This window comes from Frankia sp. AvcI1 (assembly GCF_001420875.1).
Lineage (GTDB): Bacteria > Actinomycetota > Actinomycetes > Frankiales > Frankiaceae > Frankia > Frankia alni.
Genome location: NZ_LJFZ01000004.1, coordinates 230,687 through 336,062 on the forward strand (window position 1 = coordinate 230,687; position 105,376 = coordinate 336,062).

Consider the following 105,376-nt stretch of genomic DNA (forward strand, 5'->3'; position numbering starts at 1 on the left):
TGTGGGTCAGCCTCGGCTGCTCCCAGCTCGCGCGCAGCACGTCCACCGTCTCGTCGAACGCGGCGAGCCGGCCGTCGAAGTCGACGCCGAGCGCGCCGAACTCCGAGCGCAGGTAGCCCGCGCCGAGGGTCAGCGTCAGGCGCCCGGCGGACAGCGCGTCGAGCGTCGCCACCTGGTGGGCGGTCAGCAGCGGGCTGCGGTAGGGCGCCACCAGCGCCCAGGTGAACAGGCGGATGCGGCTGGTCACCGCCGCGCAGAAGGCCAGCGACACCAGCGGGTCGGCGCTGCCCTCCCCGCCGGAGTCGACCCAGCGCGCCGACGGCGCGGGATGGTCGCTGAACCCCAGCGCGGCGAAACCCGACTCCTCCGCGGCCCGCGCGAAGCCGGTCACCGCGTCCGGGGTGAGGATCCGCGGCGACCAGGCAGGATCGGCCACGGCATGCTGGACGGCGAATCTCATCGGTTCTCCACACTCCGCGTCTCGGCACTCAAGGTCTCGGCCGGGCCAACCCAGGGATCGGGCAGGGGCAGCAGAGGGAGGGGCAACGCCGGCAGACCGTCGATGCTCGTGCCGTTGTACTCCTTGCGTTCGCAGTAGGCGGCGAACTCCTCGTCGGTCCGCCGGTCGAAGTACTCCCGGTGCAGGCTTCGTTCCTCCCGGTACTCCAGGAACGGCACGGCGTAGCCGCAGNTGTCGCTGATCCGCTCGGCCGTCACGACGATGATCGACCGCAGCCCGCTGGGGTCGGCCGCCCGCGGGTCGAACCGGGCGAGCAGCGCGGCGAAGCGCGGGTCGTCACGGAACACCGNCTCGCCGCGCCCGTGCACCCGCACGATGGTCGGGGGTCCGCTGAACGCGCACCACATCAGCGTGATCCGGCCGTTCTCGCGCAGGTGCGCGAGGGTCTCCGCGTGGCTGCCGCCGAAGTCCAGGTAGGCCAGGGTCCGATCGTCGAGGATGGTGAGCGTCCCGGCGCGGCCCTTGGGGGAGAGGTTGACGCTGCCCTGCGCGGACAGGGGCGCCGTCGCGACGAAGAAGACGACCTGTTCCTCGATGAAGCCGCGCAGCCGGCCGTCGAGGCGCTCGTAGGTCTTGCCCATGGATAGGCAGTATCGGCCGCGTACCCGCCCGGCGCCCGCGCTTTCCCCGTCCGTCCCGGGCCGGTGCACCGTCCCGGCTGGGCGGCAGGCGGTCAGCGGCGTGGGCGGGGCCGGCCGTCGGGGCCGGCGCTGAGCTCGTCGTCGCCGAACTCGCAGACGTCGGCGGCGGCCAACGCGTCGACGTAGTAGTGCGGGAAATGGTCGCTGATCGTGTACGGGAACAGCCGACCCAGCGGCCGGACCTGGCCGAGCGGGAACGCGGCCAGCGCCCCGGCGAACCCGAGCGCGCTGAGCATCTGGCCCGCCGGGCGGCCGGTGGTGTCGGTCCACCTGCCGCCGCCGTAGCGCCATTCCCGGCCGATGTGCCGGTAGCGGCCGACGGTGGCCGGCGGCAGGTGGGGGACCGGATCCTGGCGGTAGACGAAGCGGGCGATCGGCGCCGGGTCGACCACTGCCGCGTACGCGGCCGCGGTCCCGTCGCCGCCGATCATCGGCTGGCCGAAGGTGTAGACGGCACGCAACGCCCGGCGCAGCTCCGCGTACACCGGATCGGTCATGATCCGCAGCCCGAGGATGACGGCCATGGCCCCGCCGAGGCTGTGCCCGGTCAGGTACAGCGCCGGCGGCCGCGCCGACGCCCCCCGCCGTCTCCCGGCGCCGCCGACGCGGGTCGTGCCGCCGGCGCCGGCGCGGGGACTGGCGGCGACCTCGCCGTCGGTGTCGTAGATCGACCGGCCGGCCATCGCCCGCCGCAGGGTGCGCAACACCTCGAACGCGGTGGCGCGCACGTTGCGGTGGAACCCGGCGTGCAGGTCGTCGACGGCCGTGCCCGCCAGCCGGACGCGGGTGCGCTCGCGGGAGTGGACGTCCAGGTCGGTGCCCCAGTTGAGGAGGTCCGACGGTTCGGTGCCGCGGTAGGCGACGATGACGACCCGGGTGTCGGCGCTCTGCACGACGAACGCCGTCGAGCGGATCAGCATCGCGTCGACCTGCTCGGTGATGATCCGGCACCGGCAGCCGGGCAGGCCCAGCCGGGTCATGGCCGCCGAGACCGCGTTGATTCCCCGCGGCAGGTCCGGGTCGAGCAGCGTGGAGGCGGTCTCGGCGTAGGCGTAGCCGGCGCAGGCCGCGAGGACATGGCTGGTCGGGTCGTCCGGATGCAGGTGGGACTCGTCGAGGGCGGCGAGGTGGTCAACCAGGTCGCGGTAGACCGGGAAGTGGGCGTCCAGCGGCGGCCGGTAGGCGCGCAGGTCGTCGAGGTCGAGGACCTGCGCGTTGCTCACCTGCACCGCGGCCTCCCCACGGTCGGTCGCGCCCGGCGACGCCCGGCCCGGATCGGCGGCCGGCCTGGCTCGCGACGTTGAAACGGATCGACGTCGAACGGATCGACGTCGAACGGATCGACATGTGCTGATCGACGATGCGCTGATCGACGTTGGTACGGATCGAGCGGGTACAGAGCGATGCCGGAGAGTAGCTCACCGTGCCCGTCGTCGTCCCGGTCCGCGGCCCGCCGCGCCGGTGGCCGGTGGCCGTAGGGTGGCGGGGGTGGGCCGCTCCGCGCAGGAACCGCAGCGTCGGACGTTGCTCGTGCGCCGGGCGGAGCTGACCGCGCTGACCGCGCAGACCGCGCTGAGCGGGGCGTTGCCGCCCGCGCGGGTCGCGGACGTGCGGATTCTCGGCGCACGGATCGCCGAGGTCAGCGCCGAGCCGTTGCGCCCCCGGGCGGGGGAGCACGTGCTCGACGCCGCCGGTGGCGCGCTGCTGCCGGGCCTGCACGACCATCATGTGCACCTGCTGTCGCTGGCGGCGTCGGCGTCGTCGGTGCGGGCGGGGCCGCCCGAGGTCGTCGACGCCGCCGGGCTGCGTGCGGCGCTGCGCGCGGCGCCGGGCACCGGTCCGCAGCGGTGGGTACGGGCGGTCGGCTACCACCCGTCGGTGGCCGGCGACCTCGACCGGCACCTCCTCGACGCGCTGCTGCCCGACCGGCCGGTGCGGGTGCAGCACCGCGGCGGGGCCCTGTGGGTGTTCAACTCGCCGGCGCTGCGCCTGGCCGGCATCGACGGTGCCGATCTGCCGGGCGTCGAACGGGACGCCTCCGGGGCGCCCACCGGGCGGCTGTGGCGGATGGACGGCTGGCTGCGCCGCCACGCCGCCGCGCTGCCCCCGGTGGCCGTGGACCTCGCCGCCGTGGGCCGCGCCGCCGTCGCCGCGGGGATCACCGGGTTCACCGACGCGACCCCCGGCCGCACCCCCGAGCACCACCGGACGCTCGCCGCGGCCNCCGCGACCGGCGAGCTGCCGCAGCGGCTGACCCTCATGCGCCCCGAACCGCAGCCCACCGTCATGCGCCCCGAACCGCAGCCCACCGTCGCTGCGGACGCCCCGGCCGAAGGCGGCCGTGTCGTCGGCGGGCCGGTGAAGGTGATCCTCGACGACGACACGCTGCCCGATCTCGACACCCTCGCCGCCCGGTTCGCCGCCGCGCACCGTGCCGGCCACCCGGTGGCCGTGCACTGCGTGACCCGGGTCCAGACGGTGCTCNCCCTCGCCGCGCTCGACCTCGCCGGCCCGCGCCGCGGCGACCGCCTCGAACACGGCGCCGTCCTGCCCGGCGAGCTGTACGGGCAGGTGCGCCGCGCCGGGCTCGTCGTGGTCACCCAGCCCAACTTCGTCGCCGAGCGGGGCGACCGTTACCTCGTCGACGTCACCGACGAGGATCCGGCGTCGCTGTACCCGGCCGCCTCCCTCGTGCGCGCCGGCATCGGCCTCGCCGCCGGTACCGACGCCCCGTTCGGTCATCCCGACCCGTGGCGGGCCGTCGCCGCCGCGATGACCCGGCGCACCGCCGCCGGGATCGTCCTGGGCGCCGACGAACGCCTCGACGCCCCCGCGGCCCTGGCGCTGTTCCTCGGCGACCCCGCGGACCCGTCCCGCCCGCGCCGGGTGCGCCCCGGTGCGCGCGCCGATCTCTGCCTGCTGCGCCGGCCCCTGCGCGCGGCCCTGCGTGACCCGTCCGCCGGCCAGGTCCGTCTGACGATCATCGACGGCGTCCCGGTGCACGACGCGGGCTAGGACCGCCGGGCGCAGGTCAGACGGGATGAGTCCGCCGCTGGGAGCCTGCCGATGAGAGATTGCTTGCACCGCGGCCCCGTCGACGCCGCGGATGTGCACAGTGGCGAGATGGACCCCAGACGCGATCCCGAGCGGCTCAGCCTCGCCAGCTACCCNCTCAGTCACCCCGTCCAGGCGCGGTTCAGTGACCTCGACGGCAACGGTCACCTGAACAACGTCGCGCTGGCCTCCTTCTACGAGGACGCCCGCATCACGCTCGACTGGCGGATCTTCACCGGCGGCAGGCCGGTGCCGTTCGACAACTTCACCTTCGTCGTCGCCAACATCTCCATCCACTACCTGGCCGAGGCGCGCTATCCCGCGACGTACGTCGTCGGCTGCGGGGTCGGCCGGATCGGCACGACGTCGTTCGTGCACAGCGCCGGCCTGTTCCGCGACGGCGTCTGCCTCGGCCTGTGCGACAGCATCCTGGTCCACCTCGTCGAGGGCCGCCCGACGGTCATCCCGCCCGACCGTCGCGCGCAGATGGAGGCGCTGGCCTTCCCGGTACGCGCGGGGGCTGACGCGCCGGCCGAGGCCGAGGCCGGGATCGAGGCCGCCGCGGGCACCGCGGTCGACGCCGGAGCCGTCGGGATCCCGGATCAGCCGGCGCAGGCCGGTTCCGGCCTGGTCGGCTCCGAGCCCGACCGTCGCTAGGGTGCGCAACCACTTCTGATCCGTGCGCGGTTCCGCGGAACCACGCCGCGCCGCCGGACGCGACCCCGACCCCCCTCTGACGACCGAACCGTCATGCCGACGTCAAGATAATCAACGGTGTTGACGGTGCGGGGCGCCAAGATGATCATCCAGATCGGGGTCCGTCATCGGCCGCCAGACGGGCGGACGGCGCTCAGCCGTGCGAGCCGGGAGTGAGCGGCCAGCCGGGCAGGTTGCGCACGACCATCCAGACCAGCGCCGCGCCGCCGAGCCCGTAGGCCAGCGGCGCGGGCAGGGGGGCGTACCGGTCGTCGCGCACCGCCCGGGCCTGGCGAGCCAGCAGGCCGGCGAGCAGCGGGGCGCAGGCCAGCACGAACACGTTGTCGTGGCCGGCCGCCGCCCACCGTCCATGCAGCACGTCGTAGGTGGCGCGCAGGGTTCCGCAGGCCGGGCAGTCCAGGCCCGTCGCACGGTGGATGGGGCAGCCGGGCATCACCGTCGACGGGTCGTGCGGATCATGGCCTGCCAGGTACGTCAGGCCGGCCACGGCCGCCGCGACGACCCCCCAGACCGCGGCGCGGCGCCGGCCCGGCCCGGTTGCCGCCGGCGGCGACTCGGGTCGGGCCTCGGCGTCGGCGGGGTCCGTGGCCGGAGGCGGCTCAGTCACGCAACGGCCGGCCGTGTCGGTCGCGGACGTTGCCCGTCAGCATCATCACGCCGTCGATCAACGCCCAGACGCCCAGCCCGCCGCAGGTGAACAGCTGCGCCAGCGCGATGCCGGTGTTGCCGAGGTACCAGCGGCCGGCACCGACGCCGCCGAGCAGGATCTGCAGCAGCCCGGCGGTGAGTTTCTGCTTGTCCGAGTAGGCCTCCCCGGTCAGCGGATGCCGGCCGAAGGGGGCGGACGGGTCGTAGGGCGCCGCGCCGCCGTACCCGGGGGGCGGTCCGTAGCCGGGGGGCGGACCGTAGCCCATCTGCCCGGGATAACCGGGCTGGCCCGGCTGTCCCTGGTAACCGGGCTGTCCCTCGTAGCCGGGCTGTCCCTGGTAACCGGNAGGCCCCTGATAGCCGGGCTGGTTCTGGTAGCCGGGCTGTCCCTCGTAGCCGGGCTGCCCCTGGTAGCCGGGAGGCGGGCTCGGATAGCCGTCCTGGCCCGGGTAGCCGTCCTGGCTCGGGTAGCCCTGCTGATGCGGATAGCCCTGCNGGTAGCCGGGTGGCGGCTGCTCGGGGTATCCGGGCTGGCCCTGGGCGGCGGGCTTCTGGTCGGGGTGCTCAGGCTGCCCCTGGTAGCCGTGCGGCTGGTCCTGCGGTTGCCATGGCGAGGTCATCGGTGCTCCCAGGGTGTGCGGGTCCGGCTCTCCGGCCGGGCGCCGCGCCCGGCCCGTCCGAGGCGGGCCGCGGACCTGGTCGGCGGCTCGCCCGCAGGCGCGCCGGCGCGGTGATTGCGGCGATGCTACCGAGGTCGCCCCGGCGCGTGACCACCGTTTGCCCCCCGTCCGCTGTCCGGTGCACGACCTGCGACTGTCGGGGGCGTGACCTGCGGCCCGCCGTCGGTCGCCGGGCTGGTTGCCCGCGCGCGGCGCTCGGCAGGGATGCCCGCCCGGTCGAGATGGTCTGTGGGTCCTTCGTGGTCTCCAGATGGCCCGTCCGTGGTGGAACCGTCGGGTTGTCCTGTCGCCGGCGATGNGTCCCCGCTGGGTCACCGTCGGTTTTCGTGGTACTGCTTCGATCGGCTGACCTGCGGTTCTCTTTGTCGTTCAGAGGTCAACCCCGTCGACTCGTGACCTGTTTGTCGTCCCGTTTCGGATTTCCGGGAGCGGCTGACCTGCGCGGCCCTGGTCGGACGGGCCAACAATCTACGATCCCGGGGACAAGCGGCTCGGTTTCCGTTACACGATCCCCGGTTGTCTTCTACAGTTCAGCGCGGGTTCTCAAAGCCGTCGGCGTCGCTGGCGCGGCCCGGCGACGCAGGCGTGCCCCGCCGGCCCGCGCAACCGACCGGCGGGGGCTCGGACCGGAAGGCTGAGGTGGCTGGCGATGCGACACGAGCACGGCGACGACGGCGCCGGCGGGCGAGCCGGCGGGCGAGCCGGCGCCGAGTTCGACCTGGCGGCGATGGAGATTCTGGAGCCGCTGGCCGAGAAGTACGGCCTTTTCCTCGCCAAACGGACCTGTTGGCACGTACAGTTCCGGGGCGGCCGACGAATGTTCGACGTCGCCTGCGATCCGTGGACGTCCTGGGCGCTCGGCGCCAGGATCGGGATGTGGTCGGCCGATTCCCCGCCGGCAGTCCACGGCCTGCTGGCACCCCGNCCACGCGCGCTCAGCGTCCAGGACATTCTGCACGCGGTTCACGGAATGCGGGAGAATACCTGGCCGTGGATCGCGGCGACCCCGGCCGAGCTGCGCACGATCCTGCTGACCCTCGCCGGACTCGTCGACCGGTACTGCGGGGAGCTGTTAGTCGACGACGACGCCTTCGCCCGGGCCGAGGCCGCGGTCGACCGGGCGAGCNCCGAGCNGGTGGCGTTCCTGCGCCAGTTCGAGGACCGCTGAGGGTCGCCCCGCCTGCCGGCCGAGGGGCCCCCAGACTCGGCCGGTGTGGCCGGGCGTGCAGGGCACGGCCCTGATCCGGGACGGATGTCCACCGAGGGTGGTCCGAACGTCCCCCGGGTAGGCAACCTCTGGCGGTCGTGAGATCGCCTACGGACGGCGAGCATGACGAAGGAGAACCATCGAACGCCTGTGTTCGACTGTTCGACGGTGGAACGGGGCGTCGACCGTCAGGATCGTGAGACTTTCACGCAACTCCGGGAGAGGCCATGACCGTCCAGTATGTGCGGGATGCCCTGCCCGGCGCAGGGGCCGGNGACAGTCGCGACGCCGCCAGCCCGTCGCCGACCGGCACGTCGTCGGCCGGTAGCTCACCGCCCGGCAGCTCGCCGCCGGGCGCCTCCTCGGCCGACACCTCCCCAGCCGGTATCTCCTCAGCCGGTATCGCGTCAGCCGGCATCGCCGCGCCGGGCGCCTCCCCGGCCGGCGCCCCATCGGCCGCGACCAGGCCGGGCGACACCAGGCCGGGCGGCGAGACGGCGCCGACCTGGCCGGGGCCCTCCGCCGGCGCGTCCGTGCCCCCCCGACTACCGGCCCCGTCACTGGCCGAACTCGCCGCCACCGAGACCCGCGAGACGCACAGCGCCGTGCTGTATCTGACCGCCGACCGGGTCTACAAGCGCAAGAAGCCCGTCAACCTGGGATTCCTCGACTTCANCGACCGGCGGACCCGGGAGGCGGTGTGCCTGGCGGAGGTGGCGCTCAACCGCCGCCTCGCCCCCGACGTCTACCTCGGCGTCGCCGACCTGCGCGACGACTCCGGCGAGGTGATCGACCATCTCGTCGTCATGCGGCGGATGCCGACCAGCCGTCGGCTGTCGACCCTGGTGCGCCGCGGCCACCTGCTCGGCCCGGCGCTGCGTTCGGTCGCCCGGGCGCTGGCGGTGTTCCACCAGCGGTGCGAGACGTCCCCGCTGATCGCCACCGCGGGGGAACAGGCCACCCTGGAGGACCTGTGGCGTGAGGGGATGGCTGGCATCGCCGCCTACCGCGGCACCCAGCTCGACGCCGCGGTCGTCGACGACATCGGCCGCCTGGCGCTGCGCTACCTCGCCGGCCGCGCCGAGCTGCTCGCCGAACGCACCCGGGCCGGCTGGATCCGCGACGGCCACGGCGATCTGCTCGCCGACGACATCTTCTGCCTCGACGACGGCCCCCGCATCCTCGACTGCATCGAGTTCGACCCGCGGCTGCGCTTCGGCGACGTCCTCGGCGACGTCGCCTTCCTCGCCATGGACCTGGAGCGGCTCGGCGCCCCCGAGGAGGCCGCCGAGTTCCTGGAGGCCTACCGCGAGTTCAGCGGCGAGGTGCATCCCCGGTCCCTGCAGCACTTCTACGTGGCCTACCGGGCGTTCGTGCGGGCGAAGGTGGCCTGCATCCGCGGCGGCCAGGGGGATCCCGACGCCGCGGAGAACGCCCGCCGGCTGCTCGCCGTCGCCCACCGCCACCTGCGGGCCGGGCGCGTCCGCCTGGTCGTCGTCGGCGGGCTGCCCGGCACCGGCAAGACGACACTGGCCAGTCGGCTGGCCGAGGTCGGCGACGGCTGGGTGCTGCTGCGCTCGGACATCATCCGCCAGGAGCTCGTGGGCGAGCCGCCCGCCGAAGCCCCGCACCAGCAGCCCGCCGCCGACACGGCGCCGCCGGCCGCCGACGCCGATGCCGGGGGGTTCGACGCCCAGTTCGGCGTCGGCCGCTACGCCCCGGAGATCACCGACGCGACCTACGCCGAGATGCTGCGCCGGGCCCGCGCGGCGCTGTGCCGGGGGGAGAGCGTGGTCCTCGACGCCTCCTGGTCGAGCGCGCGCCACCGCGACGCCGCCGCGGCGGTCGCCGCCGACGTCTGCGCGGACCTGGTGGAGCTGCACTGCGTGACCGCGCCCGAGGTCGCCGCGGCCCGCATCGCCCGGCGCATGGCCGCCGGCCCCGACCCGTCCGAGGCCACGGTGGCCATCCACCGGGCGATGGCCGCGCGCGCCGACCCGTGGCCGCGCGCCGCGGTGATCCGCACCGCCGTCACCGTCGCCGAGGCGTTGCAGGCCGTCCAGAGCCACCTCGACTGACCGGCCGCCCCGCACGGCACGGCGCCCCGCACGGCACGGCCCCCCGCACGGCACGGCCCCCTGCCCGGCAGACCCCCTGCGCGGCCCGTGGGCGCGACGACCAGCGACCGACGACCAGCAACCGACGCGCCGCGGCGCGTGGGTCGTCGTCGACGTGGGGGATGGGGCCGGAGTGGGGCCGTGGGGCGCGCTGGCCGGGACTGGGCCGCGCGGGGAGTGGGCCGCACCGGCCTGGGCCACCCGGCCCGGTAGCGCCCGGCCCGGCGTCGGGCCGGGCGCTACTTGTCGATGCGGGTCGCGTAGACGGCGGCCTGGGTGCGGCTGGACAGCTCCAGCTTCTCCAGGATCGCCGAGACGTAGTTCTTGACCGTCTTCTCCGACAGGTGGATCCGCCCGGCGATCTGACGGTTGGTCAGACCCTCGGCGATGAGCACGAGGATCTGGCGCTCCCGCTCGCCCAGCGCCGCGAGCTTGCGGTCCTCCGCCGGGCCCTCCCGCAGCCGGGTCAGCACCCGCTGGGTGACCGCCGGGTCGAGCAGGGAGNGGCCGGCGGCGATCGTGCGGATCGCGCCGACCAGATCCGTGCCCTTGATCTGCTTGAGCAGATAGCCGGCGGCGCCGGCCATGATCGCCGCGAACAGCGCGTCGTCGTCGTCGTAGGAGGTGAGGATCAGACAACCGATCTCGGGATGCGCCGAGCGCAGGTCACGGCAGACGTCGATGCCGTTGCCGTCCTCCAGTCGCGCGTCGAGCACCGCCACGTTCGGTCTGGTGGCGGGGATCCGGCGCAGCGCCTCGGCCGCGGTGGACGCCTCGCCGACGACGTCGACGTCACCGGTCTCCGAGAGCATCTCCCGAATTCCCCGGCGGACGATCTCGTGGTCATCCAGGAGGAAGACCCGTACGGTACTCACACGGTGACGATACCGCCCAGGTTGCGCACCCCGGCCCGGATCGCGGGGTGACTCCGGTCGAAAGGGGCCCGACGGTGTGCCCGCCGCCGCCGCGTCAGAGCCGGTCGACGGCGGTCACCCGCACCATCGCCACCCCGGCCTCGTCGGAGGCGGCGAGGTCGATCTCCGCGCTGATGCCCCAGTCGTGATCCCCGGCCGGATCGTCGAAGATCTGCCGCGCCGTCCACATCCCGGGCCGCTCGTCGAGCAGCAGCAGCCCCGGCCCGCGCGCGTCCGGGCCGGTGCCGATCTCGTCGTGCTCGGCGTAGTAGCCGGCCAGCGCCTGCTCCCAACCCGCCGCGTCGAACACCGGACCGTCCCCCCCGGCCGATCCCACCCCCAGACCGACGCCGGCCCCCAGGCCGACGCCGGCTCCCAGACCGACGCCGGCCCCCGGGCCGTCGAGCTCGCCGAGCAGGTCGTAGCGGCGCAGCGCGGCCAGCTCCACCCGGCGGAACAACGCGTTGCGGACCAGCACCCGAAACGCCCGGACATTGCCCGTCACCGCCGGCGGCCGTTCGTCGACCGCCCCCAGGCCCGCCCCGGCGGCCGCGTCGGGATCGGGATTGCTCAGCCGCTCCCACTCGTCGAGCAGGCTCGAGTCGGTCTGGCGCACCAGCTCCCCGAGCCACTCGGTGAGGTCGACGATCTCGTCCGTGCGCGCGTCCTCCGGCACCGTCTGGCGCAACGCCTTGTAGGCGTCGGCGAAGTAGCGCAGCAACAGCCCCTCGGAGCGGGCCAACCCGTAGAACGCCACGTACTCGGCGAACGTCATCGCCCGCTCGAACAGCTCCCGGGCCACCGACTTCGGCGCCAGCTCGTAGTCGTCGACCCACGGATGACCCCGCCGGTACGTCGCGAACGCCGCGCCGAGCAGCTCACCGAGCGGCTGCGGGTAGGTCACCTCCTCCAGCAGCTCCATCCGCCGGTCGTACTCGATGCCCTCGGCCTTCATCGCCGCCACCGCCTCGCCGCGCGCCTTGCTCAGCTGCGCGTGCAGCACCTGGCGGGGGTTGTCCAACGTCGCCTCCAGCACCGACAGCACGTCGAGGGCGTACGTCGGCGACGCCGGGTCGAGCAGTTCCAACGCGGCCAGCGCGAACGGCGACAGCGGCTGGTTGAGCGCGAAGTCGAGCTGCAGATCCCCGGTCACCCGCACGGTGCGGCCCAGCTCGTCGGGGGAGTCCAGCCTCTCCACCACGCCGGCGGCCAGCAGCGCCCGGTAGATCGCGATCGCCCGGTGGATCAGCCGGCGCTGCGTCGCGGAGTCCGAATGGTTGTCGGTGAGCAGGTGACGCATCGACGCGAACGCGTCCCCGGGCCGGTTGACGACGTTGAGCAGCATCGCGTGTGTCACCGTGAACTGCGACGTCAACGGTTCCGGCTCGGCGGCGACGAGGCGCTCGAACGTCGGCTCCCCGTAGCCGACGGTGCCCTCCGGCGGCTTCTTGCGCACCACCTTGCGCCGCTTCTTCGGATCGTCGCCGGCCTTCGCCAACGCCCGNATGTTCTCCACCACATGATCCGGGGCCTGCACGACGACGTTGCCCACCGAGTCGTAGCCGGCCCGCCCCGCCCGCCCGGCGATCTGGTGGAACTCCCGNGCCGAGAGCAGCCGCACCCGCGTCCCGTCGTACTTCGACAGCGATGTGAACACCACCGTGCGGATCGGAACGTTGATCCCCACCCCGAGCGTGTCCGTCCCGCAGATCNCCTTGAGCAGCCCCNCCTGCGCGAGCTGCTCGACGAGACGGCGGTACTTCGGCAGCATCCCCGCGTGGTGCACCCCGATGCCGTGTCGCACCAGCCGGGACAGCACCTTGCCGAACCCCGCGGCGAACCGGAACCTTCCGATCATCGCCGCGATCTGCTCCTTCTCCGCCCGCGACGACACGTTCACGCTCATCAGCGCCTGCGCCCNCTCCAACGCCTGCGCCTGGGTGAAGTGCACGACGTACACCGGAGCCTGATGGGTCTCCAGCAGCTCCCCGATCGTCTCGTGCAGCGGCGTCGTGACGAACCGGTAGAACAGCGGCACCGGCCGCTGCGCCGAGCGGACCACCGCCGTGGGCCGCCCGGTGCGCCGCGTCAGGTCCGCCTCGAACATCGACACGTCGCCGAGCGTCGCCGACATCAGCACGAACTGGGTGCGCGGCAGCTCCAGCAGCGGCACCTGCCACGCCCACCCCCGCTCCGGATCGGCGTAGTAGTGGAACTCGTCCATGACGACCTGACCGACGTCGGCGTCCACCCCGTCGCGCAGCGCGATGTTCGCCAGCACCTCCGCCGTGCAGCAGACGATCGGCGCCGTGTCGTTGACGGAGGCGTCACCGGTCATCATCCCGACGTTCGCCGCCCCGAACATCGCGCACAGCGCGAAGAACTTCTCCGACACCAGCGCCTTGATCGGCGCGGTGTAGAACGTGCGGCGCCCCGCGNCCAGCGCCGCGAAGTGCGCCCCGGCCGCCACCAGACTCTTCCCCGACCCCGTCGGCGTCGCCAGGATGACGTTCGACCCCGAAACGATCTCGATGAGCGCCTCGGACTGGGCGGGATAGAGCTCCAGGCCCTGCTCGGCGACCCAGGCGGTGAAGGCGTCGTAGAGGGTGTCCGGGTCCGGCTCGCCGGGTACATCGACGGCGGCGCCGGCGACCGGAGGTGAGGACGCGGGAAGGTGGTCGGTGAGTGTCATGGTCCCCCGATCGTGCCTGACGCGCGCCGCCGCCGACCGGCGGGCACGCCCCCGTCTACTGTTGAGGCGGACCCGAACCGGCTTTCCGGTGGCCAGCACCCGTGACCCGGCTCGGAGAACCGACGAGGGTTGCCGGGTATCCGACGACCCTCGTGAGAGGAAATATGTGTCCTCCGAATCGATCGAATCGACAATCCAGCGTGTCGACGCGGGCCCGCCCGCCCGCCCCGACATCGCCCCCGGCCTGAAGACCCCCCTCGAGCAGATCCTGCTCCTGCTGTTCCTCGTCGTCCCGCTGCTCGCCGTCGCCCTGGCGGTGCCCGTGGCCTGGGGACACGGACTGGGCTGGCACGACGTCGTCATCGCCGCGGTGATGTACCTGGTCTCCGGCTTCGGGATCACCGTGGGCTACCACCGCCTGTTCACCCACGGCTCGTTCAAGGCCAGCCGGCCGCTGCGCATCGGCCTCGCCCTGGCCGGCAGCCTCGCCGTCGAGATGAGCGTCACCGACTGGGTNGCCGCCCACCGCCGCCACCACAAGTACTCCGACTCCGCCGCCGATCCCCATTCACCGTGGCGTTTCGGCCGCAGCGCCGTCGGTGTGACCAGGGGCTTNCTGCACGCCCATGTCGGCTGGCTGTTCAACCGCCACCGCACCTGCCCGAAACGCTTCTGCCCCGATCTGCTCGCCGACCGCGACGTCGCCGCCGTCGCGACCGCGTTCCCCTGGTGCGTCGCCGCCTCGGTCCTGATCCCGCCGATCGCCGGCGGACTGTGGAGCATGTCGTGNGAGGGCGCGCTCACCGCCCTGTTCTGGGGCTCCCTGGTACGCATCGCCCTGCTTCACCACGTCACGTTCTCGATCAACTCGATCTGCCACCTCATCGGCGAACGGCCCTTCACCGCCCGCGACCAGTCGCGCAACGTCTGGTGGCTGGCCGTGCCGTCGCTGGGGGAGTCCTGGCACAACCTGCACCACGCCGACCCCACCAGCGCCCGCCACGGCGTCCTGCCCGGTCAGCTCGACCCGAGCGCTGCGCTCATCCGCTGGTTCGAACGCCTGGGCTGGGCCCACGACGTGCGCTGGCCGACCGCCGAACGTATCGCCGCCCGCCAGGCCCGCCCCGCCGAGCCTGCTCGCCCGGCCGAGCCTGCTCGCTGACGCGGGCGACCGTCAGCCGGCCATCCGAACCTCGCCGCCGGGGGGCCCGGCCGATCCGCCTGGATCACCGTGCCCGCCGGCCCTCTCCCGGGAGCGGTACAGGACGCGGCCCGGCGGCTGCTCGCCCGCGACCAGCCAGTAGCCCCGGTCCTGGCGCAGACCGACCCGTTGCGGGGGCTGGCAGACCCCGTTGACCCGGTGGGCGTCGAAACCGGTCGTGGCCCCCGCGAACGTGGCATGACAGGTCGGGCAGTGCGCCGCGGTCAGCGCCGTCCACCGAGCGTCGCACCCACCGCAGTCGAGCAGGATGGGACGTTCGTACTCGTTGTCCCGCCCCGCCATGAATCCACCCTTCCCCCGTGGTACGCCCATCCCTCGTCGACGGGGATTCTTACCGCTCCACGTTTCCAACGGGGGCATTTCCGCTTTCCCGGCCACCATGCCGGTCCATCTGACCACGGCACCGCCCGCACCGCCCGCACCGCCCGCACCGGCCGCACCGGCCAGGCTCGCCCGCCCGGCAGCGCGGGGCTGCCCGCCAGCCCTCGGCACCGGCCGGCGCGAACTGTCGGACCCGGCGGTCAGAATCGAACGATGACGCCGGCCAGCCCGCCGCACGCGGCCGCGGGACCGCTCGCGGGCCTGTGGTCGGGGGAGTTCGTCCCGCGCCAGCCCCTGGCGCTCGTGGTCCTTCCGACGGTGGGATTCGCGCTGGCCCACCAGCCGCCCGCCGGCCACGGCGGGGATCCACCCGGCGGCACGGATCTGCCTGCACCCGTCACCGTGGTGGTGTCCGCGCCCGAGTCGGCAGAGGCCGCCGGCCTGCTCGCCGAGATCGAGCGCCGCCGCGCCCCGCGCTGGGTGTGGTGGTCGGCGTCGGCGGTGGCGCCGCTGGCCACCCAGGTGCGCCTCGCCGCCTGCTGGGACCTCGCCGCCGTCCACCGGCTGCTGCACGGTGGGCGCCGTGACGACCCGCCCGCCGTGTGGGCCGCCGTCGCCGGCCTGCCGGCACCCCCGCAGGCCCNACCCCCCGGCCCCACCACCAGGGTCGCGCCGGGCCAGCTCGGCCTGTGGGAGGGCACCGGCGAGGACCCCCCCACCCGCCGCGGCCCCGACCCCACCGGCCCCGAGGAGATCAGCGCCGGCCCCGCGGGAGTCGGCATCGGTGGGGGAGAGGATGGTCCACTGGCGGGGGACGGCCAGCTCGACGCGGGCTGGCTGCGCCGCGCCGCCGGGCCGGCCGAGGCGCTGCGCCGCGCCGCCGCCCTCGCCGCGCTCGCGCTGCAGGCCCAGCACCGTCAGCTGGCGGCGCTGGGCGACCTGGCCGACCGACGCGCCCGTCCCGGCCGGATCAGCCTCGCCGTGCTGACCGCCCGCGCCGAGTCCGCCGCGGAGCTGCTCGCCCGCGAACTCGAACGCGACGGCCTGCCCGTCGACCGCGCCACCGCCGAGACGCTGCTCGCCGACCTCGTCGGCCCGCCGCCGCGCACCGACGCCGACGAACTCGCCGCCCGCCGCCGCCGCGACGCCCCCGTCCTCGCCCACCTGCGCGGACCCGTCGACCTGCGCAATCCCGCCGCCGTGCGGGCCGCGCTGCGCACGGTCGGCGTGGACGTCCCCGACACCCGCTCGGGCCGCCTCGAACCGCTGCGCGACGCCCACCCCGCCGTCGCCGCGCTACTGGCCTGGCGGCGCACCGAGCGGATCGCCACGACCTACGGCCACCGCTGGCTCGACACCCACGTCGGCCCGGACGGCCGGCTGCGCGGCGCCTGGCACGGCAGCGACGGCGCCGCCGGGCGGATGACCGCCCAGGCCGGCCTGCACAACCTGCCCGCCGACCTGCGCTGCGCCGTCGTCGCCGAACCGGGCCGGGTGTTCGTCCGCGCCGACCTCGGCCAGATCGAACCCCGGGTGCTCGCCGTCGTCTCCGCCGACCCCGCCCTCGCCGCGGCCACCCAGGCCGACGACATGTACGCCCCCGTCGCCGCGCAGCTCGGCCGCGACCGGGCGCACGCCAAGGTCGCCATGCTCGCCGCCATGTACGGCCAGACCACCGGCGCGGCCGGGGAAGCCCTGCGCCGGATGCGCCGGGCCTACCCGACCGCGCTGGCCTATCTCGACGCCGCCGACGCCGCCGGCCGCTCCGGCCGTGACCTGCGCACCTACGGCGGCCGGCTCGTCCGCCTCGCCCCCGCGGCAGGCCCACCCGACCGCGCGGCAGGCCCACCCCGGGGCCTGACCGATCCCGCGCCACCCGACGAGGCCTCCCCGGCCGTCGGCTGGGTCACCGAGCAGGCCCGCGGCCGCTTCGCCCGCAACGCCGTCATCCAGGGCCCCGCCGCCGAACTGTTCAAGGCCTGGGCGGTGACCGTCCGCGCCGAACTGCCCGCCCTCGGCGGCGAGATCGTGCTGTGCCTGCACGACGAACTGCTCCTGCACGTCCCCGCCGCGCACGCCGAGGCCGCCGCCGACCTGCTGCGAACCGCCCTCGCCGCCACGGCCGCCTACTGGGCGACCGCCAGCGGGGTCCGGTTCGTCGCCGAGGTGTCCATCCTGCAACGCTGGTCTGACGCCGCCCACTGAGCTGCCCACCGAGCCTGCCCACCGACCACCGCGGAAAGGTCACACCCCGACCTGGCCCGGGATCTCGCTTCGTCGCAGCAGTGATGGAAATCGACCGGCCCGGCTGCGCGCCCTGTGCCATAACCATCTTCTGTGACAGCGCCGAACCCCCGGGACAGCGTCGAGACCGTCTTCGACCGGCGCGCCGCGACATACAGCAACCACACCTGGCACGTCCGCTACGCCGAGCGGCTCGTCGCGCTCGCCGCCCCCATGGCCGGCATGCGCATCCTGGATGCCGCGACCGGTACCGGGCTCGCCGCGATCGCCGCCGCCCGCGCCACGGGGCCGACCGGACACGTGGTGGGCGTCGACGTCTCCGCGGGCATGCTCACCCGAGCGCGGCAGGCTGTCGACGCGGCGGGACTCCTGACCATCGAGCTGGTCAGGGCGGACGCCACCACTCTGCCCCAGTTCGCAGACGGCTCGTTCGACCTGGTCCTCTGCTCCGCCGGTCTGCTCTACCTGCCGGTCCAGGCGGCGCTGAGGGAATGGCGCCGGCTGCTGAGACCAGGTGGGCAGATCGGCTTCTCGACGATGGCGGCGGGCTTCCCGGTCGCGGCCAGGCTCTTTCGCAACCATGCCCGCCGCCACGGCCTGGCCCTCACCGACCCGGCCAGCGCGCTGGGAACGCAGGCGCGATGCCGTCAGGCGCTGCGGGACGCCGGGTTCACCTCGGCGAAGCAGGTGGGGGAGACCATCCGCTTTTCCTCCCGTGATCTGGAGCACGCCTGGGAGGCCCACACCCGCGGACCGCACCACGACGCGATCGCCACCCTCAGCGCGGAACAGGCGGAAACGTTCCGGCGCGACTACACCGACGCCCTGGCCGATCGGCTCCGCACCGACGCGGACCGCCTCCTCACCGCAGAGGTGATCTACGCCTTCGGGGAGCGGTGAGCNCCCCGCAGGAAGCGCGTCGACCCCACAGCATCCGAGCCGATCCCATCAAGATAATCAACGTCGTTGACGTGATTCCACCGTCAAGATCATTCTCCATCAACCTGACAGGAACGCACCCGAGGGTGGGNGATTCTCGTCGCGGCACCCGGCACCTGGCTTCATCGCAGGGCGGCTGCCCATAGGTCGGCTCGGGCGTCCAGGTAGTCGGCGCTGGCAAGCCAGTAGGGGCCGTCCTCGGTCCAGATCCTGGCCCATGGTTGGAGCTGCCGTCGGGCGCCGTCGCGCAGCAGGTCGTACATCGCCCGGGCGCGCCGGCCCAGCATGCTCGCCAACGCCGGCCGGGCCGCCTCCTCCAGGCCGTAGCCGTCGACGAAGGCACGCAGCCGTACAGCCGATTCCGCCTGCGGTCGATCGGCGCGCAGGCCGGCCATGGCCTGGGCAGCGTAGGCGAGATCCCACAACCTGGAACTGGGCGCGGCCCCGTCCCAGTCGATCAGCGTCCAGCCCCGGGCGGACCTGACGAGATTCCACGGCNCGACGTCGTTGTGGCAGACGACGTCCTCCGAGTCTGGCGGGATGATCCTGTTCCACACCGCCCCGNCCGGCGGCACGAAGCCGGCGAGAGCCCGGTGCAGGTCCGCCAGCATCCGTCCGATCGAGACCAGTTCCACAGCCGACTACGTGCCGGCTGCGGCCCCGACCTCTCCGGGGATGTACTCCACCACCTGACGTCCCTGCCCATCTCGCNCCAGNGGGCGCGGGGCACCGGCGAATCCCACCGCGTGCAGATACTCCAGCAGCGCATCCACCGCGTCCGTCCACGGNCCGACCGGGCGGCGCACGGTCCCACCCACCCGCACCACGCCGATCGTGACATTCCCCGGCAACGGCTCCTCTTCGCTACCCACCCCAGGATCCTCGCGTACACGAGACGGCGGGAGGTGAAAACGAGTCGNTGGCTCGAGCCCGACACNTTCCGACCGATTGCCCTTCATCAAGATAATCAACGATGTTGACGATGCCGGACGATCAAGATCAAAAACACAACATCCACACGCACCTGAGGCGCGGGGGAGCGATCGCATGATCAACATGTGAGTGCTCGACTGCGGCCGCCCTAAGTTGATCAAAATGGATCATGGATCTCGGATGTGGGAAAACTGGCCGGCTGTGCGGGCCGGCGTAGTTCCGGGGCCCNGTGAAGATCCCGTTGCCGAGGCCGTCTGTCGTCCCGGACTCGAAGCGATGCGATCGAGGGGGAGGTCGGCTCGGCTCTACTTGACATAATGTGCATTATCGGCGTGGTTGGTGGGGTAATGGTTGGTGGGGTTTTTGGCTGCTGGGAGGTCNCTTCCCTGGCTTGTCGGTTTTGCCGGGTCGGCAAGGTTTGTTGGGGTGNCCGGGGGTGGTGGGTGAGGGTGTGCGGGTTGGTGTGTCTCGTTCGGCCGGTTCGCTGTGAAGGGTGGTCGTGATGGTGGAGGCGGGGTTCGGTGCGTCGGGTGGGAGGTCGGCGGCGGAGTTCTGGGATGCGCGGTACGCCGGTGCGCCGCAGATCTGGAGTGGTGAGCCGAATGTGGCGTTGGTGCGGGTGGCGGGTGGGTTGACGCCGGGGCGTGCGTTGGATCTTGGCTGTGGTGAGGGTGGGGATGCGGTGTGGCTGGCGCGGCGTGGGTGGCGGGTGACGGGGGTGGATGTGTCGGCGGTGGCGTTGGGCCGGGCGGCGGCGTCGGCGGCTGCGGCCGGGGTGGACGGGCGGGTGGTGTGGCGGCGGATGGATCTGGGGGTGGTGTTTCCGGTGGGGGTGTTCGAGCTTGTGTCGGCGCAGTTTCTGCATTCGGAGGTGGAGTTGCCGCGGGTGGAGATTCTGCGGGCGGCGGCGGGTGCGGTGGTGGTGGGTGGGATGCTGCTGGTGGCTGGGCATGCGGCGGGCCCTGCGGGTCATGGTGATCATGCGGGTTGTGGTGATTCGGGGCTGGTGTTGCCGTCGGCGGGTGAGGTGCTGGCGTCGTTGGCGTTGGCGGTGGGNGGGNGGGAGGTGGTGGCGTGTGAGGAGTTCGAGCGGTCGGCGCGCTGGCCGGACGGGTCGGTGGGGGTGCGGCGGGACAGTGTGCTCGCGGTGCGCCGGCGGGGGGCTGGCATGGCGGTCGTCTGACTCCCCCGCCGTCTGACTCTCCCGGCGTGGTCTGGGTGGGCACGTGCTCGGCGGCGGTGCGATGGGGACAGGGCGCCGCGGCGGTGCTGGTGGGGTGGTGTCAGGGGTGGGGCCTGTCCCCCGTGGTGCGGTGGGGCGGGTCGGGGGGNGGGCCGGCGAGGGGCTGGTGGGTGGCGTCGCCGGTGCAGCCGGCTTCCCAGGGCAGCCTGCCGGTGGGGTCACTCCAGATGATCTGGAGGGCGGCGACGGGTGGGCCGTCGGGGTGCTGGTAGAGGGCGTTGGCGTGGAGGAGCAGCTCGTCACTGGCGGCGGCGTCGAGGGTGAGCAGGTGGTGGCGTCTGGGGGGTGCGAGGTCGTCGAGGGTGGTGTCGGCTGGCGGGGGGTCGCCGGCGCGGATGCGGGTGGCGAGCTGGTTGAGCAGGGCGGCTGCGTCGTGCGGGTGCAGGCCGGCGATGAGCAGTTCGGGGTGGTGCAGCGCGGTGAGGCCGATGGTGTAGGCGTGGTCGGGTTCGCCGGTGTCGGGTTCGGCGAGGACGGCCTGGACGGCCCAGCCGTGGCGGTGGATGGTGTCGCGGATCCAGGCGGTGTGCCGCCGGTGCCCGTCGAACTGTAGTTCGGTTTCCATGGTGTGCCTCCCCCGGGGTCGGTGGTGGGATGGGGGTGAGGGTAGGCGGGGGCACCGACAGTTTTTCGGGGGTGTGGGTCGTCCCGGTGAGGCTGTAGCCGGGTGGGTGGTTGCGGGGCGCGCGGGCGCTGGCCCGGTTTCCGGTGGGGTCGGGTGGGCCGGGGTGGTGGTTCGTCGATGCGATGCTGGTCGGGTTGGANGTGGAGCTGGCGGGTTCGGGCGCTGGTGCGGTTGCTGGAGATGACTCGGTGGTGAGGTGGTCGCCGAGGGGGTGGGGACGGCGCAGCGGGTGCGCTACCTGGCGGCGGCCGGGGTGCGGTTGGTGCAGGGTTTCTGTCTGGCCGAGCCGGGACCGTCGCCGTTGCCGGCGGTGTGTCTGCGGGGTTGGCGCGGCGCTGAGGGTCGGTGGGTGGGCCGGCCGGTGCGTTGGGGGCACCGGCGGCGACCCGGTCCACGGGGTGGGTCAGTGTGGGTCGAGGTCGAGGGCGAGGCTGTTCATGCAGTAGCGCTGGCCGGTGGGGCCGGGGCCGTCGTCGAAGACGTGGCCGAGGTGTCCCCCGCAGCGGGCGCAGCGGACCTCGGTGCGGACCATGCCGTGGGAGCGGTCTTCGACGAGTTCGACGGCGTCGGCGACGGCGGGTTCGGTGAAGCTGGGCCAGCCGGAGCCGGAGTCGTACTTGGTGTCGGAGGTGAACAGTGCCGCGCCGCAGCCGCCGCAGCGGTAGGTGCCGGTTTCCTTGCTGTAGGTGTAGGCGCCGGTGAAGGGGGGTTCGGTGGCGGCCTGGCGCAGGATGGCGTAGCGCTGGGGGGAGAGTTCGGCGCGCCACTGCTCGTCGGTCTTGACGGTGTCGGCGGGGTTGGGGCCGGTGGGGGTGGTGCCGGTGGCGTGGTCGCTGGTGGTCATGGCGTCACGGGGTCCTCTCTGGGGTGGTTCGGCCGGTGGGCTGGTGCGGCGGGCTGGGCTGGTGGGGNGGGTCACTCCCCTGGTCCGGTGCGGGTCAGGGGGGCCGCGGCGACGACCCCGCCGAGGGCTGCGGTGGCCATGATCGTGCCGATGGCGGGTGGCAGGTGGCCGCGGGCGGTGGAGGTCGCGAAGACGGAAACGTCGGCGGCGTCGGCGATCATTCCGGCCCACAGCCAGGTGGTGGTGTCGCGGCCGGTGGTCATCGCGGCGAGCAGGCCGGCGCCGAGGGCGAGATCGCGGATGCCGGCGAGGCGGGCGACCCAGGCCAGGCGGGTGGCGGTGAGTCGGTCGACGCCGGTGATGCGCAGGGTGTCCACGGCGCGGGTGAGCACGAGGGCGCCGACGGTGGCGCGGGTGATGCCGAGGGTGGCGGTGTGCAGGGTGCGGATGGGGCGGGTGGGGCGTTTCGCTGTGGGGNGGGGNCGCTGCGCGTTCATGATTGTGTTACGGGTCCTTCCTCGGCGGGAACGTCTCGGCTGGCCAGAACGTTGTCGAGGGGTAGTTGCACACGTCTCGACGCTCGGAGGAGTTATATGGGCGAGCGCATCCTGCGGGGAAGCCGTCTCGGTGCAGTGTCCTACGAGACTGACCGCAGCACCGAGCTTGCCCCACGGCAGTCGGNGTCCTACGACTGCCCCAACGGCCACCAGTTCACCATGCCTTTCGCGGCTGAGGCGGAGGTGCCGTCGGTGTGGGAGTGCAAGGTCTGCGGTGGGGCGTCGGTGATCGTCGATGGTGAGCGGCCTGAGNCGAAGAAGTCGAAGCCGCCGCGTACGCACTGGGACATGTTGATGGAGNGCCGGACCACCGATGATCTGGAGGAGGTTCTGGCGGAGCGGTTGGCGGTGNTGCGCGGGACCGGTGAGGGTCGGCGTACCGCGTAGCGGGGCTGTTTGGCGGCGGTTGCGGGGTCGGGCACGGGATGTACGTGCCCGACCCTTTGGCATGCCTGAGGTGATGGTTCGGGGGTGATGTGGTGGTTGCGGTGGGTGAGGGGTGAGGGTGTGGGTGGTGGTCAGGCGCCGCGGCTGGTGGTGACGTTGTCGGGGTGGCCGGCGGGGACGTCGGGGTCGGTGGTGGGTTGGCGCGGGGTGGGGTTGGCCGCGAGGTGGGGGGTGCGGGGGGTTGGTCGGCGCCGCCGGGTGGTGGCGGCCCACCAGGCGACGCGCCAGAAGGCTTCGGCGACGATGGCGTTGCTCATCTTGGAGGTGCCGCGTTCGCGTTCGACGAAGGTGATGGGGACTTCGGTGACGCGGTAGCCGGCGCGCCAGGCCTGCCAGGCGAGGTCGACCTGGAAGCAGTAGCCCTGGGAGGAGACGCCGGTCAGGTCGCGGTCGCGTAGGACGTCGGCGCGGTAGGCGCGGTAGCCGGCGGTGGCGTCGCGCAGCGGCATGCCGAGGGCGGCGCGGACGTAGATGTTTCCGCCGCGGGAGAGCAGCAGGCGGGTGCGGGGCCAGTTGCGGACCTCTCCCCCGGGTACCCAGCGGGAGCCGATGACGAGGTCGGCGTGGGCGAGGGCGGCGAGCAGGCGGGGNAGCTGTTCGGGTTGGTGGGAGCCGTCGGCGTCCATTTCGACGATGACGTCGTAGCCGTGGTCGAGGGCCCAGGTGAAGCCGGCGATGTAGGCGGTGCCGAGGCCGGCTTTGCCGTCGCGGTGCAGGACGTGGATGTGGTCGTCGTTGTCGGCGAGTTCGTCGGCGATCTTCCCGGTGCCGTCGGGGCTGGCGTCGTCGATGACGAGCAGGTCGACCGTCGGGTTCGCCGCGCGCAGGCGGCGGGCGGTGTCCGGGAGGTTGTCCCGCTCGTTGTAGGTGGGGACGCAGACGACAACGCGGTGGAGATCCACGCGGTTCCTTTCCTGATCGGGGGCCATATCCGTCAGGCCGGCCCGGCGGGCGTCACCGTGGGTGTCGTCTCGTGGGGTCGTGGTGCCTGCGGGGTGGTGCCGGTGTGGTCCGGGTCGCCGGTGGGGCGGGTTCGGCGGCGGATCACTCCCGCCATCATGGCGCCCAGGCCGAGGGTGAGCAGCACCGCCTCGGGGAGGATTCCGGCACGGTCGGCGAGGGTTCGGCTGGTGCGTCGGGGCAGGGCTGCGGTGAGGATGCCGGGTTCGTAGAGGCCGGTCTTGGCCAGCAGGGTGCCGTCGGGGGCGATGAGGGCGCTTTCGCCGCTGGTGGAGACCTGGACGGTGGCGCGGCCGTGTTCGACGGCGCGCAGCCGGGACATGGCGAGTTGCTGCTGGCTTTCGCCCTTGCGGCCGAAGGAGGCGTTGTTGGTCTGGATGACGAGGATCTGTGCGCCGTGGTCGACGGTGTCGCGGACGAGGTCGTCGTAGGCGACTTCGAAGCAGATGACGTCGCCGATGGTGGTGCCGGCGACGTGCAGGGCGCCTGGGTTGTGGCCGGCGAGGAAGTCGCTGGGCATGTCGTCGGCGAAGCGGCCGATGAGGCGGGTGAGCAGGGCGCGGCCGGGGNGGNATTCGGCGAAGGGCACGGGGTGTTGCTTGACGTACATCTGGCCGGTGAAGCCGTCGGCGGTCCAGATCATGCCGGCGTTGCGGACGTGGCCGGCGCCGGGGCCGTCGAGGACGGCGCCGACGAGCAGGGGGGCGCGGGCGGTGCGGGCGGCGCCGCGCAGGGCGGCGGCGACGGTGGGGTCGCGCTGGGGGTCGAGGTCGGAGGAGTTCTCGGGCCACAGGACGAGGTCGGGGGCGGGGCGGCGGCCGGCGGCGACGTCGGCGGCGAGTTGGCGGGTGCCGGCGACGTGGTTGGCGGTGACCTGGAAGGCGCGGCCGAGGGCGTGGATGCCGCCGTCGGCGGGGACGTTGCCCTGGATGGCGGCGATGGTGAGGGTGCCGTGTTCGGCGGTTGTGGGCAGGGGGACGAGCAGGCCGGCGAGGGTGAGGGCGGTGGCGCCGAGCAGGGGTGGGGCGAGGCGTCGTGGTGCGCTGCGCCGGCGGGTGGTGGTGCGGGNGAGGGTGTGGGCGTGCAGGCAGGCGAGGGCGAGTAGGGCGCCGGTGGTGGCGACGACGGCGGTGAGCAGGGGTGCGCCGCCGAGGGCGGCGAGTCCGGTCAGCGGGCTGGCGGACTGGGTGAAGGCGAGCCGGCCCCAGGGGAAGCCGCCGAAGGGGGCGCGTCCGCGCAGGGCCTCCTGGGCGACCCAGACGGCGCCGGTCCACAGCCAGGGTGCGGGCAGGCGCCAGGCGAGGGTGGTGGCGGGGGCGACGAGGGCGAGGATGGCGGCTTCGGCGACGGCGAGGGCGATCCAGGCGTCGGCGCCGACGAAGGAGACGAAGCGCAGCAGTGGCAGGCAGAACGCGAGGCCGAACAGCAGGCCCAGGGCGTAGGAGGCGCGTAGGCGGCGGCCGCGGACGGTGAGGGTGAGCACGGTGACGGCGACCGGTGCCAGGGGCCAGGCGCCGACCGGTGGGGTGGCGAGGTAGAGCAGGGCGCCGCCGAGCAGGGCGGCCAGGGCCGGTGGGGTGCGTCGGCGCAGGGTGGCGCGCCGGCGGGTGCGGCGGGCGGCCCGGTCCCCCGTGGCCCGGTCCTGCGCGGGCTGCTCTCCCCCGGGCTGGCCGGGTTCGGTGGAGGTTGCGGCGGGTGCGAGGGGTGGGGGGTCGCTCCCCCGTGGCGGCTCGACGCCGGTGCGGGGTTGGGCGGGGACGGTGGCGGGCGGCGTCGGCGTGGCGGCGGTGTCGCCGGCCGCCTGGGCCGTGGGGCTGGGGGTGGCCGGCGTGGGGGTCACCCGACCAGTTTCTGTCACGCGGGCCGCGCTGACCACGCCGCCCCTGACCCGAAGGGGGCGCGACGTGTGGTGACGATGTGGCCTCGCGGTGCGGTGGGGGTGCGCCGGTGGGCCGCTGCGGGGCGGGCGGCGGTGGTTCACCCCTCGACGATATCGAACATGTGTGCGACTATGGGGATGGTTTCGCGGTGGGTCAGCGCGGGGCGTCGTGCAGGATGCGNCCGCGCAGCACGGTGCGCCGGCAGTGGGGGGTGGGGCCGGTGAGGTCGGGCAGGCCGGCGACGGCACCGCGGGGGTCGGTGGACCAGGCGGCGATGCGGGTGTCGGGGGCCTGGACGACGAGGTCGCCGTGGTGGTCCCAGACGGCGTAGGTGGCGGGGTGGCGGGGGGCGAGGATGCCGTGGCCGTCGGCGTCGGCGCGGGCGGCGCGCCAGCCGCCGCGGCTGGCGGCGGTGAAGGCGGCGCGGGCGGAGATGCGGGCGGTGGGGGTGTGGTGGTGTGCGGCGGCGCGGATGGCGCCCCAGGGGTCCAGGGGGGTGACGGGGGCGTCGGAGGAGAAGGCCAGGGTGATGCCGGCGCGGGTCATGGCGGCGTAGGGGTTCATGGTGGCGGCGCGGGTGGGGCCGAGGCGGGTGGCGTACATGCCGTGCTCGCCGCCCCAGCGGGCGTCGAAGGCGGGTTGGGCGCTGACGATGAGGCCGAGGGCGGCCAGGCGTGGGAGGTGGTCGGTGGTGGTCATCTCGGCGTGTTCGAGGCGGTGGCGGGCGGCGGCGAGGCGGGCGAGGCCGATCTTGGCGGCGGCGGCTTCGAGGCCGGTGAGCACGGTGGTGATGGCGGCGTCGCCGATGGCGTGGAAACCGGTCTGCAGGCCGACGTCGGTGGCGTCGCAGACGGCGTCGCGGATGGCGTCGGCGTCGAGGTGCAGGGTGCCGTGGGTGTGGGGGTGGTCGGCGTAGGGGGTGTGCAGGGCGGCGGTGTGGGAGCCCAGGGATCCGTCGACGAAGGCGTCGCCGCCCCAGGCGGCGCCGAGTTCGACGGCGGTGGGCAGGTCGCCGGCCCAGTAGCCGACGATGTCGGGTCCGGTGACGGTGCGGGCGTGGGCGAGCAGGCCGGCGAGGTCGTCGGCGGAGGAGACGTCGGGTCCGGCCATCTCGTGCAGGGCGGCGATGCCGAGGGCGGCGGCGTGGGTGCGGGTGGTCTGCCAGGCGTGGCGGCGTTGGCTGGGGGTCAGGGTGGTGTCGGCGGTGCGGCGGGCGGCGTGGTGGGCGGGGCCGGTGACGAGGCCGTCGGGGTGCCAGCCGGGGTGGGTGGCGGCGTCGGCGGCGGCGGCCAGGGCGGTGGAGATCACGGCGGTGTGTCCGTCGACGCGGGCGAGGTAGACGGTGGCGCCGCCGGTGGCGCGGTCGAGTTCGCCGGCGGTGGGGGGTGTGGGGTCGGCCCAGGTGGTCTCGTCCCAGCCGGTGCCGAAGACGGTGGTGTGCCGGTGGTGGCGGGCGTGGGCGGCCAGGGCGTCGAGGGCGGCGGTGCGGGTGGGGGTGGCGGTGAGGTCGAGGCCGGTCAGGGCGAGGCCGGTGGCGGTGGTGTGGATGTGGGCGTCGACGAAGGCGGGGGTGATCAGTGCGCCGTGCAGGTCGATGACGGTGTCGGCGTCGAGGGTGGCGGCGGTGTCGTCGGAGCCGATCCAGGCGATGGTGGCGTGGTCGGTGAGCATGGCGGTGGCGGTGGGGCTGGTGGGGGTGTGGATGTGGCCGCCCCGGTAGAGCACGGTGCGGCGGGGGGTGTGGGGGCCGGTCACGCTGGTGAGTCTGCCCGGTGGTCGGGTCGGCTGGTCGCCGGGGCGGTGTGGGGGTGGTCGGCTGTGGGGTGGGCGGTCGGGGGCGTGTCGGGGTGGCGGGGTGTGAGAGGTGGGACGCGGTGGGTGTGTTCGGTTTTCTTGGTGGCCGGGTTGGTGCGTATTGCTGTCATAGGGGTTTTACGGTGCGTGAGATGGGGCACGGCAGCTGCGCCGTGGGTGGTCGGGTGTGGCGGGATGAGTAGTGGTCGCCTCGTCGCGGGGCGGGGTGTGGACTTCCGCATGTTCGCCAGAAGGCCGGAAGGGAGGTCGGGCCGGTGCCGAGGGTCGCGAGCCGGGGTGGGTGTCGGGCGGTGCGACGCTGCGTGGTGCGGGGCCGGGTCGGNCTGGTGGTGGCGGTGTGTGCGGTGGTGGCGTTGGTGGGGTGTGGGGCGTCGGGNTCGGCGCGGGGGCCGGTGACGGTGCGCTGGTATGTGTACAACGAGTCGTCGGGGTCGTTCGCGAAGGCGGCGGCGGACTGTTCGGCCGGGTCGCGCGGCGCCTACCGGGTCGCGATCAGTGTGTTGCCCAACGATGCCGACGGGCAGCGGGAGCAGCTGGTGCGCCGGCTGGCGGCGCAGGACTCCTCGATGGATGTTCTGGCGTTGGACGTGACGTGGACGGCGGAGTTCGCCGAGGCGGGGTGGATCGTGCCGTTCGACGCGGCGTCGGCGCGGGCGATCACGGCGGGGACGCTGCCGGTGGCGGTGCGCACGGGCAGCTGGCGGGGGCGGTTGTATGCGGCGCCGTTGAACACCAATGCGCAGTTGTTGTGGTATCGCAAGGATCTGGTGGCGCGGCCGCCGGCGACGTGGGCGCAGATGCTGGCGCAGGCGAAGGCGTTGGCGGCGGCGGGAAAGCCGCATCTGGTGGAGGTGCAGGGCGCCCAGTATGAGGGGTACACGGTGTTGTTCAACTCGCTGGTGGCCTCGGCGGGTGGGTCGGTTCTGTCGGCGGACGGGACGCGGGNGGCGTTGGGTGAGCCGGCGCGGCGTGCGGTGGAGGCGATTGCGGCGTTGGCGCATTCGGGGGCGGCGGATCCGTCGTGGTCGAACCAGCGGGAGGACGATAACCGGTTGGCGTTCGAGACGGGGTCGGCGGCGTTCCAGTTGAACTATCCGTTCGTCTATCCGTCGGCGCGGGCGAACGCGCCGGATCTGGTGGGTCGGATCGGGTGGGCGCAGTGGCCGAGTCTGGTGGCCGGTCAGCCGTCGCACACGACGGTGGGGGGTTACAACCTGGCGGTGTCGTCGTACAGCCGGCATCCGGGTCAGGCGCGGGCGGCGATCGGGTGCCTGCGGGGTCGGGCGAACCAGATCCGTACGGCGGTCGACGGGGGGTTGGCGCCGACGTTGGAGGCGTTGTATTCGGATCGGGCGTTCGTCGAGGGGGGGTATCCCTTCGCGGCGGCGATCTACGCGGCGTTGCGCAACGCCAGTGTGCGGCCGCAGACGCCGGCGTATCAGAGCGTGTCGTTGCAGATCGCCGACCGGTTGNCCCCGCCGCGTTCGGTGTCGGTGTCGGNGCTGGGCGGGTTGCGGGGGGCGATCGAGGATGNGTTGGAGTCGAAGGGGTTGGTGCCGTGATGGCCGGTCGGGTGGGGCTCACGGCGCAGCAGCGGGCGCAGCGGCGGCTGGGGTGGCTGCTGTGTGCGCCTGCGGTGGTGGTGATCGTGGCGGTGGCGGGCTATCCGATCGGCTATGCGGTCTATCTGTCGTTGCGGCGCTATGACCTGCGTTTCCCGGCGCAGTCGTCGTTCGTGGGGCTGGGGAACTACGCCACGGTGCTGGGGTCGTCGCTGTGGTGGAAGGCGCTGGCGGTCACGGTGGTGATCACGGTGGTGTCGGTGGCGGTCGAGTTCGTNCTGGGGATGGCGTTGGCGTTGGTGATGCATCGGGCGGTGGTGGGTCGGGGGTTGGTGCGTACGGTGATCCTGATTCCGTACGGGATCGTGACGGTGGTCGCGNCGTTCGGCTGGCAGTACGCCTGGACGCCGGGGACGGGGTATCTGTCGGGGTTGTTCGGGGATGCGGCGCCGTTGACGTCGCAGACGTGGGGCATCGCGGTGATCATCGTTGCGGAGGTGTGGAAGACGACGCCGTTCATGGCGTTGTTGCTGCTGGCGGGGTTGGCGTTGGTGCCCGAGGAGTTGCTGCGGGCGGCGCGGGTGGACGGGGCGGGGCCGTGGGCGCGGTTCGTCCGGGTGATGGTGCCGTTGATGAAGCCGGCGATTCTGGTGGCGTTGCTGTTCCGGGTTCTGGACGCCTTCCGGATCTTCGACAACATCTACGTGCTGACGGGCGGGTCGTATGACACCCGGTCGGTGTCGATTCTCGGGTACGACAACCTGTTCACGGCGCTGAATCTGGGGGTCGGGTCGTCGTTGAGCGTGCTGATCTTTCTGGTGGTGGCGCTGGTGGCGTTCGTGTTCGTGAAGGGGTTCGGGACCGCCGCGCCCGGCGGGGAGCAGGAGGCGGGCCGGTGACGACCGTGGCGGGTGACGGGGCCGGCGCAGCGGGCGGGATGGCGTCCGAGGGGGCGGCCGGTGTGCGGGGGCGTTTCGGTGTGCGGGGGCGTCGGGGTGGTCGGGGGCGTGGCGGTGGTGGGCGGCGGGGGTCGGTGGTGTCGGGGTGGGTGGCGGTGAACACGGTGATCGTGGTGGTGTCGCTGGTGCCCTTGGCGTGGCTGGTGTCGTTGTCGTTCAAGACGCCGGCGTCGGTCGGGGACGGGCGTTTCGTGCCGCGGCACTGGACGTGGGAGAACTACCGGGAGATTTTTGACGCGTCGCTGTTCACCCGGGCGTTGGTGAACTCGGTGGGGATCGCGTTGATCTCGACGGTGCTGGCGGTGGNGGTGGGGGCGATGGCGGCCTATGCGGTGGCGCGGCTGGTGTTTCCGGGGCGGCGGCTGCTGGTGGGCCTGGCGTTGCTGATCGCGATGTTTCCGCAGATCTCGCTGGTCAGTCCGCTGTTCAACCTGTGGCGTCAGATCGGCATCTTCGATACGTGGATCGGGTTGATCGTGCCGTATCTGACGTTTTCGCTGCCGCTGGCGATCTACACGTTGTCGGCGTTCTTCCGGGAGATTCCGCGGGATCTGGAGCGGGCGGCGGCGGTGGACGGGGCGTCTCCGTGGCAGGCGTTCACGCGGGTGATCGTGCCGCTGGCGGCGCCGGGGCTGGTGACGACGGCGATTCTGGTGTTCATCTTCTGTTGGAACGACTTCCTGTTCGCGATCTCGTTGACGTCGACGGAGTCGTCGCGGACGGTGCCGGCGGCGATCGCGTTCTTCACCGGGGCGTCGCAGTTCACCCAGCCGATCGGGTCGATCGCGGCGGCGGCGGTGGTGATCACGATTCCGATCATCGTGTTCGTGCTGGTGTTCCAGCGTCGGATCNTCGCCGGGCTGACGTCCGGTGCGGTGAAGGGATAGGCGGGCGGTCATGGCGGAGGTCGAGCTGGCGCATGTGAGCAAGTGGTTCGCCGACGGGCAGGTGGCGGTCGACGATGTGAGTCTGCGGGTCGCCGACGGGGAGTTGCTGATCCTGGTGGGGCCGTCGGGGTGCGGGAAGTCGACGACGCTGAACATGATCGCCGGGTTGGAGGACATCAGCGACGGGGAGCTGCGGATCGGGGGTCGGGTCGTCAACGGGCTGGGGCCGGCCGAGCGGGATGTCGCGATGGTGTTCCAGAGTTACGCGCTGTATCCGCATATGACGGTGCGGCGTAACATCGGGTTTCCGTTGTCGTTGGCGAAGGTGCCGCGGGCGCGGATCGAGCAGCGGGTCCGCGAGGTGGCGGAGCTGCTGGATCTGACGCCGTGGTTGGACCGTAAGCCGGGGATGCTGTCGGGGGGTCAGCGTCAGCGGGTGGCGATGGGGCGGGCGATCGTGCGGTCGCCGGCGGTGTTCCTGATGGACGAGCCGTTGTCGAACCTGGATGCGACGCTGCGGGTGGCGACGCGGACGCAGGTGGCGCGGCTGCAGCGGNGGCTGGGTACGACGATGGTGTACGTCACGCATGATCAGGTCGAGGCGATGACGCTCGGGGATCGGGTGGCGGTGCTGCGGGCGGGGCGGGTGCAGCAGGTCGCGGCGCCGGTGGAGCTCTACGAGCGGCCGGTGAACCTGTTCGTGGCCGGGTTCATCGGTTCCCCGGCGATGAACTTCCTGCCGGCGTCGGTGGAGGGCGATGTGCTGCGCTCGCCGTTGGGCGCGGTGGCGCTGGACGATCGGCTGCGTCGGGCGTTGTCCGCCGGTGCGGCGCGGCCGGCGGCGGTGGATGTGGGTGGGGAGGGTGCGGTGGGGTCGGCGCCGCCGGCCGCGGGGGCGGGGGGTGCGTCGCTGGTGCTCGGGATCCGTCCGGAGCATTTCGAGGACGTCGCGGTCGTCGGGGCCGATCGGCCCGGCGGTCGGGTGAGCGTGGTCGCGGAGGNGGTGGAGTCGGTCGGGTCGGACAAGTACGTCTACGCTGCGCTGCCTGTGGGGTCGGGGCAGGCCGCCGGTCTCGCCCGGGTGCTACGCGAGGCCGGCGCCGCCCTTGTGCCCGGCGTCGGGGAGCAGGTCGTGGCGCGCCTGGCGGCGGCGAGCACGGCGGTGCGCGGGGCGCAGGTCGAGCTGTGGTTCGACCCGGGGCGGCTGCACCTGTTCGATGNGGCCACCGGCGTCGCGCTCACCGGCCATTCCGGCTGACCGGCGTCCCCGACCTGAGGTCCTGCTTGTCCGGAGGGCTTCGTGCCCGATTCATCCCTCTGGATAGGCGGGGGGCGCTGGGGCGGCATCGTGGGGCGCGGCGTTACAGGGCGGGGGGGCGGCCCTCGTAGGGGGNGGAGAGCACGACCATGGTGCGGGTGGACACGTTGGCCGCGGCGCGGATGCGCTGGAGCAGGACCTCCAGGTCGCCGGGGCTGGCGACGCGCACCTTGAGCAGGTAGCTTTCCTCCCCGGCGACGCTGTGACAGGCCTCGATCTCGACGATGTGGGCGAGCCGGTCGGCGGCGTCGTCGGGTTGGCTCGGGTCGATCGGGGTGATCGAGACGAAGGCGGTCAGGGGCAGACCCACCTGGGAGGGGTCGACCAGCGCCGTGTAGGACGTGATCACTCCACGTTGTTCCAGGCGTCGTACGCGCTGATGGACGGCGGAGACCGACAGGCCGGTGGCCCGGCCGAGGTCGGTGAAGCTCATGCGCCCATCTCGGCACAGCATCTGCACGATTCGACGGTCGAGATCTTCCAGCACGATCCGGAGCGTACGCAGGTCGGCGCGGGGCGAGGGAGCTGTTTCTGGTCCGTTGCCTGGTCCCGGTGGGACAGCCGGTACGGTCGGGATCAGGTGTGGGTGGGGCGCGGTGGCGCGGCGCTGCCGTCGTGATGGTGGTGATACGGCCGTCGGGCGGCGTGGGGCGGCGCGGACGGTGGGGGGCTGGACGGTAGGGGGTCGGTGATGGCGGGAGGCCCGGCGGTGGATCCGGTGGCGACCGGCGCGGCGCGTGCGCCGGGCGGCGGGNTGCTGCTTGCCGACGCCCCGTCGTTGTACTTCCGGGCGTTCTACGGGGTGCCGCGGTCGGTGCGGGCGCCGGACGGGACGCCGGTCAACGCGGTGCGGGGTCTGCTCGACGTGCTGGCCCGTCAGATCGTCGAGGTTCGCCCGCGGGGGCTGGTGGCCTGCTTCGACGCCGACTGGCGTCCGGCGTTCCGGGTGGCGCTGCTGGCGTCGTACAAAGCGCACCGGGTGGCTGTGCCCGCCGGGCGGGCCGGCGTCTCGGCGCCTGGTGGCGCCGTGGTCGGGGACGCGGCGGCGGGCCGGGTGGGGGCGGGCGGAGACGGTGCGGCGGGCGGGGAGGTCGAGGAGGTCGCCGACGAGCTGACCGTCCAGCTTCCGATCATCGATGCGGTGCTGGACGCGTTCGGGATCGCGCGGGCGGCCGCGGCGGGTTTCGAGGCCGACGATGTCATCGCCACCCTCGCGACCCGCCACGGCGGCGGCGCTCGGGGCGGTGGGGTGGACATCCTCACCGGGGACCGGGATCTGTTCCAGCTCGTCGACGACGCCGCCGGGGTGCGGGTGCGGTACGCGGTGGAGAAGTTCGCCGTGGTCGACGAGGCGTCGGTGCGCGCCCGCTACGACATCCCGGGGCGGGCCTACGCCGATTTCGCGGTGCTGCGCGGCGATCCCAGCGACGGGCTGCCCGGCGTCGCCGGGATCGGCGCGAAGACCGCGGCGGCGCTGTTGAACCGGTTCGGGTCGCTGGCGGCGATCCTCGCCGCGCTCGACACGCCACCGCCGGCGGCCGCTCCCCCGACTCCCCCGGCTTCGACTCCCCCGGCTTCGGTTGCTTCTGCTGCGGTGGCGCCGGGTGGGCGGGGTGGCGGGCAGGTGCAGGGGGTGCCGGTGGCGGCGCGGCGGCGGCTGCTGGCCGCCCGTGACTATCTCGACGCCGCGGTCGGGGTGGTCGCGGTGGTGCGTGACTGCGACGTCGGCGACGTCGACGGGCGGCTGCCGGTCAGCCCGGCCGATCCGCAGGCGGTGCTGGCGCTGAGCGAACGGTGGGGGCTGGCGGGGCCGTGCACGCGGCTGGTGTCCGCCCTGGGCGCGGTCGCCGCCGGCTGAGCGGACGCCCACCCGCTGAGCGGGCGCCCACCCGCTGAGCGGGCGCCCACCCGCTGAGCGGGCGCCCACCCGNTGAGCGGGCGCCCACCCGTTGAGCGGGCGCCCACCCGTTGAGCGGGCGGTCACCCGCCGCGCCGGGGCGGGGCGTCGGCCCCTGTCTCGGGTCCCCGGGCCGCGGCGGGTCGTCTTCTCTGCTGCGGGTCGGCTGCCCCCGTTCGGGGGGTCCACGGGGGTACCCCCACCGTGGGGTGGCCCGGTGGTGGCCCCGCGCTGGGGAAGCAGACGGGTGGGGTGGTTGTCCACTCGGCTGGCCGGATCGTGGGGCTGCCCGTCACCGCGCAGAGGTGCGGACGGTAGGTTTCCCTGCGTACCGCGGCCTGGGNACGCACCCGTGATGAGCAGGTTGGCGCCGCGGGGGCGAGGCNTCGCCTAGGGTTGCCCACCGGATGTGCACCCGCCCATCCGGACTTACGGCGGGTGCGGGTACCCGGATGAGGGTGTCGGCGGTGACGGCAGCGGAGGTCAGGGTGGGGCTGCGCGAGCGGCTCGCGGGTAGGCGGGTGTTCGTGACCGGGGTGACCGGGTTCATGGGCGAGGCGCTGCTGGAACGGTTGCTGTCGGACTTCCCCGACACCTCGGTGGTGGCGCTGGTGCGGCCGCGGGGCAGTCACACGGGGGTGGCGCGGCTGGCGCGGATGACGCGCAAGCCGGCGTTTCGCCAGCTGCGTGAGCGGCTCGGGGCGGCGGGGCTCGCCGAGCTGGTGGCGCGCCGCGTCGAGGTCGTCGAGGGTGACCTGTCGCGGCTGCCGGCGTTGCCCGGCGACATCGACGTCGTCATCCACTGTGCCGGGGAGGTGTCGTTCGACCCGCCGATCGACGACGGGTTCCGGATCAACGTCGGCGGGCTGCAGGAGCTGCTGCGGGCGTTGGCCGCGGCGGGGGCGCGTCCGCATCTGGTGCACGTGTCGACGGCGTATGTGGCGGGGTTGCGTTCGGGGCACATCGCCGAGGGTCCGCTGGTCCATGACGTGGACTGGCGGGTGGAGCAGGATTCGGCGTCGCGGGTGCGTCAGCAGACCGAGGACGCCTCGCGCTCGCCGGAGAACTCGGCGCGTTTTCGCACGCAGGCGCAGCGGCGCTTCGCCGCGGCCGGGGCGCAGACGGTGTCGGCGGAGGCGGAGAAGCTGCGCCGGGCGTGGGTGGCGCGCCGGCTGGTCGAGGCCGGTGGGCAGCGGGCGCAGGTGCTGGGCTGGACCGATGCGTACACGTTCACCAAGGCGTTGGGGGAACGGTTCCTGGAGGAGCATCACGGCGCGTTGCCGTTGACGATCCTGCGGCCCTCGATCATCGAAAGTGCGTTGGCGCGGCCGTTCCCCGGGTGGATCGAGGGGTTCAAGATGGCCGAGCCGCTGATCCTGGCCTACGGCCGCGGGGAGCTGCCGGACTTCCCCGCCTCCCCGGACGCGGTCGTCGACATCATCCCGGTGGACCTGGTCGTCAACGCGACGCTGGCCGCGGCGGCCACGGTGCCGCCGGTGGAGCGGCCGGCCTACTACACGGTGTGTTCGGGGTTTCGTAACCCGCTGCTGTTCCGTGATCTGTACGCCCATGTGCGGGAGTACTTCCTGGCCGATCCGCTGCCGCAGCGGGGCCGGGGGGCGATCGCGGTGCCGTCGTGGCCGTTTGCGGGGGCGGCGGCGGTGGAGGCGCGGCTGCGTCATTCCGAGCGGCTGGTGGGGTTGGCCGGGCGGGCGTTGGCGCAGGTCCCGGCGTCGGCGCGGACGCGGGCGTTGGCCGGGGAGCTGGAACGGGCGCAGAGCCGGGTGGCGTTCCTGCGCCGCTATTCGGATGTGTACCGGGCGTACACGAAGGCGGAGCTGGTCTACGTCGACGATGCGACGGCGGCGTTGCACGCGGCGTTGGATCCGGCCGACCAGGTGGAGTTCGGGTTCGACCCGGCGTGTTTCGACTGGCGGCACTACCTGCAGCAGGTGCACTGCCCGGCGGTGACGGCGGTGCTGCGTCGTCCGCGTGAGGCCGCGCCGCGCCGGCGGCTGTCGGGGCATCTGGCTGCCGGCGACGGGGTGCTGGCGGTGTTCGACCTCGACGGTGCGGTGGCGAGCGCGACGGTGATCGAGTCGTATCTGTGGATGCGGTTGGCCGACGCCGGGCCGCGGCGGCGGGCCCGGGAGCTGGCGGGGCTGGCGGCGGCGCTGCCGGGGTATGTGCGCGCGGAGCGCCGTGACCGGGGGCATCTGATGCGCGCGGTGTATGCCCGTTATGCGGGGGCCGATCCGGAGGAGCTGGAGCGGCTGGTCGCCGAGGTGGCCGGGGACATTCTGCTGCGGCGGGTGAAGCCGGCGGGGATTCGCCGCGTGCGGGAGCATCGGGCGGCGGGGCATCGCACGGTGCTGCTGACCGGGGCGGTGGAGGTGCTGACCCGGCCGTTCGCGCCGCTGTTCGACGAGATCGTCGCGGCCCGGCTGGAGGTGGGCGGCGATGGGCTGCTCACCGGCCGGTTGGCGTCCTCGCCGCTGGTCGGGGATGCGCGTGCGGCGTATCTGGGCCATCATGCGCGCAGCACGGGGGCGGATCTGGCCGCGTCGTGGGCGTATGCGGACAGTCAGTCGGATCTGCCGTTGTTGCGCGCGGTGGGTAATCCGGTGGCGGTGAACCCGGATGTGGCGTTGAACCAGGTGGCGCGCGGTGCGGGCTGGCCGATCGAGGAGTGGGCGGCGGCGGCGGGGGAACCGCGGCTGGTGGTGGGCAGTCGGGTGGAGCGGGGCTGGCAGGCCGCGGCGACGCGGGCCCGTGCCGCCGTCGGTGCTGGCGGTGCCGTCGGTGCTGGCGGTGGCGTGGGCGGTGCGGGGGGTGGGTGGTGACGCGCGGGTTGGAGCTGTATGACTCCCCGGCGCGCCACGTCGCCGCCCGGCTGGTCGCCCAGGCGGGTGCCGGGGCGCTGGGCGGGCTGGGGCGGGCGGTGCCGTTGCGGTATGTGGACCGTGATGATCCGCGGCCGCCGGATGAGCGCTGGGTGCGGGTGCGGCCGTCGCTGGCGGGGATCGGCGGGGCGGATCTGGCGCTGGTGACCGGTCGGGCGTCGGCGTATCTGACGGCGGTGGTCGGGTTGCCGTTCGTGCCGGGACGGGAGGTCGTCGGCCGGGTGGAGCAGCAGGTGGCCCTTCCCGACGGCCGGGTGCTGGCCGCGGGTGCCCGGGTCGTCGTCGATCCGGTGGCGCCGCCGGCCGGATCCGTGTCGCTGTCGGGGGCAGGTTCGCCGTCCGAGGCGGGGGCGGGCGTGGGGGCGCGGGCGGCTGAGGTCGGGGTCGGTGGCGGCGGATGGAGCCGGGTCATGCTGGCCCATCGTGGTCAGCTGCACGCGGTGCCCGAGGGTCTGCCCGACGAGCGTGCGGTGCTCCTCGACGCGCTGGCTCGCGCCGTGCACGCCGCCGATCGGGCCCGGGTGGCGCCCGGGGCGCGGGTGCTGGTCGTCGGCGCGGGGGCGGTCGGGTTGTGCACGGTGCTGGCGTTGCGGGCGTTCACCGACGCCGGGTCGGTGGCCGTCGTGGCGCGTCATCCGCGTCAGGCGCAGGTGGCCGGCCGGTTCGGCGCGGACGCGGTGTTCGACCCGGCCGGGGCGGTCGCCGGGGTGCGCCGCGGCACGCATGCGCTGCGGGTGACCCCGTCGTCGGGCGGGTCGTTCCTGCTCGGCGGGGTGGATGTGGCGGTGGACGCGGCGGGCAGCGCCCAGGCGCTGGCGACGGCGCTGCGCACGACCCGGGCGGGTGGGCGGGTGGTGGTGGCCGGTACCCCGTCGGACCGGGTGGATCTGACGCCGCTGTGGGCGCGGGGGCTGGAGCTGGTCGGGGCGGCGCGGACCAGCGCCGATCCGGGGGCGGGCGACGTGCTGGCGCGGGCGTGGGAGCTGGCCGCGACCGCGCCGCTGGACGGGCTGGTCACCGGTGGTTATCCGCTGACCCGGTGGCGTGACGCGCTGGCCCATGCGTGGGACGCGGGGCGCCTCGGTGCGGTGCGGGTGGCGTTCGATCCGGCGGCGCCGTCATGACCGCGGCCGGGCGGACGCCCAGGGCCGGGATGCCCGGGATGATCGGGATGGCGGGGGCGNCGGGGGTGGACTGGGCGCACGCAGGGTGTGGCTCATCGGGGCGGACGTGGAGAGGATCGCGACAGTGAGACCGGGGTTCGTGCTCGAGGTCGACGAGCGGACTCCCCCGCTGCTGGTCCATTCCGGNGCCGGGGTGCTGCTGGAACGGTTCCCGCTGGGCACGCGGGTGGTGTATCCGCCGCAGCCGCGCCCGGGGGTCGGTGACGTCGACGCGGCGATCGGCGCGGCGCTGGCCGAGCCGGTGGGCAGCGCGCCGCTGTCGGCGCTGCTGCGCCCGGGGATGCGTCTGGCGATCAGCGTGGACGATCTGCGTACTCCGCAGCCGCGGGTGCGGGGGGTGGACGTACGCGGGCGGATCCTGGAGCAGGTGCTGACCGTGGCGGCGGCGGCCGGTGTCGACGAGGTGACGCTGGTGGTGGCCAACGGGCTGCACCGGCGTCTGGGTGCCNCCGAGGTGGCGGGGATCGTCGGGGAGCGGGTGTTCCGGTCGTTCTGGCCGACGCAGCTGGCCTGCCACGACGCCGAGGACGCGGCGAACCTCGTCGAGGTCGGTCGCAGCGACGCCGGCGAGCCGGTCGAGGTCGCTCGGGCGGTGGCCGAGGCCGATCTGCTCGTCGCCGTCGGGATCGTGCAGGGCCCCGGGCAGGGTGGGCTCGGTGCGCTGGTCGAGGGGTTGTCGTCGTATGCGTCGCTGCGCGCGGTGCATGCGGTGGCGGCGGTGACGCAGGCCGCCGCGGCGGGTGCGGGCGGCGGCGGGACGGTGGACGGCGCAGTCGTGCAGGGCGCGGCGGCGCAGCGGGTGGGGGCGGTGCTGGGCGCGGCGGTGCCGGTGTTCGCGGTCACGGCGACGGTGAACGCCGCGCTCGGGCCGGCGCCGTTTCTGACCCGCCGGGAGTGGGAATGGTCGCCGGCTGATTCGGCGTTGGCGTTCGGGGTGGGCCGGGGCCTGGAGCTGCTCGGGGGGCGGGGGCGGGCGCGGGTGCTGCGCGATCTGGCCGCCGACTATGCGATCACCTCGGTGACGGCCGGTGCGCCGCAGGCGGTGGCGGTGGCGGCGTGGGAGGCGCTCGACGCCCAGCAGCGGGTCGACGTCGACGGGCAGAGCGACGTCGTCGTCGTGGGGCTGCCCCCGTTCGGGGCGTATCAGGGTGGGGCGCCGGCGGATCCGGTGCTCGCCGCGCACGGTGCGCTCGGCGACGTCTTCGCCCGCCATCGGGGGCGGCCCGTCGTCCGGGAGAACGGAGCGATGATCGTCTACCATCCGGTGGCGGCGCGGTTCTCCCAGTTGCATCAGCCGTCGTATGTGGATTTCTACGAGGAGGTGCTCGCCGAGTCGAGTGATCCGGCGACGATCGAGGCGAAGTTCGAGCGGCAGTACGCCACGGACCCGTGGTATGCGTCGTTGTACCGGACGTCGCTGGCGCATCACGGGGTGCATCCGTTCCACCGCTGGTATGAGACGGCGCCGGCGCGGGCGCATCTGGCCGAGGTGGTCTTCGTGGGTGGGGATCGGGCGGCGTGCGCGCGGCTGGGGTACCGGGCGGCGTCGACGTTGGCGGATGCGTTGGAGATCGTGGCGGGTGCGGTGGGCCGCGACCCGTCGATCACCTATCTGCACAGCCCGCCGCAGCTCATCGCCGACGTGCGGTGAGCGGCACCGCGGCGAGGCACGCGGGGTGCGGTGCGCCGGCGGGGGCCGCGCGGCGGCCGGTTGCGGGTCGTGGTGGATGGACCGGTAGGACGAGGGTGCTCGGGACGGATGGGTGATCGGGATGGGTAGGCCGCGACGGGGTGTGGGGCTGCGCGAGGCCGCGCGGGGTGTTCGTCGGGGTGGCCCGCCGTGGGCGCCGGTCGGGGACGCGGGCCGCGCGGCGCGTCCGGCGTCGCGGGAGTTCCCCACGGGGTGGGCGCGCAGTGGTGCGGCGCGCACGACGCGGGCGGCGTTCCTCAGCGGGGTGATGAATCCGTTGCTGCACGCCTCGCTGACCGCGCACGCGCACGGCGCGGAGGTGTTCGACGAGGTCCGCGACACCCCGGTGATCATCGTGTCGAACCACACCAGTCATCTCGACGCGCCCATGCTGCTGTGTGCGCTGCCCGGGCGGGTGCGTGCGCGGACCGCGGTGACGGCGGCGGCGGACTACTTCTTCGACAGTGTGTGGCGGGGGGCGTCCAGCGCGTTGGCGTTCGCCACGGTGCCGATCGATCGCAGCGGTGGGGCGCCGTCGTCGACGCCGATGGATCTGTTGCGCGACGGCTGGAACCTGGTGATCTTCCCGGAGGGGACGCGGTCGCGGGACGGGGCGCGGGGCCGGTTCCGGCTGGGCGCGGCCTATCTGGCGATCAACGCCGGGGTGCCGGTGGTGCCGGTGGGGGTGCGGGGGGCGTTCGCGGCGATGCCGCGGGGGCGGTCGTGGCCGCTGCCGGGCCGCCCGCAGGTGACGGTGCGCTTCGGTCGGCCGTTGCGTCCGCTGCCCGGTGAGGATGTGCGGACGTTCACCGCCCGGCTGGCCGCCGAGGTCGACCGGCTGTGCGCCGAGGATGCCACCAGCTGGTGGGATGCCACCCGGGTGGCACTGGCCGAGCAGCCCGGTGACTCCCCCGGTTCGCCCTGCGGCTCCCCCGCCTCACCCGCGTCCGCCTCGATCCCGCCGGTCGCCGAGACTGCCGCCCCGGCCGGCGCGGAGACGACCGGGACGACCGAGTCGGCTGGGACGACCGAGGCGGCCGGGACGGCCGAGGCGGCCGGCGCCGCGGACGCGCCGGGCGGGTCCGGCGCGCCACCGCGCCAGCCGACCGCGGCCGACCGTGAGGGTGCCGACGGGACGGTGACGCCGGCCGTCGGCGAGGCACGCGCCCTGGGCCGCCACCGTCCCCGCGCCGCGGCGCGCAGCGGGACCGGCCCGGTGTCGATCTCCGCGCGGCTGCGCGGCGCCCCGGACACCCCGACGGCGCGCTGGCGACGCATCTGGGCGGCCACCGAACCGCTGCCGCGCAGCACGTCGCGCTCTCCCTGGCGTCGCTGAGCGCCGTGCGCGGGCGGGGGGATGGCACCGACGAGCCGGTCGACCTCGTCGCCCACGACCCGGGATGGGCCGGCCGGTTCGCCGAGCAGCGCGACCGGGTCACCGACATCCTCGGGGATCTGCTCGCCGGCGCGGTGGAGCACATCGGCTCCACCGCGGTGGCGGACCTGCCGGCGAAGCCGGTCGTCGACCTGCTCGCCCCGGTGCACGACCTCGACGCCGCGCGTGGCGCGCTGCCGGCGCTGGCCGTCGACGGCTGGCTGTACTGGCCGCAGGATCCGGCCGGCCGCTACCGCCTGTGGTTGCTGCGCCCCCGTCCGGCCGCGCGCACCCATCACCTGCACGTGCTCGCCGCTGCCGATCCGCACGCTCGCGCGCTGCTCGCCTTCCGCGACGCGCTGCGCGCCGACGCGGACCTGCGCGGGCGGTACGCCCGGCTCAAACAGCGCCTGGCCATGGCGCACCGCGACAACCGCAACGCCTACACCAACGCCAAGGGCGCCTTCGTCGACGAGGCGCTGCGCGGTATCGGTGTCGACCCACCGCCACGCACTGTTCTGCCGGAGTAGACCTCTTTGCAGGGCGGCACGTTTGCAGGGCGGCACGTTGTGCACGGTCTGAGCTGATGGACCGTGCACAACATGCCGCCGAGCAGGGTGACGCCGACGCCACCCGCCTCGTCGAGGCGACCTCGCCCGCGCACCCGCGCCGAGCGGCGCGCACCCGGCCGGCTGACCTGCGCCGCCACCCCGGCCGCGCGCCGGGCCCGACCGCCCGCGGCGGTGGGCGTCGCTCAGGCCCGCGGGTAGCCGATCCTGGTGTTGTAGTCGTTGACCGCCGTCGCCGAGGTGACCATGGCGATTACCCACAGGATGAGCCACACCGGGATGGTGAGGATCAACGTGATGATGAAGAACGACAGCATCCACAGGAACAGGTCGACGACGAGGAGGATGACGCCGGTGGTGGTCCGGCCCGCGTAGAGGTGCCCCGCGCCCAACCACAGGAAGGTCAGCAGCAGCGCGACGGCGACGGACTTCGGCGGGGCGAGCGGCCCGGGGGCGCCGGTGGTGGGGAACGGCTGCGGCGGGCCGATCGGGTAGCCGCCCGGTGGTGGGTAGGCGCCGCCGGTGGGCGGATACGCCCCGCCGTAGGGCTGGCCCTGCCAGGGTGCGACCGGCCCGCCGGCCGGCTGGCCGTAGGGGCCGTCGTAGCCGCCCGGCGCGCCGGCGTCCCCGTACGCAGGGTAGGAAGGTTGCGGCTGACCGTAGAAGGGCTGTGGCTGTGGGTCGCCGCCGTCCGGCTGGGCGCGCGGGTCATCCCGTTCCGTCATGCGATCCCCCGATCGTTGGGGCACACTGTAACAGGGTGCTTCGGCTTCGTGAACGGCTTGGTGACAGGCCGCGGCCGGCCTTCCCGCCGCGGCTCCAGCTCCTGCGCACCACCACCCCGGAAGATCATCACCACCCTACGTCGTGATCGATATCCTTTCCGTGTACGTGACCCGGGTTCCGCGCAACCGCGTCACCCTCCCGGCCCCGGTGCCTGCCCCCACCGCCGCCGTCCCCGGGCGGGCGGCGCCCGACGAGCCCGGCCTGCAGGCGGCCGCGATGGGCGGCGACCCAGCGGTGCGCGGCGCGCACCTCCTCGACGGCGCCGGCCTCGCGCAGGCGCAGGGCGCCGGGCTGCCCGGCCCGCGCACCGCGCTCGATGCCGCGCCAGCATCGGTCCTGCCACCACAGGATCGTCGCGATCAGGCGGTCACGGTGACGCAGCCCGTAGGCGTCGCAGATCACCGCGATCCGCCGGATCACCTCGGTCAGGTCGGTCGCCGACGGGCCGAGTCCGAGGAACTGCCAGCAGACGTGGGCGACGTCGTCGATGCGTCGGCCGGGCGCCGCCAGATCCCAGTCCAGCAGTGCCACCGGGCGCAGNGCCCCGGCCACCGGCCGGTAGACGGTGTTGCGCGGCGCCAGGTCGTTGTGGCAGACGACCTCGCCGCCGTGCGCCAGCGCCGTCGACGCGGTCAGGTCGTGGAGCCGGCGAACCAGCTCGGCGAGGCGGGCAAGGCTGTCGTCGGCGGTGACGGCGGCCGGCTGGTCGTCCTGCCAGGCGACATGGCCGGGCAGGTAGGTGAGGATCTCGCGGCCCTGGCCGTCGACGCCGAGCAGCCGCGGCGCTGCCTCGAAGCCGCGGTCCGCCAGCAGGCGAAGGAGACGGTGGACGAACTCGGCGCGGTCCGGCATGCATCGACGCACGGTGTCCCCGATCCGGACGACCGTGTTGACGCGCCCCCCGGGCAGCGGTGTCGCTGTCATGGGCGTGCCAGGGTCATCCGCCCGTCGGTCCGCCCCGTCGGTCCACCGCGTCACCGGTCCTCCGCGTCACCGGTCATCGGCGTGTCCGGGTCATGGGTCCATGCTCGCCGATCCGACCCCCCGTCGCGGGTGGACGGCGCCGAGCGTCGGCGGATCCTCGCCCGACCCGGCGATCTGTGATGTTCATCACACGATGATCGGGATGTGGACAACCCTGTCGACGGGCCGGTGGGTAACTCGACGTGACCCTGTGGATGTCCTGTGGGAAAAGGGTGATCCCGCGCGGCGCGGAGAAGTCAAGGCGTTGCGGTGCGTATCTGGCGCGGTATCACTGAGGCATGGCTCTGCTGCACCTCACCGCCCGGTCCACTCCGTCCGCCCGCCCGCCGGCACCCGCCCGCCAGCCCGAGTCCGCCCGCCCGACGGCGGCGCGATCGACGGCGGCGCGGCCCGTCCAGGTCGGGGCTCCCCCCGCGCCCGGCCGAGCGCACGGCCGTTCGCCCGCCCGGGCGCGGCTGGACAGCGGCCGTCCGGGCGGGCCGGGTCCGGGCCGTGCCGATCCCGACGCTGGCCGGTTCGACGCTGACCGTTCGGAGGCGGGGGGCGCGGGCGGGTCACCGGGGGGGACGGCCGGGCCGGGGGGTGCGACGGCGTCGCTGCCACCGAGTGTGGCCCGGGTTGCCGCACGCACCCGGCTGTCCGCCGAGCTGCTCGCCGCGATCCTGGAGGTCGAACGGCGGACCCGCGCCACCCTGGACGACATCGAACGGGCCGACGCCCTCGCCGAGCGGCTGCTGGTCCGTCGAGGCCGTCGTCTGCGCGCCACCGGTGCGCGTGGCGCGCAGACCGGCGCTGCCCCGGGCACCGCCGTTTCGAGCACGACCGGTCTGGCCGGCAGCGCCCTGGCCGGCAGCGCTCTGCCTGGCGGTGGTCTGCCTGGCGGTGGTCTGCCTCGCGGTGGCTCGGGCCGCAGCGCTGGGACCGCCGCGGACTCGGCGGACTCGTTCGTCGTGGATCCCAGCGGGTCGGGCGAGCAGGCGTACCGGGCGTCGGCCTGAGACGGCCGAAGCCGGGACCGCCCACCGGTCGGGCTCGGCATGCGGGTTGCCGCAGTCGGCGGGCCCGTTGCCGGCAGTCGGCGGGCCCGCTGCCGCAGGTTGTGCGCGCCCCGGCGGCGCCGGGAAGCGTCGAGACCCTCCGGCGACAGGTGCCCTGGGCACCGTGGAGTCCGCGGCGGGCGTGGCCTGGCCGGGCGGCGTCGTGGGCGGCATAGGGTGCCCGTATGGCGACGATGACCGAGGTGCAGTGGCGGGAGTTCGTCTCGGCGGGCACGCGTACCGGCAAGCTCGGCACCGTCCGTGCCGACGGGCGGCCGCATGTGGTGCCGATCTGGTTCCTCCTCGACGGCGGCGACATCGTGTTCAACACCGGGGCGGAGTCGGTGAAGGGCCGGGCGCTGCGGCGCACCGGGGTCGCGACGCTCTGCGTCGACGACGAGCGGCCGCCGTACTCGTTCGTCACCCTGACCGGGCCGGTGGCGCTGTCCGAGGACCTGGCCGAGGTGCGCCACTGGGCCACGCGCATCGCCGCCCGCTACATGGGTGCGCAGCGGGCCGAGGAGTACGGCGCGCGCAACGGCGTGCCCGGCGAGCTGCTCGTGCGCCTGTCCCCCGCCCAGGTCGTCGCCCTCGCCGACGTCGCTGACTGATCCGACCCCGCCGCGCTGACCCGACCCGGCCGGGCTCCCCTCAGGAGGCGCCGGCGGTGCGGGGGGCGCGGTCGACCGGGGGCGAGGAGATCAGCAGCAGGACCTCGTGCACCCGGGTGGCCAGCAGCCGCGACGGGCGGGCGTNGAGGATGGCGACCATCTCGTCGAGGACACCGCCGGCGGTGGCGGGGTCGTGGTTGACCAGCGTGGTGGCCAGCGCGGCCAGCGCCCAGCCGCGTTCGAGGGTGCCCGGGGTGGTGATCGCCACGGCACGCCACGCCGCGGAACGGGCTCCGGGCACCTGCAGCCGGGCCATCGCGTCGGCGACGANGCACGCCTCGCGGACGTCGTCGAAGGCGGGCCAGCCCGGATGACGCAGGCCGCGCACGACCGGGCGGTCGCGCAGGCGGGTCAGCGCGGCGTCGACGCCGGATTCGTCCCCGGCGGCCGCGGCGAGGGTGACCTCGGCGGCCGCGGCCCAGCCGTGCAGGTAGGGATGCTCGACGGCGGCGGCCCGGGCGGCGGCGGCGCGGGCGGCGTCGAGGCGTCCGTCGGCGAAGGCGATCGCGGCGTCCAGGCTGCGGGAGGTGCCGGTGAGCAGCCGGTCGTCGAGCTGGGCGGCGAACTGTTCGGTGAGGGTGGCGAAGCGGCGGGCGGAGGTGTCCGCGCCGGTGTCCGCGGACAGCACCCCCAGGTAGAACGACAGGTAGCCGGCGACGCGGGTCAGCTCGATGTGCACCGCGGGCGACAGCCGCCGCGCCAGGGCGGCCTGCACGCGGCGCCAGTCGCCGACGATCGGGCCGAGCAGGCTGGTGGGGGACACGCTGAGCAGGGTGGTGGCGTAGCGGTAGAGGCGGTCGTCGAACTCGCTGAGTGCGAGCGGGTCGGGGTCGGCGTAGGCGATCTCCCGGGAGATCATCGCCGCGGCGCGGGCGGCGGCGGACAGGCCGAAGCGGTCCGGCACCTGCGCGCCCGGCAGTTCCACCGCGTCCATGCCCTGCATCCCCTCCACCTCCCGGCCGGCGGCGCACACCGCCGGCCGGACCGCCCGTTTTCGCGCCCGCTGTCACGTCCGGGCTGGACCGGGGCCCGGGCGGGCCGGGCGCACCGGCGTCGGCGCGGCCGGCTGCCGCGGCGGCGCGGGCCGCGGGCACGCCCACCCCTGTCCGTCACGTCGTGTCACCGTCGGGTGGTCGTGGGCTGCCGCCCGCCGCGCCCGCCTCGCCCCGGCGGGCCCGCTGCGGGTGCCGGAGCTGGGCTTTGACGTCGGGTACGCGGCGAGCCGTCCACGGCGACGGTCCTACCGGTGTGTAGCCGGATCGGTGGACGACGTGACGGTGGGCACGCTACCGCGCCCCCGGGGGGGTCTGTACAGAGGTTCGACGAACTCCACACCGCCCCCGCGTTGTCCATTCGGGACATTCCTCCTCTTGTAGGTGGAACGTGAGGCGTGTAATGGGCCCTGATGGCCCGATCGGGCCGGGTGCCCCGCTGCCGGGCGGGCCCGTGCCGCGGGCCTGGTCAGGGCGGGCGGGAGTCCGGGTGGGGGGCGCGCCGAGGGCGTCTCGGGGCGTCTCGGGGCCGCGCGGGCCTGCGGGGTCGGCGGGGCGCGGGGGCGGACCCGGCCGCGTGGGCCTACCGGCGGCGGTGGGCGCCCGGCGCCTCCCCCGCGTGGGGGTCACCCGTCGGCGGCCGGCGGCGTCGGCGTGATGGGCGCGTCCTGGGCGTCCTGCGCAGTCGCCTGGCTTGGCTGGATTGACCGGTCTGGCCGGCGTGGCTGGCGTGGCTGGCGTGGCTGGCCTGGCTGGCGTGGCCCGGTGGGCGGGGTCGGGGGGCGGTGGTGGGCGACGGCGTCGGCGGTGGCGTGCTCCCCGCGGGCGCGCAGCCCGGCGAGGATCCCCTCGACGTCGGCGGGCGGGCGGTTCTGGCTGAGTTTCACCGCCGCCTCGACCCGGTCGATGACCACCTCGACGCCGACGACCGCGCGCAGCATCCCGGCGAGGTAGTCGGGTGGGGCGTCGTCGACGGACCAGGGCTCGGCGTGGGCGGCCTCGTGGGTGTCGGTGAGCCGGCGCAGCACGTCGGCGAGCCAGGTGGGGTCGTCGTGCACGCGCAGCCGGCCGTGGACGTGAACCCGGATGTAGTCCCAGGTGGGTACGACGCGGCCGTGCTCGGCCTTGGCCGCATACCAGGACGGGGAGATGTAGGCGTCGGGNCCGCCCACGATGACCAGGGCCGGCCCGTCGCGGCCGGTGCGCCACTGGTCGTTGCCGCGGGCGAGGTGGCCCAGCAGCGCTCCGCGCGGACCCCGGGTGGGGTCCAGGACGAACGGCACGACCGAGGCGAGTGGCCCGGTGTCGGTGACGGTGACGAGGTCGGCCGCCCCGGGGTGCGCGAGGATCTCGGCGATGGTCGCGGCGTCGGCCGAGAAGGGCACCGGTACGTACATCGCAGAAAGCTACCCCGGCTTCGGGCCCCGGGCGAGGCCGGGGAGGCGGCCGGCGTCACCGTCGTGGGCGCAGACGCGCCCGGCGGGAGTGCGGGTGCTGGCGCTGTGCCCGGGTGCCACCGAGACGCCGTTCTTCGACGTCGTCGGGACCCGCGACAGCGCCGTCGGGGCCCCCGGGTTTCTCAGACGGTGACCCGGCGGATCGTGGTGAACCCGCCGGCGAGCAGCGCGGCGGCGAGGACGGCGAGCACCCCGGTGAGACCCACGGCGCTCAGGGCGGTGAAGAAGTCCCCGACACCGGCCCAGGTGTGGGTCCAGGTGACGGCGAGCGCGGCGGCGAGCAGCCCGACCAGGTGCCCGGCGAGGAAGGCGACCAGGCCGGGCAGATTCCAGCGCCGGTACACCAGCCCCCACCACATCCCGTAGACGAACATCAGCACCAGGCCCACGAACGACGTCAGCCAGGTCTGGTACCACGGCCCGGTGAGCAGGTAGGCCAGGTCGAAGAAGTGCAGGGTGACCCCCCAGCCGCCGGTGGCCCGCTCGACGGCCTGCGCCGCGGTGAGGGCGAGGGCGAACACGGCGGCCAGCGCGATCCCCAGCCCGGCGGTCCCCAGGTAGTAGGAGCGGCGGCTGACCCCGAGCGCGAGCCCGAACGGCAGGGAGCGGAAGGTCGCCAGCAGCCCGCCGGCGAACACGTAGATGTAGATCGTGGCCAGCCCGCCGGAGTGGTTGGCATCCGCCGGCAGCTCGGCGGAGACGACGAGGTTCACGGCGAAGCTGAACGCCAGGATCGCCCAGGGCAGCACCAGGTAGAGGAAACGCTGCAGCAGATGGAAGCGGGCGATGGTGAGCATGGTGCGCCCGGTGGTCATGGGCGGCTCTCCTCGGTCGGTTGCTCGGTGGCCAGCGCCGAGGCCTGGACGACGACCTGCTGCAGCGACAGGGGTTCCACCCGCAGGCGCAGCTCGCGGGCGCGCAGGCGGTCGGTGTCGTCGAGGGCCTGCGCGACGACGACGGACTCCTGGGAGGCGATCGTGCGCCGGCCGCGGGTGGGGCGTCCGGCGACGAGGCGCTGCACGGCGGCGCTCGGGCCGCTGACCATCGTCCAGCCGCCGCGGATGTCGTCGGCGGCGCAGTCGAGCACGATCCGTCCGCGGTCGATCATCACCACCCGTTCCAGCAGCCCGGCGACCTCGTCGACGAGGTGGGTGGACAGCAGCATCGTGCGGGGGTGTTCGGCGTACTCGGCGAGCAGCCGGTCGTAGAACAGCTGGCGGGCGACGGCGTCGAGGCCGGCGTAAGGCTCGTCGAACAGGGTGACCTCGGCGCGGGCGGCCAGGCCGATGACGATGCTCAGGGCCGAACGCATGCCCCGGGACAGCCGTTTGATCGGCCGGTCGGTCGGCAGCTCGAACTCGCCGACGAGGGTCTCGGCCAGCTCGGCGCACCAGCCCGGATGCGACCACGACGCCGCCTTCAGCGCGTCGCGGACCCGGATGTCGGGGAAGCTCTGGTCCTCGCGCACGAAGACCATGCGGCGCAGGACGGCGTCGTTCTCGATCGGGTTGGCGCCGAGCACGCGCACCTGCCCGGCGGTGGGCAGCTCGTGGGCGGCGAGGATGCGCAGCAGTGTGGTCTTGCCGGCGCCGTTGCGGCCGACCAGGCCGGTGATGGACGGCCCGTCGACGGTGAGTCCGACATCGTCGAGGGCGAGGTGGTGGCGGTAGCGGCGGGTCAGGCCGCGCACCGAGATCGTGGCGGTCACCGGGCGATGCCTGTCTGGGTGGGGCTGGCCTGGCGGATCAGTGCCACCAGCTCGTCGGGGTCGATGCCGAGCCGGCCGGCCTCGGCGACCAGCGGCTGCACGTAGCGCTCGGCGAACTGGCGGCGGCGCTCGTCGAGCAGCCGCGCCCGGGCGCCGGGCGCGACGAACATGCCGATGCCGCGGCGCTTCTCCAGCAGCCCGTCGTCGGTCAGCACGCCCAGGCCCCTGGCCGCGGTGGCCGGGTTGATCCGGTAGTAGGCGGCCAGCTCGTTGGTCGAGGGCACCCGTGCACCCTCGGCGAGGGTGCCGTCGGCGATCTCCTCGGTGAGTCGTTGGGCGATCTGGGTGAACAGTGGTGTGGCGTCATCGAGCACATTGACTCCCCCATCGTCGGCGACCCATGTTCGTCGGTTAGTTACTTGACTAATGTACCGAGGAAGTTGTGCCCGTCAAGGCGGGACGCTGCGGCTGGGGATGNATCGACGGGAACTGGAGCGCGACGGTCTGGTGGCCGCCCGGCCCGGGATCGGCACGTTCGTGACGCGGACGCTGACCGACTCCACGCTCGCCGCGCACGGGCTGCTGCGGGCGGACCTGCAACGCTGGCTGGCCAGGGCCCGCCGGGCCGGCCTCGACGACGAGAGCATCGAGGCCCTGTTCACGACCACCTTCCGGTCCGCCGCGGCGCAGGACATAGCGTGAGCGCCGTCCTGCAGGCCCCCGGTGTACGCCGGGCTGAGCGTCGCCGATCATCTGCGCCTGGGCGCCCGGCTCAACCCGGGCTGGGACGACGAGCTGGCCCGCGCGCGGATTCGCCAGCTCGGGCTGGACCCGACTGCGCGGGCCGCGACCCTCTCGGGTGGCCAACGGGCCCAGCTCGCCCNCACCCTCGGGATCGCCGAACGCCCCGCCTGCTCATCCTGGAAGACCTCGTGACTGGGCCCTGCAAGGATCCGAAACAGCGCCTCTTCCTCGCCCTCGCCCTGCTCCTGACCGGGTCCTGCTTCTGGCGGACCCGCCGCCTGTCCTGACAGAACCCCGGTCCGTCCGCCCGGGGTACACGCGGCTCGTCCGCTGTGACCGAGGGACCGCCGCCGGTTTTCGGTCGTGGCCGTGGACAGTGGGGTCGTCGGCGCAACCGCACCCGGCGGCCCCCGTCGACCCCCGCAGCCGCGCGCAGCGGTTCAGGACTCCGACGCCCGTGCCGTGTCGGCGGGAGTGAGGGGGCGGGTGAAGGCGATGCGGTGCAGCCCCGGCCCGTCGTAGTCGACCTGGACGTCGACGCCGTCGACCGTGCGCCGCCCCGGGATGATCCGGAAGCCGATCGCGGTGTGGAAGGCCACGGAGGTGGCGTTGCCCGGGCTGGTGATCGCATCGACGCGCCGGGCGCCGCCGGCGGCGGCCTGGGCGAAGAACCACCGGTACAGTCCGGCGGCCACGCCGCGGCGGCGCAGGGCCGGGTCGACGCCGACGAAGTGGATGTAGGCGGCGTCGGGCTGCGCGGCGGAACGGAAACCGATCAGGAAGGCCGTCAGCCGGCCGTCGGTGGCCTCGCCGAGCAGGGAGGTGTCGGCGAAGTGCTGGAAGAACAGCCGGGGCAGCAGCAGGGCCCGCTGCCGGGAACCGGCCTCACCGCCGAGGGCGCCCCACCAGTCGTCCAGCACGGCGAGCACCCGCGCCTGGTCGGCGCCGCCCGGCCGCCGCCAACGCAACTCGCCGGGCAGCGCGGGGTGGTCGGACGAGGCGGGGTGATCGGACGAGGCGGGGTGGTCGGGGCTGGGGGTCGGCGCCGGGTCGGGGCCGTCGGGGGTGCGGATCATCCGGTCAGGCTGCCGGCCCCGCCGCGATCCGTCACCCCCTTTTCCGCCGCCGCATCCGGCCACGCTGCGACTTCGACGATCATGGTGTTCCGCGGAACCGCGTCGTCGGTCGGCCTGGGGGTGTGGGTCAGGGGCGCAGGGTGCGGAAGAAGGCGGTGACGTCGGCGGTGAACAGCTCGGGCTGTTCGAGGGCGGCGAAGTGGCCGCCGTGGGGTTGCACGGTCCAGCGCCGCAGGTTGTAGTGGCGGGCGATGACGGCGCGTGCCGGCCGGTAGATCTCCTTCGGGAAGATCGCCGCACCGGTGGGGGTGCTGATCTGCCGTTCGGGGGCGCCGAGCAGGCCCGCGGCGCGGGTTTCGTAGTACAGCCGGATCGACGAGCCGATCGTCTCCGTCACCCAGTAGGTCGTGATGTTGGTGAGGATGTCGTCGCGGCTGATCGCCTTCTCCACGTCGCCGTCGCAGTCCGACCAGGTGCGGAACTTCTCCACGATCCAGCCCGCCAGCCCCGCCGGGGAGTCGGCCAGGGCGTGGGCGAGCGTCTGCGGCTTGGTGCCCTGGATGGCCTGGTAGCCGGTCTCGTACTGGGCGAAGTGGCGGGCGAAGTCGAGGTCGGCGATCTCCTCGGGGGTGAGGTTGGCGCGTTCCTCGCGGGTCATCGGCGGCGGCGGGACCAGGTTGAGGTGGATGCCGATCAGTCGGTCGGGGTGGTAGGCGCCCAGGTGGGCGGTGATGGCCCCGCCCCAGTCGCCGCCCTGGGCGGCGAAGCGGTCGTAGCCCAGGCGGGTCATGAGCTGCGCCCAGGCGTCGGCGATGCGCCGCACGTGCCAGCCGCGTTCGACCGTCGGCCCGGACCAGCCGTAGCCGGGCAGGGACGGGCAGATGACGTGGAAGGCGTCGGCGGCGTCGCCGCCGTAGGACGGCGGGTCGACGAGGCGGTCGATGACCCCGCCGAACTCCACGATCGACCCGGGCCAGCCGTGGGTGAGCAGCAGCGGCACGGCTCCCGGGTGCGGCGAGCGGGCGTGCAGGGCGTGCACGGTGGTGCCGTCGATGACGGTGCGCAGGTGCGGCCAGCGGTTGAGGCGGGCCTCGGCGGCGCGCCAGTCGTACCCGTCCGCCCAGTAGGCGCACAGCCCGCGCAGGTAGTCCACGTCGGTGCCCAGGTCCCAGCCCGTGCCGGGGATCTGCTCGGTCCACCGGGTCCGGCGCAGCCGGTGGCGCAGATCGTCGAGGACCGCGTCGGGGACGTCGATCGTGAAGGGCTGCAGGGCGGTTGACGGCGACGTCACGGCACGCTCCGAGGGGTCCGGGGTCGGGTTGGGGTGGCCACCAGCCCGGCGGCGGGTGCCGGGACGGTCAGCTCCGACTATCGACCGCCGCGGCGGCGACCCGCAACGGACCGGGCGCCACCCGCGCCGAGCAGGGGCGCGATCCGCTCGGGGTGCGGGCGGAGCGACGCGAGGTGCTGCCGACCGGTGGCGGTTGGCAGCGCTGGCTCCGACGCTGGTGCTCAGACGGTGGTGGCCGAGGCGGTGGTGGCCGAGGCGGTGGTGGTGAGGATGCGCGGACCGTCGGCGGTGATGGCGACGGTGTGCTCGACGTGGGCGGCGCGGCTGCCGTCGATGGTGTGCAGGGCCCAGCCGTCGGCGGCGGTGCGGTAGCTGTCGCGGCCCCCGGCGCAGAACATCGGTTCCAGCGCGAGGACCAGCCCGGCGCGCAGCGGCATGCCCCGTCCGGGCCGGCCGTCGTTGGGCACGCTGGGATCCTCGTGCATGTGCCGGCCGATGCCGTGCCCGCCGAAGTCGCGGGGGATGCCGTAGCCGGCGGCGCGCCCGACGGCGCCGATGGCGGCGGCGATGTCGCCGAGGCGGCCGCCGGGGACGGCGGCGGCGATGCCGGCGGCCAGCGCCGCGGCGGTGGTGTCGATGAGAGCGGCGTCGTCGGGGCGTCCGGCGCCGACGGTGAAGCTGATCGCGGCGTCGCCGACCCAGCCGTCGAGCTCGGCGCCGCAGTCGATGCTGACCAGGTCGCCGTCGCGCAGNGGGGTGTCGCCGGGGATGNCGTGGACGATGACGTCGTTGACCGAGGCGCAGATGACCGCGGGGAACGGCGTCGGGGCGAAACCGGGCTGGTAGTCCAGGAAGACCGGGATGGCCCCGGCGTCGCGGATGACCGCGTGCGCGACCGCGTCCAGCTCGCGGGGGGTGACCCCGACGGCGGCAGCGTCGCGGGTGGCGCCCAGCGCACGGGCGACGACCTCCCCGGCCGCGGCCATCGCCTCGATCGCAGCGGCCGACTTCAGCTCCACCATCCCGACCATCCTTTCCCCGCGTGCGCCGACGCCGCGCCTGCGCCGCGTCGGCACCCACCGAACCCAATAACTATAACGGTATTAGTATCACGGGTATGGTACGGGCGCCGTTGACGAGGGCGGAACGGGAACGTGGCGAGCGGCTGGGCGGGCTGCTGCGGGCCGCGCGCGGCGAGCGCAGCATGGTCGAGGTCGCCGCCGCGGCCGGGGTGTCCCCGGAGACGCTGCGCAAGATCGAGGCCGGCCGCATCGCGACGCCGGCGTTCTTCACCGTCGCCGCACTTGCCGGGGTCCTCGGCCTGTCCCTGGACCTGCTCGCCGACGCCTGCGACCCGGCGGCGCTCGGCGCCCTGGACCCCGGACCCGCCGTCCCCGCCCCCGACACCACCCGCGAGCACGGTCACTCCAGGGTGGCGGCGATGTCCAGACCGGCCGGCGCACCGCCGCTGGCCGCCTCGAACGCCCGCCAGCGCGATCGGGTACCGCTGACGCCGTCGCGATGACCGGCGGCGATCCGCCGAACGCAGGCAGGCACAGAAAGACACGAAGGCACCATGGCCTGTGGGTACCGGGACTGGGACCGAGGCCGACGCGGCGCGGTTCCGCGGAACCGCGCCAGGGCGCCGGGCAGGACCTCGACCTCCACGATCCTGCCCCACCTCGACGGTGAGGATCAAGGAACGCCGCAGGCTCCCACGGTCGCGTGCACCTACGCGGCCTACGTGCCCGGGACGGCGTCGACGGGGAGTCTGACGCTGAGGCGGCGACGCAGGATCGCCTGGGCGGTGTCGCGCAGTTGGCGGGCGCGCAGGCTGAGGTCGGCGGGGTCCAGGTGCTCGGCGGCGGCGAGGATCGTCACCTGGGCGCGACGGTGCTCGGCGTAGCGGTCCTGCTGGTCGGCGGCGCGGCGCTCCTGCGGGGTGGCCATGTGTCTCCCTGGTGGGACGGGCCCCGGCGGCACGATGCCGGTCGGGGTCTGCGCTGGTGACGGCGGGTGGGGAGCAACGGCAGTAGGCCCGCCCGCTCAGTGTGCGCCGTCGACGCCGCCGAGGGAGCGCGGGCAGTGCGGGGGCCGTGGAGGGNCTGCGTCGTTGGATGGGCTGCGTGGCAGGGTGGCACCGTGCCCTTCACCGCCCTGCCGCCGACAGCCTGGCGCCCTCAGTGCGCCGCACAGCCGTCCGCGCGCTCTGAAGGCGCCGGACCGGCCGGGGGCGTGCGTCCCGACCGGTCAGGTCCGAACAGTCGCGGCGCAGTCCCGCCATGCCGCGGCGCTCAGGAGCGGACGCGTGCGGGCGAACAGGGCGCGCAGACGGGGACCGACCTGCGCGGCGAACGTCGGGTTGTGCCGGGCGAGGTCGAGTTCGTTGGCTGCGGTGAGTTCCAGGAACGCCCGTAGCTCGCCACCGCGGACCGGCTGCACCTGGCCGGTGAACCGGTCGCGGAACTCGACCTGCGCCGCGGCGGACAGGCGAGGGTAGACCCAGGCGCGATCGCAGCTGGCATACCGGTAATCACCTTCTCGACATCTGTTCCCGCCATCGTGGCCACCTCGCGGCGCCGGGAGAGGTCCACCAGGTGCGGGGCGAACCCGTCGGTGCCGTAGACGGCGTGGCACAGACCCGCCACCTGCAGCACGCTGGCGGCCCGCCACCGTGCGAGCAGGTCGCGCACGCGCAGCAGATGGTCGAACAGGCTGCCGCCGGGATGGTCGATCCTGTCCGCCCCCCAGGACAGCAGAAGACCTTGAGCTCTGATGGCCGTCGGGTCGTCGTCGCCGAGACAGTCGCCGATCACGGGCACGATCCTCCCAGCCGCGGACTTACCATGACGGCAGGACCGGCAACGGCGCGACGGTCGCCCGCGGGCGGGTTGCCGGTCGCCGTTGCGCGCCGCAGGGAGGTGGCCATGACGCAGCCGACGGCCGCCNGCGGGCCGGCCAGGACGCCGGCGCGCACGCAGAGCCTGACCCACCGCGACCCGGCGCAGGTCAGCCTGCAGGAGGCCCTCGACGCCCTCGGGGACCCGGTGCGCCGCGCCATCCTGCGCATGCTGGCCGACCATCCGGACTGGACGCTGCCGTGTGGCAGCTTCGAGGTGCCCGTCAGCGCGGCGACCCGCAGCCACCACTTCGCGGTGCTGCGCGCGACCGGGCTGCTCGAGCAGCGTGACACCGGCCCCCGCCGGTTCAACCGGCTGCGCCGGGCGGAGTTCGACCGTCGCTTCCCCGGGCTGCTCGACCTCGTCCTGCACGAGGACGCCTGAAGGACGTCGCAAGGATGTCGGAAGATGTCCGCGGATGGGCTGATGTGCCCCCGACCCCGCCGCCGGGCTCGTCACCGCGGGCGCACGGCGCGTTCCCCGCAGAAGGGTGCCTCCCGCCGATGTTCGTGATCGTGCTTCGTTACCTTCGCCCGATNGAGGAGGTCGACCGGCTGCTGGCCGAGCACCGCGCCTACCTGGCCCNCTACTACGACCAGGGCGTGTTCCTGCTCTCCGGCCCGCGCACGCCGCGCACCGGCGGGGTCATCCTCGCCGACGGCGTCGAGCGCGCGACGCTGGACCGCATCCTCGCCGAGGACCCCTTCCAGCAGGCGGGCGTGACCGCCACGGACGTCATCGCGTTCACCCCCGTCGGGCGGTCCCATCCCGACCTCGCCCGGTTCCTGCCCGCGCCCCCGGACTGAGCGTCCCCCCCGGACTGAGCGTCCCCTCGGACTGAGCGTCCCCTCGGACTGACCGTCCGCCGGCCGCGCGTCAGTCGGGCGGCTTGGTCAGTCGGGGACGAGGGTGTGCAGCAGGGCATGGACGGCCGCGGCGGCGACGGCCGGGCCGCCGCGCGCGGAGCGGTTCGACACCGCGGGGATGCCGCTGTCACGCAGGCCCATCTTGGCCTCCACCGAGCCGACGAAACCGACGGGCAGCCCGACCACGAACGCCGGGCGGGCCACGTCGGCCAGCGACAGCAGCTCCTCCAGCGCGCTCGGCGCCGCCCCGATCACGTAGACGGCGCCCGGGCCGACCTCGTCGACGGACAGCGCCATGCCCACCGCCGGGCGGCTGAGGTCGTCGCGGCGGGCGACGGCGGGATCGGCGCGTCCGACGCTGCACACCACCGGCCGACCGGCCAGGTGAGCCCCGGCCCCGCCACCGGCGTCACCGGCGCTATCGGCATGGGTGTGCGGAGGTGGGTGGGCGTGGGGGTCGGGGTCGGGCGGGCGGCGGGGGTCGTCGGCGAGGCCGAGGGCGGTCATCGCCACGTCGGTGACCAGCGCGACCCCCGAGCGCAGCGCCGCCACCCCTGCGCGTAGATCGTCCTCCCGGCAGACCAGGTCGTCGGCGTAGCGCACGTCGGCGCTGGCGTGCACGACCCGTTCCAGCACCGCCCGGGTCAGCCGGGGCAGCCCGGAGGTGTCCAGGCGGGCGCGCACGACCGCGTAGGACATCCGCTCCACCGGATCGACCGCGCCGGTCGGCTCCCGCCTCGTCACGATCCCTCCCGTCACGATCCCTCCCGCCGCGGGTCGTCACCGCCGGTCCGCGCGCCGCGGACGGCACGGGCGCCCTCTGCGCCGATCCCAGGGTCTACTCCACGCGGGAAGGTCGCCAGCGGTGCCGCGGCGCCCAGCCCAGCAGCGTGCGTGCGCCCGAGGTGTCGATCAGTGCCCGGTACGGATCCTGGAGATACTCCGCTCCCCCGCGCCAGGTGACGTCGGGGAGCAGCCGCGTCACCAGGGCGCGGGCGTCGTCGTGGGCGGAGGAGATGTCTGCCGCGCACAGCAGCAGCCGATGGTGCCCGGCAAGCGGAGCGGTCAGCGCCCGTTCGACCGCCGAGGCGAGGTCACTCACGTCGAGGAAGGCGCCGTACTCCCAGATCGGCGCCCATTCGAAGGTGGGCTCGTCGCGGCGGGCCCGCCGTATCCCGGCGTAGGTCTGCTCGGCGAACACCCCCCGGGTGGGCGCAGGCACACCGTGCAGAGGCCGGTCGCGGCGGTGGCCACCTGGCACATCTGCTCGGCCAGCCACTTCGACATCGCGTACGCACCCGCCGGGCGGGCGGGATGGCGGTCGTCGAGGGGAAGGTAGGCCGGGCGGCCGCGGCCGCCGAAACACCCCAACACGTCCACGCTGCTCATGACGACCACCCGGGGCACACCGCGGCGTTCGGCCGCCCGCAGCACGTTGCTCGTCCCGACCACATTGGTCTCGAACACCCGCGTGTCCGTGCCGGTCGTGACCGGTCCAAACGCCGCCAGGCCCGGATCGTCGACCGGCTCGTCGAGGGCGGCCAGGTGCACGATCCCCCCGCAGCCCGCGGACATCCGCTCGAGACCGGCAGCGTCGCACACGTCGTGCCCGTCCATCAGATCGAATCCCACCGTCCGGTGTCCGGCGGATGTCAGCGCCGCTGTTACGGCCCGGCCCACCAGCCCCCGGTCTCCGGTCACCAGAACACGCACAGCCCGACAGCCAACCAGCCCGCCCCCGTTGTCGGCGAGTCGTTTTTCGTCGGCGAGGACCGTGTCCTGCCTGCCGTGCCCGCGAGGGGACGGGCTGGTTCAGGGGAGTCTGGGCGCGATGAGATCACCGAGGTGGCGGGCGGTGGCGGGCGACGGCGAGGGTGGCGCGGCGACTGGTGCGTTTGGGTAGGAGCAGGACCGGTCGCGGCGCGGCCGGGTTCGGGTCGAGGGGGAGCAGGCAGGCTGCCTCGGCGACGCTCGGGGTGCCGAGGGCGGCCTGCGGCGCGGCGCCGGGGTGGGGGACGTCGACGGTGGCCAGGCGGTGCGGGGGGTAGGCCGCGATGGGCCAGCGGTGGTGGTCGGCGGCGGCGACGATGCCCGGCTCGTCGCGGCGGGCGTCGACGGTGGCCAGCAGGCGCACGGCGTCCGCCGGCACGGCGAGTGCGCGTAGCGCCGTGTCGATGAGCGCGAGGATCTCCGCGGCGTCGACCCCGGGGCGCGCGCCGACGCCGACGACCAGCTCGGCCGCGGTCCGGGCGGTGGCCATCGGGGGTCAGGCCGCGCCGGGCCGGCGGCCGCCGGTGCCGGGAATGCCGTGGCGGGCGGGCGGATCGCCGTAGCGGGTGGCGGAGGCGGGGTCGCGGTGGGTACCGGCGGGGTTGTCGTGGCGGGTGGCGGAGGCGGGGTCGCGGCGGGATGCGCGGGCGGCGGCGAGCAGGCCGGTGGCGATCCGGGGCGATCCGGCCCAGTGCAGGTGCAGGTAGGAGGCGTGCACCCGGCGGTGGACGAAGCCCTCGGCCAGCCAGCGTGACGGCGCCTCGATCGGGCCGGCCACCGGGGGCTCGACGGCCGCCGGCGGCGTCCCGGGTGGCGCTTGCGGCGGCGGGGTCGCCGCGCCGGCGGAGGCGGGGGCGGCGGGGTCGACGACGGGCAGCCACCAGGCGGGCGGGGGGGCGCCGGCGGGCGGGGGCAGCAGGACGGTGCGGTGGAACTCGTGGGCGGCCAGGACGCTGCCGGCCGGGACCAGCGGGCTGGGCGTGGCGGCGACGGCCCGGCGGTAGCCGAGGGTGAGCCGCGGGCCCATCACCGCGTCGACGTCGAGGACGGCGCACATCGGCGCGCCGTCGAGGCTGCGGGCCAGATACAGCAGCCCGGCGCATTCGGCGGCGACGGGCCCGCCGCGGGCGGCGAACGCGGCGATCTCGCCGCGCAGCCGGGTGTTGGCGGTGAGCGCGCCGACGTGTTCCTCGGGGAAGCCCCCGCCGATGATCAGCGCGTCGGTGCCGGCGGGCAGCGTGTCGTCGTGCAGCGGGTCGACGGCGACGACCTGCGCGCCGGCGGCGGTGAGCAGCTCGACGTGCTCGGCGTAGCCGAAGGTGAACGCCGCCCCGCCGGCGACGGCGATCCGCGGCGGCCGGCCGGCCCCGGCGCCTCGCCCCTGCCCGCCTTCCCCGATCACGGTGGACGTGGCGGTGGCGGTGGACGTGGCGAGGGCTGTGTCGGTGGCGAGGGCCGTGTCGGTGGCGAGGGCCGTGTCGGTGGCGAGGGCTGTGGCCGGATTCCAGGCCTCGGTGTGCAGCGGGGGGGCGGCGCGGGCGACCCGCAGCAGGCCGTCGAGGTCGCAGGAGGCGGCGACGAGGGCGCCGAGGCGGTCGACGGCGTCGAGGGCGGCCGGGCGGCGTTCGGCGGCGGGCACGAGGCCCAGGTGACGCGACGGGGTGTGCACGGACTGTTCGCGGGGGACGGCGCCGAACACCGCCATCCCGATGTCGGCCAGCGCCTCGGTGAGCAGTGCGCGGTGGCGCGGCGAACCGACCCGGTTGAGGATCACCCCGGCCAGGTGGATGCGCCGGTCGAACGCGCGGAACCCGGCGACGAGCGCGGCGATGGACCGGGCCGCGCCGGAGACGTCGACGACGAGGATGACCGGAGCGTCGAGCAGCCGGGCGACATGCGCGGTGGAGGCGTGGTCGGCGGCCTCGCCGGGCTGCGGGCGGGCGACGCCGTCGAACAGGCCCATCACCCCCTCGACGACGGCGACGTCGGCGCCGGCCGCGCCGTGGGCGAACAGGGGGNCCAGGCGTGCCTCGCCGCACAGCACCGCGTCGAGGTTGCGTCCGGGCCGGCCGGTGGCCAGGGCGTGGTAGCCGGGGTCGATGTAGTCGGGGCCGACCTTGTGCGGGGAGACGCGCAGCCCGCGGGCGCACAGGGCGGCCATCAGCCCGGTGGTCACCGTGGTCTTGCCGGCGCCGCTGGTCGGGGCGGCCAGCACGAGGCGGGGCAGGGTGAGCGGCGCGCTCACCATTCGATCCCCCGCTGCCCCTTCTGCCCGGCGTCCATCGGATGACGGATCTTGGTCATCTCGGTGACGAGGTCGGCGGCGTCGAGCAGCTCCTGCGGGGCGCGCCGGCCGGTGACGACGACGTGCTGGCGGCCGGGACGGGCACGCAGGGTGTCGACGACCTCGTCGACGTCGAGCCAGCCCCAGCCCATCGGGTAGGTCATCTCGTCGAGGACGAGGAGCCGGTAGGTCTCGGCGGCCAGGTCGCGGCGGATCTGCGCCCAGCCTTCGGCCGCGGCGGCGGNGGGGTCGCCGTCGGGGTCGACGCGGCCCTGCACCCAGCTCCAGCCCGAGCCCATCTTGTGCCAGTCGACGGTGCCGCCGGCGCCGGAGTCGGCGAGCACCCGCAGGGCGCGTTCCTCGCCGATGCGCCACTTGGCGGACTTGANGAACTGGAACACCCCGACCGGCCAGCCCTGCGACCAGGCGCGCAACGCCAGCCCGAACGCGGCGGTCGACTTGCCCTTGCCGTCGCCGGNGTGCACGATCAGTAGCGGTCGGTCGCGGCGTTCGCGGGTGGTCAGTCCGTCGTCGGGGACGCTGGCCGGCTGCCCCTGCGGCGCCATCTCAGGCCGCCTTTCTGGCGTGTGGGCGCGGGGTCGGCGGCGTCGGCCGGGTCGTCGGCGGCGGTGGGGTTGTCGGCGGCGGTGGGGTTGTCGGCGGCGGTGGGGTTGTCGGCGGCGGTGGGGTCAGCAGCGGCAGGGCGTCGAGTCCGATCGTGATCCCGCCGAGGGCGTGGGCGAGCCGGCCGGCCAGCCCCAGGCGCAGGAAGCCGCTTTCGCAGTCGACGACGACGCTGGCCAGCCCGCCGCGGCCCGCGGTGCCACCCGGGCCGCGCCCGCCGCGGGGCCGACTGGTGGCCGGTCCCCCCGCGCCACCGGCGGCGCGGACCAGGGCGCGGGCCACCGGCAGCGGGTCGGCGCCGGCGGTGGCGCGCCCGTCGGTGACGACGACGAGCAGGGCGCGCCGGGCCGGGTCCCGGCGGCGTTCGGCGCGCAGCACCTGCCCGGCGCGGGTGAGCCCGGCGGCCAGCGGGGTACGCCCGCCGGTCGGCAGCGCGCGCAGCCGGGCGGCGCCGACCTCGACGCTGGCGGTGGGGGCGAGCACGACCTCGGCACCGGACCCCCGAAAGGTGATCATGCCGATGCGGTCGCGGCGCTGGTAGGCGTCGGTGAGCAGGGCCAGCACGGCGGTGGTGACCAGGGTCATCCGCGCCTGGGCGGCCATCGATCCGCTGGCGTCGACGACGAACAGCACCAGGTTGCCCTCGCGGCCGACCCGCACCGCGCCGCGCCGGTCGGCGGGCAGCAGGATCGGGGCGGGCCCGCGTCGGCCGCGGGCGTGCTGGTGGGGGGCGGCGGCCAGCAGGGTGGCGGGCAGGTGCATCCCGGGGGCGTCGGCGGCGGTGGTGACCACCGCCCCGCGGTTGCCGCGGACCAGGGAGCGGCGCCCGGCGGCCCCGGCGGCGCTGCCCAGGCCGGCGACGGCGAGCAGCCGGGGTCGAAACGCCGCCCCGGGCGCCCCCGCGACCCCCGCTCCGGCGGCGGCCGGGTCGGGCGGGGCGCCGCTTCGGGCGGATCCGGCGGTGATGGTCGGACGGTCCGCGAACGCAGGGCGCATCCCCGGCGGGAGGGTGAGGTGTCCCCCGCCCGCCCGGTGCCCGCGCCCCTCGGCATCGGCGCTGGCACCGAACGCGCCGGTGGGAGCGCGGTGCGGCGCGGCGGGCAGGCGCGGATCGTCGGCGCCGGGCGGTGCGTCCGGGCCCGTCGCCGGGTCGGCTCCGTGCGCCGGTCCCTGTCCGTCGAGCCCGGCCCCGGCACCGAGTGAGCCGCCGGGGCCGGTGCGGTCGTCGTCGCCGTCCGAGCCGCCGCTGCCGGGGCCGCCGCCGTCCGGGCCGCCGCGGTGCGGACCGTCGCGGTGCGGACCGTCGCCGTCGGGGTCGTCGTCCGGGTGCGGGCCCCGGCCGTCCGGGCCGAAGCCGTCCGGTCCACGGTTGTCGGGGCCGGTTCCGTCGCCGGTTGCGTCCTGGCGTGACCGTCCGCCGTCACCGGCCGTGCCGGCGGTGTCGCCGTCGGCCGTGCCGGCGGTGGCCGCGTCGGCGAGTTCGGCGTCGGCGGTGGCGTCGAGGCCGTCGAGCGCGGCGTCGAGGACGGCGTCGAGGGTGGCGTCGTCGAGGTCGGGGGCGTCGAACGGGCCCCGGCGGCGCCGATGCGGCAGGGCCAGGCGCGCGCCGGCGCGGATGTCCGCGGCGCGGACCGTGCCGTGCCCGGACCAGGCGGCCAGCGCCATCGCCGTCTTCGCCAGGACGACGTCCGCGCGCATCCCGTCGACGTCCAACCCGGCGCAGACCGCGGTCACCGCGCGCAGCGCCGCGTCGGTCAGGGTGACCGCCCGCAGGCGGGTGCGGGCGTCGGCGACCTGGGCGGCGAGGCGCGCCTCGGCCGGCGCCCAGGCGGCGGCGAACCCGTCGGGGTCGGCCTCGAACGCCAGCCGGCGGCGCACCACCTGCGCGCGCAGCGCCGGATCGCGGCTGGCGGCGACCTGCACGGTCAACGCGAACCGGTCGAGCAGCTGCGGGCGCAGCTCCCCCTCCTCCGGGTTCATCGTCCCCACCAGCAGGAACGACGCCGGGTGACGCACCGAGACCCCGTCGCGTTCGACGTGGGCGACGCCGAGCGCGGCGGCGTCGAGCAGCAGATCGACGAGATGATCGCCGAGCAGGTTGACCTCGTCGACGTAGAGCACGCCGCGGTGGGCGGCGGCCAACAGCCCCGGGCGCAGCACGCTGACGCCGTCGGCCAGGGCCCGGTCGAGGTCGAGCGAGCCGGTCACCCGGTCCTCGGAGGCGCCGACGGGAAGCTCGACGAGCCGCGCCGGGCGGCTGACCCCCACCGCGGCGGCCGGATGCGGCCCGTCGGGGCAGTCCGGGTTCGGCGCCTGCGGCGCGCAGGCGAACCGGCAGCCGTCGACCACCTGCNCCGGTGGCANCACGGCGGCCAGCCCCCGCACCGCGGTGGACTTGGCGGTGCCCTTCTCCCCGCGCACGAGCACGCCGCCGAGCGTCGGGCTGACCGCGTTGAGCAGCAGCGCCAGGCGCAGGTCGTCCATGCCCACGACGGCGGACAGCGGGAAGCTCACCACGCCCGCGCCGCCGCGACGACGTGCCGCTGCGGCCGCTCGGGCCGGTGGGACGGTGGTGCAGGCATGCCGATGTCCTCCCGGAGGGTCCTCGCCCTTGGTGATCACCCTGCGACGGCCGGAGTATCCTGGCTCCCGGATCGGCGCGCGCCCTCGGCCTTCCAGCCGCCTGACGCGGCCGTGACCCGTCGCCCCACCCGGCATCGGGAGATCATTCCCGGCCCGGGCGCGACGATCACCGGATGTGTCCTCCCGCGCCGCGTCGCGCCGGTGGGCCCATCCAGGAAGACGCACTTCCCGGTGACAGTGGCGGGACCGCGCCGGATTCGCACCGGCTTCCTCCCGAAGCCGTCGCGTCCGCCAGCATGACATATCCATCGAGTCGAGGAGGCCCACGCGGTGAGCGACGAGCCCCACCCGCCCGCGCCGGGCCGGCCCGGCGGCCCTGCCGAGCTGGGGCTGACCCCCGCCCACCCGCGGCTGGCGGCCGACTGCGGCAGCTGCTTCGCGCTGTGCTGCGTCGCCCCGGGCTTCGCCACCTCGGCGGACTTCCCGATCAGCAAGCCTCCGGGGACGCCGTGCCGGCATCTGAGCGCACNGCTCGACTGCTCCGTGCACGACGAGCTGCGCCCCCGCGGGTTTCGCGGCTGCGCGGTGTTCGACTGTTTCGGCGCCGGCCAGCAGGTCAGCCAGGTCACCTTCGCCGGCCGGGACTGNCGCACCCATCCCGCCGACGCGGCGCGGATGTTCGACACGTTCACGGTCATGCGCACCCTGCACGAATCCCTGCACCACCTCGGTGAGGCCCGTGCGCGGCTCGGTGAGGCCCACGCCCGGCTCGCCGACGCGGACCGCGCCGGTCTGCTCGCCGAGCTCGATGCCACCACGGCGGTGACGGTCACCCTGACCGGAGCCGACGCCGACACCCTGCTCGCCGCGGATCTGCCCGCCCACCGCCGCGCCGTCCACGGCCTGCTGACCCGCGCCAGCGCCCTGCTGCGCGCCGGGCTCATCGGCGCGCCGCGGTCGCGCACCCTCGGCGTCGACCTGGTCGGCGCGCGCCTGGCCGGCGCCGATCTGCGCGGCGCGGAGCTGGCCGGCCGCCTGCTGATCGAGGCGGACCTGCGCGGCGCCGAGCTGCGGGGCGCGGACCTGCGCGGGGCGGATCTGCGGGGCGCCGACCTGCGCGGGGCGGACCTGCGCGGGGCGCTGTTCGTCGTGCAGGCCCAGCTCGACGCCGCCCGCGGCGACGCGACCACCACTGCGCCGGCGCCCCTGACCCGCCCCGTGCACTGGGCGGCGCCCCCCACCCCGGCGCCCCCCGCCCCGGCGCCCCCCATCCCGGCAACCCCCACCTCGGCGACCCCAGCGGCGACCCCAGCGGCGACCGGCAAGCCGGCGATGCGGGCGGGCAGGCGTCGTGGGCGAGCCGGTCGCTCCGGGTCCGGCTCCGGCTCGTCGTCGTCGTTGTCGTGAGTCGCGGCGGGGTGTGTGGTTCGGCCGGCAGGGCGGGCCGCGCCGATGCCCGGCGCGTCCAGGCCGGCACCTGGAGGAGACGGAACGTGCATGCAGTACGCAGAGTTGTCTCGCGGGACCACCTGGAAGCCGTCGCGGCCGCGGCCTTCGGCACCCGGCACCGCCGTTCTCCCCCGCCTGCGGCCTCGAGCTGTTCGAGGCCGCCCACCGGCAGCTGGACGCCCTGGGAATCCGCACGCCCCGGATCCGGCTGACCGGCCGCAGCGNACGCCACTACCCGGCGGACATCGCCGTGGTCGAGGACGTGCCCGGCGGAACCCTGGAACAACGGCTGCGCCGGGACCCGCGCAGCGTGCAGGCGACCATGGCTCGCCTCGGCGAGACGCTCCGAGCGATGGCGCGCCACCGGGGCGCTTCGGTGGGCACTACCGGTGGCTGGGGCGCGGCGACCTCGACGAGCGGCGTCTGACGTCCTACACGGTGGCGATGCACCTGTCCCTCGTCGCCGGACCGTTGCGGCTACTCGACGGAGACTTCCCCGACCGTGCCCTCATGGCCGGTATCGCCGAGCACAACCTTCGCGCGGCCCTCGCCTTCGTGCCCGGACACGACCGCTGACACTGCTCCGCGCGCCAGGGCGGCCCCGCGGCGTTCGACTCGCTGGTGGGCCTGCGTCGCCGAGACGGTGAACAGCCGGGGGCGGCCAGCGGTGAGATCGTCGTCGCATGCAGCCAGGCACGCCCGTCGAGATGATCACCGTCCCGGCCGGGCGGGTGACGTTGTCGGATCGGCGTACGCGGCGCCGCTGGACGGTGGATCTCGCCGCGTTCCGGCTGGCGGCCTGCCCCGTCACCCAGGCGCAGTACGCGCGGATCACCGGCCAGCGGCCCAGCAGCATCCAGGGTGATCAGCTGCCGGTCGAGGGCGTGTGCTGGTGGGACGCCGTCCGGTTCTGCAACGCGCTGTCCCGCTGCGAGGGTCTGACGCCGGCGTACCGGTTGTCCATCGACGTCGGCGACGCCCACCTCGGCGACGACGGCGACGGCGGGGCGGGGGCGAGCAGGTCGCGTGGGATGCCGGTGCCGACGGGTACCGGCTCCCGACCGAGGCGGAGTGGGAGCACGCCTGCCGGGCCGGGACGGCGGGGGCGCGCTACGGCCGGCTCGACGACATCGCCTGGTATCGCGCCAACGCCGGCGAGCGGCCGCGGGACGTCGGCGGCCGGGCGCCCAACGCGTGGGGGCTGCACGACATGCTCGGCAACGTGTGGGAATGGTGCTGGGACGTCTACGACGCCGAGGTCTACGGCAGCTACCGGGTGCTGCGCGGCGGCGGGTGGTTCGACGAGNCGTGGAGCTGCCGGGCCTCGGTGCGCCGCCGCANCCATCCGACGTTGCGCCTCGATGACGTGGGCCTGCGCGTCGCGCGTTCCCTGAGCAGGTGAGTGGCCCGCGCCCGCACCGCAGGACGGTCGAGTCGGCGGCCGAGGGCCTCGGTCACCAGCGGGTACAGAACGGCGTGGACCTCGTCGGGAGTGCCGGAGGCGGGCAGTTCGTGGAACGCGGCGGCCTCGGGCAGGTCGCGGTAGGCCTCGGCGAAGGCGGTCAGCCGGTCGAGGTCCTCGTGGTCGCGGCCGCGGCGTTCGACCCNCTGCTGGGCGAGCGTGGCCGGGGCGGTGAACAGCACCACCAGGTCGGGGAGGGGAAAGCGACGGTAGGCGGCGCGCACCCGCCGGGCGCCGTCGTCGTCGCCGGTGCCGTCGCCGCGCAGTCCCATGACCGCGTACTGGCAGTAGGTGTAGCGGTCCATGACCGCGATGCGGCCGGTGAGCCGGGACAGCGCCAGCGCCCGGGTGATCGCCAGGCCACGGTAGGTCGCCTCGACGGCGACGTGGACGCGGCGGCCGAGCAGGTCCGGGCCGTCGCGGCGGCCCAGCCTGCGGGCGAGCGGATCGAGCAGCGGCCGGCCGCCGCCGTTTTCGAAATAGCTGGCCGGCTGCCCGGCGGCGGTCAGGGTGCGGGCGAGCCGCCGCGCCTGGGTGGTCTTGCCCACCCCGTCGACGCCGAGTAACGCGATCACCGGGGGACGCCGTCGCCGCCACATCCGATGATCGTATCCACCGCCGCCGGGGCCGTCGGCGGGTCAACCGGACGGGGCGCCTTCGGGGGGCGCCGGGGGGAACAGGTCCCAGAGGATGGTGAGGCGGTCGGCGGCGGCGGTGGCCAGCAGGCGGCTGTCGGGGGCGAAGGCGACGTCCTGGACGGGGCCGGCNTGGGCCGGTAGGCGGTGGCCGGGACCGGGACGTTCGGGGTCGGTGATGTCGCGCACCGTCGCGGTGCGGTCGGCACTGGCGGTGGCCAGCAGGGTGCCGTCGGGGCTGAAGGCGACGGCGTGCACGGCGCGGCGATGGTCGGCGATCTCGGCGAGGACGGTCTCGGTGGTGGGGTCGGCCACCGAGTAGACCCGCACGGTGCGGTCCTTGCCGGCGACGGCGAGCAGGTCCCCGTCGGGGCTGAACGCCACGGTGAACACGGCTCCGCGGGCGCCGGACAGGGTCACGGTGGCGCTCGGGTGGGTGGGGTCGGCGAGATCCCACAGGGTGACCGTGCGGTCCTCGGCGCCGGTGGCCAGCAGGGTGCCGTCGGGGCTGAACGCCACCGCCCGCACGGCGCTGCGATGCCCGGCGAGGATCGCCGCGCGCCGTGGCACCCCCGGCTCGGCGAGGTCCCACAGCAGCACCGCCCGGTCGTCGCCGGCGGTGGCCAGCAGGGTGCCGCCGGGGCTGAAGCCGAGGTCGTGCAGGTAGCCGCGGTGGCCGGTCAGCGTCATCAGCGGCACCGGTCGGCTCGGGTCGGCGACCTGCCACAGCACGGTGGTGCCCGCGTCGCCGGCGGCGGCGAGGATGCGCCCGTCCGGGCTGAACGTCACCGCCCGCGCCCACTCCTGGTTGATCCGCCGGCCGTAGCCGACGGCGGCGACCAGCCGCGGGGGGTCGGGGAACGCCGCCTGCCACAGCCGGACGGTGGTGTCGGTGCCGCCGGTGGCGACCAGCGCCGCGGTCGGGCTGAAGCTGACGCTCATCGGATGGCCGCGTTCCTCGGGCAGCACGGCCAGGCGGCGGGCGGCAGTCAGGTCGCGCCCGGCGCCGCGTTCGCGGCGGGCACCGGCGCCGGCGAACATCGCGCCACCGCCACCGCCACCGCCGACAACGCGGCGGCCGCTGCCGGCCGCCGCGCCGCCGGACGGCGGTGGGCCGGACGGCGGGTGTCCGCCGGCGTCGCCGGGGTGTGGGGTGGGCTCGGTGTCGGTACCGGCGAACGAGGTGGGGGGAAACGGCGGTGGGGTGAGGCCGGCCGCGGGCCGGGGGGCGACGACGGTGATCTGGCGCAGCAGCCAGTCGCGTGCCAGCGTCGCGTCCAGGCCGAACAGGTCGAAGGCGAGCAGGCCGGCGAACGGCGCGGGCCGCGAGCAGTCCTCGATCCGCACCAGGATGATCCGCCCGCTGCCGCTGCCGCTGCCGCTGCCGCTGCCGCTGCCGCTCGCGCGGGCCCCGGCCGTCCCGGCGGTGTTTGGCGTCCCGGCGGTGTGTGGCGGCCCGGCGTCGTGCCCGGACCGGGTCGGCGGATGCGCCCCCGCAGTCGTCGCCGTGCCCGCAGTCGTCGCCGCCGGTTCCGAGCCGACGGCCACGTCGGGCGTCGCCGTCGAGGCCGCCCGCGGGGACGGTCCCATCGCGGTCCCGGCGCCGGCCAGTGGTCGTCCCTGCCCGGCGGGACGGCCGCCCGTCGTCGCCGGGGCACTCAGCACGGTCAGGCCGCCTCCCGCGGGGGCCGATCGTGTCGTCTGCGCCCGATACGCCGCCGACCAGATGATGAGGATCTCCCCGCCGAGGGCGAGATGGCGGTCGAGATCGACCGGCGCGGGTCCCGCCGCCGTCCCCGCCACCGTCGCCGGCGGTCCGGGGGCGACTATCGGGTGGCTGAGCACGCGGTAGCCGGCGTGGGCGAGCTGCCAGCACAGCCAGCGCGCCCAGGCCGCGTCCGGCTCGGCGACGGCGTGGGAGACGATGAGGTCCCACGACGGCCCCGCCGAGGCCGCCCGTGCGTCGCCTCCCGGTGAACCGTCCAGCTCGCCGGGGCCGCCCCGACCGCCGGGCGCGGCGGCGTCCGCGCCCGTCCCGGGGCCCGGTTCCGCCGCGGCGCCACTGTTCACACCTGGCAGCCTGCCACGCCCACCCCGGCAACGAGAACATGACCATGCTGCAGGTCTCCCAGGGGTCGTCCCGGGGCGATCGGCCGGCCGTCCCGCCGCGACGGCGGCCGCGGGTGCTGGTCGGCCTCAGCTCTGGGCGGGTTCACCTCCCGACGAGTCGGCGTCACCGATGCCCTGTTCACCCGCGACCGCTGGGGCACGGTCCGTGCCCGGGCCGGGGCCGAGCTTCGGGTGGGTCGGTGGCGGCGAGGTGCGCAGCCACCGCCAGGCAGACGCCGGCGCCGGCGGGGTCACCGGGTCCGGCAGGGCGGGCGGGAGGTGGGGAGCCGGCGGAGTATGGGGGGCTGGCAGGGCGTGGGGGGCTGGCAGGGTGGCGCCGGCGGGACCTGGCCCGCTGGCGCCGGTCGACGCGTCCAGGCCGGTCGTCGGATCGGCGCCGGCGAGACCGGCAGGGGCGTCGGGACGGGCCAGGGCCCGGCGGTGCGCGGCGCGATGCTCGCGGATGGCCAGACGCAGCCGGTCGGCCGCGCCGCGCGTCACCGTGGCGAGCTGTCGGTCGAAGGCGGCCAGCTGTTCGTCGCACTGTGTGATGGCCAGGAGGTCCTCTGGGTGACGTCCACGTTCTGGATTGTCACGTACTGTGGACATCCAGTGNAGGCAGGGGTTGAACAGACTGGCGCCGTCGAGCAGCGGCATGAGNCGCTCGGCCACCAGGCGCAGGTCCTCGTCGGAAAGGTCCTCGGCGCCGCCGGACCGCCCCAGTATCCGCATCGACTCCTCGATGTTGCGCCGGACATAGTCCTCGAAGGACAACTCGGGGGAACCTCCGTACGGGCAGTCCGTCGCGGCCGGAAAAGCTCTGTGATACAGCTCGGCGCAGGCCTCGAGTTGCGCCTGTTGTTCCTCCTCGGGATATCCGAGTCGTATCTCTGCCGCCAGGTAGGACCAGCGCTGCGACGGCGCGCCCGAACCGTCGCGGAAGAAGCGGCCGATTTTGGCCGCCAGATTTCGTTGTTCCGCTGTTGTTCCCTGGCGTTGCAGGTAGCGAGCGATCGCACCCAGTGACACTCCGTGGCGCTTGTACCGTTCGTAACGATCCTGCAGCAGCAGCGCGAGCGGGGATCCTGCCTGCGTGACCGGCTCCTGCTGCGGTTGACCCGACATGCGCCTTCCTCACTCTCCGTTCGTTCCCGGGCACGCAGGCCCCGACATCCGATATGGCACGCGGTGCCGTATCGGGCTGGTGTGATCGACCGGCCGCATACGNCACGGCAGGCTGAATGCAACATTCGATGTCGCATTCCCCGGCGCCACGGACGTCCTCTCCGACGGTTGATGCGGCGTCTTGCCATGCATTCGTGCCGCTCGATAAGAAGGGTACGCACAGCCGGAATCGACGCCGACGTTGTCGACGGTGTCGTCGGTGACCCGGCCAGCCCTGACCCACCCGGTCGGGTCGGAACCCGCCGGACGCGCCCGAGCGAGGAGCAGCCCTCATGACACGCCGCCGCCCGCGTACCCGTTCGCGCACTCGCCCGCGTGGCCCCCGCCCGTCGCGCCACCCTCGCGCGCGCTGCGGCCGCGCTCCCCGCACCTGCCGGCTTGCCGTCACCGTCCGCAGCCGTACCGCACTCCCCCGGGCCCACGATCGGCCCTCCACGGCGCGACGCTGCGTCACCGTCGGGGGTCGTCGGTCGGCGCGGGTGGTCGCCGCACGTACGCGTCGCGGCGGCGGCGACAGTCGGGTCCGCACCGGGCCGGGCGGGCCGGGTGGGGGTGGCTGGTGCGGCGGCGTGATGATCGTCGCGTCGTCCGTGGCCGCGGTCGGGCTGGTCTGCACGGGGCTGGCCGATCTCGGCGCCGTCGTCCTCCAGCTCTGGGGTGTCGGTGTCGCCTGCGCCGTCGAGAGGTTCCGGCGGCGCTGACACGCCCGCCGGGTGAGCAGGCCCCGACGGCCCTGCGCCCCAGGGGCCCTACCGCCCTGGGCCCTACCGCCCCCGGGTTCTACAGGCCGACGCGGCCGGAGGGGTTGTCGCGGTCGAACAGGCGCCCGGCGCGGACGTAGCCGTCCAGCGACGCCGAGGAACGCCAGCGGCCCTGGCGCATGATGGAGCGGTCGGCGACGCCGGCGCGGGCGGCGGCGGTGGCGAATCCCGAGCGCAGCGAGTGGCCGGCGAAGTCGGCGGGGTCGAGGCCCGCGGTGGCGACGCGGCGCTGCACCACGCGGGCCACCGACCCGGGGTAGAGCCTCGTCGCGCCGACGTGGCCGTGCCGGCTGACCGCGCGAAACGCCGGGCCCTGGCGCAGGTCGGCCGCCTGCGCCCAGGCCCGCCACGCCCGCACCGGGCAGGTCGGCCGGTAGGAGCCGTAGGCGATGCCGACGAGTGCTCCTTCGCCCTCCTGGTCGGTCTTGGACCGGCGGACGGTGAGGATGAGACCGTCGGCTGTCTCCACCAGGTCGGCGACGTCGAGGCCGACCAGTTCGCTGCGGCGCAGGCAGCCGGCGAAACCGACGAGCAGCAGGGCCCGGTCGCGGATGTCGGCGAGGTCGTCGTCGCGCAGGCCCGCCACGACCCGGGTGAGCAGGTCGGTGTCCAGTGCGGTCTTGCGGGTGGGGCGCACCCCGCGGGTGCGTCGGATGCCGTCCCAGACGGCGCCGACCTCGGGGGCGGCGGCCGGGTTGGGATGCTGGGCGAGCTGGTGGGCCACGGAGATCGCGGCGAGGCGGCGACGGATCGTCGAGGGCTTGTAGCCGGCGTCGGCAAGCGTGGCCAGGTAGCCGGCGACGGTGGCCGCCGTCGCCGGCAGGGCGCTGGGCGCGGCCGGCTGGCGGGCGCACCAGGCGCGGAACTGGCGCAGGTCGCTGTCGTAGGCGCGCCACGTCGACGCCGACCGTGACGCGCGGGCGTAGTCGCCGACGCGCGCGGCCAGTTCGGCGGGCAGCGCGAGCGGCGCGGCGCCTCCGGCGGTCGATCCGCCCGGCATCGGCACGGGCAGCGGCCGCGCCACGTCGTCGATGTCGGCGTCGACCGGGCCCGCGCCGACCGTGCCGGCGATGTCGGTGGCGGTGGACCGCCCGTTCTCGTCGTTCACCGGGGCACGGACCGGCGGTGCAGCGTCATCACGATCCACCCTAGTGCCGCGTCGGCCGCGTTCGCCCCGGCGACGACGCTGGTGGCGGTGGAGCCAGGAGCTGTTGTGTGGGCCCCTGGTGCCACGGACGGCNTCGATCGGCCCGCGGAAACGGCTGTGTGGCCGGCCAGGTGACGCTGGAACAAGGCATGGGCCCGTGGGCGCACTCGCCCATGCGGTCGCGGACCTGCGCGGGCTTGCGGGCTCGTGCCGGTCACGGTCGCCCCGAGTGGCCCCTGGCCGCCGCCCGTGAACGCGGCCGCGTCGGCGGGGTGGGGCCGGAATACGAACGAGACGTGCCGCGTCCTTGTTTCCCCGCTGGTAGAAACCAGCGGGGGTTGCCTTGAGAGGGATCGTTGGGATTCCGTCATCCTGGCCCCGTGATCGTCGAGGTGTGTGTTGGCATCGATCGACCGCACCGCCTACCCGAGGTTCCGCGGAACCGTCGCGGCGCGGGAGNTGGTTGAGCCGTTCACACCCACGGTGGGCGAGGTCGGCTGGGCGCGAGGGAGGACGACCGCTGACCAGACCTTCCTCGTGCTGGTGATAGGGCTGAAGTGCTGTCAGCGGATGCGCTGTTTCCCTGGCCTGGACGAGGATCCCGACGCGGTGGCCGGTCATCTCCGCACCGCGCTGGGACTGCCGGACGTCGTCGCCATCAGGTTGGACCTGGCCCCCGGAGCGCTGTTTCCCACCGCGCCGGTGTGACGCCCCGGTGGCCTAGGGTGAACGCATGACTGATGCGGCGGGCCGGGTCGAACCGTCCGGGGTGTGGGCCACAGCCGTGGGCGTGGCCCGGGTGAGGGCGATGGAGACGGCACGCGAGCAGCCGCTGTTCCGGGACCCGCTGGCGCTGGCCTTCGCCACGGCCGGCGGAAGAGGCCCCGGGACGCTGTCGCCCCCGCGCGCGGACGAGGCGGCGCGGCGCCGCTGGCTCGAGGTGGCCCTTTCGATCGTCATCCGGACGAAGTTCCTGGACGACCTGCTGAACCGGGCGGTCGCGTCCGGCGTCCGGCAGGTCGTGCTGCTCGGAGCCGGGATGGACAGCAGGGCCTTCCGGATGGACTGGCCTACGGGGACCCGGCTGTTCGAGGTCGACACGGCCGAACCGCTGGGCTTCAAGGCCTCGGTGCTGCGTCAGGAGCGGGCCGTTGCGCGCTGCGAGCGGATCACCGTCCCGGTCGACCTGCGCGAGGACTGGCCCGGCGCCCTGGCCGCCGCCGGGCACGATCCGGCGCAGCCGACGGTGTGGATCGCCGAGGGACTGCTGATCTATCTGCCCGCCGACGCGGTGCAGTCGCTGCTGGAACGGGTCGGCGCGCTGTCCGCCGCAGGCAGCAGGATGGGCCTGACACTGGGCACGCGCGGTGTGGTCGAACGCTTCCGCGGGGACGCCGCTGCGGGATCGGCAGCGTCGATGTGGGTCTCGGAGATGCCGGAGGACCCGGTCGGCTGGCTGGACGGCCTCGGCTGGCAGGCGGAGACCTTCACCCTGCGTGATCGCGCCGCGGCCTACGGGCGTCCGCTGCTCACCCCGTCGCAGCAGGACGAGGGCACCGGCGCACTGGTCTCGGCGGTGCGCACGGCGCACTGAGCACGTCGAAGGCTTTCCGCTCCTCGGTGAGCATGGCGAGTTCGATGCCGCGGCCGAGCCGNTTGTGTTCGTGGACGACGAGCGGCGGGCGTCGGCACGCTGAGCACCTTGGCGAGCTGGGGCACGAGCCGGAAGCGGGCGGTGTGGTCCTGGATGGCCACCTTGCCCTGCCGGTCCGAGACGTCAGGGACCACCGNCATACGGCAGAAAGGCGACAATGAGGAGGTGATTGAGGCGAGAGAGCGGGTTTCCTTGTGAATCACGAGCAGCGCATCCCGGCTCCGACCTCGCGGCTCGCGTTCCGCCCGATGACCACCGACGACCTCGACGACATGGCCGCGCTCCTCGGCGACCCGGACGTGATGNGGTACTACCCGCGTACCAAAGGCCGCGACGAGGCCCTGGCCTGGATCGACTGGAACCAGCGTCTCTACCGGCAGGAAGGCTTCGGGCTCTGGCTGGTCACGCTGCGGTCCACCGGCGAGTTCGTCGGCGACTGTGGCCTGACCCCCCAGGAAGTCGAAGGAACCACCGACATCGAGATCGGCTACCACGTCCGCATCGATGCCCAGGGCCACGGCTACGCCACCGAAGCTGCCACCGCCTGCCGAGACCTCGCCCGTGACGTCCTCGAGATCAGGCGTCTCGTTGCGATCATCCACCCGGACAACACGCCCTCCCAACGTGTGGCCGAGAAGACCGGTCTCGCCCACGAACGCGACGCCATAGCCCGCTCAGGCCAGCAGGTACGCATCTACGCCACAGCCCTGTGACGGGCCAGGACGCGATCCCCNGCCCCCCGGGGCCGTCGCCGGCCCACGCCCCGTGACACCCACCACTGATCGCCGGTTTCGGTTGATGCGGCGGACCGCCCGCAAGTCGTCCGGATCCCACCGGGAGGGTCCGAGGCCGATCCACGGAGGCGGACAGTCGGCTTTGCTCGTTCCAGATGCTGTTTCGTCAGACCCGTAAGGCCTGTGCAGCACTTCCCGAAACAGCCGTCCTGCTGGTCCAGGCGAGCGACCGGGACAGAGAAGGTCCCCTGTTGCCCGCGGGGACCTTCCTGCATCGACGATTCGCATCAACATCAGGGCAGCTTCATCAAACCGGACCGCCACCACCCGGCCGGACGCGACCTGCACCCGAGCACACCAGCGTCCCGGCCCGCTCCACCGACGCGACGGGGCGAAAACTGTCGGAGGGCGGCCCTATCGTCAGCGCCGTCGGCGTTCACCGGCCGCCGCCGTGGCGGCCGCAGAGGGGAGGGCGGCGCATGCATCAGGCGGATCCACGGGCGGAGCAGATCGAACGTGGCCTCGAACTGGCCCGCGGCGGGCGGCGGCAGGCTGCCCGCAGCCTGCTCGCCGCCGTGTGGCGGCAACTCAGCCCGGTCGACGACGCGCCCCTGCGCGCCGACTGCGCCCTGGCGATGGCGGCCCTGCAGGACGATCAGCACGACCGGCTCGCCTGGCTGCTGCGGGCGCTGCGCGCCGGGGAGCACGTGCGCGAGCTCCAGGTAGCGCGTCGCGGGCTGCCCCTGCCGCTGCCGGCGTTCTATCCGACGCTGCTGCGTGACCTCGCCGACGCCTACCGGCTGGTCGGCGACGACGCCGGCGCCCGTGCCTGCGAGCAGCGCGTCGCCGCGGGGGTCGCCGGGATCCGCCGGCTCGGTGACGTCGCGTTGCAGGAGATCGCAGCGTTCGCCGTGTCCCGGATGACGGGACGCCACGGGGTGCCCATGCCGGTGCAGGACCCGTGGGCCCGCTGACCCCGCCCGCGACGGCGGCCGGCGGACCGGCGGGGCGGGTGCCCCGAAGGTGGCGCTCGGGTAGGGTTGGTGGTGGAACTCCGCTTGCCGTGCTCCGCGCACCACGTCGCAGAGGGAGCCGGCTGCTCGCCCGGGCGAGCAGGAGGTGGCGACAGCAGTGTCGGCTGCCCACCTTTCGGAGATCATCATGGACCTCGGTCTTGGCCTGCCCATCAGTGACCCCGCCCGCCTGCTCGACTGGGCCGTCCGCGCGCAGGCGGCCGGCTTCGACTCCCTGGCGCTGCTCGACCGGCTCGCCTTCGACAATCCCGAGCCGCTCGTCGCGCTGGCCACCCTCGCCGGTGCCACCACCAGCATCCGGCTGCAGACCGAGGTCCTGCTCGGCCCGCTGCGGGCCACCGCGCTGCTGGCCAAGCAGGTCGCCACCGTCGACCGGATGTCACCGGGCCGGTTCGTCCTCGGCGTCGGCGTCGGCGGCCGCGCCGACGACCATGGCGCGGCGGGAACGCCGATGCACCGCCGTGGGCGGATCCTCGACGACCAGCTCGTCGCGCTGCGCGCGATCTGGGCCGGCCAGCCCTACCACGGCGCCCCGATCGGGCCGCGTCCCGCGACGGCGGGGCGGGCCGCCGATCCTCGTCGGCGGGTTCGCCCCGGCGGCGCTGCGCCGCGTCGCGCGCCACGGCGACGGTTTCGTCTGCGCGGCACCGCTGGCCTGGGCCGGGCCGCTGGTCCACGCGCTGGGCGAGCAGTGGGCCGCCGCCGGGCGCGGCGGGCGGCCGCGGCTGGTCTGCCAGGTCAACGTGGCCGTCGGCGGGCCGGACACGCTCACCCGTGCGCGGCGGGCCATCGCGGACTACTACGCCTTCGCCGGCCGGCCGGGGTGGGGCGAGCCGCTGCACGACCCCGGCGAGATCGTCGACACGGTCGCCGCCTACGCCGACTTCGGCGCCGACGAGCTGGTGCTCTACTGCTATGCCGACGACCCCGCGCAGGTCGACACCCTCGCCGCCCTCGTGCGCTGAGCCCGCCGGCGGGAGCCTGCGCCGGGCCGGCCACCCTCCATCGGCCCGGCGCAGGCTACGAACCCCGCCGTGCCCCCGTGGCGCGCCGGCGGGCCAGGCGGCGCAGGCCGTGGATGGCCAGTCCGACGGCGAGCAGCCCGAGCCCGCCGAGCACCGCCGGGACGGGCAGGGCGAACGCCAACAGCGCGCAGCCGACCAGGCCGGCGGCGGGTACCACCCGCGCCGGGCGGCCCTCCTCGGCGCGCAGCGTCCAGGCGCTGGCGTTGGCGACCGCGTAGTAGACCAGCACCCCGAAGGAGGACAGCCCGATGGCCGCCCGCAGGTCGGCCAGCCCCGCCAGCACGGCGACGACCGCGCCGACGGCCAGCTCCGCGTGATGCGGCACGCCGACGCGGGGGGCCACCGCGGCCAGCGTGGCGGGCAGATGCCCGTCGCGGGCCATGGCCAGCGTCGTGCGCGACACCCCGAGGATCAGCGCGAGCAGCGACCCGGCGGCGGCCAGCACCGCCCCGACCCGCACGACCCCGTCGAGCCCCCCGGCACCGGCGGCGCGCACGGCGTCGGCCAGCGGGGCGCCCGCCGCGGCCAGCCGCTGCGGACCGAGCACGGCCAGCACCGCGACGGCGACCAGCAGGTAGACGACGAGGGTGATCGTCAGCGCGGTCGCGACAGCGCGGGGGATCGTGCGCGCCGGGTCGCGGACCTCCTCGCCGAGGGTGGCGACGCGGGCGTAGCCGGCGAAGGCGAAGAACAGCAGCCCGCCGGCGCGCAGCACCCCGCCGGCCCTCACCGCTCCACCGTCCGCGTCCGTTGCGAGGCGGCCCGGGTCCGCTGCGCCCGAGGCCAGGCAGGCCACGACGACCGCGGCGAGCACCGCGAGCACCACCGCGACGATCAGNCGAGTCAGCAGCGCGCTGCGATGCACCCCGGCGAGGTTCGCCGCGGTCAGCGCGACGACCGCGACGACGGCCACCGCATGCCGGTGCGCCGGCCAGGCGTACTCGCCGACGGTGAGCGCCATCGCCGCGCACGACGCCGTCTTGCCGACCACGAACGCCCAGCCGGCGAGGTACCCCCAGAGCTCCCCGAGCCGTTCGCGGCCGTAGACGTAGCTGCCGCCCGACGTCGGGTAGCGCGCGGCGAGGCGCGCCGACGACGTGGCGTTGCAGTAGGCGACGACCGCGGCCAGGCCCAGCGCCACCAGCAGGCCCGCCCCCGACCCGGCCGCGCGCGCCGCGGGGGCGAAGGCGGTGAACACCCCGGCGCCGATCATCGCCCCGAGCCCGATCATCACCGCGTCACCCGGCCCGAGGCGGCGCACGAGCCGCCCGGGAACGCTCGGCGCACCGGCCGCGTCCATGCCCGTCATCGTGTCGCCGGCGCCCCGGGCGCGCCCGGCGGTTCGCCCCACAGGCGCAGGAACCGGCCGCGGCCGGCGGGCAGGGCGCCGACGGGGGGTGAAACGCCGCTCAGCCGCTGTGGACGGTCATGCCGTGGCGGGCGGCGAGGGCGGCGAGGTCGGGCACTCCGAACTCGGCGGTCAGCTCGTCGAACCGGGCCACCTTGTCCGCGCCGAAACGGCGGACGTGGCCGCGGTAGGCGTCCACCGTCAGGAAGCTCGTCGGACGGCTCTTGGAGTGGAACTTGTCGGCGTACATGACCAGCCGTTCCTCGACGGTCTGCGCGAGGTAGTCCCCCGGCGGCAGCGGCAGGTCACCGGCGGCGATGTCGGCGCGGGTCAGCCCGACGCCGGTGTGGCAGGAGGCGAACCGGCAGACGGTCTCGGGCAGGCCGTCGGCGGCGAGCAGTTCGTGGCCGAGCACCCCGTGGCGCAGGTACTGGGCGTGATCGAGCTGGCCGGCGTCGTCGTAGAGCCGGTAGACGCCGATGTCGTGCAGCAGCGCCCCGGTGCGCACCAGCCCGGCGTCGGCCGCCGGCGCGGCGCCGGCGGCCAGCAGCCCGGCGGCGATGTCCCACACGATGCGGCAGTGGGTGTGCACGAGGGTGAACGCCGGCTGCGTCGGCGCGTGTCGGCGGTGCAGCTCGTCGGCGTCCACGGCGACGTCCCACGACGGCTGCGGCGTGATGACCATGGCAGGACGGTACCCGAGCGCGGGGCGCGGCGGACCGGGCCTCACGCCACCCGTTGGGCGCGGCGTGCCCAGGCCTGGTCGAGGGTGCGGGCGAACAGGTCCGTCGGGCGCGCCCCGGACACCGCCAGGGTGCGGTCGACGACGAAGAACGGCACGCCGGTGACGCGCATGTCGTGGGCGGCACGTTCGTCGGCGAACACCCGCTCGGCGTAGTCGTCGCCGGTCAGGACCCGGCGCACCTCGGCGGCCGGCAGACCGGCGGAGGTGAACACCTCGACGGCGATGTCGTGGTCGAACACGTCCCGGCCGGCGCCGAAATGCGCCTGGTTGAGGGCGGTGACCGCCTCGGCCTGCCGGCCCGCCTCGCCGGCCAGGTGCAGGACCCGGTGCAGGTCGAAGGTGTTGCCGTTGCGCCGGTCGGAGCGGTAGGCCAGCCCCTCCTGGCGGGCGGCGTCGGCGACGCGGTGCTCCATGCCCTCGATCTCGGCCGCCGGGACGTCGCTGAACTTGCGGGCCAGGGCGACGAGCAGCGATTCGGACCGGCCCCGGGGCAGGGTCGGGTTCAGCTCGTAGGAGTGGAAGCNCACCTGCACCTCGTCGCGGTGGGCGAACGCGGCGAGCGCCCGGTCGAACCGGGCCTTGCCGACGTAGCACCACGGGCAGACGACGTCACTCCAGATGTCCACACGCACGGCGGATCACCATCCTCTTCTCACCGCGTCTCGTCCGCGGCTCCCAGGCTCCGACGATCGGTGCACCGCAGCACGGCGGACCCTCGGCGTCGCCACCGGTTCGAGTGAACACCACCGGCGTTGCACCGCGGCCTGCCCGCTACTGATGAACCGCGCACACCGCCCACGGGAACCCACATCGGACAGGGCCGCGTGCCGACGACCCCGCCCACCCGGCCCGGGTCGATCCCGGGTCGATCCCGGGTCGGGGTGCGCCGCGGCCCGTGTTCGCCATCCTGCGCGGTGAACGGCCGACGGCGGCATGGTCCGTGCTGTGCGCGTGCGGCGGCGAGATCGGGCGGGATCGGGCGGGATCGGTTCGCATCGCCGGGGTGCGGCCGGCCGGGTGTGCCGCCGCCACGCCCGGCGCCCGACGCCCGGACGGGTGGCGCCGACGGCGGGCCGGCGCGACGGCGCAGGTCAGCCCACAGGCGGCGAACCGAGGGCGATGGGGCCGGGTCGAACCGCCGCGGGCGGCGTCCACCGCGGCGTCTGTGCGCCGGCCACGGCGGGAATCGGCGCCAATCGGCACCCGCCCGGCGCCGGTCGCCGATTCCCTCGCCAATGGCGATGCATATGCGCGGTGTTTCCGGTGGGGTGTGGGCGCCCGCGGCACGGGCGGACGCCCCGGTGCCGCAGCCGGAGCGGCTCGTGCCGGTGGGCGGTCCGCGGCGCGCGGGACCGGTGCGTCCATGCCACCCCGGACCGGGAGCCACGTCCGGTCACCCCCCGGCGGCGCCCGCCCGGCACGTCCGGCCGCCGCATCCGCCGCCGCACCGGGCCGCCGCATCCGCCCGGCACATCCGCCCGGGGCCCCGGGGCCCGATCTGGTGGCCGCGGCGCCCGACCAGCATCGGCCATTCCGTTACGCCCAGGCGCTGGACGATCCCGAGGGGTACCGGCACCGCCGGGAGCGAGGTTACNCAGACCCACTCCCTGCGTGGCAGGGGTGTGTTCGAAGGGGGCGTGAAGTCCGGTCCTGCTCGCCGAGGGGGACCCGTTCGCCGTTCGCCGCGACGCGCAGGGTACGGCGGGCCGCGGTGAGCAGCATCAGCGCCAACAGATCGGCCACCCGGCCACCTCACCGTCGCCCGGCAGCAGGGCGCGGAGCAGCCGGGTCAGCCGGATCGCCTCGGCGGTCAGGTCCTGGCGTACGGGATCGGTGTCGGGCCCACCGGCCAGGCGTCAGCGCGACCCGGTGGGCCGGCCGTCCGCGGCGCTGTCCGCGGTCGACGCCGGCCCGGTGACCGGTGCGGCGGCACCGGGAGCGGCGGGAACCGGCGGGGCGGTGTCGACGGCCGGGGCCGGCGCCGTCACCGTCGGCGCGGCGGGGTGCACGACGGCGGGGTTCACGGGCGCGCCGGGAGCTGTGGCGACCGCAGCGGGGTGGTCGTCGTCGTGCAGACCCTTGATCTCGGACTTGAAGATTCGCAGCGAGCGGCCCAGGGAGCGGGCGGCGTCGGGCAGCTTCTTCGCCCCGAACAGCACCACGACGACGACGATGATGATGAGCAGCTCAGGCGTACCGATGTCACCCACGAAAACCATCCTACGGACGGGGTCGGACCCACCGCCGGCCTCGAGGGCATGCTACGGCCGGCCGCGCCGGCGTGGCGACGGGCGGGGGCATCCGGCCGCCCGTCCCGCCCGTCCCGCCCGTCCCGCCCGTCCCGCCCGTCCGACCACAGCGGTGATGTTTGACGGATCGTCGGCGGCGGGTACACCGGCGTCGATCTCATCGCCGATCATCGGCAGCCCCGCCGCTGATCCTCACCTGTCGGAGGCCCGCTGTGCTCTGGACCCTCATCACCTGGGTGGTACTCGGTCTCATCGCGGGGGCCGTGGCCCGCCTGCTCGTGCCCGGACCCGATCCGATGAGCATCCCCGCCACGATCCTGCTGGGCGTCGTCGGCTCGTTCGTCGGCGGCTTCCTCGGCTACGTCCTGTTCGACAAGGACTTCGGCGAAGGGGCGTTGCAGCCCTCCGGCGTCGTCGGGTCCATCCTCGGCGCCATCGTCGTGCTGCTGGTCTGGCGGGCGGTGGGCGGACGCCGCCACGCGCTGCACCGCTGACCCCCCGCCCCCGGCGACCCGCCGCATCTGCGCCGACCCGCCGCGTCCCGGCCACGACACCAGGCCCGGCTCCCCGCTCCCGGGGCGCCGGGCCTCGTCGGTTCAGGCGGGCCGCGCGGATCAGAGCAGTTCGGCGGCCAGTGCGCGCCACTGCTCGACGGTGGGACGGCCCGTGCGGGCGGCCAGGTCGACGTCGGCGGAGATGACCTGCACGGCGACGTGGTCGGCGCCGGCGTCGAGATGGTCACGCACACGCTGTGCGGCCTGTGCGGGGGTGCCCCAGGCGTAGAGGGCGTCGACGAGCCGGTCGCTGCCGGACCCGGCGACGTCGTCGGCGTCGAAGCCCAGGGTCTGCAGGTTGGCGACATAGTTGGGCATGGTGAGGTAGTACTGCAGGTTCGACCGGGCCAGCGCGCGGGCGTCGCCGGGATCGGTGGCCAGCACGACCTTCTGGTCGGGGGCGAGCAGTACACCGTCGCCGAGGGCCGCGCGGGCGGCGACGGTGTACTCGGGGGTGACCAGGTAGGGATGGGCGCCGCGGGCACGGCGCGCGGACAGCTCGAGTGCCCGGGGCCGCAACGCCGCAAGGACCCGCGCCTGGGCGGGCACCGGCGTGTCGGCACCGTCCAGCCCGTCGAGGAACTGCCCGAGGTGGGCCAGCGGCCGGGTGTACTCGCGGCCGAGTCCCGCCACGACCCGGGCGTGACTGATGCCGAGTCCGAGCAGGAACCGGTCCGGGTAGGCGGCGTCGAGGCGATGGTAGGCGGCGGCGAGCGGGGCCGGCTCGGTCGTCCACACGTTGACGATCCCGGTGGCCACGGCCAGCCGGCTGCTGGCGGCGAGCACCTGCTCGGGCAGGGCCAGGTCCGCCGCGGCGGCGCCGAGCCACAGCGCGCCGTAGCCGAGGGCGTCCAGCTCCGCCGCCGCGGCGACGGCGTCCGGTTCGGTCCAGGCAAACGACGGCGACCACACGCCCACCCGCCCCAACAACACCGCCATGACGGTTCTCCTCTCGTCCGCGCCGCTGCCGGCGCCGGCCTCGGGCCCTCGCTCGGCCCGGACCTCCCTCACGATGTGTTCGACGGACACCGAACACATTCGCCCTAGTGTACGACGGCGATCTAACAGGGTGGGGCGGGGGTCGGGCCGCGAATCCGCTCGTGATCTGCCGCCACCCCGAACCCTGTGACACCGGACCGCGAGGGCAGGCCGGCGGCCGCCTCGTCGACCGGTAGAGTCGCCCCGGACGGTGCCCGCCCTGCGGCGGCTGCCGGCGGCGGTGGGGCCCGCCGTGGTCGAACCGCGGCGACGCGCCGCCAACGGTCCCTGCGTGTACACCGCCGCGCCCGACTCCGCCGGTCGCCCGCCCACGCAGGGAGGAACCTCATGGCCGAGCGGCCCGCGCCGCGACGCACCCCCCGCGCGCGGCCCGCCGTCTGCGCCGCCCCCGCCCCCGCCACCGCGGCCCCAGCGGGCACAGGAGCCAGAGCCGAGGTCGCGACGGATCCCGAGACCACAGTCGATCCCGAGGACGCCACGGCCGCGGACGCGGCCGATCCCGACGTCGACCTGCACCTGCCGGCGCAGCGCGCCGAACTGCGCGCCCACCCGGTGCCGCTGCTGGGCGTGATCGCTGCCGGTGGTGCCCTCGGCGCCTGCGCCCGCTACGGCGCGGCGCTGGCCTGGCCGACCCAGCCCGGGGCGTTCGGTTGGACCACCGTGGCGGTCAACGCCGTCGGCTGCGCGGCGATCGGCGTGCTCATGGCCCTGCTGGCCGCCGGCCACCTCGCCCACCCGCTGGCCCGCCCGTTCCTCGGCACCGGGATCCTCGGCGGGTTCACCACGTTCTCCACCTACGCCGTCGACGTCGAGGGGCTCCTCGACGACGGTCGGCCGCTGCTGGCCCTGGCCGCCCTGGTGCTGACGCCGACGGTGGCGCTCGCCGCGGTGTGGGCGGCCACGGCCGCGACCCGCCGGCTGCTGCGGCCCGGGCAGCGACGGCGGTGAGCTGGCTGCTGGTGATCCTCGGCGCGGCGGTGGGCGCCCCGCTGCGCTACCTCACCGACCGGGCCGTGCAGGCCCGCCACGACAGCCCGCCGCCCTGGGGCACGATCACGGTGAACACGGTCGCCAGCGCCGTGCTCGGCCTGGTGACCGGCGCGGTCGGCGCCGGCGCCGCCTCGTCGCGGGTGGCGCTGCTGGTCGGCACCGGGCTGTGCGGGGCGCTGAGCACCTACTCGACGCTGTCCTACGAGATCCTGCGCCTGGNCGAGGGCGGCCAGCGCCGCCTCGCCGTGTTCACCGTCGCCACCAGCCTGCTCGTCGGGGTCGGCGCCGCCGCGGCCGGCGTGGCTCTCGCCCGCGCCCTGTGGGACTGACCGCGCCCCCCGCGCCTCCCCACCCCCCATGCCTCCCCACCCCCCACAGCGGACATCACCCCCGCCCTGGCCCCGGCCGCGGCACCCGCCGATCCGAGCGGCCGGGTCGGTCGCGCCCCGCGGCCCCGCCCGGACCTACCCTTCTGCCCGTGCAGACGCCGACCTCCTCCGCCCGCGGCGCCGTGCGGCCCGCCACCTGCGTCCCGCCGACCCCGCACCGCCGCCCGGCCACCCGCCCGGCCACCCGCGCGGGCCATCGGCCGGGACGCCCCGTGCGAGGCCACCCGGGACGCCTCGTGCGGCGTCGGAGGCTGCACACGCCGGTGATCATCGCCGTGGCCGGGATCATGGTGATCGGGCTGCTCGCCGGCTGCCATTCCGGCGCCGGCGCCGACGGCCCCACCCGTGCGGACGCCGCGGCCCGCCCCGCCCCGGCGGCCACCACTCCCGCGCCGTCCACCCCCGCGCCGTCCACCCCCGCGGCTGCCGCGGCCCCGACGCGGCCCGCCGCCGCGGCGCCTGCCGCGACGACGCCGTACTGCGGGGCCAGCCGCTACGTCGAGGAGATCGTCGTCGAGCAGTGGGCCGACGGCCGGCTGCGGATCTCGGTGCGGCCCACCTCCGCCGCCCGCCACGCCGAGCGCCGCGAGGCCACCGACGCGATCTGGACGGCCATCGGCGGCTGCGTGACCACGCTGCCCGCCCTCGGCCGCGACGTCACCGACAGCCTGCACGCCCAACTGACCTGCCATCAGGACCTGGCCCTGATCCCCGCGCTGGGCGGCGGCCGGGGTTACGCCACCGGCGACACCTACGACCTGGAGAGCTGGCGGNCGCTGATGCGCCCGAACTCGATGTCGACGTGGATCTCCACCCGCTGCGGCAACACCCTGGGTACCGACCCCGCCGGCCCGCCCGCCCGCGTCTACCGGCCCGACGGCGTCGCACCCCGGCACACCGGCGCCGGCGAGCACGCCTGACCCGCGCGTCCACCGGCCCGCCGTGCCACGGCGCGCCGCCGGGAGCCCGCCGGGGCGTCACATCGGCGGCGGGTGATCCGTCAGGGTTGCGACACCGCGACACCGCGACGACGGAGGACGATCATGGACGAGCGGAGGCGGGACGGCGCCGACGAGCAGGAACGCGGCGGCGCCCAGGAGCTGCTCGCGGCCCGGTTCGAGGCACACCGCGGCCAGCTGCGGGCGGTCGCCTACCGCATGCTCGGCTCGCTGACCGAGGCCGACGACGCCGTGCAGGAGGCGTGGCTGCGGCTGAGCCGCGCCGACAGCGACGCCGTGACCAACCTCGGCGGCTGGCTGACGACCGTCGTGGGGCGGGTGTGCCTGGACATGCTGCGCTCGCGCACCGCGCGCCGCGAGGACCCCCTCGACGACGTCGTCCGCCTACCCGACCCGGTCGTCAGCCACGCCGACGGCGTCGACCCCGCCCAGCAGGCGCTGATCGCCGACGCGGTCGGCCTGGCCCTGCTCGTCGTCCTGGAGACCCTCGGGCCGGCCGAACGGCTCGCGTTCGTCCTGCACGACATGTTCGCCGTCCCCTTCGACGACATCGCCCCGATCGTCGGGCGCTCCCCGGCGGCGACCCGCCAGCTCGCCAGCCGGGCCCGGCGCCGGGTGCAGGGCGCGCCCGCCACCTCCGAGGTGGACCTGGTCCGCCAGCGCGCCGTCGTCGACGCCTTCCTCGCCGCCGCCCGTGGCGGGGACTTCGACGCGCTCGTCGCCGTGCTCGACCCCGACGTCGTGCTGCGCGCCGACCGGGGCGCCGCGGGGATGGGGGCCGCGGGCTCCGGGTCGACCCGCGGGGCGCACGCCGTCGCCGCCCGGGCGCTGTCGTTTCGCCGCTTCGGTCGCGCCGCCCGTCCGGCGTTGGTCAACGGCACCGCCGGGCTGGTGACGATGAACGCCGGGCGGCCGTTCGCCGTCATGGGCTTCACGATCAGCGGCGGTCGCATCACCGAGATCGACATCCTCGCCGACCCCGACCGCCTGCGCACCCTGGACCTCGACCTGCCCGCCTGAGCCCGCCGCGGCCCCCGCCCGCGCCCGCGCTCCGACCCATCTCCCTGCCTATCCAGAGGGACGAAACGGACACGAAAGCCTCTGGAAGAGCAGGGAAACCTCTCCTGTACCTACTGGTATGTACAGTGGTGGGGTGGACGCGGCGGAGCGGCTGGTCGAGAGCACCCGGGTGCTGCTGTGGGAACGTGGGTACGTGGGCACGAGCCCGCGGGCGATCCAGGCGCACGCCGGGGTCGGTCAGGGCAGCATGTACCACCACTTCGACGGCAAGGCGGCGCTGGCTCGGGCGGCGATCGAGCGGACCGCCGCCGAGCTGCGGGCGGCGGCCGACGCCCAGCTCGGCGCCGACGCCCCGGCGCTCGCCCGCGTCGAGGCCTACCTGCGCCGCGAGCGTGACGTGCTGCGCGGCTGCCCGGTCGGCCGGCTCACCCAGGACCCCGACGTGATGGCCGACGCCGAGCTGCGCCGCCCGGTCGAGCAGACGTTCACCTGGCTGCGCGCCCGCCTGGGCGATGTGCTCGCCGAGGGGGTGGCCGCCGGCGAGCTCGTCGGGCTCGACGCGGCGGTCACGGCCGCCACGATCGTCGCGGTGCTGCAGGGCGGGTACGTGCTCGCCCGTGCCGCCGGCAGCGGTGTGCCGTTCGCCCAGGCCGTCGACGGTCTGCTCGCCCTGCTCGCCGCCCACGCCGCACCCGCCGGACCCCTCGGACCCGCCGACTAGCGACCAGGACGAGGACGCCGACATGTACGCGATGCAGTACGAGATCACCCTGCCCGCCGACTACGACATGGCGATCATCCGGCGTCGGGTCGCCGACAACGGCCACGCGCTCGACGACCGGGCCGGGCTTGCCCTGAAGGCGTACGCGATCCGCGAGCGCGGCGTCGCGGGTGCCGCGGTGAACCAGTACGCGCCGTTCTACCTGTGGCACGACGCCGGGGCGATGGGCGGCTTCCTCGTCGGCGGCGGCGGCTTCGACCGGATCATCCGCTCGTTCGGCCGCCCGGCGGTCGCCCACGGCACCGTCCTGGCCGCCGTCACCGGCCCGGCGTCGGAAACCGGCCCGGCGTCGGAAACCGGCCCGGCGTCGGGGGCCGGTCGGGCCTCGGGGGCCGACCGGGCATCGGAAACCGGGCCGGCCGTCCTCCGGGACGCGGTCGCCTCGGCCGTGGCGCCGAGCGCGGCCTCGCGTCGGGTCGGCGTCCTGCCCGCCGACGCCGACGCGAGCGGCGAAGGCTCGGGCCTGGGGCTCGCCGCGCACGTCGCCCGCGAGATCGACGCCCTCGCGGCTCTGGCCGACCGCCCCGGCGTCCACACCGCCGCACTCACCCTGGATCCCCGCCGCTGGGAGCTGACCCGGTTCGTGCTGTGGGCCGACGCCGCGGCCGCGGCCGGCGACGTCGAGGCCACCGAGCGCTACGAGGTGCTGCACGTGTCCGCGCCGGGCTCGGCACCGCCGCTCCGCGGCCGCGGCTGGTAGCCGCCGCCGGCCGCCACCCCCGCCCGGGATCGGCGACGCCACCCGCCACACTATGATCATCGGCTGTGGGGAACGAACCGGAGTTGCGTGCCACCCGCGACGCCTACGACGGCGTCGCCGAACGGTATGCGCAGTTGTTCAGCGGCGTGCTGGCCCACCGCCCGCTGGACCGCGCGCTGCTCGGCGCGTTCGCCGAACTCGTCCTCGCCCGCAGCACGGCCACCGGCGCACCCGCCGTCGTCGCCGACCTCGGCTGCGGCCCCGGCCACGTCACCGCGCACCTGTGCGAGCTCGGCGTGGACGCCTTCGGCGTCGACCTGTCCCCGCAGATGATCAGGCTGGCTCGCCGTGACCGGCCCGGGCTGCGCTTCGCAGTGGGAAACATGCACCGCCTCGCGCTTGCCGACGGTGTCCTGGGCGGCATCGTCGCCTGGTATTCGATCATCCACACTCCGCCGGTGCGGGTGCCGGCGCTGTTCGCCGAGTTCGCCCGGGTGCTCGCTCCCGGCGGCCACCTACTGCTGGGCTTCCAGGCCGCCGACACNGGCGCCGACGCACCCCAGCCGCATCCGCACCAGGTCACCCCGTCGCACCGCTGGCCCCCGGAGGCGATCGCCGCGCTGCTGNGCCCGGNCGGGTTCGTCGAGTCCGCCCGGCTGCTGCGTGCACCCGACGCGACCGAACGGCTCCCCAGCGCCGTCCTGCTCGCCCACCGCCCGCCGGCCCCCTGAGACCGCTCGGGCGTCCCCCCGGACTGCTCGGACATCCCCTGGGCCGGTCGGCCACGCCCTGGCTGGTCGGCCACGCCCTGGCCGGTCGGCCACGCCCTGGCCGGCGGGTCCGGCGGGCCTCGCGGCGGACCTCGGGCTACCGGCCGGCGCCTTCGGCGAACAGCATCCGAGCCAGCCCGGTTGGCCGGCCAGCCCGGTTGATCGGCCAGCCCGGTTGGCCGGTCAGCTCGGCTCCTCCTGCCGGCGGGTCGCCACGACGGTGGCCGCGGGGATCTGGACGTGGATGTGCCCGTCGACGCGCCGGGGAGCAAAGCCGGTGGCCGGCCCGCCGTCGAGTTCGGCGGCGAGGACGGCCAGGGCGCCGTCCCGGTCGCCGGCGTCGGTCAGCATCTGCGCCACCGCGAACGGCGCGGGCGTCTCGGTGTCGTGCCGGGTGAGCGGTCCGACCACGGCGCGCACCAGCGCGGCGAGCTCGTCGGCGAGCAGGACACCGGCGTGGGACGGGTCGATCGTGCGGTGCAGCTCGTCGAAGGGCCCACGCAGCCGCGCGTCCGGGGGGACCATGTCGGCGACGGCCACCCGCCCGCCGGGCCGGCAGACCCGGGCCATCTCGGCGATCGCGGCGCCCGGCTCGGCGAAGTGGTGCAGCGCGGCGCGGCAGACGACCAGGTCGAAGGAGGCGTCGAGGAACGGCAGCGCGGTGGCGTGGCCCCGCTGGAGCAGCACGTTGGTGAGGCCGGCGGTGCGCACGCGGTCGGCGGCCAGTCCCAGCATCGTCGGCGTCAGGTCCACGCCGACGACCTGACGCACCCGCGGTGCGGCCGCGGCGGCGACGTGCCCGCCGCCGCAGGCGACATCGAGGATGATCATGTCCGGGTCGAGGGATTCCAGCCAGGGCAGCGGCGGAGTGCGACGCTCGGCGAACAGCGCGTCGTCCCCGGTGAACAGTCGGGTCTGGCGGGCGAAGGAGCGGCGCACGGTCGCATCGTGATCGGCCGCATCGTGATCGGTCGCATCGTGATCGGTCGCATCCATAACGCTTATTTGTAGTGTGATCCGGTATGACCGTCTGTGCGCGACCGGTCGACAATCCGCCCGTTGCGGCCATCGTCGCGATGACGGATCCGGNGGCGGCCGACCGGATCCGGGCCGGCACCTACGCCTATGACGGCGAACAGGTCAGCTCCGGCTGGCACGTCCACGACCTCGACCAGATCGAGTACGCCTGGCAGGGCACCGTCGAGGTCGAGACCGCCGCCACCCACCACCTGCTCCCACCGCGGCACGCCCTGTGGATCCCGGCGGGCCTGGCCCACCGCACGACCCTGCACCGGGTCCGCACGGTGTCGGTGTTCCTGGACCCGCAGATGATGGGCCTCGCCCCCGACCGCGCCCGGATCCTGNCCGCGGCGGCCCCGATCCGCGAGATGATCCTGCACGCGGTGCGCTGGCCGATCGGCCGCCGCGGCGGCGACCCGCTCGCCGACACCTTCTTCACCGCCCTGTCCGGTCTGCTCGTCGAAGGACTCGACAACGCCACCCCGCTGTGCCTGCCGACCAGCAGCGACCCGATCGTCGCCGCGGCCATGCGCCACGCCGAGGGCCACCCGCAGGTCGCCACCATCGGCGCGGTGTGCCGGGCGGTGGGCGTCTCCGAACGCACCCTGCGCCGGCGGTTCGTCGCCTCCACCGGACTGACCTGGCGCGAGTACCTGCTGCACAGCCGGATGGCCCGGGCGGCGGCGCTGCTGAGCGAACCCGGGCCCACCGTGCTCGACATCGCGATCGCCGTCGGGTTCGACAGCGCCAGCGCCTTCACCCGTGCCTTCCGTCAGCACACCGGCGACACCCCGACCGCCTACCGCCGGCGGGTGATGCCGGCGCCGGGGCCGGGCTGAGGGTCCCGGCCGACGACACGTACCTGCGGGAAGGCCCGGCTCGGCGCGTCGAGCAGCGGCTGCGCCCGCCCGCACAGCCACCGTTCGACGAACGCCCCGACGTAGGCGCGGGTGATCGCCAACGCCTGCCGTCCGGTCAGCGCCCCCGCCGGCGCCGGCGCCGGGGGCACCGCGGCGGGCAGCGGGATCTGGTCGGCGAGGACGGGATCGTCGGTGAAGCTGAAGTGGTCGGCGCCGTCGACGTCGAGCCACAGTCGCGGCGGGCCCAGGTGCGCCCACGCCTGCGCCCAGGTCGGATCGTCGTCCTCCTGCGCTGCGCCGTCTGCCTTCACCGCGCCGCCTCCCCGCGAGGCGCCGTCTCCGGCTGCCGCGGCGGGGTTCTTCGCCGCGCCGTCCCCTGCCGCCGGGGTGGCGCCGGGGTGGTCCGCTGTCGCGCCGAACAGCAGAAACGCCCGCCCGCCGAACCCGCCGGCGCCGACCGGTTCACCGAGGGTGCCGTCCAGGTCGACCCCGGCGCGCACCCGCCGGTCGTGCAGCAGCAGCGACGCCGCCGCCGACCCGCCGAGGGAGTGCCCGACCGCGGCGACGCGCGCCGGGTCGATGACGGCCGCGTCGCGCCACGCCGGGTGCGCCCCGGTGAGGCTGTCCAGGACGAAGGACAGGTCGGCGGCGCGCCCGCGGCTCGCGGCGGCGAAGTCGGCGTCGGTGCGCATCCGGTCGCACGCCACGCAGGTCAGCGTGCGCCCGCCGGGGAACACNGTGGCGACCGACTCGTAGGCGTGGTCGACGGTCGCGGCGACCAGACCGCGGCTGGCGAGGTCCTCGGCGAGCCCGGTCAGCGAGCGGCGCCCCACCCCCAGGCCCGGGGACAGCAGCACCAGCGGCCGGCGTCCGGGCAGCGGGAGCGCCCCGGCACGGCTGGCGATGCGCGTGTCGGCCAGCGCCTGCACGGGCAGGGCGTCGGCCAGGCCGAGTGCGGCCAGGTAGGCGCGGATCTCCTCGGCCGTGGCGTAGCGGGCCGGGGTGCCGGTGGCGGGCCGCGCCGGGTAGTAGATGTCGACCATCAGCTCGCGGGCGACGGTGGGTACCCACGGGTCGCGCCGGTGCTGGTCGACCAGGTGCAGCGTGTCCCGGCCGACCGCGAGAGGCCCGGTGGGCCGGGGCAGGGCCAGCGCCGCCACCGTCCCCGGGCCCTGCGTGGGCGACAGGGCCGGTGGGGCCGGCGGGGGGCCGGCCGCCGCGGNAGTNCCGGCGACGGGGAGCAGTAGAGTCGCTACGGCGAGACACGCCGCGCGGAAGATTTCCCTCACTACTCGCACTCTAGGTGGTGCACTGGTCGCCCACCGTGCACCCCGGGTAGTCCGCCTGGCGACACCCGGCGGCGAGGGGTCCACTGATGGCCGTCTCCCACGACACGAGGTGCGCTCGACGGCCGCCGAACGCCTTCTCCGACTCTCGCGGGCCGCCGCGGGGGCCAGGAAGGCCGGGCGGAGGCTGGTAGCGGCAGGGCACCCCTCGCACGGGCCGCACGGGCCTTCGAGCGCGGGCCTTCGAGGCGCCGTGCTAGCCGGGGGCGCGGCCCCAGGCGATGGCCGTGGCGAAGGACAGGTCGAAGAACGCCGGGTCCGCGAGGGCGGCCAGGGCCTCGTCGAGGGTGTCGTCGTCGGCGAGGCCCAGCTCGCGGATGTGCGGGCGCAGCCGGGTCAGGGTCAGCGCCCAGCACTGGGCGGAGGCACCCGCACCGCCCGTGGTCGGCAGGTGCACGCTCACCCCGACGTCGACCAGACCGCGGGCCTGCAGCGGGGCGGGAAACCCGCGCGCCCAGGCGGAGTCGGTGCCGATGGTCCTCGCCAGCGCCTCGTCGATGCTGTGCATGGCCCGGCGGAACGCCGGGTGCGGTGAGGAGTCGAGGGGGAACTTCACGATCGACTCGACGACGAGGACGCCGCCGGGTTGCAGCCAGTCCCGCAGGCGGTCCAGGACGTACTCGCGGTCGGGAAGGTGTTCCAGGACGAACCGGGCGTGGATGAGGTCGAACGGTCCGCCCGCGGGTGCGGGGTCGCGGGTGACGTCGTGACGCAGGACCGTCAGGTCCGGGCCGGCGAGGACGTCGAGGTGGCGGATGTCGACGTCGGTGGCGACCACATGGCCGGCCCCGGTGACGCGGTCGGCGAGCCAGGCCGCGATCGAGCCCCCGCCGGCGCCCACCTCCAGGCATCGCCAGCCGACGCCGACGCCGCGTTCGTCCAGGACGCGGATCGTCGTCGGGTCGCAGACCGCGGCCATGGCGGCCAGGCGGGCACGTTCGGTGTCGGTCGGGCCGCCGAGCACGTCGTCGGCGTAGCGCCGCGGCGGGGGCGCGGTGTCGGTCATCGCCGCGCCCCCGCCGCTGCCCTCGCGCGTACCGCCGCGTCTGCGGGCCGGGGCGCACAGGCGCGATCGGGTCGGGTGTCGTCGGGTCGGGTCTCGTCGGGTCGGGGACGCGCGCGACGGCACGGGTCGCACCGGTCGAAGGAGTTCACGGGGAGAAACTCTGCCGCAACGCAGCGCGTCAGGGGCGGGTTCCGGCCCGGATCACCGGGTCGGCGTCGGGTCAGCGTCAGCATGGGGTCATTTCTTCAGGATCGGCTCCTGCAGTTCGGTGACCCACCGTTCGGGGGCGTGCGGGGGGCAGGCGAGGTAGAGCTCGCGGGGGTAGCCGACGGCCTGGTAGCCGTGGGCGTCGATCCACGCGGCCAGGGCCTGACCGCAGGGAGCCACCTCGTCCATCGACCCGCGGTGGACGAGGGTGGCCGCGGCGGGAACCTCGGGCAGGTCCACGAACGTGAGGTCCGGGTGGGAGTCGGGCCCGGCCGCGACCGGCAGGGCCGCGTGGACGCTGATCGTGCCGGCACCCTGGGCGGCGTCGGTGTAGTAGGCGACGGCGGGTCCGGTCGGCGTCACCCCGGCGCGGGCCAGCCGGTCGACCAGGTCGTCGGACAGGGCGCTGACGACCGGTCCGACGTCCTCGGGGGCGTAGCTGGCGGCGGTGGCGACCAGTTCCGCGACCCGGACCGCGGTCAGGCGCTTGATGAGAACGTCGTCGGTGGGCATGTGTCCCTCGCCTTCGATCGCGCGGAGCCTCGCGTGCACCCGGGCCAGCCGTGCGGTGTCGGCCGCGATCGTGGCGGCGAGCTCGGCCTGGCGCAGTCGCAGCATGCCGCGCAGTTCGGCGACGCCCACCTGCTCGTCGAGGATCGCCCGCACCTGCACCAGGGTGAGACCGAGGTCCTTCAGGGCGATGATCCGGTTGAGCCTGGCGAGCTGGTCGGCCCGGTAGAAGCGGTAGCCGCTGACCGGGTCGACGTGGGCGGGCCGCAGCAGTCCGATCGCGTCGTAGTGCCGCAGCATGCGGACCGACACGAGCCCGCGGCGGGCGAAGGCTCCGATGTTCAACATGACACCCACCGGTCTACGGCCTGCCACCGTGTCAGGGTCAACCGTCGGCGACCGCAACCCCTGGACGACGCGAGCGCCGACCGGACGCCGAGGGCCGTCGCGGCGAGGAGTCCGCCGGGGCCGGCCGGCGGGTCTATCTTGCGACGGGACACCACCAGCGCAGCGGGACCACCAGCGCATCGGGAGCACCAACGCATCGGGAGCAGGGCATGGGCCTCATCCACGTCGAGCTGTTCGCAACCCTCGATCTTGTCGGGCAGGCGCCCGGCGGCCCGCAGGAGGATCCGGTGGGGTTCCCGTTCGGCGGCTGGCAGGCGCCCCTGCTGGACGAGGTCAGCGGGGCGCAGGTCGCTGCCGCGTACGAGGGCACGGACGCCCTCCTGCTCGGCCGACGGACGTATGACATCTTCGCCGCCTACTGGCCGCAGCAGGAGGGCGGCGAGGACAACGAGATCGCCACACTGTTCAACGACGTCCCGAAGTACGTGGCTTCGCGTGGCAGGCCCACCCTGTCGTGGGCCGGGTCCACGCAGCTCGGCCCGGATCTGGCCGGCGCGGTGCGCGAGATCCGTGACCGGCACGAGCAGGTGAAGGTCGTCGGGAGCCTGAACCTGGTGCAGACCCTCCTGCGCGAGAAGCTCTTCGACCGTCTCGACCTGTGGCTGCACCCGGTCGTGCTCGGCGTGGGCAAGAAGGTGTTCGACGGTGGCGCGGTGCCCACGAACCTCACCCTCCTCGAACCGCCGGTGGCCAGTCCGAAGGGCATCGTGTTCCTGCGCTACGGGCTTGCCGACGGCACGCCCGCCACGGGAGACATGACCGCCCCCGATCGCGGTGTCGGGCGCGACGACTGACGCCGCCTGACGCCGCCCGCGCCGGGTGGGCCTGCGCGCTCACACGCCGCCGGGGTCCGCCCGGGTGGCGGCCAGCGCGAGCAGGTTCGGGACGGGATGGTCGCCATCGTCCTCGGCGGTCTCCCGCAGGACGAGCCCGGCGCCCGTCAGCGCGTTGAGCAGCACCGGCAGGGGGACGTTGACCACCCCGACACGGGAGCGGATCCCGTCGCCGAGCAGCGGGTGTTCGGCGACGCGCCGGTGGTCGCGGTAGCCGGGATGGACGGTGCAGCAGCCGTGGTCGTCGCGTTCGACGAAGACGCCGCCGAAGCACGGGTGCGCGGCGACGACCACCAGGCGTCCACCCGGGCGCAGCACCCGGTGGGCTTCGGTGAACATCGGTTGCAGGTCGTCGACGTCGGTGGTGGTCATGATCGTGGCGACGGCGTCGAGGGACCGGTCGGCGAGCGGGAGCCCCTCGGCGCCGGCGACGACGGCGCTGAGGCCCCGGCGGCGGGCGAGGTCGACCTGGCGCGCGGAGACGTCGACGCCGATCACCCGCCAGCCCAGGGCGCCGAGCGCGGGGGCGTGCGCCCCGCCGCCGCAGCCGAGGTCGAGGCAGAGCCGGCCGCGGCCGGGACCGAGCAGCCGGGCCAGCAGACGGTCGGCCGATCGGGCGACCGGTTGGCCCGCTCCCCCGGTCACGAAACCGTCATACCAGTCGGCGAAGTCGTCGTAACGGGCTCGCATGCGACCACTCGACCATGCAGTGTGGTGCCCTGTCATCGCGTTTTCGTGGCGGTCGGTCGCGCAGCTCGTCCCGGTCGGCCCCGGTCGGCTCCGGTCGGCCCCGGTCGGTCATGCCCGCGCCCGCCGCCCCGCCGCGGCCGGTCACCCGCCGAGGGCGGTGAACGCGCCGTCGCGCAGCACGGGAACGACCGCGTCGGCGTCGAGCTGCGCGGCGCTGGCGACGTCGTCGTCCCAGCCCAGCGCCAGCAGCTCCCGTCCGGACACGGACGCGCGCAGCTCGTCGTGCAGCTCGGGTTCGGCCGCACGGAAGGCGGCCAGGGCGGCGCGCGCCTCCGGGGAGAGCCGTGCTCGGGGCAGGGCGCCCGCCTCGACGGTGCGGGCGATGATCGCACCGGCGCCGAGCAGGTCCTCGACGGCGGGACGCAGCGGACCGCGGTGCTCGCGTCCGTCCGGGTCCGGCCACCGTTCGCCGGCGGCGATCACCACGACGCTCCGGCCGGCGGCGAGGTCGGCCGCGAGCACGGTGCCCACCGCCGCCGCGTTGCGCAGGCAGCCGGCGACGGGGGCCGCGCCGCTGTCGGCCACCGCAGCCGACAGCGTGGCGCCGTTGGGTGAGGGCAACACGAGGCGCGTGCCCGCCGGGATGCGGGCGAGGGCAGCCGGTGACAGCGACCACGGGCTGGTCGGATCCTCGCGCCGGCCGGCGAGCACCGCCCCCTGCTGCGCGGCGAAGGACGCGGCGGCGGCGTCGCNCCATCGCCACGGCAGCACCTGCGCGCCGCGGCTGACCGCGACGCTGACCGCCGTCGTGAACCGCAGCACGTCGACGATCACGACGGTGTCACTGTCCGGCGCGAGAACGGCCAGGTCCTCCCCACCCCAGCCGAAGCGCACCCGAAACGGCCGCTGCTCGCCCACATCCACCACGTCCTACTCCTGTCCGCCTGTGTGTGAACCGCTCGCGGTCGTTTGCGGTGGATGACACGGGTGCGGTGGATGGCGCGGGCGGCCCGGTAGGGGGTTCGACGCCGGGCGACGTCGTGGGGGGCGGGCTCGCCATCGGCAGGCTGTCGACGGTGACGGTCCCATGCTGGCTGGTGAACGACAGAGTGCCCGGCGCGGCGCCCTGCTGCTGGTGCACGCCGCCGATGCTGTGGTCAAGGGTGTCGTAGACGCGCACGGGCCCGCCGCCGCTCTGCACGGCCAGCCTCCTGAGCTGGGGGAACACCGCGTAGCGGGTGTCATTCTGGCCGCCGCTCGCGCGGGGCCGCCCCAGCTCGTCCGGCCACCAGATACCCGGTTCGGCCATACCGCGGTTCGCCGGGTGCACCGACCCGGGTTCGCCCGCCGACACCGGACCGGCCGCGGCCGCAGGCGCGTACAGCGGCGTGGCGGCCAGCAGGGCGGCCAGTTCGCTCGCGAGGCCGCTGACCGTCGCCTGCAGGCCGTGGTTGCCCATGTCGCCGATCATGGTCATGCCGCCCGCCATCCACTGCCCGGCGCCGCCGAACTCGGGGTGGGAGAACTGCGCCATGGTGCCGTTGCCCCGCCGGACCGCCTCCAGCAGGGCGTACACGGCGTCGGTGCTCACCGCGTACCTGGCGCAAAGGTCCGCAACCGCCCGCTCGCCCTGGCTGGTCAACGTGCGCATGGTGCCGCCCCAGGTGTCGCCCATAGCCGCAGCGTAGGGACAGAATGACCCCCGCGCCGCAAAGAACAGCCAGATATCCCAGGGCGGCCGGCCATCCGGGAGATCCGACCTCAGGGAAGGTCGCTGTCGCCNCCCAGGTTGGNGATCACGCGCCGCGGAACGTTGAGCGCCGCCACGTACTCGGCCGTCCCGACGCCTTCCTGCATCTGTTCGTGCGCGCGTGCGTTGCGTNCCCCTGCCCGGAGCCGACCGGCCTCTCCGGCCTCGGTCAGCGTCAGAGTCCCAGCGTCTTCCGTCATCCATCCGCGGGCGACCAGGTCGTCGAAGACACCGTCGACATCGATCCCGAGGTCATCAAAAGGGCCCAGCCGTTCANCCAGACGTACGCGGCTGCACATGCCAGGTGTAGCACTTCTGGGAGTACTCCCTGCCAGACCCTGCTTCTGCCCGCCGTCGGCCCGCGGCTGGTGATCCGCGGAAANGGGCGGCCCGCGCGCCGCCGCGCTCGGGCCGCCCGGGCACCCACAGCGCAGGAATCCGCCGCGGCTCACCGCCTGGTGTCGAAAGTTCGCCCGTTCGACGCTGACGGCGGTGAGTCGTCCTACCCGCGGCCGGTGTTCCAGGTGCCGCTCTCGCCGCCGCCGCTCCAGGCGCCGCCCTGCGGGCCGCTGTTCCAGGCGCCGGTCTGCCCGCCGCCGCTCCAGGTCCCGCTCTGCTGACCGCTACCCTCCGGAGCACCGGGTGNCCCGGCCTGCGCCGCAGTACCTGCCAGGACGATCGCGAAGACCGCGAATATCAGAACTCCAGGACTCAGCACTCTTCTCATAATCGTCTCCGTCTCTCCTCCACAGTCGTGATGTCGTTCCCGATCGCCCTCCAAGAAAACGGTTCGACGTGCCTTCAGATGCACGCGCTGTGAGGTTTGAAGCAGGGTCCTCTCGGTTCCNCACACTTTGTTGTGGATGCTGGTTTCAGGAAAGCGTTGATTGTCGCCGTCCATACGGGGATTCCAGGACAGTCGGCGAGGTGGCCGGCGTGGACGGCGCCGGTCGCGGGGACGCTCGCCCGGCCGTGAGCGGTCGCTGCGCGACCTCGAGCCGTTGCGCCGCGACCGGGTCGTCTTACTGGTCGCCGCGCGGGATGCGCCGGCCGGCGAGCGGTCGCTGCATCNCCCATTCCGGCCGGTCATCGCCAGGGACCGCCTCTNCCACGCTGGTCCGGGTGAACCCGCTGCGCTGGTAGAGCAGGATCGCGTGGAGGTTGCTCGGGTAGACCCTCAACACGGCCTTGTCGGCGCCCGCCCGCTCGGCCCACTCGACCACGGCCGCGACGAGCAGCTCGCCNACCCCGCGGCCGCGGGCCGCCGGCGCCACCCACAGCGATGTCAGCTCGACGGTGTCGACGCCGGTCCGGTCACCGCTGACCATGCCGGCCGGCCGGTCGTCGAGGTCGGCGACGATGTTGACGGCGACCGTCTCGAGTCGCGCTCGCCACCGTCGCTGCGTGTCGCCGGGTCCCTGCCAGTCCGCGAGCGAGGAGCCGAAGGCGTGCGGTGCGTCGGCCAACGCGGCCAGCCTCAACGCGCGCCACACCGGCCAGTCGTCGGCCACCAGCACCCGCAGCCGGGTCAACGGACCCCCCTGACACTGCCGCCCGGCCGGTCCATCCTCAGTTCTGCCATGGCGGATGCCCCTCCCGGCGTCCCGACCGATCCCAGGCGACCCACGACGAACCCCCGCTTTCACCTGGCAGCGCAGTTCGGAGACATTCCCACACGATCGAAGCACAGCCACCGAGACGGCGTCGATGTCGGCCTCGGTGGCCGTGAGGCCCTTCTCCCCACACTCCGCTCCGGCGGGCTTCCTCGCGCCGATGCACGTGGAGGCAGCCGCGCAGGCGCCGCTCAGCGCGACCGCGGCGCTCGCCCCAGGGAGTACACGGACGGCTGTGACGCAGGCACTCAGGGACNCAGGGACGCAGGGACGATTCTCGTCCGACACTCGGCTGGCGGAACTGATGCGACGCCGCTCGCGCGTCGGGAATTCCAGCGGTGGCGGGCAGCTGTCGCAGCGCCAGGCGTCCATCGGCTCGTTCGTGCGAGCGCCGGTCTTCGGCAATGGATGCGCTGTCGATCGGCGGACCACGCGCCACGACAGGGTCAGGCGACGAATAGCACGAGTTTGCCGCGCACGGTCCCCGCCTGACCGACGCGGTGNGCCTGGGCCACCTCGGCCAAGGGGAAAGTTCGGCCGATCTTGACGGAGAATCGCCCTGTTTCGGCCATGCGAGCAACCTGCCCCAGCGCGTAGGTGGCGCGGCCGGTGTCGCCCCGNCTGAAGCGGACGCCGGTCTGCTGCGCGCCGCGGAAGTCAGCGACCGTGATCACGTGCTCGGGTGCGCCCGCGAGCTCGACGAGCTCGGGAAGAACACCGCTGCCAGCGACGTCCAGCGCAACGTCGACGCCTGACGGTGTGATCGCCCGGACTCGTTCGGCCATCCCCTCGCCGTAGGCCACCGGTTCGGCACCGAGCGAACGGAGCGTGTCGTGCGTGCCTGGGCTGCCCACTCCGATGACGCGTGCGCCGCGCTCCACGGCGAGCTGGACAGCGGCACTCCCGACGCTGCCGGATGCCCCGTTGACGAGCACGGTGCTGCCCGCTGTCACGCCGAGCTGGTCGAGGGAGCGTGCTGCGGTCTCGGCTGCGGCGGGGATCGCTGCTGCTCTCACATAGTCAAGCGAGTACGGGATGGGGGCCCAGGGGGACAGCACAGCCAGCTCCGCCTGGGCGGCGCCGTAGGGTGACGCTCCGAAGACCCGGTCGCCCACCGCGACGCCGCAGACATCGTCGCCGATCTCGTCGACGATGCCCGCCGCCTCGTAGCCCAGAGTCTGCGGCAGTTCCTCGTCCATCAGGCCCTGACGCTTCTTCCAGTCGCCGGCGGTGATCCCCGCGGCACGGACCCGGATGCGTATCTCTGCGGCGCGGGGATGCGGGTCGGGCAGATCGACGATCCGAAGGACCTCCGGGCCACCGAACCGGCTGAACTGTACTGCCTTCACGACGCACTCCTTCGACGGAAGGAGTGACGGATCGTCCGATACCGCGTGTGCGCGTGCTCCTGGCCGNCTGTCCGCTCGGCACCCGCAGCACGTTTTTACTCCGATGCATCGGAACCTACGCCACGATCACCCGCGCTGACCGCGCCCGCACGCCGCGAGCGGCCTGCGGGTGGCCTCGGTCCTGACGCCCGATAAGGGGGGGTTATCGGGCGTCAGAATCGGGACACGGCGGGCGTCCCGTATCGTCGTTCCGTTCCGTGGTATAACGATGCTGGTTAACGTTTCATCGTGTGCGATGATACGAAAATGACGGTACGAGAGGGATGAGGATCGCGATGAGTCGGGTGCCCCGCCCCCCCGCGCAGCGCCAGGAGCCGGACGAGCCCGAGGAGCCGTTCCGACCGCCGACCCCCCGCCCGCCCGTCGAACCGCCCGAGCTGCCCGCGTCCGAGGGGGAGCCGGGCGCGCCGCCCGCGGCCACCGAGGCCCCGCAGCTCCCCTCCCCCGCCGGGCCGAGCACCCCGGCCGCGGCCCCCGGCTCGGCGGCCGCGGACATGGCCGCCGTGCACCAGGTGGCCGCGGACCGGGTGGCCGCGGACCGGGTGAGCCGGGACCGTGCCGCCGCGGACACGGCCGCCGCGGACGGTGCGGCCGAGCAGGCGCCGTCACCGGCGTCCGCCGCGGCAGGCGGGGCGCGCTGCGCCTACCCAGGTTGCACGCGCCCGGCCGCCCCCGCCGAGGGCCCCGGGCGCCCGCCGGCCTACTGCGACGATCCGGCGCACAACCGCCTCGCCGCCTACCGCCGCCGCCGCGAGCTGGCCCACCGCCCCGCCGGGACGAACACCCCGGCGACCGGCACCACCCGGCCCGCGCCGATCCCCCGCCCCCTGGCCGCCGGGCGCGCCCGCGCCGAGGAGCTCGCCGGGCAGGTGCAGGCCCTCGCCGGCGAACTGACCTCCACCCTGGAGGCCTTCGGCCGCCAGATGGCGCTGCTCGGCGACATCACCGCCGCGGAGGCGCAGGTCGAGGCCGCCGAGGCCGACGCCGCCGAACGCGTCGCCGAGGCCGTCGCCCGCGCGGTGCGCGCCGAACAGCACGCCCGCGCCGCCACCGCCGCCCGCGCCGAGGCCGACGCGGTCGCCGCCGAGGCCGTCACCGCCCTCGACGACGCCGAAGCGCGCCTGCGCGCCGCCGAGACCGCCCGCGCCGACGCCGTCGAGGAGGCCGCCGCCGCCGTGCGCGCCGCCACCGCCGCCGCCGATGCCGCCCACGCCGACGCCGACACCGCGGTGGCCGCCGCCGACGCCCAGGCCCAGGCCGCCGTCGACGCCGCCCACCGCGACGCCACCGCCCGCATCGCCGAGGCCCACGCCGACGCCGAGGCACGCCTCGCCGAGGCCACCGCCGCCCGCGACCAGGCGCTGGCCGACCTGGCCACCGCGCGCCGCGACGGCGAACGCGACGCCCGCCAGCGCACCGAGCTGCGCGCCGAACGCGACGCGCTGCGCGAGGACATCCGCGCCGAACGCGCCGAAGCGCTGCGCCTGCGCCAGGCCGCCGACGCCGACACCCAACGCCTGCGCGCCGAGGCCACCGCCGACCTCGACCGGCTACGCGCCGAAACGGCCGCGGAGATCACCCGCATCCGCGCGGAGGCGGCCGCCGACGTCGAGCGCGCCCGCGCCGCCGCGGCCGCCGAGACCGAGCGGATCCGCGCCGAGGCCGAGGCCCGCCTGGACACCGAACGGCGCACCGCCGCCGAACGCCTCGCCGTGCTCGGCGAGGCCCGCGCCGAGGCCCGCGCCCGCGCCGAACGCGCCGAACGCCAGGCCGACGACCTCGCCGCCGAACTGCGCGCCCTGCGCACCCCCGGCCCCCGCGGGACCTAGGCCGTCACCGCCGTCACCGCACCCAGCGGCCGGCAGGCTCGGCCCGCACTCTGGACCCGCTGAGCGCCAGAGGTCGTCCGCGGGCGGTAGGGGTACAAGACCTGCGAGAGACGGCCCGGGGAGTTAGAGAAGGTCCTCAAGTCGGGTGGCGACCTGGCGGTAGCGGCTGACCGGAACGAGGTGCACACCGGCGAAGGCGCCACTGTCGCGCAGCCGTAGCACCTGGTCGCAGGCCGCCTCGACCCCGGCCGCCTGGTCCCGTTCGACCGCGTGGACGAGGTCGTCGGGGATGTCGATGTCGGGGATGGTCGCGGCGAGGCGGCGGGCCATCCCGGCGCTCGCGAGGACCATCACGCCGGCGTAGACCGGCAGTTCCACCGGATGGGCGTCGCGCCAGCGCAGCAGGGCGTCCACCGAGTAGCTGACCTGTACGAACAGGAAGTCGGCCGCTCGTTTCCACGCGGGCAGTGGACGTAGGCCGGCCGCGGCGCCGACCCGGAACGCCGGCATGTCCGCGAAGACCGGACCCTCGCTGGCCNCGCGGGCCTCGTCCATCATCGCGCGCACGGTCAGGTCGCTGGTCCGGTTCCCGGCGGTGGGTTTGTCGCCGCGGACGAACAGGAACTCCTCGACGCCGTAGGCCGCGGCGGTGAGCAGGTCGCGGCGGAAGCCGAGCAGGTTACGGTCGCGGGAGTTCACGCAGGCGATGCTGCGTCCCCCCATCGCCTGCACCTCGTGGGCGACGGCGATGCTCGACACGGTCGCTCGTCCGATGTGGTTGTCGGGGATCAGGAACGCGTCGGTGACGGGGCTCAGGACGCCGATCTGGTGGCGGGCGTGGGTCAGGTCCGGCCGGGTCGGCGGCTCGATCTCGCAGATCAGCTCGAAGCCGCGCGCCGGACGCTCGTGACCCGCCGTGGAATCCTGCATCCGGACAGGATAGGACGCCACGATCCACCGACCACAGCCACACCGCACGGTGCGCCGCGCCCGGCTGCGCGCCGAGGGCCACGAGATCAGCGATGAGGATTGCCGTCCCCGCTGAAGTTCAAGAACCTCACCGTCCTGGGNCGCTACAGCTTCATCCCTTCCACCCCGCGCCAGGGCCTGCGCCCGCTGGGTGACCCGGACGCCCCCGAGCTGGACGAGGACGACGACGCCCTGGACTGACTGCGCCTTCCGGTGCGCTCGCGTGTGTCACCACGCCGCAGTCCCGCCCAGGGGGTGAAGCTGGGAAGGTGATGACGACCTGCGCAGAGTGCGGGGCGTGGGAGTGCCGCAAGGTCTTCGGCCTCGCCACCTGGGAAGTTCGCCTGGCCTGACCTGCTGCCCGTCAGTCCGACAGCCAGTGCAGCGCGTCCGCCGGGGTTTTGGCGACGNCACGGATGTTGCCGCGAATCAGCCTGTCCACCAGGGCCGGTGCCGTCTCGGCCCCGGCGCTGAGGCTGTATCCGATGCGCGGCGTGCCCAGGTCACCGGCCGCCGCGCTCTGGGCGGTGTCCCATGCCCGGTCCAGCGCCGCCAGCGCGGGCGGCGCGGACTCCGCCAAAGCCGCACCGGCCGTGGTCAGTACGACGCTACGCGTGTTGCGGACCAGCAGGGGCGTACCGCGTTCGCGCGCTTCGGCTCGCGCCCTACCTGTCAGGATGGCCTGAGACAGGTCGGGTCTGGTGCGCGAACGTCGCCTGCGCGCGCTCGAACCGGCGTTCGGTCGCGTGGGAGGTGTCGAGGGCGGCGGCTGCGGTGGCCAGGATGAGCGCGGTGAGCGTGAGGGCCAGGACAGGACGCGGTTTCGGCGGTGGCTCCCGCAGTGCCCGTGCCCGATGGGCGAGGTCGGTATGCACGGCGCCGAGCGCCGCGGTCGGCACGGTCGCTGCGCCGGCGCGGGCGCGGGCGAGGCCGGCGCGGGCGAGGGCCCGGACGGCGACAACGCGGTTGTCGCTGGTCGCGGCGGCGTCTTCGTCGGCCCAGCGTTCGACGGCGAGCCGGACGGCGGCGGCGGGTGCCCGCAGCAGTGGGTTGGCGGCGGCGGCGAGGTCGGCGAGCTGGGTGTAGGCGTGGTGGCGGTGGCGCAGGTGGGAGTGTTCGTGGGCGAGAAGCACGCGGCGTTCGTCCGGGGGCAGCGCGCGCAGCATCGCGGTGGATACCACGATCCGGCCGGTGAGTCCGGGCAGGGTGTAGGCGTCGGCCCGGTCGTCGTCGACGACGACGAGACCGGTGGGGGCGGGTCCGAGCCGGCGGCAGGTGAGTTCGGCCGCGGCGAGATCCCGGCCGACACCGACGGCCCGGCGGGTGGCGGCGGCGAGCAGCCCGGCCACAACGGCGGCCGGCAGCAGTCCGGCGGTGACGGGCAGCGGGTCGTGGCCGCGCACGACGGTGGCCGACCAGTGCCCGACCGCGGCGAGCATGGGCATCGGGGCGAGCAGGGTGAAGGCTGCGACCGACAGGATGAAACCGGTGGCGAGCGCGGTCACCAGGCAGGCAGCGGTGAGCAGCCGGGTGGCGGCGGCGGGCGGGAGCCGCCGGCCGAGCCAGCCGCCGCCGGCGGCCAGCAGCAGGCTCGTGACGAACGGGACGAGCGCGACGGCCGTCATCGCCCGGGGCCGCCGTCGATGTTGTCGGCCTCGGCGTCCGGCTGGTGGGTGGCGAGGAGGTCGGCGAGGAGCTGTTCGTCCTCCGGTCGCAGATCCGCGACGAACCGGGCGAGTGTTTCGGCCCGGTGGGTGCCGGCGCCGAGCAGGCGGGTCATCTGCCGGGCGGTGAGCGCGGCGTCGAGGGTGTCCGGGTCGGCGGCAGGGGCGTAGGTGTAAGAGCGGCCTGCGGGCGTCCGGGTCAGGGCGCCCTTGTCGTGCAGGCGAGCGAGGGTCGTCATCACCGTGGTGTAGGCCAGTGGTTCGCCGAGCTCGGCGAGCGTTTCGGCCGGGGTGAGCGGTCGGCCGGCCGCCGCGATCGCGGCGAGTACCTCCCGTTCGAGTGCTCCCGGTTCGCGTCTGGGTCTTCGCGCTGCTCTCACCTCCTCGCTACTACTGGATTGACAGTACAAGGTGTCTGGAGGTCGAGCATGCCGCGCGAAGGCTCCGTGGCGGCCGTCGAGGCGCCCCCTTCGGCGGTGCTGNCCCTGCCACCCGCCGTGTCCACGGTCTACTATTCATCGAGTAGTAGAATTGTGGATGTTCGACGGGAGGGCGTGTGGCGGTCGGTGTTCCGGCGGTGGAGGCCACCGGGCTGGTCAAACGGNTCGGTGGTCTCACCGCGGTGGATCAGGNGGATCTTCGGGTGGATGTCGGGGNGGTGTACGGCATCCTCGGCCCGAACGGCGCCGGGAAGACGACGTTCCTGCGGATGCTGTTCGGGCTGATCCGGCCGGACGCGGGGACGTTGCGGGTCTTCGGCCGGACCTGGGCCGAGGCGGGACCGTCGATGTTGGACGGGGTCGCCGGGTTCATCGAGAGTCCGAGGTTCTACCCCTACCTGTCCGGCCGGCGGAACCTGAACCTGCTCGCCGGCCTGGACGGCGGCGGGGCGGACAGCCGGATCGACGAGGTGCTCGACGTCGTCGACCTCGCCGGTCGGGCGGGTGACAAGGTCGGGGGCTACTCGTTCGGGATGCGCCAACGGCTCGGGGTCGCCGCGTCGCTGCTGCGGAGCCTGTCACGATTTCCGTGTAAGCCAGAGGTGAATAGCTTAGCTTACGCGTTCACGCTATCAGAAAGGTAGGCGTCCGGGGAAGAGGTTGGCGAGCGTGTTGAGCGCGATTTTCCATCCGTGGGTTCCAGTGCCGGACTCGCCGCCCCGCTGACTCGATATGTTGCGAAGCCCGAGGTAGAGTAGCTTCATCGCCGCGTCACGGTCGGGGAAA

At 74.8% G+C, this 105,376-nt stretch carries 75 protein-coding genes, 68 pseudogenes and 1 riboswitch (1 of these 144 only partly in view); of the genes and pseudogenes, 65 read left to right on the forward strand and 78 right to left on the reverse strand.

The genetic code is table 11. From position 1 onward, the window contains the following. The 3 genes and pseudogenes from UK94_RS06320 to UK94_RS06330 all read right to left on the reverse strand — a co-directional run. On the reverse strand, window positions 1-460 hold the beginning of the coding sequence (locus UK94_RS06320; RefSeq protein ID WP_011604931.1) for an LLM class F420-dependent oxidoreductase. It extends 473 nt beyond the left edge of the window; 460 of the gene's 933 nt are visible here — the first part of the coding sequence; the start codon lies at window positions 458-460; its stop codon lies beyond the left edge, outside the window. Window positions 461-810: 350 nt separating this feature from the next. After that, window positions 811-1,101, reverse strand: a pseudogene (locus tag UK94_RS41770) (pyridoxamine 5'-phosphate oxidase family protein); the annotation flags it as partial. 92 nt (window positions 1,102-1,193) lie between these two features. Continuing rightward, window positions 1,194-2,390, reverse strand: a complete 1,197-nt coding sequence (locus tag UK94_RS06330; RefSeq protein WP_055749066.1) for a lipase family protein — start codon at window positions 2,388-2,390, stop codon at window positions 1,194-1,196. 259 nt (window positions 2,391-2,649) lie between these two features. On the opposite strand from UK94_RS06330, the gene UK94_RS41775 reads away from it, so the two are divergent. From UK94_RS41775 to UK94_RS06340, 4 genes and pseudogenes are all read left to right on the forward strand, one after another. Further along, a partial coding sequence (locus UK94_RS41775; protein ID WP_235486703.1) for an amidohydrolase family protein occupies window positions 2,650-3,384 on the forward strand: 735 nt, incomplete at its 3' end. Between the two features lies 1 nt (window position 3,385). Beyond that, window positions 3,386-3,645 (forward strand): annotated as a pseudogene (locus tag UK94_RS41780) (amidohydrolase); the annotation flags it as partial. A gap of 1 nt (window position 3,646) precedes the next feature. Further along, window positions 3,647-4,176, forward strand: a pseudogene (locus UK94_RS41785) (amidohydrolase family protein); the annotation flags it as partial. 207 nt (window positions 4,177-4,383) lie between these two features. Beyond that, window positions 4,384-4,872 carry an acyl-CoA thioesterase gene (locus UK94_RS06340; protein WP_268761236.1) on the forward strand — a complete coding sequence of 163 codons (489 nt, stop codon included), beginning with the start codon at window positions 4,384-4,386 and terminating at the stop codon, window positions 4,870-4,872. A gap of 193 nt (window positions 4,873-5,065) precedes the next feature. Here UK94_RS06340 and UK94_RS06345 read toward each other — a convergent pair whose 3' ends face one another. Both UK94_RS06345 and UK94_RS41790 read right to left on the reverse strand, forming a co-directional pair. Next, on the reverse strand, window positions 5,066-5,539 hold the full coding sequence (locus UK94_RS06345) for a DUF2752 domain-containing protein (protein ID WP_055749068.1): 474 nt from the start codon (window positions 5,537-5,539) through the stop codon (window positions 5,066-5,068). Further along, window positions 5,532-5,846, reverse strand: a complete 315-nt coding sequence (locus UK94_RS41790; protein ID WP_268761237.1) for a TM2 domain-containing protein — start codon at window positions 5,844-5,846, stop codon at window positions 5,532-5,534. Before UK94_RS41790 ends, UK94_RS06345 begins: the two co-directional genes overlap by 8 nt. A 2,022-nt stretch (window positions 5,847-7,868) precedes the next feature. Here UK94_RS41790 and UK94_RS41795 point away from each other — a divergent pair. Further along, window positions 7,869-8,142: pseudogene (locus UK94_RS41795) on the forward strand (hypothetical protein); the annotation flags it as partial. Window position 8,143: 1 nt separating this feature from the next. Next, a pseudogene (locus UK94_RS06360) lies at window positions 8,144-9,545 on the forward strand (AAA family ATPase); the annotation flags it as partial. Between the two features lie 278 nt (window positions 9,546-9,823). Here UK94_RS06360 and UK94_RS41800 read toward each other — a convergent pair. The 8 genes and pseudogenes from UK94_RS41800 to UK94_RS41835 all read right to left on the reverse strand — a co-directional run. Next, window positions 9,824-10,088: response regulator transcription factor (locus UK94_RS41800; protein ID WP_235486706.1), on the reverse strand; the 265-nt coding region annotated here is incomplete at its 5' end. A 1-nt stretch (window position 10,089) separates the two neighbouring features. Continuing rightward, window positions 10,090-10,459, reverse strand: a pseudogene (locus UK94_RS41805) (response regulator transcription factor); the annotation flags it as partial. Window positions 10,460-10,553: 94 nt separating this feature from the next. Further along, a partial coding sequence (locus UK94_RS41810) for a DUF3516 domain-containing protein (protein ID WP_235486708.1) occupies window positions 10,554-12,002 on the reverse strand: 1,449 nt, incomplete at its 5' end. Window position 12,003: 1 nt separating this feature from the next. Further along, window positions 12,004-12,101, reverse strand: a pseudogene (locus UK94_RS72955) (hypothetical protein); the annotation flags it as partial. A 1-nt stretch (window position 12,102) separates the two neighbouring features. Beyond that, a pseudogene (locus UK94_RS41815) lies at window positions 12,103-12,210 on the reverse strand (hypothetical protein); the annotation flags it as partial. Window positions 12,211-12,226: 16 nt separating this feature from the next. Further along, window positions 12,227-12,418: pseudogene (locus UK94_RS41825) on the reverse strand (hypothetical protein); the annotation flags it as partial. Between the two features lies 1 nt (window position 12,419). After that, window positions 12,420-12,936 (reverse strand): annotated as a pseudogene (locus UK94_RS41830) (DUF3516 domain-containing protein); the annotation flags it as partial. A gap of 1 nt (window position 12,937) precedes the next feature. Next, window positions 12,938-13,190: pseudogene (locus UK94_RS41835) on the reverse strand (hypothetical protein); the annotation flags it as partial. On the opposite strand from UK94_RS41835, the pseudogene UK94_RS72960 reads away from it, so the two are divergent. The 4 pseudogenes from UK94_RS72960 to UK94_RS41855 all read left to right on the forward strand — a co-directional run. Continuing rightward, window positions 13,189-13,706: pseudogene (locus UK94_RS72960) on the forward strand (hypothetical protein); the annotation flags it as partial. The pseudogenes UK94_RS41835 and UK94_RS72960 sit on opposite strands and share 2 nt — an antisense overlap. A gap of 1 nt (window position 13,707) precedes the next feature. After that, window positions 13,708-13,805 (forward strand): annotated as a pseudogene (locus tag UK94_RS41845) (acyl-CoA desaturase); the annotation flags it as partial. A 1-nt stretch (window position 13,806) separates the two neighbouring features. Next, window positions 13,807-13,979: pseudogene (locus UK94_RS41850) on the forward strand (acyl-CoA desaturase); the annotation flags it as partial. Window position 13,980: 1 nt separating this feature from the next. Continuing rightward, a pseudogene (locus UK94_RS41855) lies at window positions 13,981-14,352 on the forward strand (acyl-CoA desaturase); the annotation flags it as partial. A gap of 12 nt (window positions 14,353-14,364) precedes the next feature. On the opposite strand, the gene UK94_RS06380 reads toward UK94_RS41855, so the two are convergent. Further along, on the reverse strand, window positions 14,365-14,694 hold the full coding sequence (locus UK94_RS06380; RefSeq protein WP_011604918.1) for a hypothetical protein: 330 nt from the start codon (window positions 14,692-14,694) through the stop codon (window positions 14,365-14,367). Window positions 14,695-15,960: 1,266 nt separating this feature from the next. Here UK94_RS06380 and UK94_RS41860 point away from each other — a divergent pair. Both UK94_RS41860 and UK94_RS06390 read left to right on the forward strand, forming a co-directional pair. Then, window positions 15,961-16,938, forward strand: coding sequence for a DNA polymerase (locus tag UK94_RS41860; RefSeq protein ID WP_235486813.1), 978 nt, complete (start codon window positions 15,961-15,963; stop codon window positions 16,936-16,938). Between the two features lie 132 nt (window positions 16,939-17,070). Further along, complete coding sequence (locus UK94_RS06390; protein WP_011604916.1) at window positions 17,071-17,877, forward strand: methyltransferase domain-containing protein; 807 nt, start codon at window positions 17,071-17,073, stop codon at window positions 17,875-17,877. A 161-nt stretch (window positions 17,878-18,038) separates the two neighbouring features. On the opposite strand, the pseudogene UK94_RS41865 reads toward UK94_RS06390, so the two are convergent. Continuing rightward, window positions 18,039-18,414, reverse strand: a pseudogene (locus UK94_RS41865) (kinase); the annotation flags it as partial. Between the two features lies 1 nt (window position 18,415). Beyond that, window positions 18,416-18,480, reverse strand: a pseudogene (locus UK94_RS72965) (hypothetical protein); the annotation flags it as partial. Between the two features lie 871 nt (window positions 18,481-19,351). Here UK94_RS72965 and UK94_RS06400 point away from each other — a divergent pair. Then, on the forward strand, window positions 19,352-19,905 hold a 554-nt coding region (locus UK94_RS06400), incomplete at its 3' end, for a class I SAM-dependent methyltransferase (protein ID WP_235486710.1). Between the two features lie 1,215 nt (window positions 19,906-21,120). Here UK94_RS06400 and msrB read toward each other — a convergent pair. Beyond that, window positions 21,121-21,561, reverse strand: coding sequence for a peptide-methionine (R)-S-oxide reductase MsrB (gene msrB, locus UK94_RS06410; protein WP_011604911.1), 441 nt, complete (start codon window positions 21,559-21,561; stop codon window positions 21,121-21,123). Window positions 21,562-22,154: 593 nt separating this feature from the next. On the opposite strand from msrB, the gene UK94_RS41870 reads away from it, so the two are divergent. The 4 genes and pseudogenes from UK94_RS41870 to UK94_RS72970 form a co-directional block, all read left to right on the forward strand. Further along, on the forward strand, window positions 22,155-22,242 hold an 88-nt coding region (locus UK94_RS41870; protein ID WP_235486814.1), incomplete at its 3' end, for an RNA polymerase-binding protein RbpA. A gap of 1 nt (window position 22,243) precedes the next feature. After that, a pseudogene (locus tag UK94_RS41875) lies at window positions 22,244-22,370 on the forward strand (RNA polymerase-binding protein RbpA); the annotation flags it as partial. Between the two features lies 1 nt (window position 22,371). After that, a pseudogene (locus UK94_RS41880) lies at window positions 22,372-22,418 on the forward strand (RNA polymerase-binding protein RbpA); the annotation flags it as partial. 1 nt (window position 22,419) lies between these two features. Beyond that, window positions 22,420-22,469, forward strand: a pseudogene (locus tag UK94_RS72970) (hypothetical protein); the annotation flags it as partial. A gap of 167 nt (window positions 22,470-22,636) precedes the next feature. Here UK94_RS72970 and UK94_RS41885 read toward each other — a convergent pair. The 6 genes and pseudogenes from UK94_RS41885 to UK94_RS06435 form a co-directional block, all read right to left on the reverse strand. Next, window positions 22,637-23,155, reverse strand: a pseudogene (locus tag UK94_RS41885) (dolichol-phosphate mannosyltransferase); the annotation flags it as partial. A 1-nt stretch (window position 23,156) separates the two neighbouring features. Further along, window positions 23,157-23,494, reverse strand: a pseudogene (locus tag UK94_RS41890) (glycosyltransferase); the annotation flags it as partial. Between the two features lie 5 nt (window positions 23,495-23,499). Continuing rightward, window positions 23,500-24,094 (reverse strand): apolipoprotein N-acyltransferase (locus tag UK94_RS41895; protein WP_235486712.1); only part of this gene is annotated, 595 nt, incomplete at its 5' end. Between the two features lie 4 nt (window positions 24,095-24,098). Further along, window positions 24,099-24,593, reverse strand: a pseudogene (locus tag UK94_RS41900) (apolipoprotein N-acyltransferase); the annotation flags it as partial. 1 nt (window position 24,594) lies between these two features. Continuing rightward, window positions 24,595-25,365 (reverse strand): annotated as a pseudogene (locus UK94_RS41905) (apolipoprotein N-acyltransferase); the annotation flags it as partial. Between the two features lie 221 nt (window positions 25,366-25,586). Further along, window positions 25,587-27,160, reverse strand: a pseudogene (locus UK94_RS06435) (amidohydrolase family protein); the annotation flags it as partial. Between the two features lie 557 nt (window positions 27,161-27,717). Here UK94_RS06435 and UK94_RS41910 point away from each other — a divergent pair. The 9 genes and pseudogenes from UK94_RS41910 to UK94_RS41945 all read left to right on the forward strand — a co-directional run. Then, the coding region (locus UK94_RS41910; protein WP_268761238.1) for an extracellular solute-binding protein at window positions 27,718-28,165 on the forward strand (448 nt) is incomplete at its 3' end. A 1-nt stretch (window position 28,166) separates the two neighbouring features. Further along, window positions 28,167-28,692: pseudogene (locus UK94_RS41915) on the forward strand (ABC transporter substrate-binding protein); the annotation flags it as partial. Between the two features lie 89 nt (window positions 28,693-28,781). Then, a pseudogene (locus tag UK94_RS41920) lies at window positions 28,782-29,059 on the forward strand (ABC transporter permease); the annotation flags it as partial. 1 nt (window position 29,060) lies between these two features. Next, a pseudogene (locus UK94_RS41925) lies at window positions 29,061-29,162 on the forward strand (ABC transporter permease); the annotation flags it as partial. A gap of 1 nt (window position 29,163) precedes the next feature. Beyond that, window positions 29,164-29,681: pseudogene (locus UK94_RS41930) on the forward strand (sugar ABC transporter permease); the annotation flags it as partial. Window positions 29,682-29,719: 38 nt separating this feature from the next. Beyond that, window positions 29,720-30,047: pseudogene (locus UK94_RS41935) on the forward strand (carbohydrate ABC transporter permease); the annotation flags it as partial. Window position 30,048: 1 nt separating this feature from the next. After that, window positions 30,049-30,592: pseudogene (locus tag UK94_RS06450) on the forward strand (carbohydrate ABC transporter permease); the annotation flags it as partial. 46 nt (window positions 30,593-30,638) lie between these two features. Next, window positions 30,639-31,184: ABC transporter ATP-binding protein (locus tag UK94_RS41940; RefSeq protein WP_235486714.1), on the forward strand; the 546-nt coding region annotated here is incomplete at its 3' end. Window position 31,185: 1 nt separating this feature from the next. After that, window positions 31,186-31,629 (forward strand): annotated as a pseudogene (locus tag UK94_RS41945) (ABC transporter ATP-binding protein); the annotation flags it as partial. Window positions 31,630-32,022: 393 nt separating this feature from the next. Here UK94_RS41945 and UK94_RS06460 read toward each other — a convergent pair. Further along, a pseudogene (locus UK94_RS06460) lies at window positions 32,023-32,430 on the reverse strand (Lrp/AsnC family transcriptional regulator); the annotation flags it as partial. Window positions 32,431-32,701: 271 nt separating this feature from the next. On the opposite strand from UK94_RS06460, the pseudogene UK94_RS06465 reads away from it, so the two are divergent. From UK94_RS06465 to UK94_RS06490, 7 genes and pseudogenes are all read left to right on the forward strand, one after another. Then, window positions 32,702-33,804, forward strand: a pseudogene (locus UK94_RS06465) (5'-3' exonuclease H3TH domain-containing protein); the annotation flags it as partial. Between the two features lie 527 nt (window positions 33,805-34,331). Then, entirely contained in the window at window positions 34,332-36,686 is a 2,355-nt protein-coding gene (locus UK94_RS06470; RefSeq protein ID WP_055749137.1) for an SDR family oxidoreductase, read from the forward strand. After that, a complete protein-coding gene (locus UK94_RS06475; protein WP_055749138.1) occupies window positions 36,683-37,870 on the forward strand; it encodes a medium chain dehydrogenase/reductase family protein in 1,188 nt (395 codons plus the stop codon). The genes UK94_RS06470 and UK94_RS06475 overlap by 4 nt, the downstream gene beginning before the upstream one ends. A gap of 187 nt (window positions 37,871-38,057) precedes the next feature. After that, window positions 38,058-38,378: pseudogene (locus UK94_RS41955) on the forward strand (lactate racemase domain-containing protein); the annotation flags it as partial. Between the two features lie 6 nt (window positions 38,379-38,384). Further along, window positions 38,385-39,581, forward strand: a complete 1,197-nt coding sequence (locus tag UK94_RS06480; RefSeq protein ID WP_313949459.1) for a lactate racemase domain-containing protein — start codon at window positions 38,385-38,387, stop codon at window positions 39,579-39,581. A 121-nt stretch (window positions 39,582-39,702) separates the two neighbouring features. Continuing rightward, on the forward strand, window positions 39,703-40,956 hold the full coding sequence (locus tag UK94_RS06485; RefSeq protein ID WP_055749082.1) for a lysophospholipid acyltransferase family protein: 1,254 nt from the start codon (window positions 39,703-39,705) through the stop codon (window positions 40,954-40,956). Window positions 40,957-40,961: 5 nt separating this feature from the next. Further along, the gene (locus UK94_RS06490; RefSeq protein WP_011604894.1) at window positions 40,962-41,525 is read left to right on the forward strand and encodes a GrpB family protein; all 564 of its coding nucleotides are present in this window, start codon (window positions 40,962-40,964) and stop codon (window positions 41,523-41,525) included. 224 nt (window positions 41,526-41,749) lie between these two features. Here the strand turns inward: UK94_RS06490 and UK94_RS06495 are convergent, their stop codons facing one another. From UK94_RS06495 to UK94_RS41965, 3 genes and pseudogenes are all read right to left on the reverse strand, one after another. Beyond that, window positions 41,750-42,289, reverse strand: a complete 540-nt coding sequence (locus UK94_RS06495) for a TM2 domain-containing protein (RefSeq protein WP_055749083.1) — start codon at window positions 42,287-42,289, stop codon at window positions 41,750-41,752. Between the two features lie 127 nt (window positions 42,290-42,416). Continuing rightward, window positions 42,417-42,890: pseudogene (locus UK94_RS41960) on the reverse strand (hypothetical protein); the annotation flags it as partial. A 1-nt stretch (window position 42,891) separates the two neighbouring features. Next, a pseudogene (locus tag UK94_RS41965) lies at window positions 42,892-43,274 on the reverse strand (phosphotransferase); the annotation flags it as partial. A 338-nt stretch (window positions 43,275-43,612) separates the two neighbouring features. On the opposite strand from UK94_RS41965, the gene UK94_RS06505 reads away from it, so the two are divergent. Further along, entirely contained in the window at window positions 43,613-44,332 is a 720-nt protein-coding gene (locus UK94_RS06505; protein WP_041939388.1) for a hypothetical protein, read from the forward strand. A 224-nt stretch (window positions 44,333-44,556) separates the two neighbouring features. Further along, entirely contained in the window at window positions 44,557-44,982 is a 426-nt protein-coding gene (locus UK94_RS06510) for a PPOX class F420-dependent oxidoreductase (protein ID WP_011604890.1), read from the forward strand. Window positions 44,983-46,660: 1,678 nt separating this feature from the next. Here UK94_RS06510 and UK94_RS06520 read toward each other — a convergent pair. From UK94_RS06520 to UK94_RS41990, 9 genes and pseudogenes are all read right to left on the reverse strand, one after another. Beyond that, on the reverse strand, window positions 46,661-47,197 hold a 537-nt coding region (locus UK94_RS06520), incomplete at its 5' end, for an FMN-binding negative transcriptional regulator (RefSeq protein ID WP_235486717.1). Window position 47,198: 1 nt separating this feature from the next. Continuing rightward, window positions 47,199-47,431: pseudogene (locus UK94_RS41975) on the reverse strand (FMN-binding negative transcriptional regulator); the annotation flags it as partial. A 182-nt stretch (window positions 47,432-47,613) separates the two neighbouring features. Continuing rightward, the gene (locus UK94_RS06525) at window positions 47,614-48,306 is read right to left on the reverse strand and encodes a hypothetical protein (protein WP_011604886.1); all 693 of its coding nucleotides are present in this window, start codon (window positions 48,304-48,306) and stop codon (window positions 47,614-47,616) included. Next, on the reverse strand, window positions 48,303-49,199 hold the full coding sequence (locus UK94_RS06530) for an ABC transporter ATP-binding protein (protein WP_011604885.1): 897 nt from the start codon (window positions 49,197-49,199) through the stop codon (window positions 48,303-48,305). Before UK94_RS06530 ends, UK94_RS06525 begins: the two co-directional genes overlap by 4 nt. Beyond that, window positions 49,196-49,573: a GntR family transcriptional regulator gene (locus tag UK94_RS06535; protein WP_011604884.1), complete on the reverse strand. Its 378-nt coding sequence runs from the start codon at window positions 49,571-49,573 to the stop codon at window positions 49,196-49,198. Before UK94_RS06535 ends, UK94_RS06530 begins: the two co-directional genes overlap by 4 nt. A gap of 810 nt (window positions 49,574-50,383) precedes the next feature. Then, complete coding sequence (locus UK94_RS06550) at window positions 50,384-51,019, reverse strand: GNAT family N-acetyltransferase (RefSeq protein WP_083866815.1); 636 nt, start codon at window positions 51,017-51,019, stop codon at window positions 50,384-50,386. A gap of 127 nt (window positions 51,020-51,146) precedes the next feature. After that, window positions 51,147-52,310, reverse strand: coding sequence for an epoxide hydrolase (locus tag UK94_RS06555; RefSeq protein ID WP_011604879.1), 1,164 nt, complete (start codon window positions 52,308-52,310; stop codon window positions 51,147-51,149). 221 nt (window positions 52,311-52,531) lie between these two features. Then, a partial coding sequence (locus UK94_RS06560) for a M24 family metallopeptidase (RefSeq protein ID WP_235486719.1) occupies window positions 52,532-53,062 on the reverse strand: 531 nt, incomplete at its 5' end. A 20-nt stretch (window positions 53,063-53,082) separates the two neighbouring features. After that, window positions 53,083-53,341 (reverse strand): annotated as a pseudogene (locus UK94_RS41990) (M24 family metallopeptidase); the annotation flags it as partial. Between the two features lie 86 nt (window positions 53,342-53,427). Between UK94_RS41990 and UK94_RS31805 the strand changes: the two are divergent. Continuing rightward, window positions 53,428-53,661: pseudogene (locus UK94_RS31805) on the forward strand (helix-turn-helix transcriptional regulator); the annotation flags it as partial. A gap of 389 nt (window positions 53,662-54,050) precedes the next feature. Here the strand turns inward: UK94_RS31805 and UK94_RS06570 are convergent. Continuing rightward, on the reverse strand, window positions 54,051-54,260 hold the full coding sequence (locus UK94_RS06570) for a hypothetical protein (protein WP_011604876.1): 210 nt from the start codon (window positions 54,258-54,260) through the stop codon (window positions 54,051-54,053). Between the two features lie 300 nt (window positions 54,261-54,560). Beyond that, complete coding sequence (locus UK94_RS34570) at window positions 54,561-54,752, reverse strand: hypothetical protein (protein WP_200912754.1); 192 nt, start codon at window positions 54,750-54,752, stop codon at window positions 54,561-54,563. Window positions 54,753-54,907: 155 nt separating this feature from the next. Between UK94_RS34570 and UK94_RS41995 the strand changes: the two genes are divergently transcribed. The 4 genes and pseudogenes from UK94_RS41995 to UK94_RS06585 all read left to right on the forward strand — a co-directional run. Then, window positions 54,908-55,258: hypothetical protein (locus UK94_RS41995; RefSeq protein WP_235486721.1), on the forward strand; the 351-nt coding region annotated here is incomplete at its 3' end. Window positions 55,259-55,324: 66 nt separating this feature from the next. Next, window positions 55,325-55,594: a winged helix-turn-helix domain-containing protein gene (locus tag UK94_RS42000; protein ID WP_268761239.1), complete on the forward strand. Its 270-nt coding sequence runs from the start codon at window positions 55,325-55,327 to the stop codon at window positions 55,592-55,594. 155 nt (window positions 55,595-55,749) lie between these two features. Continuing rightward, window positions 55,750-55,795: pseudogene (locus UK94_RS72975) on the forward strand (hypothetical protein); the annotation flags it as partial. Window position 55,796: 1 nt separating this feature from the next. Further along, window positions 55,797-56,016, forward strand: a pseudogene (locus tag UK94_RS06585) (YciI family protein); the annotation flags it as partial. Between the two features lie 87 nt (window positions 56,017-56,103). Here the strand turns inward: UK94_RS06585 and UK94_RS06590 are convergent. From UK94_RS06590 to UK94_RS06615, 11 genes and pseudogenes are all read right to left on the reverse strand, one after another. Further along, window positions 56,104-56,835, reverse strand: a complete 732-nt coding sequence (locus UK94_RS06590) for a precorrin-8X methylmutase (RefSeq protein ID WP_011604872.1) — start codon at window positions 56,833-56,835, stop codon at window positions 56,104-56,106. Window positions 56,836-56,914: 79 nt separating this feature from the next. Next, entirely contained in the window at window positions 56,915-57,298 is a 384-nt protein-coding gene (locus UK94_RS42010; protein WP_235486829.1) for a hypothetical protein, read from the reverse strand. Between the two features lie 23 nt (window positions 57,299-57,321). Continuing rightward, a pseudogene (locus tag UK94_RS42015) lies at window positions 57,322-57,789 on the reverse strand (NAD(P)-dependent oxidoreductase); the annotation flags it as partial. Window positions 57,790-57,913: 124 nt separating this feature from the next. Next, a complete protein-coding gene (locus tag UK94_RS06600) occupies window positions 57,914-58,336 on the reverse strand; it encodes a cobalamin biosynthesis protein (RefSeq protein ID WP_011604869.1) in 423 nt (140 codons plus the stop codon). A gap of 6 nt (window positions 58,337-58,342) precedes the next feature. Then, a partial coding sequence (locus UK94_RS06605; protein WP_235486723.1) for a cobyrinate a,c-diamide synthase occupies window positions 58,343-59,864 on the reverse strand: 1,522 nt, incomplete at its 5' end. 1 nt (window position 59,865) lies between these two features. Continuing rightward, window positions 59,866-60,094: pseudogene (locus tag UK94_RS42020) on the reverse strand (cobyrinate a,c-diamide synthase); the annotation flags it as partial. Continuing rightward, on the reverse strand, window positions 60,088-60,374 hold a 287-nt coding region (locus UK94_RS42025; RefSeq protein WP_235486725.1), incomplete at its 5' end, for a cob(I)yrinic acid a,c-diamide adenosyltransferase. The gene UK94_RS42025 and the pseudogene UK94_RS42020, both read right to left, overlap by 7 nt. 1 nt (window position 60,375) lies before the next feature. After that, window positions 60,376-60,518: pseudogene (locus tag UK94_RS42030) on the reverse strand (cob(I)yrinic acid a,c-diamide adenosyltransferase); the annotation flags it as partial. Between the two features lies 1 nt (window position 60,519). After that, window positions 60,520-60,608, reverse strand: a pseudogene (locus tag UK94_RS42035) (cob(I)yrinic acid a,c-diamide adenosyltransferase); the annotation flags it as partial. 1 nt (window position 60,609) lies between these two features. Beyond that, window positions 60,610-60,696: pseudogene (locus tag UK94_RS42040) on the reverse strand (cob(I)yrinic acid a,c-diamide adenosyltransferase); the annotation flags it as partial. A gap of 1 nt (window position 60,697) precedes the next feature. Next, window positions 60,698-63,107, reverse strand: a 2,410-nt coding sequence (locus tag UK94_RS06615) for a VWA domain-containing protein (RefSeq protein WP_235486727.1), incomplete at its 5' end; no start/stop codon positions are given. Between the two features lie 282 nt (window positions 63,108-63,389). Further along, window positions 63,390-63,610, reverse strand: a riboswitch (cobalamin riboswitch). A gap of 423 nt (window positions 63,611-64,033) precedes the next feature. Here UK94_RS06615 and UK94_RS06620 point away from each other — a divergent pair. The 5 genes and pseudogenes from UK94_RS06620 to UK94_RS32215 form a co-directional block, all read left to right on the forward strand. Next, window positions 64,034-64,744, forward strand: a complete 711-nt coding sequence (locus UK94_RS06620; RefSeq protein ID WP_235486822.1) for a pentapeptide repeat-containing protein — start codon at window positions 64,034-64,036, stop codon at window positions 64,742-64,744. Between the two features lie 13 nt (window positions 64,745-64,757). After that, window positions 64,758-65,010 (forward strand): annotated as a pseudogene (locus UK94_RS42045) (hypothetical protein); the annotation flags it as partial. Between the two features lie 214 nt (window positions 65,011-65,224). Continuing rightward, the gene (locus UK94_RS34575; RefSeq protein ID WP_200912755.1) at window positions 65,225-65,362 is read left to right on the forward strand and encodes a hypothetical protein; all 138 of its coding nucleotides are present in this window, start codon (window positions 65,225-65,227) and stop codon (window positions 65,360-65,362) included. Window positions 65,363-65,493: 131 nt separating this feature from the next. Further along, window positions 65,494-65,670, forward strand: a pseudogene (locus tag UK94_RS72980) (formylglycine-generating enzyme family protein); the annotation flags it as partial. Between the two features lie 2 nt (window positions 65,671-65,672). Further along, window positions 65,673-66,092, forward strand: a 420-nt coding sequence (locus tag UK94_RS32215) for an SUMF1/EgtB/PvdO family nonheme iron enzyme (RefSeq protein WP_268761220.1), incomplete at its 3' end; no start/stop codon positions are given. 924 nt (window positions 66,093-67,016) lie between these two features. Here the strand turns inward: UK94_RS32215 and UK94_RS75815 are convergent. Continuing rightward, window positions 67,017-68,473, reverse strand: a pseudogene (locus UK94_RS75815) (WD40 repeat domain-containing protein); the annotation flags it as partial. 606 nt (window positions 68,474-69,079) lie between these two features. Next, window positions 69,080-69,607: pseudogene (locus tag UK94_RS42065) on the reverse strand (hypothetical protein); the annotation flags it as partial. Between the two features lie 1,049 nt (window positions 69,608-70,656). On the opposite strand from UK94_RS42065, the gene UK94_RS06645 reads away from it, so the two are divergent. Beyond that, window positions 70,657-70,878, forward strand: coding sequence for a hypothetical protein (locus tag UK94_RS06645; RefSeq protein ID WP_055749095.1), 222 nt, complete (start codon window positions 70,657-70,659; stop codon window positions 70,876-70,878). Between the two features lie 79 nt (window positions 70,879-70,957). Here UK94_RS06645 and UK94_RS06650 read toward each other — a convergent pair whose 3' ends face one another. After that, complete coding sequence (locus UK94_RS06650) at window positions 70,958-71,938, reverse strand: tyrosine-type recombinase/integrase (RefSeq protein ID WP_063845175.1); 981 nt, start codon at window positions 71,936-71,938, stop codon at window positions 70,958-70,960. A gap of 880 nt (window positions 71,939-72,818) precedes the next feature. On the opposite strand from UK94_RS06650, the gene UK94_RS06660 reads away from it, so the two are divergent. The 5 genes and pseudogenes from UK94_RS06660 (at window position 72,819) to UK94_RS75820 (ending at window position 76,472) form a co-directional block, all read left to right on the forward strand. Next, the gene (locus UK94_RS06660; protein WP_011604857.1) at window positions 72,819-73,679 is read left to right on the forward strand and encodes a class I SAM-dependent methyltransferase; all 861 of its coding nucleotides are present in this window, start codon (window positions 72,819-72,821) and stop codon (window positions 73,677-73,679) included. A 254-nt stretch (window positions 73,680-73,933) separates the two neighbouring features. Beyond that, window positions 73,934-74,044 (forward strand): annotated as a pseudogene (locus tag UK94_RS72985) (GNAT family N-acetyltransferase); the annotation flags it as partial. 1 nt (window position 74,045) lies between these two features. Beyond that, window positions 74,046-74,452 (forward strand): annotated as a pseudogene (locus tag UK94_RS06665) (GNAT family N-acetyltransferase); the annotation flags it as partial. A 500-nt stretch (window positions 74,453-74,952) separates the two neighbouring features. Next, the gene (locus tag UK94_RS06670) at window positions 74,953-75,447 is read left to right on the forward strand and encodes a hypothetical protein (RefSeq protein ID WP_011604855.1); all 495 of its coding nucleotides are present in this window, start codon (window positions 74,953-74,955) and stop codon (window positions 75,445-75,447) included. 187 nt (window positions 75,448-75,634) lie between these two features. Next, a pseudogene (locus UK94_RS75820) lies at window positions 75,635-76,472 on the forward strand (LLM class flavin-dependent oxidoreductase). 55 nt (window positions 76,473-76,527) lie between these two features. Here the strand turns inward: UK94_RS75820 and UK94_RS42080 are convergent. The 7 genes and pseudogenes from UK94_RS42080 to tatA all read right to left on the reverse strand — a co-directional run. After that, window positions 76,528-77,370 (reverse strand): APC family permease (locus tag UK94_RS42080; protein ID WP_235486729.1); only part of this gene is annotated, 843 nt, incomplete at its 5' end. Between the two features lies 1 nt (window position 77,371). Beyond that, window positions 77,372-77,841 (reverse strand): annotated as a pseudogene (locus UK94_RS42085) (amino acid permease); the annotation flags it as partial. Between the two features lie 100 nt (window positions 77,842-77,941). After that, window positions 77,942-78,565, reverse strand: a complete 624-nt coding sequence (locus UK94_RS06685; RefSeq protein ID WP_011604852.1) for an HD domain-containing protein — start codon at window positions 78,563-78,565, stop codon at window positions 77,942-77,944. A gap of 41 nt (window positions 78,566-78,606) precedes the next feature. Further along, window positions 78,607-79,148: DsbA family oxidoreductase (locus UK94_RS06690; RefSeq protein WP_235486732.1), on the reverse strand; the 542-nt coding region annotated here is incomplete at its 5' end. Between the two features lies 1 nt (window position 79,149). After that, window positions 79,150-79,257: pseudogene (locus tag UK94_RS42090) on the reverse strand (DsbA family protein); the annotation flags it as partial. Window positions 79,258-80,220: 963 nt separating this feature from the next. Then, window positions 80,221-80,448 (reverse strand): annotated as a pseudogene (locus tag UK94_RS42095) (DUF6596 domain-containing protein); the annotation flags it as partial. A gap of 33 nt (window positions 80,449-80,481) precedes the next feature. Beyond that, a complete protein-coding gene (gene tatA, locus UK94_RS06695) occupies window positions 80,482-80,835 on the reverse strand; it encodes a Sec-independent protein translocase subunit TatA (RefSeq protein WP_085949674.1) in 354 nt (117 codons plus the stop codon). A gap of 251 nt (window positions 80,836-81,086) precedes the next feature. Here tatA and UK94_RS06700 point away from each other — a divergent pair, with 251 nt between their 5' ends. Beyond that, window positions 81,087-81,368 (forward strand): GlsB/YeaQ/YmgE family stress response membrane protein, encoded by a 282-nt coding sequence (locus tag UK94_RS06700; protein WP_009738533.1) that lies wholly within the window; start codon window positions 81,087-81,089, stop codon window positions 81,366-81,368. A 120-nt stretch (window positions 81,369-81,488) separates the two neighbouring features. Here the strand turns inward: UK94_RS06700 and UK94_RS06705 are convergent, their stop codons facing one another. Next, the gene (locus UK94_RS06705; protein WP_055749144.1) at window positions 81,489-82,367 is read right to left on the reverse strand and encodes a TIGR03620 family F420-dependent LLM class oxidoreductase; all 879 of its coding nucleotides are present in this window, start codon (window positions 82,365-82,367) and stop codon (window positions 81,489-81,491) included. Between the two features lie 387 nt (window positions 82,368-82,754). Between UK94_RS06705 and UK94_RS06710 the strand changes: the two genes are divergently transcribed. From UK94_RS06710 to UK94_RS06740, 9 genes and pseudogenes are all read left to right on the forward strand, one after another. Beyond that, a complete protein-coding gene (locus UK94_RS06710; protein ID WP_095212583.1) occupies window positions 82,755-83,375 on the forward strand; it encodes a CrcB family protein in 621 nt (206 codons plus the stop codon). Continuing rightward, window positions 83,372-83,636, forward strand: a 265-nt coding sequence (locus tag UK94_RS06715; protein WP_235486734.1) for a CrcB family protein, incomplete at its 3' end; no start/stop codon positions are given. The genes UK94_RS06710 and UK94_RS06715, both read left to right, overlap by 4 nt. Before the next feature lies 1 nt (window position 83,637). After that, window positions 83,638-83,746 (forward strand): annotated as a pseudogene (locus UK94_RS42100) (fluoride efflux transporter CrcB); the annotation flags it as partial. Window positions 83,747-84,042: 296 nt separating this feature from the next. After that, window positions 84,043-84,579, forward strand: a 537-nt coding sequence (locus tag UK94_RS06720) for a DUF2599 domain-containing protein (RefSeq protein WP_235486736.1), incomplete at its 3' end; no start/stop codon positions are given. A 1-nt stretch (window position 84,580) separates the two neighbouring features. After that, window positions 84,581-84,726, forward strand: a pseudogene (locus UK94_RS72990) (DUF2599 domain-containing protein); the annotation flags it as partial. 123 nt (window positions 84,727-84,849) lie between these two features. Further along, window positions 84,850-85,785 (forward strand): sigma-70 family RNA polymerase sigma factor, encoded by a 936-nt coding sequence (locus UK94_RS06725; protein WP_050997144.1) that lies wholly within the window; start codon window positions 84,850-84,852, stop codon window positions 85,783-85,785. Window positions 85,786-85,918: 133 nt separating this feature from the next. After that, window positions 85,919-86,506, forward strand: a complete 588-nt coding sequence (locus UK94_RS06730; RefSeq protein WP_041939382.1) for a TetR/AcrR family transcriptional regulator — start codon at window positions 85,919-85,921, stop codon at window positions 86,504-86,506. Between the two features lie 22 nt (window positions 86,507-86,528). Continuing rightward, on the forward strand, window positions 86,529-87,266 hold the full coding sequence (locus tag UK94_RS06735; RefSeq protein ID WP_041939381.1) for a DUF4865 family protein: 738 nt from the start codon (window positions 86,529-86,531) through the stop codon (window positions 87,264-87,266). Between the two features lie 146 nt (window positions 87,267-87,412). After that, a partial coding sequence (locus UK94_RS06740; RefSeq protein ID WP_313949460.1) for a class I SAM-dependent methyltransferase occupies window positions 87,413-87,810 on the forward strand: 398 nt, incomplete at its 3' end. 409 nt (window positions 87,811-88,219) lie between these two features. Here UK94_RS06740 and UK94_RS06745 read toward each other — a convergent pair. Beyond that, complete coding sequence (locus UK94_RS06745) at window positions 88,220-88,975, reverse strand: methyltransferase domain-containing protein (RefSeq protein ID WP_313949455.1); 756 nt, start codon at window positions 88,973-88,975, stop codon at window positions 88,220-88,222. A gap of 608 nt (window positions 88,976-89,583) precedes the next feature. On the opposite strand from UK94_RS06745, the gene UK94_RS42115 reads away from it, so the two are divergent. Then, entirely contained in the window at window positions 89,584-89,895 is a 312-nt protein-coding gene (locus UK94_RS42115) for a helix-turn-helix transcriptional regulator (protein WP_235486827.1), read from the forward strand. Here the strand turns inward: UK94_RS42115 and UK94_RS42120 are convergent. The 3 genes and pseudogenes from UK94_RS42120 to UK94_RS06765 all read right to left on the reverse strand — a co-directional run. Continuing rightward, window positions 89,856-90,653: pseudogene (locus tag UK94_RS42120) on the reverse strand (lipase); the annotation flags it as partial. The gene UK94_RS42115 and the pseudogene UK94_RS42120 sit on opposite strands and share 40 nt — an antisense overlap. Before the next feature lie 805 nt (window positions 90,654-91,458). After that, window positions 91,459-92,268: a class I SAM-dependent methyltransferase gene (locus UK94_RS06760; RefSeq protein WP_011604836.1), complete on the reverse strand. Its 810-nt coding sequence runs from the start codon at window positions 92,266-92,268 to the stop codon at window positions 91,459-91,461. Between the two features lie 237 nt (window positions 92,269-92,505). Then, window positions 92,506-93,333 (reverse strand): MerR family transcriptional regulator, encoded by an 828-nt coding sequence (locus tag UK94_RS06765; protein WP_055749148.1) that lies wholly within the window; start codon window positions 93,331-93,333, stop codon window positions 92,506-92,508. 209 nt (window positions 93,334-93,542) lie between these two features. Between UK94_RS06765 and UK94_RS06770 the strand changes: the two genes are divergently transcribed. Further along, window positions 93,543-94,187, forward strand: coding sequence for a dihydrofolate reductase family protein (locus tag UK94_RS06770; RefSeq protein ID WP_011604834.1), 645 nt, complete (start codon window positions 93,543-93,545; stop codon window positions 94,185-94,187). 39 nt (window positions 94,188-94,226) lie between these two features. Here the strand turns inward: UK94_RS06770 and UK94_RS06775 are convergent, their stop codons facing one another. The 9 genes and pseudogenes from UK94_RS06775 to UK94_RS06800 all read right to left on the reverse strand — a co-directional run. Beyond that, the gene (locus UK94_RS06775; protein WP_041939380.1) at window positions 94,227-94,916 is read right to left on the reverse strand and encodes a class I SAM-dependent methyltransferase; all 690 of its coding nucleotides are present in this window, start codon (window positions 94,914-94,916) and stop codon (window positions 94,227-94,229) included. Between the two features lie 141 nt (window positions 94,917-95,057). Continuing rightward, window positions 95,058-95,668 (reverse strand): 2-phosphosulfolactate phosphatase (locus UK94_RS06780; RefSeq protein ID WP_235486740.1); only part of this gene is annotated, 611 nt, incomplete at its 5' end. Window position 95,669: 1 nt separating this feature from the next. Continuing rightward, window positions 95,670-95,843: pseudogene (locus tag UK94_RS42130) on the reverse strand (hypothetical protein); the annotation flags it as partial. Next, a complete protein-coding gene (locus UK94_RS06785) occupies window positions 95,758-96,591 on the reverse strand; it encodes an SHOCT domain-containing protein (protein WP_235486742.1) in 834 nt (277 codons plus the stop codon). The gene UK94_RS06785 and the pseudogene UK94_RS42130, both read right to left, overlap by 86 nt. Before the next feature lie 1,183 nt (window positions 96,592-97,774). Continuing rightward, window positions 97,775-97,910: pseudogene (locus UK94_RS42135) on the reverse strand (GNAT family N-acetyltransferase); the annotation flags it as partial. Window position 97,911: 1 nt separating this feature from the next. Beyond that, window positions 97,912-98,360: pseudogene (locus UK94_RS75825) on the reverse strand (GNAT family N-acetyltransferase); the annotation flags it as partial. A 365-nt stretch (window positions 98,361-98,725) separates the two neighbouring features. Further along, a partial coding sequence (locus UK94_RS72995; RefSeq protein WP_268761240.1) for a hypothetical protein occupies window positions 98,726-98,782 on the reverse strand: 57 nt, incomplete at its 5' end. A gap of 1 nt (window position 98,783) precedes the next feature. After that, window positions 98,784-98,899, reverse strand: a pseudogene (locus tag UK94_RS42145) (NADP-dependent oxidoreductase); the annotation flags it as partial. Between the two features lies 1 nt (window position 98,900). Next, window positions 98,901-99,628: pseudogene (locus UK94_RS06800) on the reverse strand (NADP-dependent oxidoreductase); the annotation flags it as partial. A gap of 335 nt (window positions 99,629-99,963) precedes the next feature. Between UK94_RS06800 and UK94_RS73000 the strand changes: the two are divergent. Then, a complete protein-coding gene (locus UK94_RS73000; RefSeq protein WP_157734145.1) occupies window positions 99,964-101,517 on the forward strand; it encodes a hypothetical protein in 1,554 nt (517 codons plus the stop codon). Between the two features lie 123 nt (window positions 101,518-101,640). Here the strand turns inward: UK94_RS73000 and UK94_RS42155 are convergent. The 4 genes and pseudogenes from UK94_RS42155 to UK94_RS06825 form a co-directional block, all read right to left on the reverse strand. After that, window positions 101,641-102,055: methylenetetrahydrofolate reductase (locus tag UK94_RS42155; RefSeq protein ID WP_235486745.1), on the reverse strand; the 415-nt coding region annotated here is incomplete at its 5' end. Window position 102,056: 1 nt separating this feature from the next. Further along, a pseudogene (locus UK94_RS42160) lies at window positions 102,057-102,447 on the reverse strand (methylenetetrahydrofolate reductase); the annotation flags it as partial. A 704-nt stretch (window positions 102,448-103,151) separates the two neighbouring features. Further along, the gene (locus UK94_RS06820) at window positions 103,152-104,111 is read right to left on the reverse strand and encodes a M56 family metallopeptidase (protein WP_011604822.1); all 960 of its coding nucleotides are present in this window, start codon (window positions 104,109-104,111) and stop codon (window positions 103,152-103,154) included. Then, window positions 104,108-104,530 (reverse strand): BlaI/MecI/CopY family transcriptional regulator, encoded by a 423-nt coding sequence (locus tag UK94_RS06825; RefSeq protein ID WP_011604821.1) that lies wholly within the window; start codon window positions 104,528-104,530, stop codon window positions 104,108-104,110. Before UK94_RS06825 ends, UK94_RS06820 begins: the two co-directional genes overlap by 4 nt. 277 nt (window positions 104,531-104,807) lie before the next feature. On the opposite strand from UK94_RS06825, the pseudogene UK94_RS06830 reads away from it, so the two are divergent. Next, window positions 104,808-105,234: pseudogene (locus UK94_RS06830) on the forward strand (ATP-binding cassette domain-containing protein); the annotation flags it as partial. On the opposite strand, the pseudogene UK94_RS42165 reads toward UK94_RS06830, so the two are convergent. Beyond that, window positions 105,223-105,376: pseudogene (locus UK94_RS42165) on the reverse strand (IS256 family transposase); the annotation flags it as partial. The pseudogenes UK94_RS06830 and UK94_RS42165 overlap by 12 nt on opposite strands.

Coding starts and splice junctions, on each gene's coding strand:
- UK94_RS41790 (WP_268761237.1), bottom strand. CDS start 5,846: ATGGGCTACGGTCCGCCCCCCGGCTACGGACCGCCCCCCGGGTACGGC.
- UK94_RS06380 (WP_011604918.1), bottom strand. CDS start 14,694: ATGGCGGGGCGGGACAACGAGTACGAACGTCCCATCCTGCTCGACTGC.
- msrB (WP_011604911.1), bottom strand. CDS start 21,561: ATGACCACCAGCGACCACGCCACCGGCACCACCCCCACCGGCCCCAAC.
- UK94_RS06485 (WP_055749082.1), top strand. CDS start 39,703: ATGGGTAGGCCGCGACGGGGTGTGGGGCTGCGCGAGGCCGCGCGGGGT.
- UK94_RS06495 (WP_055749083.1), bottom strand. CDS start 42,289: ATGACGGAACGGGATGACCCGCGCGCCCAGCCGGACGGCGGCGACCCA.
- UK94_RS06505 (WP_041939388.1), top strand. CDS start 43,613: ATGGCTCTGCTGCACCTCACCGCCCGGTCCACTCCGTCCGCCCGCCCG.
- UK94_RS06510 (WP_011604890.1), top strand. CDS start 44,557: ATGGCGACGATGACCGAGGTGCAGTGGCGGGAGTTCGTCTCGGCGGGC.
- UK94_RS06525 (WP_011604886.1), bottom strand. CDS start 48,306: ATGACCACCGGGCGCACCATGCTCACCATCGCCCGCTTCCATCTGCTG.
- UK94_RS06550 (WP_083866815.1), bottom strand. CDS start 51,019: ATGATCCGCACCCCCGACGGCCCCGACCCGGCGCCGACCCCCAGCCCC.
- UK94_RS06570 (WP_011604876.1), bottom strand. CDS start 54,260: ATGGCCACCCCGCAGGAGCGCCGCGCCGCCGACCAGCAGGACCGCTAC.
- UK94_RS06600 (WP_011604869.1), bottom strand. CDS start 58,336: ATGGCCACCGCCCGGACCGCGGCCGAGCTGGTCGTCGGCGTCGGCGCG.
- UK94_RS06620 (WP_235486822.1), top strand. CDS start 64,034: ATGCGCACCCTGCACGAATCCCTGCACCACCTCGGTGAGGCCCGTGCG.
- UK94_RS06650 (WP_063845175.1), bottom strand. CDS start 71,938: ATGCCGGGCGGATCGACCGCCGGAGGCGCCGCGCCGCTCGCGCTGCCC.
- UK94_RS06660 (WP_011604857.1), top strand. CDS start 72,819: ATGACTGATGCGGCGGGCCGGGTCGAACCGTCCGGGGTGTGGGCCACA.
- UK94_RS06670 (WP_011604855.1), top strand. CDS start 74,953: ATGCATCAGGCGGATCCACGGGCGGAGCAGATCGAACGTGGCCTCGAA.
- UK94_RS06685 (WP_011604852.1), bottom strand. CDS start 78,565: ATGGTCATCACGCCGCAGCCGTCGTGGGACGTCGCCGTGGACGCCGAC.
- UK94_RS06705 (WP_055749144.1), bottom strand. CDS start 82,367: ATGGCGGTGTTGTTGGGGCGGGTGGGCGTGTGGTCGCCGTCGTTTGCC.
- UK94_RS06710 (WP_095212583.1), top strand. CDS start 82,755: ATGGCCGAGCGGCCCGCGCCGCGACGCACCCCCCGCGCGCGGCCCGCC.
- UK94_RS06725 (WP_050997144.1), top strand. CDS start 84,850: ATGGACGAGCGGAGGCGGGACGGCGCCGACGAGCAGGAACGCGGCGGC.
- UK94_RS06735 (WP_041939381.1), top strand. CDS start 86,529: ATGTACGCGATGCAGTACGAGATCACCCTGCCCGCCGACTACGACATG.
- UK94_RS42115 (WP_235486827.1), top strand. CDS start 89,584: ATGCGCCACGCCGAGGGCCACCCGCAGGTCGCCACCATCGGCGCGGTG.
- UK94_RS06760 (WP_011604836.1), bottom strand. CDS start 92,268: ATGACCGACACCGCGCCCCCGCCGCGGCGCTACGCCGACGACGTGCTC.
- UK94_RS06765 (WP_055749148.1), bottom strand. CDS start 93,333: ATGTTGAACATCGGAGCCTTCGCCCGCCGCGGGCTCGTGTCGGTCCGC.
- UK94_RS06770 (WP_011604834.1), top strand. CDS start 93,543: ATGGGCCTCATCCACGTCGAGCTGTTCGCAACCCTCGATCTTGTCGGG.
- UK94_RS06775 (WP_041939380.1), bottom strand. CDS start 94,916: ATGCGAGCCCGTTACGACGACTTCGCCGACTGGTATGACGGTTTCGTG.
- UK94_RS06785 (WP_235486742.1), bottom strand. CDS start 96,591: ATGGGCGACACCTGGGGCGGCACCATGCGCACGTTGACCAGCCAGGGC.
- UK94_RS73000 (WP_157734145.1), top strand. CDS start 99,964: ATGAGTCGGGTGCCCCGCCCCCCCGCGCAGCGCCAGGAGCCGGACGAG.
- UK94_RS06820 (WP_011604822.1), bottom strand. CDS start 104,111: ATGACGGCCGTCGCGCTCGTCCCGTTCGTCACGAGCCTGCTGCTGGCC.